The organism is Legionella nigrisilvae (assembly GCF_977063395.2).
The window spans coordinates 115,344-230,686 of the sequence record NZ_CDRUGZ020000041.1; the positions used below are offsets into that span (position 1 = coordinate 115,344).

A 115,343-nucleotide genomic window follows, 5' to 3' on the forward strand; every position below is an offset into this window, starting at 1 on the left:
GACACTCTAATTTGCCGCGATTGATTACATCTCGCAACACATGACGCAATTGAGGTTCTATAAATCGGAATGATTCAGGTAAACGAAATGAAACATCCAGATATCGATGATTAACTGACTTAATTTCCCAACAAAAATGCCCCTCTTCGATTTGCTTTTGCACTCGCGAGAAAGCCGTCATACTTTGAAGCATATAGAATACCAATGAATAAACCTTGCGCGAATATACCCCAATTTAAAGCAATTGCACAGATACAAACCTCTTGATATGCACCTCAGCATAGCAACCACAATGATCAATTTTAAAACAATCTGACGATTAATTAAAGATCTACTTATGAAAACATATTAAGGTATATCCCGGATTGAAAACCCGGGATTAAAGAATTATTTGCTTAGCGAAGAACCAGGCCCGGATTTTGGTGGCGACTGATGATGCGACCATAGTTCACTTAACTTCTCATTCATCCAACTCATCAGTGTAACCGCAGACATCACTCGTAGACCTCGGGGAAGCCCACCATTAAAAAAACCATAAATGCCATGCTCTGCATGAATCTTCCGAGTCGCTTGGAAAAAACCAGAAGAATTTTTAGAAATAGAAGCCTGTTGTACTGTCTTTATTACATCAAACTTTTGTGACGCTAATGTTGCTCCAATTCCTGCCAATATACCAGCAAAGGAAGAAGCAGCAAAATCATTAGGGCAATATTCCATTATTCTGACTTTTAATGCAGGTGTCACCGCCAAAAAAAATGTAGAAAACATACCCTCTCGAAGCATCGTTGACAACATCCCCGTATAAAGATGAGACCATCCTCCCTGCCTCACCAGATAGGAGCCCGCCGCAAAAAAACTGTGCTTTTGGTGGGTCATGATCATCTCAGTTGGACAACTAATTGCAGCAGAACCAACTCCAGCAGCAAATGCACTAATTAGCTTTTGGCTATTAGACAATTCATATTTATTCCCAAAAAACCAATTTTGGAAAAAACGATTTAAACCAACTTGAACCGCAGTTATTGGGACCATACTCGCAGCATTTGGCAATATGCCTCGATACAATACTTGTGGATTTAGAGTAAAGGGTTCTTTTTTTTGCATTCGTGTTTTTATAGACCACAAAGGATGATCCACGAACACTTCAAAAGCCCCAGTGATACTTCCCGAGATGATGCTTTGAACTACACTAAGATTGTTTTTCTTTTCTTTAGGGCGCGTCTTGTCTTTATGCGCCTCATTTTTAGTTTGAGTCATAATATTCTCCAAAAGTGATGTCAAATTTAATTCATTACCCGCTCGCTTCCTCCCTAGAGAGGTGCGGATAATGGAAAAAAACCGCCCTAGGGAAAATCGGGTAAGACAAGAATCACTAATAAAGAAGAATGACTTTGGGAAACAACTAAATCGCAGACAAACAGAGAGCTTGCAGATAAATCTGCAGATAATGCAACACTGTATTCATGACTGCGATGACACATAATGGACACTTTTTTTATAGATAGAATTGAAAATAACATGATGAATCAATATTAATCAATATGAATATAAAAAAATTTTCATAATTTTGGGTGAATTATTCTTTAGCATTTCTGTTCCCTAATATTCAAGTTATTCCTGGCTGAATGAATCACTGTTAATCCAAATGGTATTTGTTTTATTGCGTCGTATATACTTTAGGATGCAACTCAGGGAGTTAAGCGTTATAATTCCTAATTTTTAACGAGGATTATTCCATGCGCCCAAGTAATCGAGAAGCAAATCAACTACGTTCTGTTAAAATCACCAGAAACTACACCAAACACGCTGAAGGTTCCGTCCTGGTTGAATTCGGACAAACTAAAGTATTATGTAATGCTTCGGTTACTGATGGAGTTCCTCGTTTTATTAAAGGTAAAAACCAGGGCTGGGTTACTGCTGAATATGGAATGCTTCCCCGCGCAACTCATAGCCGTACTGAACGCGAAGCAAGCAAGGGAAAGCAAGGCGGCAGAACCATGGAAATTCAACGTCTAATCGGCCGTTCTCTTAGAGCCTGTGTTGATTTAAAAGTTTTAGGGGAGAATACAATAACATTAGATTGTGATGTAATTCAGGCTGATGGGGGTACAAGAACTGCCGCTATTACCGGTGCCTGCGTCGCAATGAGGGATGCGGTAACTTGGATGGTCGAACGCGAAAAAATACGTAAAATGCCTGCATTTCATTACATTGCCGCAGTTTCTGTGGGCCTCTATCGGGGTCAACCGGTACTTGATTTAGATTATGCCGAAGACGTACTTGCTGAAACAGACATGAATGTAGTAATGAACGAAGCAGGACATTTCATAGAGATTCAAGGCACTGCCGAAGACAGACATTTTAATCGCGATGAATTGAACAACATGCTGGCACTTGCCGAAATTGGTATTCCTCAATTGATTGAATTGCAGAAAAATGCTTAAGCTTTAAATAGCTCCGGCTTTCATGTCATTAAAGTTATTCATTTGTCATTCCCGCGAAAGCGGGAATTGAGTTTTATGGGATCTTCAGCACTGCAAACAGGAGCTTCGCCCTCTAAGAGGTACCAGAATAGAATCCAAATCGAAAGATGACAAATCAAAGAGTCCAACTGAATTGAATGGCTGCATTACATAGACCTTCGGGAAACCCTTTAAAATAAATTTTTATCAATAGCCACTTCACGTGCTGTATAAATAGAGATAATATTTTTCTTCACCAGCTCAGTTAAATGCTGATCCAAAGTTTGCATTCCTTTGCCTTGACCTGTTTGGATTGAAGAGTACATTTGTGCCACTTTATCTTCACGAATTAAGTTTCGTATCGCACCGGTACAAATCATAATTTCCAAAGCAGCAACCCGTCCCCCACCATTTTTTTTCAATAAAGTTTGTGCTACTACGGCTTGCAAAGATTCGGATAACATAGAACGCACCATCGATTTTTCTTCAGCAGGAAACACATCAATAATTCTATTGATGGTTTTGGTTGCTGAATTGGTATGTAAGGTCCCAAATACAAGATGTCCGGTTTCCGCAGCAGTCATTGCCAAGCGGATTGTCTCCAAATCCCGCAATTCCCCGACTAGAATCACATCCGGATCCTCGCGAAGTGCCGAACGTAAAGCCGCATTAAAACTCAGCGTATCACGATGAACTTCCCGTTGGTTTAACAAACATTTCTTACTTTGATGTACAAACTCTATAGGATCTTCAACTGTTAAAATATGATCGTAACGATTTGCATTAATGTAATCGATGATCGCAGCCAATGTAGTACTTTTACCTGAGCCTGTAGGACCAGTTATCAATACTAATCCCTTAGGATAACTAGCCATTTCTTCAAAAATAGGAGGTAGTCCTAGATCATCCATGCCTAAAATTTCGGAAGGGATGGTACGAAAAACTGCCGCGGCGCCACGTAATTGATTAAACACATTCACCCTAAAACGGGCTAGATTTGAGATTTCAAAAGAAAAATCAACCTCTAAATATTCTTCAAATTCTTTTCTCTGCCTGTCATTCATTACATCATAGACAATTTTCATTACCTCTTTATGCTCCAGGGCGGGTAAATTGATTTTACGTAAATCCCCATCAACTCGAATCATTGGAGGCAAACCTGCAGAAAGATGTAAGTCTGAGGATTTATTTTTTACTGAAAACGCCAATAGTTCCGCTATGTCCATTGCTTAATCATCCCGATTGAATCAATAATAGATTGGACCTTAAAATCAATCTCAATCTAATGCTATTAGATTAGCTCACGAAGTGGTACTCGGCAAATATTGTTTCTTTTGTTATTGTTGAGATTTTCAAGGGTGTATCTAAAAATCATGAATTTTTATAACAATTTAAAGCAAATAAAAGAATTAATCAGACAAACTGAACTTGAATGCGACAGAAAACCTGGAAGTGTCCTTTTGCTCGCTGTCAGCAAACAACAAAGCATCGAGGCCATTAATCAATTATTTCAGCTTGGAATTACTAACTTCGGTGAAAGTTACTTCCAAGAAGCACAAAAAAAAATAGATGCATTTAAAAATAGTCCTATATGCTGGCATTTTATCGGCCCCATTCAAAGTAATAAAACCAAAGGGATTGCCACTTCCTTTAACTGGGTGCATAGTATTAGTCGATTTAAAATCGCCCAGCATCTCAATGAATACCGTCCACGCCATTTAGACCCACTCAATATTTGTTTACAAATTAATTTGGTTGAGGAAAAAACCAAATCAGGAATACCCCCAGAACATGCAGCCGAATTAGCCTTAGCTGTGAATCAACTACCTTACCTCAAACTAAGAGGCTTAATGACTATTCCGCCCCCCCAACAGGATATGCAAAGTCAATATGAAATCTTTAAGCAACTTAATCAATTGATGCATTCACTCAATCGTGAACTTGGTCTAAACATGGATACCTTATCTATGGGAATGAGTGATGATTTAGTCCCAGCTATTAAAGCAGGTGCCACTATTGTGCGTGTTGGACGCGCCTTATTTGGTGAGCGACAAAAATAAAGCGACGCGCTATAATCCTGGAAAAATTAGTTGCCTAAATACGTGTACAGGGGAATATATGTCTGGAATTATCGTTGTATTGATCTTCGTGGTTTCGTTATTTTTTTCACTCGCCATTTTCAGTTTATGGCTTCGAATCGCCCTACGCTATTTACGTGTCAGTGCCCTTCACCCAGTAAGCCAACTTATTTATAAAGTAACTAACCCTATAGTCAATCCTATCCAACTGATAACAAAACAACCCTATAAACCCGGACAAAAATATGATGTGCCCGCTTTCATTACTTTGGTTCTGGTTGAGCTATTGAAAATTCTCTGTATCAGCCTTCTTGCCTTAGGTGGATTAATTCCTATTGGATTCATAGTGATGTACATCATTGCGGACTTAATTATCCAACCTTGTGATATTTTATTTTATGCCATACTCGTGCGCGTTATCATGAGTTTTATTAATCCCAACTGGCAAGGACCAATTGCCGACTTTTTACGTATGTTAACAGAACCCTTGTTAAAGCTTGGTAGAAAGATTGTTCCCGATATTTCAGGTTTTGATTTTTCCCCCTTTATCATTCTGGTTTTATTGAAAATTATTACTTTATTTATCAATGCAAGCCTACCCTGGAGATTATTATAAAAGCGACTATACTTAATTTTAAGCAGAGGATTATCAGGATTAACTTATGAAATTGACGCTCCTCAGTAGCACTGGCTTAGGATTGCTTCTTGTACCTTTTAGTCTATTTGCTGATACCCAATCTTATTATTGTCCACAAAACCATGGATATATTAAGGTAGGGATGACTCCTGATGAAGTGATTGCAGCTTGTGGACAACCCGTAAGCCAGCAGGAATCCAATCAACCTTTGATGCAAAAAATTCCAGTACAACAACTCATTTACAATAATATGGGAACGAGTACCGCTTTTTATGGAGTATGGAATTTGCCTACAGGTAGTGGCGGAGTACAGCTTGAAATAGACATTGTGAATCAAAAAGTACGCTCCATCAAAATGAATGGTTCTGATAGCAATGCAGTTTCTGTTTGCCAGGGGGCTAATATTCAAGCCGGGGATCCGGTACAAAAAGTCTATTACGCTTGCGGAAGCCCTTCTATTGTAAATAATTCCTTTATCAATGAAATTGTACCCACAGCAACCAAACCTGTAGTTTGGATCTATCAGCCTGGTGAGTATCAACCTACTGTATCCATGACTTTTGTTAACGGTAAACTACAATCCATCCAATAAAGCGTTTATTTTTTTCATTGATTTCTATTTTTTGAGCGAATCACCATTCAACTCTATGGTAAGTTAAAGAAATAAGCTAAACTCTCAAAATTTTAGCGCAGAGAAGCACTTATTAGTGATACGTTCTTTGTTTTTTAAATATTCATTGAGGTAAACCAAGAAATGACGGCAAGTATAGATGAAATTACTATTGCTTATGGCGAAAATGGGACAGAAACAGTTAAAGAATTGGATAAGAAAATACTAACTCGTGGGGCTTGGACTACGATTATGTTTAAGTATCAAGATTGGGATAATGCTCAAAATGACTTCGGCCCTGTAAAATTTTCAATTCGCCGTTATCAAAAACGTAATAATCAATACTGGCAAAAATCTAAATTTAATATTTCCAGCGCCGAACAAGCACAAAAAATCATTGATATTCTTGGTGATTGGCTAAAATAACTCCATGTTTCTAATTGTTCGTTTGAATTTTTAAAAATTTAGAAATTTAAATAGTAATTTTTTTTCTATCATCACATTGTGCTTTTCTTCGGCACTAACCGATATCTATCTTAGTAACCTCTTAGTAACCTCCTGTAAATATACAATTTTTTCTTATAAAAAAAACGATTTACGGGAGGTTTTGTTTCATTCAAATACCCGTGTGCCCACAAAATGAACCCTGAGAATTGATTTTATTCTAATTAATCAATTTTGTTAAGGTTCAGTTAATTTTTGATCCGTATAATACGAATTCAAATTCAACAATTAATATAAGATATAGCTATGCAGACTAAAAGAGAAACTTCAAATACAAAATCTAGGCAAACCATAGTTCCATCTATATGGAGTACGTTGACCCCAATGGATTTGATAAAGCAAAGAATGCAAGACGTAAAAAATGGGAAAGCACCTGCGTTTACACCAGTATGGAATCTCCCAAATATGGGGAATTATTCCTGGTTTCCAACACCAATGAATTTTATAAGAGAACAAATAAAAGCTTCAAAATCCGGACAAATGATTACCGCAAAATGGTTCTCAACCCTATATCCCACTACATGGTTTACTACCCCAATGGATGTAGTAAAGTATAATTTACAAACCAAAACCGCGAAAACATCTACGCACACAACCACACCAGTTGTTTCAACACCAGTTGTTGCATCTCCCATGGTTCCACCTCCAGGGAAAAAAGGGCCTGATTTTCCAAAATGGATGCCCTCCATGGATCAGATCCACACACAAGTTTGGAATGGACTGAATTTCTCTACTGTTGCATTGTTCACCAGTTTTAGTATTGTATTTGTTCAAAGTCCGATAAAAACAATGTTAGTTAGCTTAACCAAGAACGGTACGATGATTCCTCCTTACCAAGGCGGAGTTCTGGGATTCTTCAATGCAATGTATGCAGGCACTTCAGCTTCTCTTTCGGGCTCAGTAATTCGAAGTGGCTATGTTTCCGGTGCTAAAGGGGGCAGCAAGCCTATAGAAGAAAATCTTCTAAAAGATGAGGGAGCTCTCCAAGAAGAGGGGAAAAAATATTCAGGAGCGACTTGGCGTTATATTGGGCCTATGGCACTTGGCGAGCTTCTGGTTACCCAAATATCCGAGTCTTTATCTACGTTGAGAAAAGGTAACATTCTTCCTGAAAACTTTAAATGGAAAACCCCTCATAACGCGTGGAGTTTAATGACGGGAGGCTTTATACCAAGATATGGATCGGGGTTGATTAACTTTACGGCTTTATGTGTTCTTGAAGACAAAATTGCCAAAAAACTACAATTTGAAGGTGGTAAGGGACATCTTATAAGCGGAGCAGCCGCTGGGGCCGTTGCAGGCGGTTGTGCATATGTCCCAACAGTATATAAAGATTACTTACTCCTGCAATCTAAGGTTACTCCTGATGGACGCCTCCACAATGCGAGCACCTTTAAAATAACTAAAGAACTATTTTATTGCTTCTTAAACGATCCAAAAACTTCATTGAAATCCTTTGGATCCATGGCTTTGAAACAAGTACCGATGCGCATGTGCTTAACTGCCGCCATATTTGGTATTGTTTCTGGTGTAGGTGAAATTATGGGACCTGAACCCTTGACAAAAGTGGTTCCTGAGGATTACCAACCATCACCTGGAAAATCAAGACATACTATGTTTGCGACCAAGGGATCAACTCCTCGAATTGAAGAAGTCGTTGAAGAGCAAACCAATGAAAAAGAGGAAAACAAAGGTTCTAAATTAAATTAATGAGCGCATCTATTACATAACAATCATTTAATTTTCAAAAAATGGTTTGTTATGTGCAAAAATAGTGTATGATAAATGCTGTAGTGTGCAATTTTAGGGCATTCTACAGCATTTAACGTTATTAAAAGGATTGAAAATGATGTCACGATTTTTTGTTGCGCCAGTTAAAGCCGCTTTTGAAACTACAGGCTATTCTATTGCAGCCGCAGCGGTTGGTTCTTCAGTTTATAAACTCACCACGATGAATGATAAAAACAAAGAAAGTCAAGAAAATAAATCTGTCTCCCTAGAGCAAGAACATTCCTCAAGTACTACAAAAATGCATTTTTGATTCCATATCCTCATACTTATTTTAATGAATAACTCAAAGATGGTGTTGTCAATTTCAATTACAACACCAATTTCAAACATAAACAGTAAGTTCTATATTAATTCCAAACCAGGATGAGAGCGTTCAAAATAGTTCTGAACCATTTGCTCTGAAACCAAATCCAAACGGGTCGGATGCCATTGAGGACTCTTATCTTTATCTATTAGTAAAGCTCTAACTCCTTCATAAAAATCATGGCCATGCATAAAATGACTGACGATATCATAATCCATTTTTAAACATTGTGCTAAAGACATTCCCCTCGCTTTGTGTAATTGCGCTAGCGTCACTTTAAGACTCAAAGGAGATTTCTGTGCCAAAGTATTATCAACTGACTCTGCCCATACTGTATTAGCACTTTGTAATGACTCGCGGATCATTTCAACTGTTGGATGCGCAAAACAGACATCAATCGAAGGTTTAATTTGGCTTACCTCCTCCGTAGAAGATGTACTCGTGAAAGCTTCCATACACCGATTGACTTGCTCCATAGGATCTTTTGATAAATCTTCATTCATTAATGCATCATACAAAGCAGGCATTTGTTCCGAAGATATTATTTTTTTAACTAATCCTGCTTTCATGGCATCATGCGAGCTCAAGCGATTACCCGTTAACCCCAAATAAATACCCAAAGATCCGGGGCATCGAGTTAATAAATAACTTGCACCAATATCGGGAAAGAAACCAATGCCAGTCTCCGGCATAGCGAATACGAATCGCTCACTGGCTATAGGGTGGCTCCCATGCATGGAAATACCTACTCCCCCACCCATCACCATCCCATCAATTAACGAAATATACGGTTTACCTAAATGATGAATAAAATGATTTAAACGGTATTCGTGCCAAAAAAATTGCATTTGTTCCGCATCATTAACTTGCCCGGAAAAATAAAGTGAGCGGATATCACCTCCCGCACAAAAAGCATTCCCAGGAACTGCTCGCACTACGACTGCATGGATAGCGTCATCTTCCTTCCACAAACTCAATTGTCTTTGGATATTAAGAATCATATTTAAAGTCAATGCATTCAAAGCGTTGGGTCTATTTAATGTAATGACTCCTAATGAACCCTCTTGATTAAAAAGTACTTCATCAGTCATGATTATTTTCCTTTGAACTGAGCAACTCGTTTATCTAGAAATGCCGCAACTCCCTCTCGCTTGTCTTCAGAAGCACATACTTTTGCGAAATGTATTGCTTCTAGATGTAAAGCATCAGTTAAAGACAAATCATAACCGTGATCAATAACTTCAATTATGCTCGCTACAGCAAGCGGCGCCATACTCAATATTCCCTGCAATAATATTTTACCGCGTTCTAACAAAGCTTCTGGTTCAACAACCTCACTAACCAATCCCCAATGGAGCGCCGTTTCTGCATTAATAAATCGCCCAGTTAAACATAAGTCGAGCGCACGTCCCTTACCAATTAAACGCGCTAATCGTTGCGTGCCCCCATAACCAGGAATCACCCCCAGCTTTACTTCAGGCTGACCAAATTGGGCTTTTGTGGAAGCAATTCTTAATGTTGCAGAAATAGCTAATTCGCAGCCCCCACCGAATGAAAAGCCATTTACCGCTGCCAATGAAGGTTTACCCAAAGTTTCCAAAAGTCGAAACACTTCTTGTCCTCGACATGCAAATTCATATCCTGTTTGAGCGGTACATTCAGCCAAGCGGTTAATATCTGCACCCGCACAAAATGCTTTACCATTACCCGTGATCATCAATGCCTTAACTTTGGGATTTGTTTTTGCATAATGAAATAATTCTTCTAAAGCATCTAATACTTCGGAACTTAAAGCATTTAACTTCTCAGGTCGGTTTAAAGTTAACGTTAAAATTCCCTGACTATCCAAATCTTGTTCAATTAAATTCATTTATTTACTCCTTGCTATTGAACATAACGCAGCCAAATTACTACCACACAATCAGCACAAAATGTGCTCCTCATCCAAAGTTGCCTTGGCTACAATTTCCCGCATAATTTCGTTCGTCCCTTCAAGAATCTGGTGCACTCTTAAATCCCTGAATATTCGCTCTATCTTATAATCACGTAAATAGCCATAGCCACCATGAATTTGCATTGCCTTGTCACAAATGCGAAATGCCACATCCGTAGCCAATCGTTTGGCCATAGCACAATATATAGGAACTTGAGGATCATTTTTATCCATGGCACTGGCTGCTCGATAAACCATCAAGCGTGCCGCTTCATAATCTGTCAACATATCAGCAAAATAAAATCGCAATGCTTGCATCTCGGTAAGTGGCTTACCAAATTGTTTACGCTCCTGCATATAGCTTTGCGTTAACCGTAAACAGGCAAGTGCCCCTCCTAAAGAACATGAAGCAATATTAATCCGCCCTCCATTTAAAGCATTCAAAGCAATTTTAAATCCCATTCCTTCGTCACCAACACGATTGGCGACAGGTACCCGACAATTTTCAAAATATACCATGCAAGTAGGTTGACTATTCCAACCCATTTTTTGTTCTAATTTACCAAAGCTCAATCCAGAAGTGTTTTTTTCAATCAACAAGCAACTTATTCCATGATGCGATTCATCACCTGTTCGGACCATACATAAATAAACATCACTGACTGAACCTCCTGAAATAAAAGCCTTAGAACCATTAAGAATGTAATGATCCCCATCCTTTACAGCTTTAGTCTTTAAAGAAGCCGCATCAGAACCTGATTCAGGTTCAGTCAAACAATAACTGCCAATAACTTCCATAGAGGTTAATTTAGGTCCCCATTTTTTTCTTAACTCAGAATCGGCATATCGATCAACTAAAGAGGTAACCATGTTATGAATAGAAAGGTAAGCACTGGTACTAATACATCCTGTTGCTAATTGTTCGAACAATAATGCCGAGTCCAAACGCGTCAATTGAGATCCACCAATATCCTCACGTGCCATCATCCCTGCCATTCCTAATTTGGCGGCTTCACGTAAGACCTCAACGGGAAAATAATGATGCTCATCCCAATTGTCGGCCATAGGAGCTAATTTGTCGCGTGCAAAGTCAGCTGCCATTTCCCGAAAAGCTAAATGCTCTGCTGTGAATTCAAAATCCATAAACTGTCCTTAGAGAATTTATTCAAATATATTGTTATTATTGCGAATTTTTATCTTCCGTGAAAGATATATGTTTCGAAAATTACCCAAAACATTTTATGAACGAGATACTATTATTGTTGCCAAAGAACTTTTAGGCAAATACATTATTCACAATCATGCAGGAGTGGAATACGTCGGAAGGATCGTTGAGGTTGAAGCATACCTTGGGGAACACGATCTGGCCTCTCACTCTTCTAAGGGTATTACGCAAAGAACAAAAGTCATGTATGGGCCTGCTGGTTACGCTTACATCTACTTAATTTATGGCATGTATTACTGCACTAATATCGTTACTGAAGCTGAAGGAATTGGGTCGGCAATATTGTTGCGCGCAATCGAACCCATCAAAAACATCCAAGGTCGAACTCAAGGCCCTGGGTTACTTTCAAGGGCAATGCATATAGATAAACACCTCAACCAGCAGGATCTAACCAGTGATACCTTCTACATCGCCAAAGCAGAGAATCAAGAGCCATTTATTATTGTAGAAAAACCAAGAATTGGAGTCCACTATGCAAAAGATTGGGCAGAAAAATTACTACGCTTTTATATCAAAGATAATGCTTTTATATCCAAGCCTTAATCCATAGAAAAGCTTTAAACTTCAGGTTAAAAATGAAGCCTACAGCTTTTTGAAGGATAATGATATGATGGCAAATTTTCTGCATCCTTGAAAAAAATAAGAATAAACAATGGAAACTCTTGCAGCACCTGTAACTCGCAATAAAAATCCACTTGCTGTACTCAAAGAATACTTTGGTTTTGACACGTTCAGAACACCACAAGAAGACATTATTAATGATGTTATTGCTGGCCAAGACGTGCTTGTTTTAATGCCTACCGGCGGGGGGAAATCTCTGTGTTATCAGATACCTGCCCTAGTAAGACCGGGCGTAGGCATTGTTGTTTCTCCATTAATTGCGTTAATGGAAGATCAGGTCACTGCGCTCAGATTACAGGGAATTCGTGCCGCTTATTATAATTCCTCTTTAACCAGTGTAGAAGCAAAAAACGTATTAACTCAATTACACCAAGATGAATTGGATTTACTGTACATTGCTCCTGAGCGCTTGATTAGCTCCTCATTTCTCGAGCGATTAAGTGATTGCCGTATCGCACTTTTTGCCATTGATGAAGCCCATTGCATCTCTCAATGGGGGCATGATTTTCGGCCCGAATATTCTGCTTTAGGTATTTTAAAAAACCATTTTCCTAATATTCCAATTATTGCCTTAACTGCGACAGCAGATAAACAAACACGCAAAGATATTGTAGATAGGTTAAATTATTCCCCCAAAAAATACATTGCTTCATTTAACCGACCTAATATCCATTACAAGGTTATTCCTAAGACTAATGCGGCGAAACAATTAAATGAATTTTTACAGACTGTAGAACAACAATCTGGAATTATTTATTGTGGCACACGTACCGGGGTAGAACAGCTGGCTCAAAAACTACAAAAAATGGGATTCAAAGCCCGAGCATACCATGCAGGACTTACTCATAATGAACGTCGGGAAGTACAAACTTTATTCCGATATGATCGCATCGATATCGTTGTTGCTACCCTCGCTTTTGGGATGGGTATCGATAAGCCTAATGTTCGTTTCGTAGTGCATCACGATCTACCTAAAAATATTGAAGGGTATTATCAAGAAACGGGACGGGCTGGGCGTGATGGTTTACCCGCTCAAGCACTTTTACTCTATGACGCAGCGGATAGCGCTAGACTGCGTTCCTGGATCATGAATAACCCACTTGACGAACAAAAACGAGTTGAAACCAATAAGCTTAACCATATGCTTGCTTTTGCTGAAGCATCTCATTGCCGTCGCCAAATTTTATTACACTATTTTGATGAGCTCTGTGACACTGAATGTCGGTATTGTGATGTTTGTGATAATCCACCAATAACTGCTGATGCTACAGAAGATGCGCAAAAATTTTTATCCTGTATTTATCGATTACGACAAAATTATGGTTTAACCTATACGATAGATGTATTGCGTGGTAGTTCTTCAGATAAAATTAAACAAAATGGTCATGAGCAGCTTAGTACTTTTGGCATTGGTAAAGATAAATCAGCCCACTACTGGAAACAATTAGCCTGGCAACTCATCCATAAAGAATATTGCCTACAAGATATAAATCAGTTTCAAGTTCTTAAATTAACACCCAAGGCTATTCCTTTACTTAAAGGCGAAGAAAAAATATCACTAACCATCCCTAATAATGATTTTCAGGGCAGTAAAAAGAAAGCCAAAGAACGACGTTCTATTCAAGTCACAAAGAGTCCTCTATTTGAATTGCTGCGTTCATTACGACGTGAATTAGCCGATGAAGAAAACAAGCCACCATTTATGATCTTCAGTGATGCAACCTTGCACGCAATGACAGAAATAAGACCTAAAAACCTAGAACAGCTACTCGCAGTACCCGGTGTGGGTCAACATAAGTTGGCTCATTATGGAAGTCAGTTCCTTAAAGCATTAAATGGATATAAGGAATAAGATATTTTTATTTTATTGATTATTATTTTTACAATTCGTTAGTCCATCTATGGATTTATAACAAAACTCTTTCACAATCAGTTCGACTTCTTTTCCATTTGTGGGAGGTTCCCCATTATTTAGCCATAAATTAATATGTACTGGTAAAGGTTTTTGAGGAATATACTTTGTTGGATCCGGTGGTGAGAAGACCCAATTTTGTATTGGGTAACGGTAATCTTCATAGTGACCGTTACCACTTTGATAATAAATCCTATTCTTGCTCCATATAAAGCCATGAGTTGAATAATTTCCATTTAATTTCAATGTATAGCTTAATGTGGTTTTATTGAGTTCAGCTATGGAAGGCCAAACCGTATAAGAACTATTGGACGCAGCAGTACTTTTTATTCCCCATTTGGAAAATTCAATATCAATTTCATTAGTTCCAGTAGGTTCAGTATCTTTTGGTGGATAATTGAATAATCCAAAAATTACATTAGGATCTAATTGGTCAACTTGTCCTACAATATAAAACCAATATTCTCCGAAACCCAAAGAAGTTGTGGTGTATAATTCAGCACAACTCCATTTACCCTTATTATGTATAATCTTTAAATGCAACCAGCCCTTTGAATCAACCCATACATTATTACTCGACCATAAATTTGGACCTGGGGTCCCAAAACCATCTCGAGCGCACCATGGTAAATTCGAAAAAAATAAAGGTTGTTTGCAATTTACAACTCTCTGAGCCATAGCAGGCTCACAATCTCCTTTTCGATCTTGATTTGGACACAATATTTTTTTATCCAATAACACCGGCGACTTTTGATTCTCAATAATATCCACTGCTTTTGAATAAGTACTACCCCATCCTAAAAAGAACATACCCAAAATAATTTTTATTTCTTTATTCATCCGGAGTAGTCCAAAAAAATAATTTAAGACCACAGAAGCTATTCTCGCTTCTTCTTTCTAAAAAACGGAAGCGCATCCCATAACTGCAAGGTAACTGTTAGCACGGCTAATATGGTAAGAATTGCTAAAAAAACCAAATGATTTTTAAAAAATAGTTTCATACTTAACCACCAGGATAACTTGCCCACAGTATAAATTGCTCCAACCTGTGTACTGTTCACCCCTGAATCGCGAATTACCGCTACGGAACCAAATATTTGGGACTGTTTTTTCTTGTTGGTTAAAGCATAATTTAGTAAATCAAAACCATGCGAATTATCGGCTAATAAAGCAATAATACTGCGTTGCTTGAAGTATGGTGATTGAGCTCCAACTATGCCAGCTATAGAGTTATTTGCACTGATGGCTGTCATACTATTCACTGCAGTATTCGAATCTTCTAAGGGAATATCGGGCGAATCACTTGGTCGAAAAGGTTCCTTAATAAAGCTTTTTGTCTTATCTATAAGCAAATTCAGTTCGCTTTCCTGAAGAACTTCTTTAGGAATTTTTCCAATAATCAGAATATCCACGTCTCTATTTTGTACAAGAGACCCATCATCAACTAGATTGAAATATAAAGCTGGATAACCAGTTCTTGAGCCAATAAGTCCTAATGCATTGAGTAAAGTAGCTATTTCTGAAGCTTGTGGATTTTTATCGATAAGTATCCAGGATTCCGACAAATCAGCTAAACGGCTAAATGGAAAACCCCCATTAATAAAAACATTTAAATTAGGCATCTCAATATAATGATAAAAATGTGACAAATCTATATTTGAGGTTTCTCTAATTATTGCATTATTAGTAACTATGTTATGCGACTCACAATGCCCGCTCATTGTTCCTCCCCCTATAGAGGCCGCATAGTCAAAAAAGAAACTCATTTGATTATTCACTTTTAACGCATATAAGGGGATGTCAAATTTTGTATCGGTATGTATTAGCCCAAATAGATTGGATAGTTGCGCATTTTGTGACTCTTGCTTACCTGTTTTGGATAAGGGATAACTTTTAACAAACATATCATTCACGCTAATGGTGAGATGGGAGTTCCCCACAGCAGGTGCCGGTGTATATTGATATTTTAATTCTAATGGAATCCCTGAATTAGGGGGTATATATAAATCTGGAGGGATATTAAAATTGATCAGAATTGGAGACAAAGAAAATCCAGATGCTTGAAGTTGTCCTTTATATTGTTGAAGTTCGGTGAAGGTAACTGGTTTGTCTGTGCGCACCCAATTTGGTGCATCGTAAGGTTTCCGAGCATTTACTGTTTCTACTTTATCAATAGTCACACTCGTACCATGAAATAATACATTACCTTGGGCTATCCCTTTAACTGCCTTTATTAAATCGTTATCATCACGACCTAGTATAAGTAATAGCTTTATGGCTGGATTATCTGGATGGCTCATCATTTCTATAGTTGGGGCATTCACTGGAGCATGACTCTTTAGAAAATCTGGATGTTCATTATTTGTTGCAAGTACAATGGCATTTTGCTGAGGTAATTGATTTAAAAGTACAGAAAAAGACTGCCCACGCCAAAGCGATAAACTACCAAACCATGAGGTCAAAATAGCCGCAGCACGTTGTTGCACTAAACTGGGTTGGTTGGCAAATACAATGGGTAATCTTAAAGGATCTTCATCAAGCGGATCAAAAAATGGTATAGGGAAATGAGACAAGTCATTATCTAATTGTAGTGTCTTTAGTGTGAGTTCAAGAAAGCTGGAATGACTGAGATCTAACCATAACGTAGTGCTTCCGAGATACTCACATACCGCCTGATAATGGCCGATAAATTCAAATTTTAATTGGTTATGATCAGCAAAATAACGGGGATCTAATGGAATTTCTACATAATTAGATTTTCCTAAATGATTGGCAGTAATGGTAATCAAACCCGCTAATTCGTCATTAAGATAAATTTTTAATTGAGACTGTATCGGAATTAATGAAGGTGAAGGAGTAAAGTGTAGTTTTAATACTGCCCCAGTAACGATTTTATCCTTTCGTAACGTAAAAAAAACGGATTGGATTGGTTGCATTCCTTTGAGCGCAATAGTATTTTTTGGGGTTGCTGCATTTTTTAAAAAAATCTTTCGTATTTCGGAGGAAGGCGTAGCAAAAGAAGGTTTTATTGGATTAGATTGTGCAGGCAAAAGAGGACTAGCTTCTACTAGGAAGGCGCTACCTAATAACACTAATAACATCATTCTCCGAAACATATTAACTTCCTTTTTAACCGCTCTTAAGAATGGATTGATCTGTTTAACGTCTAAGTCTCTAAAACAACCGAAATTAAAAATCCATTGTGATTATTCAACAACTTAGGTTCTTTACTGATAATTTTGCCAGTATATAATATTATGCCGTGATTAGTAAAAAATTGAAATATCGCTTTGGAATGTTCATAGGGCTGATAAATAAATAATTGCATTTTATTATTGTCTTCGATTTTAACAATATAAAAAGGCCTCATATCGTTTTCATGAAAACTGTAAAAACCAAATAGATTAAATGAAATTAAGTTTAAAGGCTTACTAAATAAGTAATTGAGATTATCGTATTTTTTAGATAAGCGTGGGTTTTCAAACATCGCCTGTATATTGTAGAGAAAATTATAAGCGATGATCTTGTTCTTGTCTGCATTCGTTTCAGATATAAATTTCACTCCATAACTATATATTTTTGTCTCAGTTAAATCGTAGTGTTCTTTATTCATAATCTGTATTTTTATATCAACATATTCCTTACCTAAGAAAACTCTTAACTTTAGGATTTGGTCTTTATCCAGTTCTGCAAAATAAAACATAGATGCTCCCATTTCATGTAGGTCAGTTAAAATGGCTATGTCTCTTCTAGAAGGTTTATTAGATACTAACGCAGGAGTTATGGTAGGAAATCTGAAATTTTCTCTTTTCTCACTTTTTGATAGGGCAAATTTAGTAGCTGTTAAGGAAAGAAAACTATTGTAACAGGTCCAAAATATAGCAGTATATAGAATTAATGGGCTTCTAGCAAAAACACCCTCTAAATTTAAAACGGCATAGATAATACTTATTACACTAAAAATTGGAATAATTAATTGTGCTAGAAGCATACTACTTTTAGCTGCCTGATTGCTTGATTTTTGGGTAGTTACAAAGGGAATATTTCTTCGTACAATACCCCGCAATGACTTGAGAAAAACCAAATACTTAAGTACATCATATTGTTCTTGTAATAATAGGCTATAGCGAGGACATGAAACTTTAAACGCAAGAAGTGAAAAAACGAGATAGGGAATAAATCTCATGAGGAATTCAACATTTATGGCTTTTATGGGTGCTATGCCCGTAAATAAAACGACGATAGGCGCGAAATAAAAAATTAATTTTTGCAAGCCAGTCATGTAGGTGAGCATGCTGGGCAAATAGGCGATTCTTTGGCTTATGGTCAATTGGTTATTAAACAGAGGGTTTTCTAAACGATAGATTTGCATAGCCCCCTGTCCCCATCGCGTCCATTGTTTTAAGTACGGTCCTAACGTAGATGGGGCTATGCCGTAGGCTAGGCTTTCATTATGGTATACAGATTTCCATTTTCTTGAATGCAATTTCATGGAAGTATGTAAATCTTCGGTAACTGTTTCAGTCGCGAACCCCCCTATCTCCATTAGGGCAGCTCTTCTCATAATACCGCAAGTTCCACAAAAAAAAGCGGCATTCCAATGGTCTTTTCCAGGCTGAATTACATGATGAAATAAGGCTTGTTCTGACCACAATTTATCATTCTTCATAATCCTATGAGAAAATGAATCGATATTGTAAAAATCTTGGGGAGATTGAACAAAAGCAACCTGATCATCATTAAAATATCCAAGTAATTTATCTAAAAAATTCATTTGTGGTACATGATCAGCATCAAATATGGCAATAAAATCTCCTTCAGTCTGAGTAAGTGCATAGTTAAGATTACCCGCTTTAGCATGAGTATGATGAGGCCTGGCGATATAGTTACACCCCATTTCATCGGCCAATGCTTTAACTTCTGCTCGATTCCCATCATCCAATAAATATGTTTTATGAGGATAGGCTATGTTGATACATCCCAGGATAGTTTTTCTTAATATTTCTGTAGACTCATTTAATGTGGGGATAAAGACATCTACTTTGAGGCCGGGTTTAGGTGGAATGGATTGTCTATTAGTTGGATTCCAAATACTAAAATAAAAGAGAAGCGCAGCAAGCCAACCGTATACCTCGGCGGCATAAAGCAATACCGAAAATACCAAAGCATCAGGATTAAAGGTGGTCGCCCGCCAAACTATGTAATAAGTTGTTATCAAAAGCGAAAGGCAAATGATGATATGATTTCGCTTTTTCTTGAAACCTGAATTAGTTATGTTCATAAAATCTGCTCTGAATATGACCCTTTTTCCATTAGTACACTTCCCTTGAAAAGAATATCTAATTAAGCTTCTTATTATCTAAATTCTGCATAACGTAACATTGGATTAATTGGCATATTCATATCCCCTTGCCAACCCTCAAATGAATATCGTAGATAAATTGATGCATGGCTTGGCGCATAATCTGTAGATTGTTGATAATCCAAATTTGCACCCAAAATAAAATGATTACTTAGCCGATATTCAATTAAAGTATTTATGGAGTATCCAAAACTGGAAATACTGTTGCCGACATAATCAGTTTGAGTGCCTAAATTTGGGACAAGTTCAGGGATAGGATAGTATGGACTTGAGGCTACTGTAGCAGCCGACCAAGAACCGGAGCCGCCTATTTCAAACGACCAATTTTGTGTTCGTTGACGATATGCAAGGGGAATAAATAATCCTATAAAGCTCTTGGGGCTGTAATATCCTCCTTGACCCAATGAAAAGAAATTAAGATTTTTCTGAGAAAACCAGTTCATATTCATAAGACCAATAGTAGCAACTCGATTCACTCTATTAATAAACCTGTAATAATATCCCTCCAATACGAGTAATCGTTGATTGGATGGTACATTTTTACCAGTTAAGATGCCTGCATTGACATAAGACCAAAGTCCATACGACTTTCCTCGATCATAACCTAAGGATAAATTGACATTATTGGAAACAACACCGCCCCAAATTATCCCAGTATTAGGATCTTTGGCTCCTGCAAAAGATAAGAGTGAACTAGTGACCGGACGCCGAGCCATAGTCAATTGCCAACCTATATTATGAAAGATATCTCGATAACTTAGGCTGCCAACAGGATTTACTACATAAAAGCCAATCGGTGTTTCCCCAACATCCATTGTCCAATGCTCATTTTTCCAGCCCGCGGCAACACTGTCTCCCTGAGCTTTTTGGGATATACCACTTACACAGCCTGTGTTACAGGTCCCAAAACTATCAAAAAATACCCCATTAGTAGTGCGGAATGATCCTGCGTCAAAAGTAACAAAATCATTTCTTACAAAAAGCTGTCCGCCGAAAAAAGATGTAGCCGCATGAACTACTTCATCTTGAGCATTTATTTGTACAGTACCTGGAGCTCCAACTAAACTCCAATAATCGTAATCGACTGTAAGAGTGTCCTCTAATACATGATACAGTGCAGCAGCTTCACTTCGAATACTGCTTTTAATCCAATTATCTTGAGGGTTGGTACGAGTTAAATAAGTATAGGTAATATTATCTTCAGGGAATGTTGAGGTAATCTGACTTTGAACCATAGCTTCCCGATAATCGTTTTGTGCTTCTTTTAAAGCATTGACTTTAACTTCCAACCTCCCAGCATCTTGAAATATTAAAGCATTTTCTTGATTTGGCTTGTTCTTGACTACCCGTTTTTTTAATTGTTGAAATTGTGAGTAGGCCTTTTTAAGTTCACCAATATTGGCCCAACTATTTGCAATTCTTCTACTGGTGTTTAAGTCTGTTTGACGCTTTAAATATTGATTTTCTAAAAGAGAACGTGCTGTATTTACTTGCCCCACTGCAATTAATACCTCGATTTCACCTAAAAGAGCATTTATATCATTAGGGTGTCTACTTTTTATTTTTCTATAATAGACGAGGGCTTCATTATATTGCCCATCCTCTTTAGCCCAATCAGCCAATTTAGACAACACTATATCATTGTTTGCCACTTTTTTTAGATAAGCTGTTGCGCCAGCCTTATCTCCTCTATCGCGCAACTTTTGTGCATAAGACAAGATTATATCGATTTGTAAACGTAGTACAAATTGACGCATGTCTGCATTCCATTTCTTTTTGGGCAGGGTGTTCATCTTTTTTAAAGCGAGCGCATCTTGATTTTTCATACTTAAGTAAAGTGCGTAGGCATAGATTTGCTCTGGATTAGAAGGCTGTCTGGCTTCTAATTCTTTAAATAAAGTATTTGCTTCTTTTTCTTTTGATAATTTATATAAAATTTGTCCTAAATGAAAATTTAGCCATACATTGTCTGGATCTAACTTTTGCGCCTGACGATATTTTTCTACCGCTTTTAATAATTGATTATGTTCTGCATAGTATTCCCCTTCTTTCTGCGTCACTGAACTTTGCAATCCATGTACAAATTTCAGCATTCCTGAAGTCCATTTTTCTTTTGGAAGTGTATTCATTTTTTTCAAAGCGAGAATGTCTTCTTTTCTTATATTACTTAGATAAAGCGCATAAGCAAAAATTTGATCTGGATTTGTAGGCTGTTTTGCCTGAAGTTGGCTAAAAAGGGCATCGGCTTCTTTTATTCTACCTGACTTATATAAAGCGATACCCAGATGAAAGTTTAACCATACATCATCAGGAGAAAGTTTTTTAGCTTGTTGATATTTTTTTACAGCCTCTGACCATTGGTTACGTTCAGCATATTGCTCTGCTTCTTTCTGAACTATTGAGCCTTCTAAATCATTTTCGATATATTGAAGTTTTCCTTGCACTTCCGGGGGCTTACTTTTCAAGTAAGTGATCGCTTTTTGGGGTGATTGGCGTTTATACATACTTGCCATACCCGAAATAGCATCTAGAAACGTGGGATCGATTGATAAAGCGCGTTTATAATTCGCTTCTGCTTCTTTAAAATTATTTTTTTCAGTAGCTACATCTCCCAACCCAGACCATGCTTTTTTGTTTTGATTATCAAGGTGCTGAGCTTGAAGAAATTTATTTTCAGCCTCATCAAATTTACCCGATTTTAACAATTTATCTCCCTGGGAAACGAATAATTGGGATAATCGATTTTTCATCAGAGTGATCCAATGAGCTGTTTGAACACCAGGTGAAATAATATGATGGGTCTGTAAATATAAGTATAAAGTGTTTAATTGCCTCCATGCAGTATCTTCATATTCTGGAATTTGTGATACTGCCATCCAATATTCAGCAGTTAATTGGGGTGTGGGAATATTATTGTGAAATAGTTCATCATATTTTTGTTTCGCTTGAACGTATTGCTTCGATACAACTAATAGACGGGCTTTTTGTAATTTTTGATTTTCGGCAGGTTGAGTCAGAGTAATAATTGTTAGAGCATTTCTGTAAAGAAGTGTATCAGGAACAAGCCCCTTTAATTTTTTTAAAAGTATTTGTGCCTGGGTTGGATTCCCCTGTTGTACTGCTAGCCTAATCTGGGCTGAGATAACATCAGGATCGTTGGGTGCTATTAGTTCTAAACGCTCAAGGGTTTGTTTCATTAAACCATATTTATTATTTATTTCTTCAAAAAGAGCTTTTTCTAACAGCAGGTTTTTAATATTTAAAGAATTATTCTCAGATGTTAAGTTATCATTAGTAGAAGAAGGCGTGTTGAATGCAATAGCATTATGTGTGAGTAATAAAGTAGCACAAGTTAATAAGCCTAAAAATGGTGTTTTTAAATAACCAATGAGTTTCATCTATATTTCATTTCTTAAAGTTGAAGTCGGTTTGTTAAAAATTTATTAAAAACTATCAACTCATAGAAAATATCCTTATTTTAGTTAATCCAACTATTCTCTAATAGAAATTGATTTGGTTATTCATTTTAAAGCACGATATATATATACAGAGCCATTAAATAATCCATTCTAACTGATAAGATTCAATGATGAAAGACGATAATATTCGTTGCTCAGCATGAAGAGGTTCCAGCAATTTTTTCACCAATCTCAAATAAAATACAAAAAATAGCTCACCAAATCCTCTAACTTAGTCTTGAAAACAAGGAATTAATAATGCCTCAGAATATGAACTGTATTAGTCTGGCTTGGGTGAAGAACTTAATACTTCATGCCTTTTTTCGATGAGGTCTTCCGCTTTAACAACGATTGGATTATCGTGTAGGAGTTCCCCTGGGTGTATTCGTTTACAAAGTTCTTTATAGTGTTCTAACTCCTGTTCTCGCATATAGAGCTCAAACTCCTTGTAAAAGCCCCTTCCCTTCTCATCGCCAAGAATTTCAATAAATTGGTCAAATAAACCTGTTTTGGGATTACTGTAAAAACAAATATCCGTAAATTTTTTCTGATATATCGAAGAAAATTTATAGTCTTCCCCCACCACCTTCGGTATTTGACTAAACAAAATATCCACGCCCTCTTCCTGGGAGGCATTTCTTGCTTGATGCAATAGTTCAATCACGTGTTGGCGTTTTTCTTTAGGAACAACAAGCGATCGAATTGCTGCAAATTTTTTATTTTCATCATTTAAAAATGGAGCGCCACCTACCCGGGCACCTCGTTCAGCAAGTGAGAGTTTCGTATGTTCTTCGGATAATTTTTTTAAAGTAGCAAGAACGGCGTGGCCGGTAAAACCTGTGGCCTGAAAGGCGATGCCTTCCCTGTCTAAACGTCTTAATATATCTTCAACTGTTGTATCCGATTGAAGTGTATTCAAGGCCATTAATAAGGGTTCGAATTGGGAAGCATATTCTGGGTGTTTTTCGCGAATAAAATCACTTAAATAGCCATTTAGAATCTTAACCCCTTCATCGAATAATCCCGAACCATATTTAACATCTGCATTAGGAAATTTAAGAACCTCATTCAACTTTTCTCCGCCAAAAATAAAGTAAAGTCTCCGTCTGGCATAGTATTCACTATAATCAATCTTATACTTATCAAAAAACTTTTTAATCATTTCCAGAGGAAAAGTATTTAACGGGGTAATCGTAATAACCGATTGATCTTTATCATTTTTAGCTAAGACATCCGCTTCCGCTTCTAGCAACAATGATATAGCATCGATATTATGAGATTCGACGGCTGACAATAATGCAGTATTGCCTTGAGCATCTCTTAGCTCAATCAACTGAGCTCTTTTCTCAGGTTCTCCATAGACTAAACTGAGTACGTTCCTTAATGCATCACTGTGCTTATTCATAATTGCTTTATGTATCGCTGGTTCACCTTTATTATTTTTTTTCAGGAGTAAATCAGGATTATGAGTATGAATATAACCTGCAGCATCCCCATAATTTCCTTTGGCGAGCAGCAAATGAAACGCTGTATTGCCTTCTCCATCTCGCTCCTCCAATGAACTACCTTTATCGTGCAAAAGCTTTACAAGCTCCGCTGAATTAATCTCTGCAGCTACTAGTAATGGAGTTTTTCCTTTAGAGTTTCTATCGTGGATTGAAAAATGACCACTAGAAATTAAATGATCAACAAGCTGAGTTTGGCCACTTTTTATGGCAACAAACAATACATTGTCATTTTCAACATCCTTATCCTGGATAGGGGATGGATCTAAACTGAGAAAATAATCGACTATTTTTGTTTTACCAAAATGTGCCGCAATGAGCAGAGGGGTCATTTGAAATTCATCCATAGCCGATAAAGAAGCCCCTTGTTCTACTAACCATTGTACAGCGACTAGATCACCTCTTTTTACAGCATCAATTAAAGCTTGATTTCTTTCATTTGCCGTACTTAGAGTCACTAGAGAATTAGCAATCTCAAGTTGAGATGCCTCTAACGCAAGTTGAAAAGCTGTTTTTCCTTGGTTGTTTTTCAACTCAGCTGATAGACCACTCCCTAATAAATAGGTGACACACGCTAAATGCCCATTTCTTGCAGCTACCAGCAAAGCATTTTCACCATTTTTATTCACCATGGTCAGATCAGCACCTTTTTCATGTAAAAATTGCAGGGTATCTAAATGCCCATTTTCAGCAGCCAAAATGACTGCATTTTCCCCATGACTATTTTTTTTATTTAGGTCTGCGCCTTTTTCAAGCAAGTATCCAATAATTTTTAAACTTCCTCTTCCCGCAGCAACCATTAATGGAGTATTTCCCTGTTTATCTTCTACTTTTGCGGCGAATTCTTCAGGAAATAATTTAATTACATCCAATCGATCATTTAATGCAGCGAAATGCGCTCCAGACCATCCATTTTTAGTTTGATGACGAAGTAACAATTCTTTATTCCGTGCCCTATTTAAAAGGATCTCTAATGCCGTTACATCACCTAAGGCACTCGCAACCAGGGCAATTTTCTCGAGCCCCTTTCTTTGCAAGCCAGTGGGAGGTAAGCCTTTCATTTTATCGTATTGTTGCGAGAGAACTATCTGTGCAGAAGGACTTAACTGGGGGGCAGATTTTAAAAATGGCATCGTCTTTGATGATGAATACAAGTGACAACATTCCAGAGGGGTAAATCCATCGTCATTGGGAATTTCAAGTATTGAACTATGGAAATCCTCAGCTTTTCTCATTAATACTTTCAAAATTTCAGGCTGATCGTATATTGCTGCTAGATGCATAAGGGTATTACCGTTTTCATCAGTCATTTGAAAGTTATCTTCATAAACACCTGACATATGCCATTGAAACTGAGCAAAATTTCCCTGTTTTAGCGCCGCTTTGAGAAGCTCTACTTTTCCCATTAAATAATATCCTAATCTCTCATTCTATTAATGAAAGTATAGTTCGTCCTGCATCAAATAATGTGAAAAGCGTCACATATGCAAAAAAGCTATTTTTAACCTAGGAATTATCCATTTTGATAAAAGGTCAATTCACGTAATATTGCTGTGGCATAACCTCCAGCCGGCAAACTAAAAGATAACTCAGCATCATTACCTTTAATTACGCAGCTCAACTCCTCGACATGCAAAATATTAGCGCGCCAATCTTCTTCTAAACCATAAAGTTCCAAACTTGTTAACCAAGGTTGCCAATCAAGATAGATTTTATTAATCAATGATAACGCTTTATCTTGGAGTTTGAATTTACTTTTACCTGGTAACGGGCTCGCTGGAGAGATATCTTTGTCTCGAATCCTTTGAAGTAATTCGTTATCGACGTGATTAATAATAAAAATACTGTTTGATCCTTGCAGTTTCATCACATCACCAGGTAGTGGAATATTCCAGCTTTGCTCCCTAACACGATGTGATAAAATCAAATTGAAGATCCATGAGCGTGCGGCGGAAAGATACATGCCCCGTAGGAATCGATCTTTTACTTTCCTCCCTCGAACGAACATTTCCTCTGCTTTCAGCAAATTACCGGCATTGCGACCAAAGCGCTGCTCTCCAAAATAGTTAGGGACACCATCCTTTTTAATGCGCTCAATGCGATTGAGCAAATCCTCTTGATGAGAGATTTCACGCAAATGGACAATAAAGTGATTGCCAGTTAAAAATCCTGGTTTCAATTTTTTATGATGGCGCGTATGTTCTAAAATGCGCCATCCAGGTGCTGCAAGTTTTGCTATCTCTGGTATCTGCTCCCCTGGAGCATGAATGCTCAACCATTGAGTAGTAAGGGCTTGTCTATCTTTTAAACCTGCATAACCAATGGATTTTTCGGGTTTATGCACTAATTTTGCTAAAGACTTAACTAATTCATTAGTGGTTAAGCCCTTTTTTTCTATTTTCAGAACAATATGTTCTCCTTCTCCAGAAAAAGGACTATCAAAAAACTCATTCACCTGAAAATCTTCTGGAGTGCATTTAAAACATGAAGTGGACTTTGGTAGCCCATTAACATATGCCCAGTCTAAAGAATACATTCACCACCCTTACGAAAAATTTACTTTACCTTTTACCAAAATTTGATAAAAAACTATATAAATCAAAAAAATTTAAGTGCATACTTAAAAAAAACTGCACATTTATATTAATTGTTACTAAATGGATAGACTAGCAAATGAATGCAACATTTCCACGAATACGAAAAGCGGTATTTCCAGTGGCGGGTTTAGGGACACGATTTTTACCCGCAACTAAAGCAGCACCCAAAGAAATGTTAACTGTTGTAAATAAACCTTTGATTCAGTACGCAGTTGAAGAAGCTTATGCGGCCGGAATACGTCAAATGATCTTTGTAACGTGTCACAATAAACGCGCCATTGAAGATCATTTTGACCATGCTTATCAACTTGAAAAAGAACTGGAACTTCATAACAAAAATGAACTTTTATCTATAGTTAAATCGGTAACTCCTGAGGATATGGAGTGTTTTTATGTACGTCAGGCAAAACCCCTGGGTTTAGGCCATGCCGTTTCATGCGTGGAACAAATCGTTTGTAATGAAGCCTTTGCTGTAATTCTTGCGGATGACTTAATGACTAATACAACGCCTGTTATTCAACAATTGGCCGAAATGTATGCGCAATATGGTCATAGTATTATTGCAGTAGAAAATGTTCCTCAGGAATTAACAGAGTGTTATGGTATTATTCAAGGGGCGCCCTGGGATAAAGACCTCTTAAGCATACATCATCTTGAGGAAAAACCTAAACCACACCTTGCTGCATCAAATATTGCAATTGTAGGTCGTTATGTGCTTACCCCAAGTATTTTTGAACACATTAAAATGTTGCCGCGTGTAGAACATAAAGAGATTCAATTAACTGATGCAATTAATGAGTTAGTAAAAAAGGAAACAGTTTTAGCATTACCTTATGAAGGTAAAAGATATGATTGTGGGAGTGTGCTCGGTTTTCTTAAAGCGAATGTAGACTTAGGAAAACAGCATCCTACTGAGGGGAAAAATTTTTCCAAGTGGCTTGTAGCTTAAATTATGACTGAGAATGTATATGGAACAACTTACAAAAATGAATTCCTGGAAAAAACTCGAAAAATTAGCAAAAACATATATTAATCAAAATCCAGACACAAAAATTTACTCTATATCCAGTGATAACATCACCCTAGACTATAGTGGACAACACGTTAATCCCCAAATTATGGATGCACTTATTGAATTAGCCCATGAGTGTAATCTGCATGAACAGATTAATGACATGATTAATGGAAAGCCCATTAATAATACAGAAAATAGACCAGTCTTACATACAGCACTTCGTGCCCCAGATAATAAGGTCTTATTGGTTAATGAGCGAAATATTATTCCAGATGTAGTCAATGTTCGAAACACAATGAAACTCATCTCCACAAAAGTCAGAAATGGTGAATGGCTGGGTTACTCGGGGAAGCCTATTACTGATGTGGTTAACATAGGAATTGGCGGTTCAATGCTTGGCCCTTTTTTTTGTATCAATGCATTAAGCGATTTAGTAACTGACCAATTAGGGTTCCATTTCATTTCTGATGTAGATCCCAATGCATTTGCACGAGTTACTACAAAATTAAACCCGGAAACCACTCTATTTATTATTTCCTCGAAGTCATTTACTACACCTGAAACCTTATCTCATTTTCAAAAAGCTTTCTCCTGGATCAATCAGAAACAGTATTTTAATCGGCATTTTATTGCAATCACCGCAAATGTTAAAAAAGCTGAGGAGATGGGTTTTGAAACTATTCTTCCAATATGGGATTGGGTGGGGGGACGTTATTCTTTCTGCTCCGCAATTAATTTAATTTCCTGTATTGCCATTGGTTTCGAACATTTCTCAGAAATCCTTGTTGGAGCCAACAACATGGACAACCATTTCTGTACCGCACATTTTACGCAAAACCTACCGATTCTTTTGGGATTAATAGGATTGTGGAACATTAATTTTTTAAATATTAATAACTTGCTCGTCATGACTTATTCACAAGATTTACAATATTTTGTTCCCTATCTTCAACAACTTGATATGGAAAGTAATGGTAAATCAGTAAACAGACAAGGTCGTAGAATTGATTACGCGACAGGCCCGATTATCTGGGGTGGTTTGGGCAATCATGCGCAACATAGTTATTATCAATTATTGTGTCAAGGGACTAACAAAATAGCAGCTGATTTAATTTATCTCCGTACGTTTGATGGTAGTGTAATTAATAAAATATGCCATGCCCACAAAGAAGTATTAACGAAGGGTGGTAATCATAGCGAGAATCCGCACAGTTATATTGCTGGGGAAATCCCGTTAAATCTTCTTTGCTTGAATGATTGTTCTCCCCGAACCCTTGGCTCACTCATTTCTTTATATGAACATAAAATTTTTGTCCAAGGTGTAATTTGGAATATAAATTCCTTTGATCAACCCGGGGTCGAAAGCTCAAAAGAAATAGTGCGACAGAATAATTGGATTAGTTAGCGCCAATCACTGGTGTTGGTACTGGAAAATTAATTGGTATCACTGACCTGATTAATAAAGTTTGAGAAGAGGTATTTCAATTACGGAGATACCTTTTTAACTTTGTTAGATAAGATAGCCAATGTCTAAGATGTAATATAGTTATTTTGATCTGCTCTCAACCATTCTTGACATACCCCATTCATCTTGCTATTTTGTAAAAAATTCAAAATATAAGACAATATGTTTAAAAACAAAACTATTTCTATCATAGGCGCAGGTCATTTAGGAAGTGCTTTAGCACGTGGTCTGATCAAAAGTGGACACCCTGCAAGCTTAATAACATTGAGTAATCGTGATCCCAGTAAATTAGCGCGTTTAGTTAAGGAACTAGGGGTACTGTCAGCAGAAAACAACATTCAAGCAGTTCAAAATGCAGAGATTCTAATTCTCGCTGTAAAACCCCAGTTTATGCAGGATGTATGTCAGGAGATTGCCCCTATCATGCAATCAAGAGACCCTGTTATTATTTCCTTGGCAGGTGTAATAGAGATTGATCATATCACTTGTTGGCTCAACAAGAAAAACCTTGGAGTTATTCGGGTAATGACCAATACTCCAACCGAGTTTTGCAAAGGAACATCTGCCCTATTTGCTAACTCGTTCGCTACATTGGAACAAAAGCAATTAATTGAAGCTCTTTTTAATGAAGTAGGATACAGTTTTTGGGTTGAGCAAGAATCCCTGCTCGACACACTTACAGCCCCGATTGGTTGTGCACCAGCCTATGTTTTTCTATTTCTCGAAGCGCTACAAAAAGCGGCAATAAGTCGCGGGATTCCAGAAGAAATCTCAGAAAAAATTGCTTTGGAATCAGTGGTTGGTGCTGCAGAGTTAGCAAAAAAATCAGGGCGTTCTTTTTCTCAATTGCGTGCCGGGGTAAGTACACCTCAGGGTGTAACCGCCCACTCTTTGGAGAAACTGTCCTTTGCTGATTTTTTTGATCTCTTTAAACAGATCTATGAAGCTGCAGAAGAACGAATTGAGCAAATAACCCAATCTTTAAACAGTCGAGAATAAGGTTTTTTAGTAAGGTGTAGCTCAGAAATTTTCTTAAAGTGCCCGGGTTAGGCTACGCTTCACCCAGGCTACAATTCTATATTATTAGTTGTTCTAAGCCTGAGCAGCTTAACCCAAACTTGATACGGGTCTAACCCAAGGGTTTAGTTTAGTTATAGTTGATGGTAACTTACTTATGCTGCGTTGTGCTTCGGCCCTAGTTTCATACTCTCCCACCGTCAGCACAAACCAAACACCTTTAGCATTAGTAAAATGTCTTATTTTAGCATTTCCTGCAAGTAGCTTATTATTTTTCTGAAAACGTTCTATATCTGTTTTATTATGACTTGCAGCCACTTGAATGGTATACAAATTCATAGTTGTATTATTACTGGAAGATTGATCTTTTTTATCTTTCTTCTCTGGTGGGGTTGGAACTTCAACTAGTTTTGACTCACGTTTGAGATCTGACTCTGGATTTTCACGTTGAAACTCAGATTCAGGAATTCTGGGTGCTTGTTCTGCAAGATTTTGCATTTGTAGTTTAGGAATCACCACGACCTTATCAATAATAGCTACTGGGGGCTCACTAAGTATCTCCTCGTTAAGTTCATCCAAAATCTGTTTTTTGGGTAAGGAAGAGTATACTAATTGTCGCATTGAAGAATCCTGCCAAGAAGCAATTTGGCTCTCAAGCACTTCAGGTTGTTTCTGTTGCTTTAATGCTATATCCTCTATATTTTTATCACGGTGAGACTCAGTAATTGAATGATAAAATGTTGAAAGATCATAATTCTGAGCAAAATAAAAACCGACGAGACCGGCAACAAAAGCCACACTAGCAGCAATACTTGTTGTTTTCACCAATTTTAAAGGTTCCTTTTTCTTTTGGGTAGTACATTTAAATACAAATGTTTCTAGATTGCCGTTAATCTTGGCTACATTTCCTTTGGTTAATTGATAGAACTGCTTAAACTGCGCATCAGTTAAAGGTTTACTGATCAAATGGGCAGCCATAGCACGTTGTAATACATAGGTTCTAGTTTCACTTTCATTCAATGAGCCCAATTCAATAGTGTGTACCAAATTCTCAAAAAATGAAGCGACTAAATTATTAAGCGTTGCAACAATTGAATAGTCCGATATAAGACAAAGATGGAAAAAACTAAAATTCTCTTGGCTCTTTATAGCTAACATTGCTTCTTTAATAAATGATTCTGGCAAATGTTGCGCATCATCAATCAGTAACAACACATGTGCTTTACGCTCATTTATTTGAGCTACCAACGAACTAATATCGGTATGTTCATCGCAATTAAGATGCAGCTGGGTGGCAATTTGTTGAATAATGCTTTCGCGATGACAAGGAGGCTTCACTGTCATAGAAATTGATTTGATCTGTTGATCTAAATTGCCTTGCAACAAAGTACCAAAGGAAGTTTTACCCCCTTCCTTTTCGGATAAAACCGTAATAAGCACATTATTAAAAAGAACTAGATGGTTAATGAAATCAATCTTAGCAAGCCAAGATCCTGGCTTAAATAACACTCTTGGTTGAATTACAGCCGTTACATCAGACTGAATCATTCCCTCTTTCATTTTTATTCTCCTCTTACAGCCGCAACAAGTGCATTATACAAACAATCCTCTGTTACTCCAGATTCAAGATAACAATCGCCTGGTTTTTTTATCAGTACAAAGCGTAATCGATTATTTTTAATTTTTTTATCCGATTGCATTAAATCTTTGAGTTTTTCTAAATTAATATGCGTTGGAATTTTATGTGGTAGACCTGCAAGTTGTAGAATTTGCTCAACTTGTTCGACCAATTGTTCATTAATTAAATTCATTTTATGCGACAAGACAGCTGCACAATATAAGCCAATTGCTACTGCCTCGCCATGTAACCATTGTTGGTAATGGGTATATGTTTCCAGTGCATGGGCAAAAGTATGGCCAAGGTTCAGTAAAGCTCGCTGTCCAGCTTCCTTTTCATCAGTTTCTACAAATTGAGCTTTAATACGGCAACATTCTGCTATTAATTGAGGCAACTGGGGACTCTTAGCAGTTAATCCTTGTCGGAGTGCGTCACTAAGCAGTTTAAAAAAGTCATTCCCGGCAAGCAAAGCATATTTTATCATTTCCGCCAATCCAGCACGGAATTCTCTTTCAGGGAGAGTATTTAATGTATTTAAATCAATAACTACTGCTTGGGGTTGGTAAAAACTACCAATCATATTTTTGCCCAAAGCATGATTAATTCCTGTTTTTCCACCTACTGAAGCGTCAATTTGCGCTAATAAAGTTGTAGGAATTTGAATAAGTTTTACCCCACGCTGATATGTTGAAGCTGCAAATCCAGTCATATCGCCAATTACTCCACCCCCTAAGGCTATAAGAGTGGTATCTCTGTGATGTTTTTTTTGGATTAATACATCATAAATCGCAAACAAGCTTTGTTGATTTTTATATTGTTCACCATCTTCCAAAATCAACACGTCACACTGAGCTTTGGAAAAAGCGGCTTTCACGTAGTTTAAATAAAAAGGAGCTATTGTTTGGTTGGTAACAATTAAAATTTGCGATGAAGTTACTAGAGTTTGCAGGAAATCTGGTTTTTGCAAACCATTACGGCAAATAATAATAGGATATTGATGTTCCGTTAAAGAAACATCAACCTGATCATATATCTCAAAGTTCGCCATAAATATATTTTATTATATTGTTTGCAACAGCTTTGACCGTTAATTTATCTGTTTCAAAACTAACATCAGCTAGCTCAGTATAGAATGGTTCCCTCTCATCTCTCAACAATTCCAATCTGCCTTCTAGATCAGTGGTTTGCAACAAAGGACGCTTGGTATCTCGCTTAGTTCTTTCAAATTGTTGTTGTAAGGAGGTTTTAAGATAGATTACGGTGCCACGTCCTGCTAATGCATTTCTGTTCTCAGGGGTAATCACCACCCCACCACCTGTAGCCAAAACAATGTTGGTTTTTTGAGTTAGTTCTTCAATAACTTTTTGTTCGCGGCGCCTGAAACCCTCTTCTCCTTCAATATCAAAAATCCAAGAGATATCCGCGCCAGCACGCTCTTCAATTACTTCATCCGAATCAAAAAATTCTAATTTGAGCTCCTTTGCCAAAGCACGACCTATAGTGCTTTTACCTGCACCCATGGGTCCGATGAGAAAAATATTTCGTACTTTAACTATGCTCATTTTTTATCACATACCTCTTTAACTGAAATGTCATTAATTAAAGATCGAGTCCGAAATAACTTCCCATTTTAGCATTAGACTAAAATATGATTCAAAGCCAAAAGTGGGGGATATTTGGGGCTCAACCCTAACTGTATTTTTCGCAGTTAGAAATTCCCGCCCATTATTCTACAACAAATGAGCATATTTTATAACTGTTTATCTTATTCATTTATATTATATCACTTCATTAATAAAATAATGCCCTGTTAAAAACAAGTTATGCGTAAAGCAAGCCTTAATTTGGCTGAGCTCATAGCAATTTCTCTCATCTGAAAAATTTTATTTTTCATCAAAACGAACTGCTTTTCTCCCCTCAATTGCCGTAATTGATAGTGAGTTTGTTATTATTTTGGGGGTTATGAAAATAAGCAACTCATCATTTCGAATCCCCACTTGTGTGTTTTTGAATAAATTTCCAACCACCGGTAACTGACCAAAAAATGGTACCCTCGTAATGGTCTTACTCTTATCTTGCTGATAAATCCCACCCAACACTATAGTTTGTCCATTACTGACAAGAACATTCGTCTGAATTTCTTTAGTTGCAATTGCTGGCACCCCATTAAATGTCAAGTTTGGCAATGCCCTATCCTGATTAATCTTCAATTCCATCAGTATCTTGTTGTCTGGAGTAATTTGCGGTTTTACATTTAAACTTAATACCGCCTTTTTGAAAGCTACTGCTGTTGCCCCACTCGAAGTGGCTTCCTGATAGGGAATTTCCTGACCCGATTGAATTTCTGCAGCCTGTTGATTGGCTGTGATGAGCCTAGGACTAGAAATTAATTCAGCAAGTCCCTCACTTTCCAAAGCAGAGAGTTCAAGATCAAGCAGGATATTATCGCCAAGCTGTGCCAATGCAATACCTACAGAAGCTGGTGTAGCTCCTGTCAATGGGGCAGCAACTAAATCCAGGTTTAATCGGTCCGTAAAGGGCTTGACGTTTGCCGGAGCGACTCCCTGCGCTAATTGATTCGCCCCTTCTAAAGTACCACTGAGATGGGTCGGTTTGGAAACCCCCCAACGAATTCCAAGGTCTTGAGCAAAATCCTTTGTTACTTCGACGATCCGTGCCTCAATAAGCACTTGTTTGACAGGTACATCCAACTGTTTAATCAACTCTCTAACTTCATCAATTCTGCCCCCAATATCTTGAATCCAGATGGTATTGGTACGTGTATCAACACTCACGCTACCTTTTTCTGATAAAAGGGAGTTTTGTTTGTCTTTAATCAAAACTGCGAGTTCGGTTGCTTTGGCATAATTAATTTGTATTAACTCAGAACGTACAGGCTCATTTTTTTGGATGGTTTGTTGATTTTTGAGTTGTTCTGCCTCCATTTTTTCAAAGACACCTTTTTTATCAACTAAAATCACATTACCTGATTGCCGCTTGTCAAGTCCTTGAGTGGTTAAAATAATATCTAATGCTTGATCCCAAGGAACATTATTTAATCTTAGTGTAATATCACCTTGAACCTGATCATTCACTACGATATTAATCCCCGTAAAATCAGCAAGTAACTGTAATACGGCTCGAATACTGATGCTTTGGAAATTTAAGGAAAGTCTTTTCCCCGAAAATACTTTCTTTTTCAATTTGGCCTGTTGTTCCTCTTCTGGTGTTAAAGGAATTACGTCAATCATAAATTGTTGATTAACCTGATAGACATTTTGGCCAAATCCTCCTTTGTTGAATAGAGTCATATGGGTATTTTTTCCCACTTGCTGAAAAGTAACCATTTGCACTGGGCTGTGGAAATCCGAAACATCGAATCGCTTCCGTAAGTTCGATGGAACTTTAGTATTTAAAAATTTAATTAGAATTTCTTTCCCATGCTCCTCAACTTCGGTGGGAACACTCGTACTAGAAACATTCACTATTGCTCGACCACCCTGTCGTTCAATTCCTCGAAAATCAAAATGATTGATTACATAATTTGTCTTGGCAGGGCGATTGGTAATTATCAGTGCTTGAGGGGGTTGGAATAATTCATTACTTTTGCCATTCAAAATAACAGTATAAACCCTTCCAGATATTGTTCCTGAATAAGGCACTGAATAATTTAACTCCAAAACAGCCCGAACACGTGAACCCACCGCAACAACCGAGTACCGATTCAGCGAGCCCAATTTAATTACATTGGCTTTTTGTTTTCGAGGCAACTGCAAATTGGAGTCAATAAAATCAAGGACTATGCGTGCTGGGCTTTGAGTAACAAAACTTGCAGGTTCTTGTTTTATGGGGTTTGCAAATTCGAAATCCATACGTAACTTTTCCTCTGGCAAAGGAATTACTTTGACGGATATCAAAGGATTATTCTGGGCAAAAGTCATACCCACGCTCATGCAAAATAAAATGAATAAAGTAGCTATTTTCCGCACTTTTACTCCTACTTCCCAGTATTTAATTCAAGCGTGGTAGAGTGCTTTTCCCACTTTCCTGAAGTTTGTGTTGTTTCTAGTAATTCAATTGCGCCATTCTTAATTGAAACAATACGGCCATAATTTTGTCCCATATAATTACCTACCCGGACATGAGTAATATCTTTATTAGGTAGTTTAATCAATGCCCATATTTCATTTCCTTGCGTTAAAGTACCTACAAATTTTAATGCGTCTAAAGGATAAGCTTCCAAGGGTTCCTTGGGCCTATTTTTATCGGGAGCATTTACATCAACTTCTGTCTTTTTTTGAGTCGTTGGCATAAATGGGTTTCGTCTATTACTATTATCAGGAAATTTAAAAGTTGGTAAAGGTGCAAATGAAGGAATTGGTTCAATATCCCGTGTTTTTCTTAATTTTACATCATGAATGTATCGCACCAAATCATCGTTACTATTGGAACAAGCAACCAATAGTAACGATAAAAAAAAGATAGAACTAATCTCTAGTTTTCGTCTCATCATTGTGTGCGATATCGATATATTTTGGCAGTTATGCTCATTATCAATTCATCTCCCGAAACTACTTTATCTTTATCTTTATCTTTGGAAGACACCCTTTCAATACTAAAGTCATGTAATGTTACAATACGATCCATTTCTGCAACACGACTTATAAACATGGCGAGCTGAAAATAAGTACCTACTACTGAAATTTTTATAGGTAACTCAATGTAGAAATCGTGCATTACTTCAGCTTGGGGCGCAAATAACTCAAATCTTAAGCCTGATGCAACACCTGTTTTGGAAATGGATTCCAATAAACCGGGCATCTGATTTTTTTCTGGAAGCTGTTTCAGCATTTGGGTAAAACGCTCCGTCATAATCTGCAGTTGTTGGCGATAAGCTGGCAAATTAATTAACTGACGTTGCTTACCTTCAAAATCTGTTTTTAATGTAACCTCCTGAGCTTGAAGTTGATCATATTGGGTAAAATTATCTTGTATGATTAACCAATACCCCAGAGCAATAATCAAAATACTAACCCCAGCAAGAACACAAATCTTAACCACTAACGGCCATTGTCCCAAATTTTCCATTTTCAATTCATTCAGGTTAATACCGTTCATAGTCTTATCCCGATCTGGAACTGAGGCGCAAGCACAAAAGTTAACTTAAACTCATTCTCTGCAGATTCTTGTTTGTTATTGTCTTTATTTTTATCATTATCTTGATCCTCTCTTTTAATTTGACTTAGGACAGGATCATGGAGCCACTCATTATTTTCTATATTCCTCATTAATATTGAAACAAAAGTATTCGATTCCGCATAGCCAATAACGGTTATAACATCATTTTTTCCATTTATCTGAGTAAAATAGACACCAGCCGGGATTACATTAATCAATTCATCAAATAAATGAACCATTAGTGTTCGCGTAGATTGTAAATGCTGTACTATAGACATTCTGGAAATCAGCAATTCTTTTGTTTTTTTTAAATTTTTTATTTCCTTTATTTGCGCATCCATATCATTAATTTCTTTCTGGAGCATTTCGTTGCGTGTGGTTTGATTACTTACCAACCCTGATGCATAAGAATTAATTAAAAAAACAATAAACGCCGCGAGCACAATGCATGAAAGCAGCATAGTCATGAACAACTTTTTCTCCTGCTCCCGCTTGAGCTCTCGCCATGGAAGAAGATTAATTTGCGTCATATACTCTCACTTAACTTCCCTTAGAGCCAATCCACAAGCTACCATTAGTCCTGGAGCATCATTATTTATAGAATCTAAATTCACCATCTTACCTGGAGTCATATGTGACAATGGATTGGCAATTGTCGTACTCATCCCCAATCGCTCTTGAACCAACGCCACCAAACCTGGCAACTTGGCTAATCCTCCTGCCAATAAAATATGATCTACATCGCCATCCTGACTTGTGGAATAAAAAAACTGCAAGGTACGCTTGATTTGCAACAAAATATCCTCTTTAAACGGTTCTAATACTTCCTTTTCATAATCCTCAGGTAATGTCCCATTATCCTTAGCCAACATGACTTGTTCTAAAGTCATTTTATAGTGTTCCGCAGTCGAGTCTATTAATTGCTTTCCGCCAAATTTTTCTTCTCTTGAGTAAACTAATTTCATTCCTTGTAATACAAACAAATGCGTGTAACTTGCACCAATATCGATGATGGCAATGGTTTTATCTTGTCCAGAGGCAGGTAAATCTTTAGCAAGTTGCTGCGCTGCGCGTTCTACGGCATAAGATTCGACGTCAACCACTGTTACCTCCAAACCCGAGTGGACGGCAATATCTACACGTTGATTCACAATTTCTGCTCGTGAAGCAACAATTAGCACGTCAAGCATATTCTGATTTTTTTCAGAGTGACCTAAAATTTCAAAGTCAAGATTGATTTCATCTATCGGATAAGGAATATATTTATCTGCTTCTGTAACAATCAACTCCTCCATCTCTGCGTCACTTAAACCCTCATTAATTTGGATTACTTTGTTAATGATTGAGGAATCAGGAACCGCTAGAGCAGCTTGCTTACATGAGGTATTTAGACGGTCAATTATTTTTTTTATGCACTGAGAGACTGCATCAATATCTTTAATAGTGTTCCCATCCATTGCATTTGCAGGCAGCACTTCACGGCCATAGTGTTCGACAACCAACTCATCGCCCTGGCCTGAAATTTCTAAGATTTTAACAGCTGTTGATGTTATATCGATTCCGAGAATGGAACGATGCTTGGGTTGAAACAGTCTGAGCATACTTCCTATTCCCTTGAGTCTTCCATGCATTCAAAAAATACTCCTTTGGGTTTATATGATGATGTTAACGTAACCTATTAAAAAATTACACTGTTTTCTATCTCATGAAATTCAGTCAAGGTGGACCTGTTGGCATTTTTGCCATTAAGTTAAAACAACTTGCACTCCCCAAAAACATTTAATATAGTGAAAGACCAACTTGTAATGGGATTTCGCAATTATGCTTTGAAAAAGGAGATTTTCATGACTAGGTTAGAAGAGTTAATTTATGCATTGGCAACCGTTATAGTTCGTTATCATGACAGCCAAGACAATATCGAGGCTAAAGATAAACTAGTTACTGCAGTTGATCCTACAATACACAGAAAAAAATCTCATGACCGTGCAGTAGAAATAATTCAAAACGTTAGTTTTGCTTCGTACTTGGAAGGAAAGATTATCGCATGTACAAAAGGTTACCATGGAAGGGAAGAATTCCTTTTGTTCCTTTTAAATAAAATTTGTTTTTTAAAAGAGCAGCTCGATATTAAAACTCCATTTAAGGAGCATGAGTTAAGGGCATTTCAAGAACAATTAACTCAACTATTCATTGATTTTCGAAAATTATTAAATATAAAAAAAGGAGTAAAGCATCCGGTAACACTCCAAGACTCTCGAGTCAAAGAATTAGCTGGCCTATTGAATGATCGATACATAGGAAGTAAATACTGTAATTCAGGACAACTACTTATCGAAGAAGTTCTTTTCGTACTTCATATGACGCCTGATGATTCTAATGAAGAACTTAAAGATATTGCTGCAAACATATGTTTAGAACAGCAAACTTTATTACAATGGCAAAGTGAAGCATCAAAAAAATCAACAAAAGAATCAGATAGAGAAGCGGAAAAATTAGAGCTAGAACAACTAAAATTATTAATGGCAACCCAACAATCCGAGTTTGAGAACAAGATAGTTGAGTTAAGCGAAAAAGAGAAACAACAACTTACTACTATCGATGAATTAACATTAAAATTAGAAAAAATTCAGGCAGAGTACGAGAGCTTAAAGAAACAAACCGAAGAAGCACCAACCAGACGTTTTCAGGTATACCCTCCTTTATATGGGTATGGTCTCGCTGGACTTCCTATGCTGCAAAGACAAGGAGGAAATTCTTCTCGATTTTTTTCTCCAACAATGCAAACCCCGCCCACATCATCGCAAACTTTACCAACACTAGATGATTTTGAAGAAAGTCTTCCCAGGGTAACGATTGAGTAAAGCTCGACATTTATTAACTACCCTCATTATGTTTCATTGAGTTTTCTTGCAAAATTCAATGAAACATTAAAAATTAGTATAAAATTACCCTCTTTTTTGCACAAAACTCGCAATCTTATTGAGAATCACTGTATAATACCCGCCAAATTTCATTAAAATCACATGACTCTATGAAAATGGCATACTTCTGGCGTAAAGGTCTATGGGCGCTGATGAGCCTGTCTTTTGTTTTAATAGTAGCAGGCTGTCTGTTGTACCTCTATCTTGAAAGTCAACTTCCCAACGTAGACTCGTTGAAAACTGTACAATTACAAGTACCTTTACAAATTTTCAGCAAGGAAGGTCTGCTTATTCAGGAGTATGGCGAGAAAAAACGAATTCCCGTTACTTATGATGAAATACCCCCTATGCTGATCCATGCTTTAATTGCCACTGAGGATCAACGCTTTTTTGAACACCCTGGTGTAGATGTACTAGGCCTGGGCCGTGCGGCAGTTCGTATGGTAAAAACCGGGACAAAATCTCAAGGTGGTAGTACCATTACCATGCAGGTTGCGCGTAATTTTTTCTTAAGTCGTAAAAAAACCTTTTTGCGTAAATTTAATGAAATTATGCTCGCCATAAAGATAGACAGAGAGTTGAGCAAGGAAAAAATTCTCGAACTATATCTTAATCGAATCTATTTAGGTAACCGCGCTTATGGAGTTGGTGCAGCAGCAATGGTTTATTTTGGAAAGCCGCTCAAAGAACTAAATCTATCCGAATTGGCAATGATTGCAGGACTTCCACAAGCCCCTTCAACACAAAACCCCATTGCAAATCCCCTTGCAGCTAAAAAACGTCGGGATCATGTATTGGAACGCTTACTCGAAGAACATTATATCAATGAAGAACAGTATCAAAATGCTATCAATCAGCCCATTACAGCTAAGTATCATGGTACTCCTATTGAAGTCAAGGCGCCCTACGTTGCGGAAATGATTCGTCAATCGTTATATGACAATTTCGGCCCTGATGCTTACACGAAGGGCTACAAAGTGTATACAACTATTGATGGGAAATTACAAAATACCGCCAATGATGTCGTCGAAAAAAATTTAATAGCCTATGACCACCGACATGGTTATCGAGGACCTGTTGCTACTATTGGTGAACAGGACAGCAAATCCTTACATTCCATTCAAAAAAATCTGGAAAAATATCCTCAACTGAATCATCTTACTCCAGCAGTCGTTACCGAAGTCCGAGAAAAGGAGGCTACAGCCACGTTACAGAGTGGTCGCACTGTTATTATTCCTTGGGCGGGTTTATCCTGGGCTAGACCAGCACTTAAAAATGGCTGGGTAGGAAAGTCTCCATCAAAAGCCATGCAAGTGGTTGCCGTTGGAGATATTATTTATGTTCATTCAACCAAGGATCATTGGGAGTTAGCACAAATTCCGGAAGCTGAGTCCGCAATGGTAGCACTCAATCCTAAAAACGGTGCTATAGAAGTCCTGGTTGGTGGATTCAATTTCCAAAAAAGCAAATTTAATCGTGCAACTCAATCCAGTAGACAACCGGGGTCCAGTTTTAAACCTTTTGTCTATGCCGCAGCCTTAAACAATGGTTATACCTTGGCAACATTAATTAATGATGCGCCTATAGTCGTTGATGATCCAAGTCAACCAAACTTATGGCGTCCTCATAATGTGAATCTTAAATTCAATGGGCCCACACGTTTAAAACAAGCTCTGGTCCAATCTAAAAACCTAGTCTCTATACGTATCCTTGATGATATTGGTATTAATTATACTATCGATTTCCTAACTCGTTTTGGATTTAATAAGAAAACGCTTCCTAGAGGTTTATCTTTGGCTTTAGGCAGTTTGTCAGTTAGTCCTATGGATCTGGCTGCAGCTTATGCTGTCTTCGCTAATGGTGGTTATAAAATCGAACCTTATCTCATCGACCATATTACTGACAAAGATGGAAAGATTTTATTACAAGCCAAACCCACTGTTGTGTGTAACAATTGTGACAATAATGTCGATCATTCAACTTTAGCACCCCGAGTTATTCCTGAAGATATTAACTTTTTAATGTATACCGCTTTAAAAGATGTGATTCAACATGGTACTGCTCGTGCAGCTAGAGTGCTTAATCGTCAGGATATAGCAGGTAAAACCGGAACAACTAATGATCAAGTAGATTCCTGGTTTGCTGGTTTTAACTCTGACCTGGTAGTAACAACCTGGGTTGGTTTTGATAATCCTAAATCCTTACATGAATATGCTGCAGGACTCGCCTTGCCCTTATGGATCGACTTTATGAAAGTTGCGTTAAAAGGAAAACCTGAGGGGGAAATAAAACAACCTGACGATATAGTTGCTGTCCGCATTGATCCTCACAGCGGTTTATTGGCGCATCCGAATCAGGCCAATGGCATTATCGAGTATTTTCGCAATAAAGAAGTTCCATCGGAAGAAGATCCCACGCCCATTTATAATGCGAGTAATGATCAACAACAACTTTCAACAAGCGTAGATAGTTTATTTTAGAATCAAATATAGCGTACTAAAATGCAGCGGAAAAAATCTGATATCAAAACTAGTAGATTCCGCTGCACGACTAGGGATTGCCCTACTCAAGATAAAATAACTTATCTGCTGCCGCGATGCGGTGAACTGTTCTAATTCCTTGTGTCCCGTCTCCTAATACCCAAGCGATAATTATAAACCTTTTGTCTCGCGCTTTTGGTGCGATATCCAAAGAATATTAATAATCCTTTAGTTTAATCGAATGCGCTGCTTTATTAATACGTCTCGTGGAGCGATTAATAAAAAATTTGATTAGATAACTTGGTGCCATTTCCATGAGCTTTTGAAGCACCCAGGAAAGTACATTATTCTTCTCCTGAGAGCGCATCACTTGCGCTGCTTTAATTCCTAACTCCTGATTGAGTCGAACAAAAGGGCGCATTTGTTGTTCATATTCCTTGAAAGCAATCTTATGGTTTGCATTGGCTGAAGCTAGCTCTCCAGCAAGTACATAAGCACCTATGATAGCAAGACTAGTACCTTGGCCTGACATGGGCGAAGCACAATAGGCAGCATCCCCTAATAAAATCACTCTCCCCTGCGACCAATGATCCATATGAATCTGAGCAGCAGTATCAAAATAAAAGTCAGGAGAATTAGGCATCATTTGCAAAAATTTGGGGATCTCCCAACCAATCCCTTCATAGACTCTCTTCACTATTTGCTGTTGTTGTTCTACATCTCGTAAATCAATGGGTAGTGGCGTTGTAAATCCAAAACATGCTTTAGCCTGAGGTTCTCCTGAAGCGCTCCACACCGATGCAACTCTACCTAATTCCGAGTATTGCATCTCCATTCGATCTAAATTCAAATAGTTTGGAACTGTAAACACACAGAGATATAAGCCCAAGTGCTGAGAAAAAAGTGACTCATCACCAAACACAATTTGTCTTACATTTGAATGAAGCCCATCCGCACCTATTACCAGATCGAATTCTCGAACTTTAGTACTTTGAAACTTGACCTCTACTCGATCAGAATTTTGGGATATCCCTTCAATGCTATCTCCAAAAATGAACTCTGCACCATGGACTTGATCCATTAGAATTTGACACAAAACACCGCGAATAATTTCTACATCATCACCAACACGATGGCCGAATTCATCACCGCTCATTTGTTGAATCACTTTTCCATTTTTATCGACAAGCAAGGCACCTTGCATATCAGTACTTGCGTTGGCAATGGTTTCATAAATACCCATCCTCCGCAGAACGTGTAAGGCCGAACCTCGTACATCGATTTTATAACCCCCCGTCAGCAAGGAGTTTGCACGCTCTACGATTGTCGTGGTAAAACCATAGCGCCTCAACCAATACGCAACAGTCAATCCTGCCACCCCTGCTCCGGAAATAAGTACTCTCACATCGCCCTCATGGATAGAAAAGAATCTGAATTTGAATTGAATATTAGTGTAATAAAGAAAATAATTGTAGTGCAAAAGGCAGAAATGCTGTGAAAACGAATTTACTGCATAAATAAGTATCTTAAATCCCGGGCTACGGATCCACCATAAACCCGGGGTACAACTTAAATCAGAAACAACAAAATGCTATCGACCAGCCAATGCTATAGCTGCAGGTGTGAACTCATATCCTAAATCACGTGCAACTGCCTCAAAGGTAATCTTGCCTTCATGAACGTTTAAGCCATTAAGTAAATGTTTATCATTTAATAAAGCCAGCTTAACACCTTTAGTTACAATACTTAAAACAAAAGGTAGGGTTGCATTATTTAAAGCAAAAGTTGATGTTCTTGGGACAGCACCAGGCATATTCGCAACACAATAATGAACGACATTGTCAACAACATATGTGGGTTCTTGGTGTGTTGTGGGACGACTAGTTTCAAAACATCCCCCTTGATCGATAGCTACATCGACGAGTACTGAGCCAGGACGCATTGATTTAAGCATGGCCCGAGTTACTAATTTTGGAGCTGCTGCACCGGGTACTAAAACGGCACCAATTACCAAATCAGCACTAGCAGCATATCGTTCTATCGCATCAGCGGTGGAATAAACCGTATTGATCTTAGAACCAAATTGGAAATCCAATTCATTCAAACGTTGCAAAGAACGATCCAGTACGGTCACTCGCGCTTCCATCCCCATCGCCATACGCACTGCATTAGTACCAACTACTCCTCCACCAATAACTACGACATTTGCCGCAGCGACCCCAGGCACTCCACCTAGTAAAATACCACTGCCACCTTGAGCCATTTCCAGACAATGAGCCCCGGCCTGAATAGACATACGTCCTGCCACTTGGGACATAGGAGCCAATAAGGGTAAACCACCGCCTTCTTCCGTTACTGTTTCATAAGCAATAGCGGTAACTCCAGATTCTTTAAGCATACGAGCTTGGTGAGGATCTGGGGCCAAATGCAAATAGGTAAATAAAGTCTGGCCTTCGCGAAGACGCTTGCACTCAATCGGTTGTGGCTCTTTAACCTTTACAATGAGATCTGCTCTTGAAAATACTTCATCAGCACTGTCAACAACCTCAGCACCTGCATGTTGATAATCTTCATCAGAAATACCGATTCCTAATCCAGCACCCCTCTCTACTATAACAGAACTTCCTACTCTAATAATTTCCCTGATACTAGAAGGAACAAGACCCACACGATTTTCTTGAGGTTTAATTTCTTTTGGAACGCCTACTAACATACTTTCTCCCCTAACGGTTTTTTAATTGTGCGATTAACTGTGGCACAAGCTCAAATAAATCACCAACCAAACCATAGTCGGCGATTTGAAAAATAGGGGCATCTTCATCCTTATTAATTGCAACAATAATCTTGGAATCTTTCATCCCTGCCAAATGCTGTACTGCTCCAGAAATTCCCACAGCAATATAAAGCATTGGTGCAACTATCCTTCCGGTTTGCCCCACTTGATAATCATTAGGAACAAACCCTGCATCCACAGCAGCACGGGACGCCCCTACAGCAGCACCAAGTTCATCAGCTAACTCTTCGATCAACTGAAACTTCTCAGCACTTTGCAATCCTCTTCCACCAGAAACAACTATTTTAGCACTTCCTAAATCAGGTCGTTCAGACTTACTTAATTCATGCTTAATAAATTGACTCTCTTTTGCGATAAACTCTTTGTCAATTTGCTCGATTAAACAACTAGTCTGACTTGCAGTTATTGGATTAAAAGCTGTTGCTCTAATGGTTAACACTTTTATAGAATCAAGAACTCGTACCGTTTCAATTGCATTACCCGCGTATATTGGATGTTCGAATGTATCTTTATCAATAATTTTACTGACATCGGACACTTGAGCTACATCTAACCGCGCCGCAATACGTGGAGCAATGTTTTTACCAAAAGTGCTCGCAGGTGCGATGAATGCTTGAAAAGAATGCGCAAAAGAAAGGATCAAATCGGTTATTTGCTCTGCTAAAGGATGTTCATAACAAGGTTTATCAATGTACCAAACAGCATGTGCTCCTGCAAGAGTCGCAGCCTGTTCTGCAACCGCCTTGCATTGATGACCTACAACCAGTAAAGTCGGTTGATTATCTAACTCCAATGCTGCAGCTAAAGCATTACGAGTAGATGGGTGTAAGGTTTGATTATTATGTTCAACGAGTACTAAAGTGCTCATCACTCCCCCTTATCAAAGCACTTTGGCTTCATGCTGTAATTTATCCAATAATTCAGTTACTGAGTCAACCTTCACTCCCCCACTACGGGTGGGAGGAGCAGTAACCTGCAATACCTCAATATGTTTTTTTAGTTCCAATCCCAGGCTATCAAGTGGCCTGATATCCAAAGGTTTCTTTTTGGCTTTCATGATATTGGGCAGACTTGCGTATCGTGGCTCATTTAATCGTAAATCAGTACTTATTACCGCTGGCAAATTCACACTTATTGTTTCAAGGCCTCCATCAATTTCACGAGTAACTTGAAAATGTTCTGGGGTTGCATCTATTTTGGAAGCATAAGTAGCTTGCGGCCAATTCAATATAGAAGCCAACATTTGTGGCGTTTGATTATTATCTCCATCAATAGCTTGTTTGCCCATTAATACTAAATCTGGCTTTTCATCATCAATAATCTTTTTTAATATTTTAGCGATATTTAGACTTTCTAATGCTTCTTCAGTTTGTACCAAAATTGCTCTATCAGCACCTAATGCCAAAGCATGCCGTAATGTTTCTTGCGAACTTTCTCCGCCAATGCTGACAGCAATTACTTCAGTAGCCCAATTATTTTCGCGTAAACGTAATGCTTCTTCTACAGCAATTTCATCAAACGGATTCATTGCCATCTTAATATTTTGTGTTTCAACTCCGGAATGGTCCGATTTGACCCGAATTTTGACATAGGGATCGATTACACGCTTCACTGCCACGAGAATTTTCATAATTCCTCACTGGATAATCAAAACAAACGCATCTTGCCAGAGATACCGTGCCGAATTCAAGGGTTTCTTTTTATTTAGCCTGAATTTACCGCCGGTATCTTCACTAGATATAATGCCTTAAATTGAGTATGAAACAAGTTATCTTGCTTCAATATCCCCCTTTTTTTTTCCAAAAACTAAGATTTACCTAATAAAGAAAGTTGCATATCGGACTCATCTTTTAGGAGATTTATTACTCGTTCAGCGCGATCAACGGCTAAGGCGGTTTTTCCTCCCTCAGTATACACATTGGAATTCTTTTTCACTAATTTTAACGCCTCAAAAGCTTGATCAATTTTCTCTTCAACTTTAAGTTCATCATCTTTATCTATTACACGCATTCTTAATAAAAATGCGTCTAACGCACGATACTTTCCCCCTCCAGCACGCCAGTTTCTGAAAAACTGCTGTTCTAATAATCCAAGATATGATTCGATTGGTGCCGCAATCATCTTTAATTGTGGAGTTTTAAAATTTTCACTAATACTTGGATTTTGACTTGCAAGAATTAATTCGCGGCATAAATTTTCCTCGGATGTTCCGTCATCAAACTTTTCAGGAGAGGAAGAAATTAATGGCGTTAAAATAGTTGAACCAATTTGAAGACTCATATCATAACAATGTCTTGATGCCCAAAACGTCATTTCAAGTAAACGAACCAATAAAGTAGTGGTTGCGATCGCAGAAACCATTGTAATTTTTTGCAAGGTGCTGCCAAGTTTCTGTAGTTCTTTCGAATTACTCGATTCAATGTATTGCCCACTTTTTAATAAAGCGAAATAAAGCGCATAAACGGCAAATAATTCTTCTGCAAAAACAAAAGTACCGAAACTAATAAAAACCATTGGAAGAAATGAAATTAAAGCGCGAATTCCCTTCGGTTTTATTTTTCCAACTTCGTCTAAGTAACCCGTTGATTCATCGAGTAATCTTAATAGGCTTGTATAAAAATGGCGTTCAGTAAAGGTTCGAGAGCTATTTCTTAGGTTTTCCATCCATTTTTTCAAATCTTCCCGACTATTAATCTCATCAAATTTAATGGGTTTAAAATCCTGAGGTGAAGTTAGTTTTTCATAACACAGGCTTAACGTTTTAAAACAAGCTCCATCATTGCGGGCTTCAGATAAATTTTTCTCAATCCATTTAGCTTCTGGAGAAAATTTCTCGAAGAGGTCTGGATGAAAATTTAAAGATAACCTCTTATAATTTTTTTTAATTCTATCTTTATCTGGACCGTCTTTAAGCAACAATTGATTAATTAATTTAATGAAATCTGCATCCAGCCTTAAAAGCGCTTCTTGATTCAACTCGCTGGTATAACATTTTTTTTCTTCGTCGTAACTCGCATAGATAGTAACCAGAGTTTTTAATTCAATCATAAATCCCTCCCTAGATTGGCAATAAATCGATACTGCTACTCTGGTACACTCCCTGACCTAGTTATTGCACAGTACCAGCGATTTTCTTGAACCAATTCTTCCGTTTAACATATTCAGTAAAAAAGCCAACAACTAATAAGCTAATATAAAATGCACTCATCACATCACTCAAATAATGAAAGCATAATAAGATTCTTGATGCAGCAACTAATAGGGCAATAACAAGTAAACTATAAAAATATCGAGGAAAAAGTGCTCCAAACCCTGCAGCCAAACTGATGACTGTTGTGGTATGCCCTGAAGGAAAAGACCAGTACTTGGAACTCAGTTGAAACCAATAAAAGCCAAATTCATTACTTGCAAACAATAATTCAGGACGAGCACGGCTCAAAACAACTTTCAAAATCAAACAAACTAAATTAGCTAAAAGTACACAACCGAGCAAATACCACGATCGTTGTTCATAAACAGGATTAACTTGTATGTATCGAAAATATAATCCTGCAACAAAAAACAAAACAATATAAGCAACCCATTTGCCTAAGGCAGTAAGTATCCCCAAAATGGGTAACTTGGTTTCTAAATCCAATTGGTGGAAATAAGTTGCCACAGACCGATCTACAAAATAATAGGCTAAAAAAACCAAAATTGCATAAAAAATAATAACCCAAGGTTTTTTCATAAAATTAAACAACTTTTCAAATTGTGTCATCAATTAAGTCCTTCTCTTTAGTTCTCACGTAAATACCATGGAATGGTAATAACAATCGTACGGGGGTCTCTTTCTAAAAAAAGCAAAGCGCGTAGACCTGGAGCATGAATGTTGTGTAACAAATACTCATACCATTTTGGTTCTACTAACTCAGGTATAATAAGAGCAACGAGGCGATTTTTCTTCTCTTTTCTCACTTTACTTACAAAATTTAATAAAGGTCTATAAATACGACGATAGGGGGATTTAATAATTTCCAGTCTAGGAATTTCTTTACCTGCTTTTTTGGCGGGTATTTCAATTTTTTCATGCCAAAGTTCCTGCAAGCCCTCAACACCTCCATATCCTGCATCAATAAAAACGGCCGTTATATCATCAGAAAGAAGCATTCCAAATTGAACTGCTTTTTCGGCAATCAAATCCAAACCATGTATTGGAATAATGACTATCGGGGGTGTCAGTTTCAAAGGGTCAATTTGTATGGGATTTTCAATTTCCTGAGCAATTCGTTCGTAGTGATGTTTAATACGATGCATTAAAAATGCTAATGTGGGTGCAAGAATAACGATTATCCAGGCTCCTTCAATAAATTTTGTAATAATAACAAGAACAAGTGCAATTCCAGTTACCACTGCGCCCACTGCATTGATTATTAATTTATATCGAACATGTCGGTTTTCCTTACGAAACCAATATACGACCATGCCGACTTGAGAAAAGAGAAAGGCACTAAACGAACCCACAGCGAATAAAGGAATCAAATTATTCGTGATTCCTTTAAAAACAATCAGGATGACGGCAGAAAAAAGGGCCAAGATAATTATTCCAGCTGAGAAGACTAAGCGTCGTCCACGTTCAGCAAAAAAATGAGGTAAATAATTATCTTCAGCTAGTAAACGACAGATTCTAGGGAAACCCGAGAAACTAGTTTGTGCCGAATAGGCAAGGACAAAAAAAATACTAGTAATGGAAATATAATAAAAAACACCTTTCCCAGTGGTTGCTTCAACTATTTGGGACAGTATAGTTTGATAGCCTGACTCATTCTGATTCATCGCTAAAATATGATATGCGGGACAAAGATAACCAATGAGTATTAAAAATAGAGCAAGGGCACCTACAATAATAGTCAATGTCCATTGTGCATTTCGAACTGTGGGTTTGCGAAATAAAGATACTGCATTACTCACGGCTTCTACGCCCGTCATTGCAGTCAATCCATAAGCAAAAGCAGTTAATAACATCCAAAACGATATTGTTTCATTAGAGCTCGTTTGTAATTTTTCTAGGTGATGTAGAGGCTGAGGTTGTGCTCCACTAATCCAGACATCTCCTAAACCAATGGCCAAAGCAGTGAAAAGGCTTAAGATAAAAATAACGACAGGGATCAAAAAAAGCGTTCCTGTTTCCCGAATACCTCGCAAATTAAATAGGGTAATCATCAGTAAAATAACAAGACATAAAGTAAGTGTGTAAGGATGTAATGAAGGAATAGCTGATAATATAGCCGCTACTCCAGCTGAGATTCCTACGGTTACGTTCAATAGATAATCCAATATTAACGAAATTGCTGCACCTAAACCATATTTCTTTCCTAAATTATCGCTTGCAACTACATATGCCCCCCCTTTTTCTGGATACGCTGCGGCGGTTTGTAAATAGGAAAAATACAAAAACATAAGAACAAAAACTACTAATAAACTCAGTGTAAAAAAATAATGTAATCCTATGAGTCCTGCGGGTAGTAATGCAGTTAGCATAGCCTCTGGGCCATAAGCCGTTGAAGATAAGGAGTCTAATCCAAGCGCAGGAACTCCAGTTGCTATAGACAATGCTTGTTTTTTCTTGGATCTTAAAGAAAGAGGTTTTCCCAAAATTCTATCTAATAATGGCATGTCCCTATACCTAAAAATTTTTAACCATTGTAACCATTCAATAAATCTTAATAAAGACGAAATTTAATATAGGGTAAAAGCAGGTGAGAAATGCTACAAATAGAACCTGGGTGAAGGGGCAACGGTAGCCCAGGAACATTTTAATATTTAAGCTGTAAACGATAAAAATTAACTGCATTCGTCAATAGAATTTTGTTTGCCATCCACGGATCAAAACTATCCCTAATAAGAGTAATGTCTTCTTTTTTGAAAGGGTATGGCGCGCGTGTTGAAGGAAGATCTGTTCCGAACATTAAAGCATCGGGATTAATTGAGGCGATTGTTTTGAGTGCCTTTGCTACATCAAAATCAACCCTGCCAAATCCTGATGCCTTGACCTTTACTCCGTGTTCAACGAGATTGAACAATATTGAAAGCCCATTTTTAGATAACCCCAGATGGTCTATGCTCACAGCAGGTAAGCTCAGCAATAAATCGGCTAACTCAATATATTCCGAAGGATCAACATACAACTCTACATGCCATTTGGCGATCTCATATACTCGGTGTGCCATTGCACTTAAATGGATTAATTGTTCTGAACCACCTCTTTTCAGATTAAACCGAATACCTCGTATACCTTGAGAATTCAATTCAATGATTTTTTTATCACTTACTGTGGCAGGTAATTGAGTTACTCCAACAAAGTTTGGGCCCAATGCGTTTAAAGCATTTATCAAATACGTTTGATCAAATGCTTGAAAAGATCCTGAAACCACTGCTCCACCTATAATGCGCAATGGTTTTACCATATTGAGATAATCATCAACTGTAAACTCATTAGGTAAATACGATTGATTTGCAACTAAAGGAAAACGAAAATCAATAATATGTAAATGCGCATCGAATAGGTTACTCATTATACCCCACTTTATTAGATATCCTTCTCTTGGTTGTTGACACTTTTACTTCATTGAAAATATTAACCTAGGCTGTTCTTACTAAGCAAAATTGTTAATAAACATCTCATCATCCACAATTTGTGGTTGCCGCTTCGTTTTTTGGGTAAAGAAATATTGTGGTTTAGGATTAAAGTGTAGCGAGGCAAAAGTATCCTCCATAGCTGAGTCCACTAAACTTGGAGTGTCTCTATACCCTCCCAGGCAATATCTCTCCCATTGACCATCAATCTCCATCTCAATAAAACAATGATCAGGATTAGCGTCAATACATACAGGAATCTCGGGATATAAACGTTGCATTTCTTCCTTAAAAGCAATAGCTCTCAACCGGCAACTTGCCACACCTAATTTTCTTGCTTCCTCAAGATATTCATTACCGTTATGTACCGTGACGCCAATGGCATTACGTAGTTTTCCATGATCTCTACCAAACTTAAGATATTTCATAAGTAAGCGATGAATCTGTTGATGCTCAGAAGATAAGTTAGATAGCGTATTAAAAATAGGATTTACTCGATACTGCTTGGGCATGCGAAGCAATAAATTTGTAAGAACTTCTTGCGGCTCAGCCGTGGGTTTAAGTAAGCGAATATAATGCAACCGATTTTCCTTAGAGTACTTTATTTCAAAATCGTCTTTTTTTAATCCTTTAATTGCGATATCCAATAAGATCTCGCCTGGATGTAAAGAGGGCAAGGCCTGCCAATTTTCTGTCAAACTTAATTTTTTCTGGCCTTCAAATAAAATTAGTTTTGATTCTTTTTTTCTTTTATTAATTAGCTTTTCTGTTATTCCTTCAGGATGAAACTCATATTTAATATTTACCAAATTTTCGGTGGCATTCATTCCCACTAACTCAAAATATTGGAATGGAGATGAGGGATCTTTATGAATTACTAGCTCAGAATATACTTCATTTCGGTAGTATTTGGGGGATGGGGTTTTAGTCAGTAAATCAACAGGTTTAAATATAGGTGCTCTATAGGAGGATTGGGACACGAAAGCCCGGGTATCAATACCACTTTGGTATGTTTTTTGTTTTATTGCGTTTCGAGTAGCGATTTCTTTTTTTAAGATCAGCATTTCTAATCGTACTTTTTGATCATATGCAGAATTTGCAAGCTCTACATCGATAATTGTTTCTTTGGTCTGATTTAAATTATTCACATCCAGTTTTGGTGAAAATATTGCAGCAACCTGATCTAGATGTGTCTCAAAAGATTCCCGATCATCTGCTAACTCTCGACAGACTTTATAATCAAGAAAATGGATTTTTGTTGTATCGAAGTGTTGATATTGAGCTTGCGCAAGTATTGTACCCTGATTTGCGGGTTTTAATTTGGGAGCCAGCAAATCATTAAAATCATTTCCATTGATGGCATTTTTTAGAGACTGTTTATTCTTTTGGATTAGTTGTCCATTTTCCCAGGTATATAATTGATGTCCTTCAGCAAGCAATCCAAGCATATGCTCTAAAATCAGCTTACGTTTATTCGTTGACCAACTCGAAAATGACCAATCAGAAAGAATATAAATTTGACCCGTAGGGGTTTGTTCAAGATCATTGTCAATCTCTTCGTCTTGCACGTCCCCTTGTAGATCAAGCGTAGAGGTTTGTTCAAGATCATCAACCCCTTCTTGCATATCCCCTTCAATTGAAGCATCGCTCTTTAACTTTTCTAAAGCTTGACGAATGTCTCCGTCAAAAATACCTTGGGTGCGGGCAAATGCCCTCACATTGGCGTAGGAAGTTGCGGGAAACCACTCGCCCAACCAACCTGTTTTCCTCTTTAGGATGGGTAATAAGGTTGCTATAAGCTTTAAAGCAGTATCAACCTGCAAATTTATGGGATACTTTTGATATTTTGAGGCTCGAAAGGGCAAAAGATATTGTTTCAACTCAGTTGCTTTTTTTCTATCCTCTTCATTACCCCAGCGTTTATTTTCAATACGCTCAATTTCATTATCAACCACTGCTAATAATGTACTCATTAGCTCTGTCCCAGTTGCAGGTAAAATTTGCAGTCTAAAGGGAGGAAGAAGTTGCTCTTGCGCTGTAATCATCGCTTCAAAATCGTCAAACTGTTCCTGATTTACTGCTGATTGTTTTTTACTTTGTGTTGCTTCACGAAGACCTGCCTCCAGGGTTTTAGGAAGCACATATCTTCCTCTGTTTACGAGATTAGGGTCCACTTGATTTAAAACTTGCATCACGTTCTTTGAACAAAATGTTGCATCAGAGGGAGCAATTCTGTCTCTGTCTTTTTTATCCTGCTGATTCGACCATTGAAAAAGAGATTTAATCACAGCCCAAAAACTGGTTCGACTTTTTCCTTGTTTACGTAATTGTGCAGTCACTTCAACTTGCTGTAGATAGGCTTTAAGAAATTTCTCTCTTTGTTTACTATCCGTATGTTTAAACACCAATAGGCTTGAATGAACCGCGGGAAGAACTTCAGCTTCTCCTGAAGCCCGCCAGAAGGTAACGAGTAACTGAATTAGTTTTGCTTTTCGCTCTTTTGTTGCAGTAAGAAATCGCTCAATTAATTCCTCTGAATCCTCATTTCCAGTCATTGAAGCAGCTAATCGCTTCATCCACTGAGCACCATGTTCTAAGGCTCTCTTTATTTGAGGTTCATTGAATTCTTTTTGGCAGTAATGTAGAAGTAATGAGGTCAGTTCTTCTATAGTGCTTTCTTTAAGATTTTTAATGAATTCTGCTGTTGATACGGTAAGCTGTCGTTCATAATTATGACAGATGACTCCATATTTATTTTTACCGGTACAAACAAAAACCGTAACTACTTCTTTATGTCCATGTTTATTGCCCGCCGTAGTTAGTGATTGGGCCGCCTGTTTTAAGCGCACCCAAGGTTTACCGCTATTTGAGACTACAAATAAAATATCCCCTGGTTCAATAGCACAATCCTTCATCACTAACATAACGGATTCCTAAAGCCTAAATTAGAAATGAATTACGCTAGGATGTCCATGTTCATTTCTTCCGCAGCTTTCGAGTGTAATTTCACTTGTGATTATTGATACCAAAATTGCTATGCATGTATCCTCATTAGTTCCCGCTTGTTCCATACCTTTAATCATTGAGTCAATTGTTTCGGGAGCAAAATCTAGTTCTTTGAGTCGAGAAGCCACCTCTTCTGGCTTAGAGAAGGAGAGCACGGTGACTTCAGCGGCATGTTCTTTCAATAACTTAAGATAAGATTCTCTTTGTACTTGTAAATCTAAAGAGCTAGGAGATGTGCCTTTGATTAATTTATATCTTTTAATTACGTCATCAACGTATTTAATAGCGTCTTGATTATCTCTAAGCGACTCATCTTTGCCCTTAACACGCAATGTTTCGTATTGCTCTTCAAGATTTTTTGTTTTGCCCAATGCCTTAACAAGTTCCGGCTCTAATTTTTTTAATATTGGCATTTTGTCTCCTAGACTAGTTAATTTTCGGCCAGAATAGTATCACGCATAGATCAACCAATCAACTTAGTGCCTTCAATTTAATCAATAGCTTGAAGTTCATTTTGCATATATAAAAAAAAAATAGTTTTAAAATTGAAAGACCTCATGAGGAAAGGATACTTTAGCTCCTTTTTACTTGTTATTAGAAGCCACTATTCGATAGAATCAGAATACATTGATTAGGGGTCAGTTTTTTAATGATAGAATTTACTTTAATTCAAAAAATATGTATTTGGGCCATCCCCATATTATTTGCCATCACCTTACATGAAGCAGCGCATGCCTACGTTGCATATCGTTGCGGCGATACCACCGCCAAAATGTTTGGCCGATTAAGTTTAAATCCTCTACGTCATATTGATCCGATTGGTACTGTCCTCATTCCTTTATTAGTTGGTGTTTTAACTCAATTTAATTTTGTCATTGGCTATGCAAAACCTGTCCCTATTAACTGGAACCAATTTCGACACCCCCGACGTGATATGATTTTGGTAACCCTTGCTGGACCCTTTGCAAATATTATTATGGCGTTTATATGGGCTGCCTGTGATAAAATTGCACTCATCTTAAATCCTAATACTTCCATGGCGGTGCTTTTTCTTTACGCGACAGCTCAAGCAGGTATATTTATTAATTTAATTTTGGCCGCATTAAATTTACTCCCAATTCCCCCTCTAGATGGAAGTCGAGTAGTCAGTAGCCTTTTACCCCCTAAACAAGCTATGGCCTACGAAAAAATAGAACCCTATGGCTTTTTTATTTTACTTATTTTAGTATTCACAGGTGTTCTAGGCATGATACTGACCCCGTTAATCAATCTAGGGCTTATTGCACTAAGCTCCATTTTTAAAATATGAATGGTGACGTTTTGATCGTTCAACACAAAATTTTAGTGCCTATTTTGATGTGGAAAAAATATCACTATGAATATTCTTGCTGATGCCTCACTTCCTGGATTGGACCAGGCTTTCCCTAATCCGTTCAACTTAACGAAATATCATCACCACGATGAAATAACTAAGTTACTTCCCGGACAAGATGTTCTCCTGTGTCGTTCTACTCTCAAAGTCAATCAATCTTTATTAAAAAATCATTGTTTACAATATGTTGCTACTGCCAGTAGTGGTACTGATCACCTGGATCATATTTGGTTAGATTCTCAAAATATCAAAATAATTGATGCAAAAGGCTCCAATGCCCAAGCGGTTGCTGATTATGTGGTAGCCTGTCTTGCTTTGTTGGAACAACAGCATCTTATGCATGGGGATAAAGCAGGCATTATTGGACTTGGGAAAGTGGGAACCAAAGTCGCCGCACGTTTACAAGCAGCCGATTTTAAAACCATCACTTATGATCCTCTCAAAGCAGAGCGTGAACCTGCTGCTTTTCAAAGTTGCAGTTTGGAGGAATTGTACCAAGTGGATCTGCTATGTATCCACGCTGAATTACATAATACTCATCCCTATCCTAGTACTAATTTAATAAATCAGAATTTTCTCAATCAATTAAAATCAGGTTGCGTTATTATTAATGCGGCACGAGGCGGAATTGTTAATGAGGAAGAACTTCTCCATTCTACAAAACCATTTATTTATTGCACTGATGTATACCTTAATGAACCGAAGATTAACAAACGAATTATCGATAAATCGACTATCTGTACACCCCATATTGCAGGTCATAGCCTGGAGGCGAAATATGCTGCAGTTGCAATGGTTAGTTCGGCTTTGCACCACATCGCGGGGTTAAGTCTACCACAATTTGCAGTCCCTTCTTTGCCTCAAATTTTAAGCTTTAAAAAAGACAAACCATGGTATGACACGATTTTAGAAATTTATAACCCTCTTAACGAAACATTAGCCTTAAAACAGGCTGCGGACAAGAATAGTACATTCTTAAACGTACGTACCAATCACCAAACAAGACATGATTTTTCTCAATACTTTGCTGACTCAATTTTGGATTATAAAACCAAATTATTACTTGATATATAAAAATCAAATCAATTTATGTTCAAATTGACCCCTTGATGTCCATTATTAAATCCAAACGTGTCCATTGTAAATTAGGAGATCAAATGGTACTCTTTTTCGGATTTTAAAAAAAAACAAAGGAGTATGTGTTATGTCTTTAGGAGTAAAATTATCAACCTTAGCAGCAGCGTTCGTTCTTGCTGGTTCTGCTTTCGCAAATAACGCCTGTCCCAATCTGAATGATCTTCAAGCTGAAGGACTCTCAGAAGTTCAACAGATCGGTACTAACTATTTCATTGGTTTCTCTATCGGTCAATTCAACTCTGCTACTTGGGGCTTTGCTATTGGACCCGTACAAGCAGATACAGAAGATGATGCTTTAGATGTTTCAAATGAAATTTTAAATAACATGGCTACTCCTGGATTTCCTTTAGAACTGGATAATGACACATTAGTTTGTTTATATGACACAGGCAATCCTTATGTTTATTCTGTTGCGGTAAGAGATTACGCAATCAGCCCAATGAAATTAAAACAGTACTTACTAAACGCGCATAAATAAATAAATAGAAATTTGATATTCAGAGTTCACAGAAATTTGAATTGATTTGGAATAATTAGATTTAACAAGGAGTAAATACTATGTCTTTAAGAGTTACTTTAACCTCAGCTGCAGTTGCCTTAGTGCTCACCGGATCTGCTTTTGCCGAAGAACCGGTCTGCCCTAAATTGAGTGATATTCAATCGGTAGGAATTACAATGGCTTCGCAACTGGCTTATAATTATTATATTGGTTATTCAGTCAACCATTACAATACTTCTTCGAGCTGGGGATTTGCTATTGGGCCTGTAGAAGCAAAATCTGAAGAAGAAACTATAGAAATCACTAATGACATTTTAGCAGATTTGACTGCTCCAGGGATTCCAGAGTCAGGTCAAGGTGATGAATTAGTTTGCCTCTACGAAACAAATGATCCAGATCTTTTTGCAGTAGCAATAAAAGACTATGAAGAAATGTCACCTATGAAGTTCAAACAATACATACATAAAGCTCATTAGTAAAATGTGTAGCCTGGCGAAGCGCAGCGGAATCTGGAAATTCTAAACCAGTAGCAAGTAGGATTAGTCTCCGGATTTGCGTTTCACCCCAGGCTATAAAATACTAAAAATTCCCTTTCGCAAACTCATCTTTATAAATTTATAAAAAATTATTTCTGAATCAATTTTTTTACCACATCTTGATCGGAAAAAGCATGTTTTACCGAACCAATCTGTTGATAGGCCTCATGCCCCTTGCCTGCAATTAAAATTACATCATTTTCATCGGCCTCGTTTAATGCATAAGCAATTGCTTCTTCACGATCAACCAGTTTAATGACATTGGAGGATTTTGTAATACCTTGTGCTATCTCATTAACAATGATTTGTGGATCTTCAGTACGTGGATTATCACTAGTAATTATGATTTGATCAGCAAGCTTACTTGCAACCCCGCCCATCACCGGTCTCTTACTTTTATCTCGGTCACCACCACAACCAAATACCACCCATAAACGCCCTTTTTTCAATTGATTTAACGTGAGTAGCGCATTTTCCAAAGCGTCGGGGGTATGGGCATAATCAACCAGCACATAGGGTGCATGGGAAATAATTTCCATTCGTCCAGGAGCTGCCTTTAATTGTGTCATCACATCTACAACCTTACTAGGGTGATAATCAGAAGCCAATAAACTACTAAATATAGCCAAGCTATTATAAATATTAAATTGTCCAAGAGCTTTTATTCTTAATAGATGTTGTCCCCATGGTGAGTGCACTTCTATTTCGGTGCCCTTTATATCCATAGACCAATCTACGACTTTTACATCACAATTCTGGTGTATTCCATAGGTTAATTTCTTTGCATGAGGCTTAACTGCTGCTGCCATGATTCTTTGATAAGTATCATCTTGGTTTATGATCGCACAATCCAATGATTCTCGGGCAAACAACATTGCTTTTGCGGCCGCATAATTTTCCATAGTTAAATGATAATCTAGGTGATCCAGTGTTAGATTGGTGAATATAGCTTGCTTAAATTCAATAGCATCAACTCGATGTTGCGCAAGGGCATGTGAAGATACCTCCATACACACTTGTCTGATACCTTGATTCTTATACTGATGTAATAACTTCTGTAAACACAGGGAATCAGGGGTGGTATTATCCAATAATTGAAGTTTATCAACATTTCCTTGTCCAATCGTACCAATATAAGCTGCTTCTTGTCCTAATAAACGATGGGCTTGAGCTAATTGATATGCAATTGTAGTTTTGCCGTTGGTACCAGTTACACCGGTTATATTTAAAGAACTACCAGGACTAGCATAAAACTGTTTGGCAATTGCGGCCAGCTGGGTCGCTAACTCTGGAACAGGAATACAAGGAACTGATTGGGGTAATATAGCATCCTTGGGAAAATGAGCGGGATCATAAGCAATTGCAACAGCCCCAGCAGAAACGGCTTTGTTTATAAAGAACCGGCCATCCGCTGCTGCACCCGCATAAGCTATAAACAGGTCTCCTGGTTTAATCCGACGGCTGTCATTTTCCAGACCGGTAACAATACAATCTGATTTTATGTGATGCATCCAAGGTTTTAATAAATGTGAAAGTTTCATCACCAGGTTCCTAGTAGTTCTAAAAAATAGCCAGGGTGCAAACGTAGCAAAACCTAGGCTAAGCATACAACATCCCGGTTTCCGCTACGCTTCAGCTAAACTGTTATTTACAAAGACCGGTTAAAGTCGAATTTAACCTACCAACTCATCAGTAGGTATATTAAACAAACGCAAGGCTCCCGACATCACTTTAGCAAACAAGGGAGCGGCAACTGCTGCAGCATAATAACCTTTACGGGAAGGTTCATGAATGATTACCACTACAACAAACTTAGGTTTTGATACCGGTGCAATACCTATAAAACTCGCAGTATATTTTCGGTCTTTATAACCATCCTTTCCTGCTACTCTTGCGGTACCGGTTTTACCTGCTACCCGATAACCGGGTACCCTTGCTGCTTTTCCCGTACCATCTTTTCCTAAAACTGCTTCCATCATAGACAATACTTGTTGCGCTGTTTCAGGTTTCATTACCTGCACGCCTGGAGTTGGTGGATCATTATGGAGTAACGTTACTGGAATCAACTTACCTTGATTTGCAAAAACCATGTTTGCTTTAGCTAATTGTAATGCTGTAACTGACAATCCATAACCAAAGCTTAATGTAGCTAATACAAAAGGTTTTGCATCTTTAACACTAACAATTCCTCCCTCACTCTCTCCAGGATAAGTACTTTCAGTTCGTTGTCCAAAACCACAGCGTTGCAGTAATCCAATCAATTGCTCTGGAGGACTTGCTAAAACCATCTTCGTAACCCCTACGTTACTTGAGTGTTGCAATACACCCGTTACATCGAGGACCCCATAATTATGAATATCGCGAACTGTACGCCCTTGAACACTCATCCAACTCGGATTTGTATCTATAATCGTAGACGGTGTAAATAAACCCGTTTCTAAGGCACTGGCGATACTAAACGTTTTAATAACAGAACCGGGTTCAAAGGTATCCGTAACTGCCCTATTTCTATAGGTATCTTTATCGTAATGCCCTCGCGAATTCGGATTATAGGAGGGGACGTTAGCCATAGCCAGAATTTCACCATTTTCTGTATCAACTACGACCACAGAACCCGATTTTGCAGCAAATTCTTCGACGGTTTTATTTAATTCACTGTATGCTAAATATTGCAAACGCCTATCAATACTCAAAGCCATATCCCGTCCGGGACGTGGCTGTTTTATGACACCCAATTCTTCAATAATTCGGCCTAAACGGTCTTTAATTACTCTTTTTTTACCAACAACACCCTTTAACCAATCTTGATAAGCAAGCTCAATTCCTTCCAAACCTTGATCATCGACATTGGTAAATCCAATTAACTGGGAAATACTATCCGAATCAGGATAATAACGTTTGAATTCTTTTTGAAAATTAACACCTGGGATTTTTAGCGTTTTTATTTTTTTAGCCAAGGGAGGAGGTAATTGTCTTTGTAAGTAAAGAAATTCCAATTCTTTTTTTTCTGCATCTACTATTTTTCTACTTAATTGCTGAGGCGTCAAACTCAAATATTCAGCTAGAGACATAAATTGTTCTTTGTCAGGTGAAAACTCCTTTGGATTAACCCATACTGATTCTACAGGGGTACTGATTGCTAAAGGGGTACCATTCCTATCCATGATCATCCCTCGATGAGCAGGAATATCTACAACACGCAAACTTCGGGCATTACCTTGCCCTTGGAGAAATTGGCGATGCAACACAGTGAGATCCACCATGCGCCAAATCAAAATGAATAGAACCAAAGAAAAAAAGGTAGATACTACAATCAGTCTGTTTAAATGAGTTGAGTTTTTCATGGATACTATCCATCTGTAGCCAGGATGAAGGCTATGCCATAACCTGGGTTTGATTCACAAAAACTCCCAGGTTACCACCTTGCTACACCCAGGCTACGTTACACTAAAACTAAATGGCAATGGTACTCGTTTAAAACCAAAACTTCTACTGCTGTGCTTGTAACCAATACGTATTTGTGGATGTTGGTAAAACCATTTGTAATTTTTCAGTAGCTAATTCTTCAACTCGCGCTGGTGTAGCTAGACTTGCTTGTTCTAAGAGTAATTGCCCCCATTGCAGCTGTAAATAGTGTGTTAACTGTTCTTGTTGTTCTACTTTACTTAAAGTCACTCGGTAAGAATTGGTACTGTATACAACAGCCAAAGCACTCACTAACACAGCAACTAATAATATAATCAGCATGTATAATGATTTTGACATATGCATATCAGCTAGTTGACCATTAAATAAGGTACCTTGATTGATTACTTTCGCTGCAGCGTTCATGCTAATTTCTCCCCTATTCTAAGTACAGCACTTCGAGATCTAACATTCTCTTTAACTTCAACTTCTTTTGGCATAATCGCCTTACCTATTCTTTTAAAATTAGTTTTTAATGCTTCATAACGAATGGGCACCTCAGGGGGGGGCTTGTCTCCTTCTTCTTTATCACGCATAAATTGTTTTACTATGCGATCCTCCAGGGAGTGAAAACTAATCACTGCCAACCTGCCTTTAGGAGCTAGAACATTTAGACATTGTTCTAGACAGCTCTTTAAATCATTTAACTCTTGATTTATATAAATTCTTATCGCTTGGAACACTCGTGTTGCTGGATGTTTGTGTTTTTCCCATTTGGGATTTGCTTCTTTTACAATTTCGGCCAATTGCAAAGTTGTGTTAATAGGAGCAACATTTCTGGCAGCAACAATTGCCTTGGCAATACGACCTGCAAAACGTTCTTCACCATATAATCTGAAAACTGAAGCCATTTCCTCTGCTTCGGCTTCATTAACAAATCGTGCTGCACTCATTGGTTGAGATAAATCCATACGCATATCCAATGGTCCTTGCTGCATAAAACTAAAACCTCTTTCTGGATTATCCAATTGTGGTGAAGACACCCCTAAATCCAGCAAAATACCATCTACTTTTCCCAACACCCCAGCCTCGCTAGCAAACGCTTCAATTTTTGCAAAGGAACCTTGAAATATATGAAAACGCTTATCTTGGCCAAAATGTTCGGAGGCATATGCAATTGCTTCTAAATCTTTATCTATGGCATATAAACGACCTTGTTCGTTTAAATGACGCAAAATTTCTCGACTATGACCTCCACGGCCAAAAGTACCGTCAAAATAGATGCCTCCGCTTTTAATTGCCAAGCCATCTATGGATTCATGAAGTAATACAGATTGATGCATTGCCATTTTTGTTTCCATTACAAAGAAAACGTTTTCATTTCATCGGGTAATCCACTAGTACCGGAACTTTCCTCAGCCAACCATTGTTCACGTCGGGCTTCCCAGATATCCTTATTCCATACTTCAAATTTATTTCCTTGACCTATCATCACTACATCTTTTTCCAACTGTGCATAATTTCTTAAAACTGTGGGCAAAAGTACCCGTCCATTCGCATCTAATTCGACATCTGTCGCATGTCCAATCAATAACCGTTGTATTCTTCGGGCTGCAGCATTAAAACTGGGCAGTTTCTGCAAATTATCTTCAATTATCTGCCATTGAGCCGCGGTATAGAGCAATAAACATGTTTCTTCCGTATCGATAGTCACCACTAAAGGGATTTTTTCTTCAGCACCCAGCGCAGATCGATAACGCGTTGGGATTGCTAAGCGCCCTTTAGTATCAATAGTGATGGCATTTATTCCACGAAACATTGTTTTTTTTATGTGAAAGTTTTTCTCCTTCCACAATTCTCCACTTTTTTATTATTTTACCCCACTTTTCTACACTATAGAAACACATTTCTCCATGCGTCAAGATAAAAAGTCACTTTTTAACTAATTTATTTATGGATTAGGCAACGAATGATTAAAATTTGATTTGTATAGATAAATTATAAACATCTATTGAATTTAAAACGTCATGACTGTCTTCCTGGTATTATTTAATTACGCAGAAAATTAGGAAGGATTTCTTAAAAAAGAAACCACAAACATGCGATTTAACTTAGAAGCGGTTCTAAATGAGTTTAGGTTAAAGCCGTATTGTTATAAGTTCGTAGGATAAGTTTTTTGATCTCGAATCTCAGAACTTTACAAAAGCGAAACCAAGAAAGTTTGATAATAGAATCATAATAAATTTATTAATTCATCAAGGCTGCTAATCTTATCCCTTGCAGGACCAAGTCAGGAACTAAATGATCATACAAACCTTGTTTTTCAAATAAAGAAGCAAAACCACCTGTTGCTAATACCAATGCTTTTTCTGCTCCAAAAGCCTCCTGATTTAGGCGTTGGATCAATTCGCGGCAAGCGCCAATTGCACCATAATAAACACCAGATTGAATACTTTCTATAGTCGAACGTCCCACTGAATTTTCAGTTTTAATGATTTCTACAGCGGGTAATTTAGCTGTATTTTTTGATAAAGCATCAACTGAAAGTCTCACCCCAGGCAGAATCGCACCGCCCATATAAGCTTTTTGAGCACTAATAACACAAAAAGTAGTGGCAGTGCCAAAATCAATAACAATCACATTTTGGTTTGGATGGCTATGCGTTGCGGCAATTGCATTGGCAATTCGGTCGGCTCCCACTTCTATAGGATTACGATATTTGATATTAAGGCCCGTTTTAACCCCCGCCTGCAATAAAAAAGGATCTATAGAAAAATATTTAACACACGCTGAACGCAATGAATAATCAATTTGAGGAACTACAGAACAAATGCCAATTTGTTTAATTGCCTCCGGAGAACAATTATTTTCTCTTAAAACACTTTTCAAAAAGATGCCTAATTCATCAGAGGTACTTACTGTAGAAGTATGACGAAAACGAAGCTTTATCTCTTCTCCAGCAAAAACACCACCGTAGATATGAGAATTTCCAACATCAATACAAAGAATCATAAGGGCATGCATCCAGGTTCAAAAAACACGATAGTAAATTGCGATTCTCTTATTATCAAGTTATTAGTCAGCAAAAATGAATGAATTTATAACAAAAGAATTGAAAAATATAAATGAAAAAGCCCTGCTTAACGCAGGGCAGTAGTGGAGATTATCCCGTTGATTAGTAGGGCTTAACAATCACTGTTGTACCAATATCAGCAAAATCTTGGTTTAACCATTTTGCAGCACTGGGTAAAACACGGATGCAACCATGGCTTGCGTTGTAGTTAGGTACTTCGTACGCTGCATGAATTGAATATCCTCCATGGAAATGCATACAGTATGGCATTCTTGCCCCGCCATTTGTTTCTAATGGGTAAATACTGGAAGTACAGTCTTCACCTTTTTTAGAATAAACACTGAATGTCCCAGTCACAGTACGACAGGGTTTACCTGCATCCTCGCAGAAATCCTTACCCCCAGAAGCACTTCCGGTATTTACCCTGTTACCTTCTTTGTCATAAGCTGCCCATGCTGTGGCTTTAGGGTCAAATACAATGACTTTTTTTCCTGTAGCTGGTCTTTTCATAGGAAAGTAATTTGAGCCCTTATGGTCTGATTTCATACTCATCGTATAATGAGTGTAACCAGCATCGTCAACTACAGGGACTGACCTATCCATGGAAACACAGGATGTTGCTAAAGCACACACTGGTACCAACACTAGATATTTTTTCACTTTATTTCTCCCTCTTTTTTTCTTATTTATCGGGAGATTTAAAAATAGGTTTAGTGTTTTTTATAAATATTTTTTACACAGTGTTTTTTTTATGAGCTTAAAGATTGTTAAATGACTATTTTTTTGATTGCTTTGGTAATATAAATCGAATAGCTTTCATTAACTGTTTGTCAGTACATTCAAAGCATCCACCTCGTGCAGGCATTGCGTTGAACCCCTCATCCGTATGCTTAAAGAGGACGCTCATCCCTTGTTTTAAACGCAGTTTCCAATCTGCTTCTTCGCCAATTCTTGGTGCACCTAGAGGAATTAATGGTTTACTAGCATGACAATTTGCACAAAAATGATGATAGATTTGTTCCCCTTCATTTTTGGTACCATTAATCGATTGCAAAAACTCTTGTGGATGATGAGTATTTGCATAAGCAGGGAGTTGGAATATTAGTAAAATCATTACGTAAATATTGAAACGAATCATTATGTAGTATTCTCCAAAAATTTGGCACAATATTTGCAACGTACCGCAAGTTACTCAGAGAGGGATTATTTGTGAACAAGTGCATACTAAGTGTTTTACTATTTTTTGCAAGCACTGGATTAAATGCTGATGCAATACAGTCACCTGATATACTGACGAATAAAATAGAACAACATATACGGAATGAACTTTCATCATATAAAGAAGGAAGAATTCGAGTCACAGCAGATAAAATTGATTCCCGTTTAAATCTCAAAGCATGTGCCGAAGATCAATTGGTTGTCTTTAACCCCTATCAAACTCCCATCTTAAGCACAAATACTATGGGTATTAAATGTCAAGAAAATGATAATCACTGGTCCTTATATGTTCCCGTTAAAATAACTGTATTAAAAAAAATCTATGTCGCAAAACGTGCCCTAATAAAAGGGAATCGACTTACAATAGATGACATTTATCAAACAGAAATGGATGTGCAACGATTGAACAAAGGCTATTTCACTGAAAAGGATTTATTAGTAGGACAAATCTGCAAGCAAAATATTTCACCGAATAGCCCACTGAATCCTCATAATGTTGAGGCAGCAAAATTGATTAATAAAGGAGAACGTGTTTCTATTGTAGTCAATGATAATAATTTAATGATAAGTATGGATGGTGTTGCTATGGAAGATGGTTCATTAGGTGAAACCATTAAAGTGCGTAATCTTTCTTCCAAAAAAATTATTGAAGCTCAAATTACAGATGCAAAAAAAGTGAATGTTATTATCTAAAAAAATCAACAACTAAGTAAAATTTACTAAAGATTTTAAAAAAACGGCCGATACATTTAGAAGTCAAACTTGCTTGAGGATAAATTATGTTTAATCAAATCAGTGATGCAGCTCCTGTGAAAACTCTAGAGGCAGACAATCGATTAAAAACAAAACATCAAGAACAAATTAAAAGTTTGATTGAAGACCCTTCTTCATTTGTTAGTATAAGTGACACCTCCAAACAATTAGATGCAATAAAAAACTCTCTTAAGGAAGTATCTGAAATCAATGCTGCTCGAGTTTTATATTTTAAAACCGAAATCGCTCTTGGAAATTATCAGATCGATAGTGACAAAATTGCCATGAACATGTTAAATGTAGAACCTGCTTAAATTCTAAGGGCTATTATGGATAATAAGAAAAAAGTATTGAGTAGCTGTTTGGCACAAGAAATAAACTGGATAGAAATGCTCAATTCTTTGTTAGTTGATGAAAAAGAAATATTAGTATCTCGAGAGTTTAACCGCCTTGAGGAGTTTGCAAATAAAAAACAAGAATTATCCAACAAGCTAGAAGAAAGTGCCAAACAACGGATGCAGCTTCTTAATCACACCAATCCCAATCAAACGATGAATCAGGCTTTGACTGAGTTTCTTCATGATTGCAGTACTGAAGAGGTAAATGAGATCAATCAGTTAAATACCACCCTAGCCGAACTTCTTACACGTTGTCGCGAATTAAATGCAGTAAATGGACAAGTCATAGCGAACAATCTTTATGTCCGTCAAGAAATTGTCAATACACTGTCAGGAAATCAAACAAACGCGATTAGTGTCTATACTTCCCAAGGTAACATCGAGTCAACAAAAGAAAATTCGCATCATCAAGAAGCTTAGAATAATACAATTCATTTTCCTTCTGGGTGAGAGCAAAAGCTGAACCCAGAAAAACCTCCAACAAACCTCGTTCCCAGAAACAACCTACATAAATAGAATTATTTTTACACAATAAAATCAAAAATATGTATAATAGGATAAAGTTTTTAATTTGTATTAATATGAAATTGTTTTCAAAAAAATATGATTCTTCCGTAGTAATGGAATTTTTCTCGGATCACGAAACCCAAGATAAAGCAATAAAGGAGAACTATAAAAACTTATTAGGAGAGCTTTTTAAAGAAGAAAATCAATTATTCTACTCTTCTCGACTTGAAAGTTATCCTGATCTGAGTCAACTCACCTCTCAATCCCGTTTATGCTTAATTGGTCATAGTGCCCAAGGAGAACAAGAATTTTCAGGTTGTGATGTAGAGATGCTGGTAGAACGTTTAGTGGAAGATTGTTCTTTAAGCGCCGTCAAACGAATTACGTTCCTCGCATGCCATCTTGGAGGAGCGAGAAAATTTATTGAAGAACTCCAATTAAAATTAGCTGAGGAAGGAATTTATACCGAGATAGCTGCTTATAAAGCCGATTTGATTGTGGATAGTTCGGGACATCGTTGGGTTGATTTAGGTGAACATGATGGACTGGTTAAAGCGAACAAACAAAAACTTGTGATGGGTTGGGAACAAGGACTTCAAGGCACGCCACCGAAACAGGTCGTTTTGGTCGATACTCAAGAAATTAACCCTTATTACGTCGATAAATTGTCTGAAGCGAATGATGAGGATGATGAAATGATTCTTACTTCCATAGATGATTTAGAATCTAAGCCGAGTAAGAAAAGAAATTTAAAAATGTTTGAGGGGGCAACTACGGTAACGCCCGCCTTAGAAAAAACTTTAGACTTCTCATATAAAAAGGGCTTTTAAAATTTTAAGTTAAATAAGAAAAAAAATAGCTTCTTGGATTTCCTCCATCCAGGGGACAATAGCTAAAGATTCGCCATCCCGCACGTGGTGCGGGATCTCCACAGTAAATAAAGAACTTATCGCATACGAAGTGCTCCATCCAAACGAATCACTTCACCATTTATCATCCCATTTTCAATGATATGCGCAACCAATGAAGCAAATTCATCCGGTTTCCCAAACCGTTTGGGAAAAGTCATAGTCGCAATCAAATTGTCTTGTACTTCTTGCGGCATATTCAACAGCATAGGAGTAGCAATTAATCCAGGGGCAATAGTATTTACCCGTATAGCAAACTGAGCTAATTCACGTGCAGCTGGAAGTGTCATTGCAACAACTCCACCCTTTGAGGCACTGTATGCGGCTTGGCCAATTTGTCCTTCAAATGCGGCAATGGAAGCCGTGTTAATAATGACTCCTCGCTCCTGTGAACTACTCTCCAGTTCCAAACTGCTCATGGCATGAGCTGCAATCCTCATCACATTGAACGTACCAATTAAATTTACATCGATAACTTGTTTAAAAGCTGCTAAAGGCATAGCTCCATCTTTTCCCACAATACGCTTTGCTGGAGCAATGCCTGCACAATTAACGCAAACTCTTGGGACTCCCAATTGTTCCACCGTTTGTTGCATTGACTTCTCGACAGATTCATCACTGGTCACGTCACAACTGATGAATAAATCAGCTTCGCTGTGGTCGTCTACTTGTTTATCCCATGCCACAACTCGCATTCCTCGCTTTCGCAGGTATTGAACGCTTGCTTTCCCCATGCCCGAAGCACCACCGGTTATCAATGCGATTTGATTCGTAAAATTCACTATTATTCTCCATAATTTATAGTCTGGGTGCAGCGAAGCGGAACCCGGGATTTGTTAACCCTCACTTTGCTGCACCCAGACAAAAATGAACAAGGTTTTGGCACATTAGATGCAAACTCTCCTAAAAAAACTCCTTACTCAATTGTTTGAATTCAGGAGTCCCTGCCTTTCTTAACCACTCAAAAAATACCATTTCGGAAGTAACCAAATGAACGCCTTCATTTTTCATTCGTTTCAGTCCATATTTCATATTTTGTTCACCACGACAACTTACTGCATCAACCACAACAAAAACCTCAAATCCAGCCGCTTTCATTTCTAAGGCAGTCTGTAAAACACAAACATGAGTTTCAATGCCAATGAGGATTAATTGCTTTTTATGATGCTTTTTTAATTGCTCTTGGTATTTAGGTTCACCCATACAAGAAAAACTTACTTTATCAATACATTGTTGGGGATCAAAATAAGATTGAAATTGCTGCAGAGTTGAACCAAGACCTTGCGGATATTGCTCACTTACCAAAATAGGTACGCCGATTTTTCTAGCTAATTTTAATAGCCATTCACAGCGCGAAATAAATGCTTCACTATTTAGAACCGCTGGTGTTAATTTTTCCTGTACATCAACCAGTAATAAAAGTGAGTCCTCTTTATTAAGTAACATCCTTATTCTCCATCAATTTTTAAGACCTATAAAAGCATACAGCCTGGATTTAAAACTGCAATCCAGGCTGTGCATACTAACAGATTAAATCGAGAAAAAATCTAGATTCCTGCGATATCGATTGTTTTCATTTTTACATCCATTTGCTTACTTCCTCGCTGAATGGATACGGTTATTTGCTCGCCTACTTTTATTTCGGTCAACATGTTGTAGAGAGCATCGTAGTTTGGAACAGCATGTCCATTGAGTGCAACAATTATATCACCTAACTCGATACGTCCCCAAGGATCTCTATGAGTACCGCGCAAATGAACTTTAGCGGCAGGTGTATCGCGTAAAACATCAGCAATAAGTATCCCTTTACGTATACCTAATTGACGAGCAATATTGGGCGGTACACTTTGAATACCTATACCAGACAATACAACTCGACCATTTTTAATAATTTGCGTCACAATGCGGTCAATATCATCAGCAGGGACAGCAAAACCGATTCCGGCAGATGAGCCTGAATGAGAATAAATCATCGTATTCATACCAATTAACTGCCCGGCGCTATTCAATAAGGGACCACCTGAGTTACCTGGATTGATTGGAGTGTCTGTTTGAATCATATTGCGGATTGTAACTCCCCCAATACCAGGCACCTTTCTACCTAAAGCAGAAATTACTCCCTTAGACAAACTATGATCCAAACCAAAAGGATTACCAATCGCAATAGCCTTTTGTCCTACCATGAGTTCATGCAGATGTACTACTTCAAACGGTTTAAATGATTTAAGTAAAGCCAAGGCTTGTGGCGATTCAATTTTCAATACCGCGATGTCCTTACGTGGCTCTGAGCCAACAACCTTAGCCGGAACGGTTAAATTCCCTAAAGTAATCGCCAACTTATCGGCACCTTTGATGACATGATAATTAGTGACTATATACCCACTATTATTCCACACAATTCCAGAGCCCGCGCCATCTGGCACTTGTTTTTTCTGCAACGACCGGTTGGTAATTGTGGTCAACCTGTGAACATAAACTACCTTTGGTGCTGCTTCATGAAATACGGTGACCGTATTTTGTTCATCAGGAAGAAGTGAGTTTACACCTGCGCTATGTCCTGGCAAAGCCAGAATAGAACATAACATAAATGTCATAAACCATAAGAAACGATGTTTTGCCATCAATATATCTCCCAATTAGCTAAAAATTTTGCATTCCAGCAAAAAATGAAAGTTGAATTGTAATATAAACAATCAAAAATGTCACTAAATGAGTTAGCAGAATAATTTTCAAGCAAATGTTATTGAATGATTCTTCTCCTCTTTGTTCTCATCCTTGGGGGGACTTTCGTGCTTTTTATCTTGGCTGGTCTTGCTATCTTTAGGCACCTTATTTTCTTTTTGTTTTGCTGGCGGATTATTTATTTCCTTTTGTATTTTATCTACTTCAATACGTGCAACATGCTCTACTCGCGTTTGGATCAACGAAATTCCAGCACTAACCCCAAAATATTGCATCAGAAATTGAATTGGAATCATTATCATGTCTTTAAAAGTCATGGATGAAGCTTCGATGCTTTTCACCGCTACAATTTCAGTATTATCGATATGGCGCAAATATACTTTTTCCAATAGAGCTGAATGCTGTTGGTAGACATTATCCAGACTGTCATTCCGAGCTTTTTCTTGGTTCAAAAGATATTTTTGAAAATCAGTATGTGCATCCCATAAAAGACCTCTTCTGTCCTGTAGTTGCTTTAGTTCAGTATCATAAAATGCGATCTCACGGTCAATTTCCTCTCTTAAGCGATCACATGCAATTTTACGTTCAGACGAAATTTCCCCACTGACTATAGAACCAGATTCTTTGATAATAGCCTGGGCGTAACGCTCCACTAATTCGGTTTTTTTGTTTAAAATCTCCTCTACTTTAGTATCTATATACTTAATTGCATCTTTATTGGAACCAAGCACTTGATAATGAGAATCAAATCGCTTCTCACTTTGCATTTGAGTACGCATTTTTTCAAGCTCTTTGACTTCCTGAGATAAGGCCCTACTTTGAGCCGTATCATTTAATTGCTTGTCTCTGCTTAATAAAATTTGTCTAACGAATGCAGCCAAAACAACAACTGTTCCCAATACTGCAGCACAAATAAGCGCTATACTGACTGGCTCCATAATCAACTCCTAGTATGAGACAAATGAATCAATTGAGTATGAATTTCAATGGCAAAATACTGGCTAAACATCTGATAAGAATCAATGGTTGGCCACTGTTCAGGGACACTTGACATACGGCTCATTGCCGCCGAAAAAATGGGCGGATAATGTTCTTTAATAAACGGTTTTATGTCGGTTAAATTTGAAAAATTCTTTACTAACGCAGTAGCATTTTCTTCCAAATGCGATAATTCTACTTTTTCAATAACATCTGAGAGATCCTCTTGGCCTTCTAATGATTCTTTTATCCATTCAAGTAAAGCAGAACGAGGCTTAATGAGCAATAATTGATGACTTGTTTCTATTGAAGGCTCCATCAATACAATATGGTTGTGTAGCTCAAATTTAAAACAACAAAGAAAATCCAGAAAATTGGTTTCAATGTCGTTACGCGCTTTATCACCTAACCAACGACAAATTTCATGGCGAAACATTTTTGAGAAATGTTTTTCTATTTCATCCAAAGTCGCATCATCTGAGTTTTGTTTGGGTAACACGTAAGCCGTATTATCAATTTGTAACAATCTAAGATCGGGTAATTTTGTGTCAGATATTTGTGAAGCAAGAAATGATAAAAAAACAGCCGTGGGCTTTAATACCACTATTTCATGTTGGCTATGGTGCATAATCTCTCCTTGATTTGAACCTAAATCTCTCACCAACAGATTTACAGCACACGTTTCATTCATTGAACTGCGCGTTCACTTAAGATCTTTTTTTCTGTCTTTAAACATTTTAACTTTTGTTTTATGAAAAAGTCTTAAAAACTCACTGCTCCAATATAAAAACGCATCGCTACAATCTTTAGCAAAATGATTCAGCTTGATTGATTCATCCTGAGTACAACCGGCCCCCTATTTAAAACGATAGACTATATATCGACACTTAGCGAATCAACTTTAATTCTTTCATAATATTAATAAGGTTATGAGGGTTCAGCAAGTGTGCATGACTAGAGACAGAGTTGTTATTAGCCTGTAACCAGTTGTATTTTTGTAAGCGGACAGCTAAAAGTTACTTTAAGTATTTGGCTATATTATCCCTTTTTGTACCCGACGAAATTCCTTGCGAGGGGCTCATGAAGCATTATTGAAATGGGTATTGATAAGCGGATCTCATTGACCTAGAGCATTACTTTTTTTACAGTACGCCAATAATAAACTATCGAGAATTGGCACGTGGATAAGCAAAATTTATATGAACAATTTAGTAAACCCTTGCTGAATTGGTTTGATCTGTATGGACGAAAAAACTTGCCGTGGCAATTACCGCGTACGCCCTACAGAGTCTGGATTTCCGAGATTATGCTTCAGCAGACCCAAGTTAAAACGGTTATCCCGTATTTTGAACGTTTTATGCAACGATTTCCTAACATTGGGGATTTAGCTCAAGCAAATGAAGATGAAGTACTTTCTTTATGGTCAGGCCTGGGTTACTACAGCCGCGCTAGAAATCTTCATCAGACAGCCAAAAAAGTGATGCAAAACCATGACGGTGTTGTCCCTGATAATTATCTTCTACTTAAGGAACTACCAGGAATTGGCCCCTCTACTGCAGCAGCCATTGCGTCGCAAGCCTTTAACCAACCAGTTGCTATTCTTGATGGAAATGTAAAACGAGTTTTGACGCGTTTTTTCATGATTAATGGCTATCCAGAACAAACTCAAATAAAAAAGACTTTATGGGAATTGGCTAATACGTGTATGCCTCAAGACCGCTGTGCTGATTATACTCAAGCGATTATGGATTTAGGTGCAATATGCTGTACTCCTAAAAATCCGAATTGCCTTAATTGTCCCTTACAGAATAATTGTCTAGCATATAAACATAAAGAACAGCACTTATATCCCACTAAAAAAATAAAGAAACCAGTCCCCATCGAATACCAACAATTACTTGTCTTACACAATGAACAAGGCCACGTTTATTTAGAAAAAAGACCACCGGTAGGATTATGGGGAGGTTTATGGTGTTTACCCTACTTAGATGAAGAAGATTGCCCACTTGATTTCATTCGTTTGAACTATGATTTATCAGGAGAAACACCCCAGAAACTGATTGTTTTTAAACACCGTTTCAGCCATTTTCATTTAGAAATCAACGCACTTAGTATCAAAACTAAAGTTTTAGGTAAGAGATTGTTTGAACCAAAAGGACAGTGGTTTACTAAAGAACAAATAAGCGCTTTAGGGCTAGCGCAGCCTACCAGCAAAATATTATCTTTTCATTACAATTTGTACATTTGAAATACCTTATGGTATGACTATGACTTTTTTAATTTTTTTATAATAAGTATCCAAAATTTCGGAGTCGCTGTTCTACACCCAGGCTACAAATATTATGTTTTTTAACGGAGTGAACCGCCACTGGTTAATATTTGAATCGCTACTTTTGCATCTGGTTGCCCTAAATTGGCAGCCGCATTGATCCAAAACCAGGCTTTTTTTCGGTCTTCAACCACTCCTTTGCCATAATAATACATATACCCTACAGCATATTGTGCATCAGGTAGACCTTTTTGAGCCAAGGGTTTTAAGCGGATAAATGCCTTGCGATACTCTTCCAGTCTGAAATTATCTATTCCCTCACGCAAATTCCGCGCACTAGTCATAGCACATCCTGCAAGAATAGAAATAAAAATTACAACGATGAATAGATTATATAAACGTCTCATTTATTTTTATTCCTCATCTAAAGGCTTTGCTATGGGTTCAAAGATTAATTCAATTTTGGGTAAACTTAAACTCTCTAAGGCACCATTGCGTTCAACTAAAATTCCAGAGGCCATGATGCGTTTTATTACTGCACCGCCCGGAATGCTATCCCCCAATTTATAAGTGTTCTCCTCTCCATCAGCAGAACGAATAATTACTTGAGAATCATTTATTTCATTAGCAAACAAAATTCCGACTAAAGTAACATTCAGCATCGATTTTTTAATTGTCGATAAATTATCAGAAACATACACACCAAATAAAGAAGAATGTAAAATTGCATCAAAAGAATTTTGTTTTGCAACTACCGGCATTTCAGTTATGGTTTCAGGTTCTGCCTGAATATGTGCCGGAGAAAATATCAATGTAGCATATTCGGCAATAATCAGTACGGAAAAAAGTGAAATTAAGGCGATAATAATCCATTGTGCGTATTTTGCTGAAAATAAAGCTTGAAGATCAAATTTCATTATCAAAACGCCCCTGCAGTATTAACTTGCCTAGACCTAGACTCCTCTTCGTGCTTTAGAGAAGTAGAACTTGCCTATATATAGAACCCCCACTAGAATATCCTACATAAACCGCTCTGAAAAGATCGCCCTCTATAAATACACCTCTTTTCAAAACTCGCTGATGAAGTGAATTACCAAGAGACGTAGAGAGAGGAACCTGAATGTACACGACAGTACCGAGGATGCGAGCTCTGCCTTCGATTTAATTCATCTTCTCAGTTGCGTTTGGAACTCGTTTAATGAAGAAGGTATTGATAAAAAATATTTACAGACCTAAGGACAGTCCAATGAAAAAGAATCACTTTGAAACTCGAGCCATTCATGCAGGGCAACAACCCTGCCCAAGTACTGGTGCCGTCATGACTCCTATATATGCAACCTCCACTTACAAACAAATTGCCCCGGGCGAACATCTTGGTTATGAATATTCTCGTACCCATAACCCTACTCGGGGGGCCTTTGAAGGATGTATTGCCAGTTTAGAGTCGGGGGAACGTGGTTTTGCATTTGCTTCTGGGATGGCTGCAATTAATACAATTGTTGATTTATTAGATGCAGGAGATCATGTTGTCGCTATGGATGATCTGTATGGAGGAACTTTTCGTTTATTTGACAAAGTTAAAACCCGCACATCTGGATTATCTTTTTCTTTTGTCGACATGTCGGATACACGCAATATAGAAGCAGCGATTACCCCAAAAACCCGCATGCTTTGGGTAGAGACCCCTTCAAACCCCATGTTAAAACTGGCGAATTTAAGGGAAATAGCGACTATAGCCAAACGCCATAATCTCATCACTGTAGCAGACAATACGTTTGCAACCCCCTGGATTCAAAGGCCTATTGAATTAGGATTTGACATTGTATTGCATTCAGCAACTAAATATCTCAATGGCCATTCAGACGTGGTCAGTGGTGTCGTAGTCGTGGGTGATAATCAAAATTTATCTGAAAAAATCGCTTTTCTCCAAAACTCCTGTGGGGGAATTGCAGGTCCATTTGATAGTTTTTTAGTTTTAAGAAGTTTAAAAACGTTGTCATTGCGTATGGAGCGGCATTGCGAAAATGCACATCATTTAGCACATTGGCTGAGTAGCCAGTCCAGAGTAAAAAAAGTAATTTATCCCGGTCTTGCAAGCCATCCCCAACATAAATTAGCTAAAGAACAAATGCATGGGTTTGGAGGCATGATTTCCATGGTAATTGATGGGGGTATAGATGCAGCAAAACGCTTTCTGGCTCGCTGTGAATTATTTACTCTAGCCGAAAGTCTAGGTGGAGTAGAAAGTTTAATTGAGCATCCAGCAATTATGACGCATGCCTCGATCCCTCCAGAACAACGTAAATCCTTAGGGATAGAAGATGGATTTATTAGACTTTCAGTGGGCATAGAACATATAGAAGATTTACAAGCTGATTTGGAATATGCGCTGGCATATTAAATTTAATGAGTACGATGGGTGCTGCCAGCGAAATCTGGGTTTTAACTCGACCTATAATTTCTCCGGTTACACTGCACCCAGGCTACAATACACTCGGAATACAAAGTAACATAGGAAAAATAAATGCAGACTTTACAAAATATAATTGAGCAAGGTTTTGAACAACGTCAAACATTATCCATTGATACAGCTCCTTCTGAACTCATTACTGCAGTAAATGAAGTGCTTTCGTGTTTGGACAGCGGCCAATTCCGAGTGGCTGAAAAAATAAATAATGAATGGATCGTTCATCAGTGGATAAAAAAAGCGGTTCTTTTATCCTTTAGACTTTATCCTAACCAAGTAATTGATTCCGGTTTTTGTCAGTTTTATGACAAAGTACCGCTTAAATACAATAACTATACTGAAGAGCAATTTAAACAAACAGGGGTACGCGTGGTACCTCATGCTTTAGTCCGCAAAGGGGCATACATTGCCAAAAACTCTGTTTTAATGCCTTCTTACGTCAATGTGGGTGCATACATTGATGAAGGAGTTATGGTAGATACTTGGGCCACAGTGGGTTCTTGTGCACAAATCGGTAAAAATGTGCATCTTTCTGGGGGAGTAGGCATTGGTGGTGTACTTGAACCTTTACAGGCTAATCCTACCATTATCGAAGATAATTGCTTTATCGGCGCCCGCTCGGAAGTGGTTGAAGGGGTTATTGTGGAACGAAACTCTGTTTTATCTATGGGCGTTTATTTAGGGCAAAGTACAAAAATATACAATCGTCTTACCGGTGAAATTACCTATGGTCGTATCCCAGAAGGATCTGTAGTTGTTGCAGGTAGTTTGCCCAGTGAAGATAAAAGCTACAGTTTATATTGTGCGGTCATTGTGAAACAGGTGGATGAAAAGACCCGAGCGAAAGTAAGCATTAATGAACTATTGAGAGCTAATTAGCCTATGATTGAGTCGAAAAAATTGTTAGAAGAAATCTTAGTGGAGCTTGTGAAATTCCCCTCGATTACTCCCGAAGATGCCGGTTGCCAAGAGTTTATGATTGAATTCTTGGAGCAATCAGGATTCACTTGTCAACGGATGAATAAGGGCTCTGTCTCAAACTTCTTTGCCTTTTACGGAGAATCTGGGCCTCTTTTAGTATTTGCGGGGCATACGGATGTGGTTCCTGTTGGCGATATCACAAAATGGTTGTCTGATCCGTTTGCAGCGCTGAATAAAAACGGAATGCTTTACGGACGTGGTGTCGCTGACATGAAAGGAAGCCTGGCTTGCATGTTAGTGATGGCACAGCGATTTATTAAAACCTATCCTAAATTTCAGGGAAGATTAGGTTTTCTTATTACAAGTGGTGAGGAAGGCGATGATTACGATCTAGGCACCCCTTATGTTATGCAGCTTTTGCAAAATCAAGGTATTCATATTGATTATTGTGTGGTAGGCGAACCATCAAGTAGTGAAAAAATTGGGGATGTAATTAAAATTGGTCGTCGCGGTTCACTAAGCGCCAAAATTAGGTTACATGGAAAACAAGGTCATGTTGCCTACCCACATCTAGCAGATAATCCAATCCATAAAATTAGCCCCGCCTTAGCGAAACTGACTTCTACGCTCTGGGATCAGGGCAATCATCATTTCCCACCAACCTCAATGCAAGTTACTCACCTTCAATCAGGGGGGCATGCTCCAAATATAATTCCTGGAGAACTGATTTTACACCTTAATTTTAGGTACTCCACAGAGCAAACACATAGCTCATTAAAAGAAAAAGTTTTTGCTACTTTTCAGGAGCACGATTTGAATCCCATCATTGAATGGCGTATCAGTGGCGAGCCTTTCTTGACAGCTCAAGGTGCCTTGTTAGACAGTTGTAAGCAAGCAATTAACGAACTTACTGGAATTACCCCAGAGCTTTCTACCAGTGGCGGCACCTCTGATGGCCGATTTATCGCGCCCTATGGCGTTGAAGTAGTAGAATTGGGCCCCGTAAATGCCACTATTCATCAAGTGAATGAATGCGTTTCTTTAAAGGATCTGCATCAATTAGAAGCTCTATATTTTTTAATTTGTGAGAAATTATTAATTAATGGTTAGTCTATTTTAAGAAAAGCAGTAGCGTAAGGGAGGCTGCGATCATAATTCAGAGAGGCTGATTCAACCTGGGTTCCGCAGCGCTTCCCCCAGGCTATAATAGATGATTTATTTAATTTACCACATGCCATGTGCCATCTGGCTGACGACATGCGCTACCACGTAATGTTTGTGGTCTTCCATCAATGATTGCCTTAGTTAGATATTCACGGCAAGGCAAATGTTCACGATAATACGTGCGAGTGGGTTGTACGGTATAACTATTTCCAGTGTCTGGATTTGACCAATGTACTGATCTGCCAGTGGGCGCAGTTTCTAAGGCACGTTGCATTTCCATTCTATCTACTTTATCCATATATTTACCAATTTGGCCACCTAAATAAGCACCAGCAATAGCACCACCTGCTGTTGCCGCCAATTTAGCTGCTGGGCCACCCCCAAATTGACTTCCAATTAATCCCCCAATAACCCCACCTGAAAGAGTACCTACATCTTGGTGATTCATTGATGCACAACCAACTAATAATAAAGACAAAGATGCAACAGCTATTTTTTTCATAACATATCACCCAATTTAAAGGTTATAGAAATCGGTTGTAATTCTATCATCACGGTCAGTTATTATCCATAGTTAAATGCATCCTTGGTATTCGGCCCATAACTTCGAGATTTTGCTTTTAATTTCATCGGCCTAAGTTCCCATTTCACTAGCAGAGAATACATATATTCTTAATCGTGACGTACTCGCTCAGAGATTTGACATAATAATTCATATCCTGAAGTACCGGCCGCTTGAGCAACTCGCTCAACTAAAATATGAGTCCCCCAAAGCTCAACAGGTGCTCCAGGCTTTACTTCTGAATGATCTGTTAAATCCACGGCAAGCATATCCATCGAGACTCGCCCTACAATAGGCACTTCTTTGCCTTGGACCCAAACGGGGGTATTTGCCGCTATATGCCGTGGATAACCATCCCCATAACCTGCAGCAACAATACCAATAATTGAAGGCTTTTCACTTTTCCAAAGTCCACTATATCCGACTTGAGCTAAAGGAGGATTATAATGAACGGCACTAATTGCTGAAACAAAACGCATTACAGGGAGCAGACCCAAATCAATCGCAGTCTGATTGGCAAAAGGAGATACGCCATAAAGCATAATCCCCGGTCTCACCACATCTGCATGAGTTTGGGGAAATGAAATAATAGCGGCTGAATTGGCTATACTGCGTTGACTAAACCCTGCGATTGCAATATTTTCAAACAAAGTAATTTGCTGGGAATTTTCAATTCGCTCTGGCTCATCAGCACAGGCTAAATGAGTCATCAAGCCTATTTCTTTATCCACCCAAGGGCATGATTGCAATGCATTCATTAGTTCTTGCAGGTCTTCGATTTTAAAACCCAAGCGATGCATGCCCGTATTTACCTTAACCCAAAGTTTAATGGGTTTTTCTAATGGAGTGTTTAAAAGCCATTGGACCTGATGGGGTTGATGAATCACACAACCAAACTGGTATTGAGAGACGGCCTTAAACTCATCGGGACTAAATACGCCTTGAAAAAGAATACAATGAGTTCGAATTCCTATCTTATGAAGAACTAAAGCTTCTTCAATACAAGCTACCCCAAAAGCATCCACGTGCCCTTCCAATACAGGTGCAACAACATGTACACCACAGCCATAGGCATTAGCTTTAACCATAGCAATTATTTTTTTGCCTGGAGCAGTGCGTCTTATCCGCGCTAAATTATGGTGTAATGCATTGGGATCTATCACCAATTTGGTGGGTCGTGACATCTTAATCTACCCCTTGATAACCATTAAACGCTAAGTCTTCAAAACGGGTGTATTTACCAATAAATGCTACCCGTACTTTACCAATAGGACCATTTCTTTGTTTTGCTACAATTATTTCTGCGGTTCCCTTATCAGGACTGTCTTCATTGTAGACTTCATCGCGATAAATAAAGCAGATTAAATCGGCATCTTGCTCGATCGCACCCGATTCACGTAAATCAGACATAACAGGCCGTTTATCTGAACGTTGTTCCAGACTTCGGTTCAACTGTGACAAAGCAATAACCGGGACCTGTAATTCTTTAGCAAGCGATTTGAGACTGCGAGAAATTTCAGAGATCTCTGCCGTTCTGTTATCAGCGGAAAAACCAGGTACTTTCATTAATTGTAAATAATCCACCACAATTAGCCCTAAATTTCCATGATCTTTTGCCAATCGTCGTGCTCGTGCACGCATTTCCCCAGGGCTTAAAGCTGGAGTATCATCGATAAATAATGGAGCTTCCGAAAGCATATGCACGGCAGAGGTGACACGAGGCCAATCGTCGTCATCCAGTTTCCCCGTTCTAATTTTATGTTGATCAATACGTCCCAAAGAAGACATCATCCTCATTGCCAAAGAATCGGAGGGCATTTCCATAGAAAAAACAAGCACGGGCTTTCCTGATTTAATCGCCGCATGCTCTGCCATATTCATAACTAAGGTCGTTTTACCCATGGAGGGACGTCCTGCAACAATAATTAAATCAGAAGGTTGTAATCCTGAGGTCATTTCATCCAAGTCAGACAAGCCCGTAGCAAGCCCAGTAATCGCATCGCCATTATGATAAAGTGCATCAATTTTTTCCACTGCACGCACCAAAACGGATTTTATATTTTCAGGCCCACCATCGCCGGCTGTTTGTTCGCCTATAGCAAAAACTCTAGTTTCTGCCATATCAAGTAATTCAGGGACTTGTCTGCCCCCAGGATTATATGCCGAATCAGCAATCTCTGTAGCTACAGCAATAAGCTGTCTTTGTACAGATTTTTCTCGCACAATATCAGCATAAGCAGACACGTTAGCAACGCTGGGGGTATTATTTGCCAGTTCAAACAAATAGGCTTCCCCACCCGCGTCATCCAATTCGTTGTAAGACTTTAATGCATCAAGAAGGGTCACCACATCAAAAGGTTGATCTTTCTTTACCAAAGAAGCAATGGCGCGAAATAAAATTCGATGCTCAGTGCGATAAAAATCTGCTTCACATAATTTAGTGCTGACCTTATCCCAAACTTCATTGTCCAACATTAATCCACCAATGATGGATTGTTCTGCTTCCACTGAATGAGGTGGTCGTTTTAAAGGATCAACTGTCTTTTTGGAATTTTGCAGATCATACATGGTAATGACATAATGGAATTTTGAACGATATCTATTGTAATGATCTTTTAAAAGGATGTCACCTCGAACAACCGGGCAAAAATCATACTTTCAATGAATACGATATTTTTTTGTCATTCCCACCGCTGCAGGAATGACAAAAAATAAATTTGGTTTGTTAATTATTGCTTTTGCCAAACTTGAGTACGGCCTAATAAGGAAATACCTACATATCCTCGAACTAAGAGTCTGTTCCCTTGAACAGTGAGTTTAGCACGATAGACTTTACCTGACTTTGGATCTAGTATTGAACCACCACCCCATTCATTATTACCCTCGTTTTTCAATCCCCACATAAATTGCAATCCTTGGATTTTCTTACCTTTAAATCCTCCAGGACACTTCTCGCAAATACCTGTATCACCAGGTTGTGGGTAGACCTTATTAATAACTGCGCTTAAAGTACCACCAGACTCATTAATGGTTACAACAGCTCTTTTCTTACCCGTTTTATCATCAATTGTTACCCAAGTACCTACCGGTGCTTGAGATGCTGCAAGTACTGCAGGTAAATAGAACGCGGCAACAAAAAAACCACAAGCTAGTTTCCATAAGTTCATAATTTTCTCCATGTTTACAATCATTTATAGCTTATGTCATGATCGAAAACTATGCCAGTTTTAAATAGAATAAATTTAAAAATGGATGGCTTATGTTGGATGAAATAAAGCATTGTGGTGTAATTGTAATCCCTATACATCCCCTCCCCTGTATGCATAACATAACTCAAGCTAGAGGCATAAAAAATTGTTCTACATCCTCTTCACTTAAAGTCATCGCTTTAGCGGGATCAGCAGATAAAATACCTTCTACGAGCAATCTTTTTTTCTCTTGCATCCCTAAAATAGCTTCCTCTACAGTACCTGAGGTAATCAACTTATAAACAAACACAGGGTTTTCTTGACCTATTCGATGCGTTCGATCGGTCGCTTGGTCTTCTACAGCTGGATTCCACCATGGATCATAATGAATCACTGTATCAGCTCGTGTTAAATTAAGTCCGGTCCCTCCTGCTTTTAAACTGATAAGAAAAACAGGTGTTTTTCCTTCCTGAAATTTTTCCACCATGGCCTGTCGATGCATTGTCTGACCCGTTAATTTTAAGTAATCATAATTTCTCGCACGCAATTCATCTTCTATTAACTGCAACATCGAAGTAAATTGTGAAAATACCAAAACGCGCCTTCCCTCACCCACCAAATTATCTAATAAATCCATTAATGCTTCGAGTTTGGCAGAAGTCCCATAGGCAATTTCTGCTGCAGGCAATGACAGCAGTCGGGGGTCACAACACACCTGACGTAACTTTAGTAGGGCATCCAGAAGCAGAATATGGCTTTTCCCTAATCCTTGTTTGGCAATAGCATCACGAACTTTTTTCTCCATGCTCATACGAATCGCTTCATAGAGATCCCGCTGGGGACCCACAATCTCTATAGTGCGAGTCATTTCAGTTTTGGGAGGCAATTCACGAGCCACCTGATTTTTTGTTCTTCTCAATATAAATGGTTGTACTCTTTTAGTAAGCACTTCCCGTCTACTCAAATCTGCATATTTCTCAATAGGGGTTCTGAACCAAAGCCTAAATTGTTTTGCATCGCCAAGTAAACCAGGCATTAAAAAATGAAATAAAGACCATAACTCACCTAAGTGATTTTCCAAAGGGGTACCGGTAAGACATAAGCGATGGGTCGCGTGTAATTGTTGGATAATCTGCGTAGTCTTGGTGCGCGCATTTTTTATAAATTGCGCCTCATCCAATATAAGATAATAGAACGAATAGGCTATAAATTTCTCTTTATCACGATGTATTAGTCCATAAGTAGAGACAACAATGTCATAGTCATCAAAATTATCCTGATGACGATCTGAACCATGATAAATTAAAACTTTTAATTCAGGAGTAAAACGTTTGGCTTCAGCTTGCCAATTTCCAACAAGGCTTGTGGGAGCAACTATTAAGGTCGCTGCTCTTATACGACCTTGTTCTTTTTCATATTGTAAATGCGCCAAGGTTTGTACTGTTTTACCCAATCCCATATCGTCAGCGAGAATTCCACTAAAATGACTGGTCCGCAAAAATTGTAACCAATTCAATCCATCCCGTTGATAATCTCGCAAATGAGCATCTAGCCCGGTGGGAGGCTGTACCTCGGGAATCTGAGTTAATTGGGAAAGTTGTCGGATTTGCTCTCTTAGGGTTTCAGCCCCTTGCCATCGTGTTTTAGTGGCTGCAATAGCTAATTCCGCCTCTCGCATGAGAATAAGTTGGTACTTATTAATTTGGACCTGTTGGTTTTCATCTATATGCCGCAAGCCAAATTGTAACAGCAAACGAACTAAAGGCTTAATTCGTCCCATTTCTAACTGTAAGGCCCTCCCATCATGCAAGGGCAATTTTACTAATTGGTTATCTGGCAGATTATCCAAATCATTACCACTATAACGGTGGATCAAATCGGCCACCAAAGGTACGATACTCACTGGTTTACCCTCAACCAAAATTCCCAATTGATAAGAGAAAAAATCAGTCGTATTTTCATTCAGATCCGAGTACCACTCTACATCGTCAGCATGAATAACTTCTTGATACAACGAACTAATAAACTCAACTTGCCAGTCATGACTTTTTAACTCTGGCACTAATTGACTGTAAAGAAATTCCAAATCCGCCAAAACATGTATATTCTGGACTATAAAATCAGCTTTCTTTATTTTTTCCCACTGTTCATTTTCCCAGGCTCTTGGTACCCTCAGCTTAAGTATATTCTGTACCTCATTCCATTTGGCTTTCTCAAAATCCCTATCCCGCTTATATTCAATTAAAACATTTTCCTGCTGGCAAACTATTGTGTCGCATTCTTCAGATGCAGCGATTTTTAAACCTGCATAATCAAATACAATACGTGCAGTAAATAAGGCATGCAATTCTTCTTCTGTATCATAAAGCCATGGAGATTCTTCACCAAGTTCACTAATGGCATCTAGGATAAGCACCGGTACTGGCATAACATTTCGAACTTCGCGTTCTTTAAAAACTTGGGGTATGGGAAATTCAGGGCATGTTTGTCCCATTTTATTTGCTAATAATTCTGCCTGATCGAGGGGTATTGGCGGAGCTTCCAATAAATAACCCAATTGCTTTATTGGATATGGGGTAGTTAAATGCCCCATGGTGCTTTCTAAATAATTAAAAAACCAACTGTCATCCAACAATAAAGGTTCAAGGACTTTTCCTTCATGCATTAATAACAAATTTTGACTGCCATTATGAGATAACACCCATTGGCAGGTACCTTGAATCGGCTCAATTAAATGAATTGGTTCATCCTGATTTTGTATAAAAAAAGCCCTTCCTGTAGCAAGAACCCTCTCTAATAATTCACTATTGCGAATGGTTAATGTATCAAACCAGCCTGAAACACCACATTTAAACAACAGCAAAGCCACCAGCTCATTATCATCATCAATGAAATGTTGCTTTTTGGAGTCAGAAAGACTATTGAAAGGAATCATTTTTCCATAGCCACCACGTTTTAATAACTTGGCTAAAGCTAATCTAATCGCCACTCGATGCTCATGGCCATCAAGTCTTAGTTCTATGAGATAAACTAAATGATGCGTCACTTCGGGTGCTTTGACTACAGCCGCTTCTTGGGCCCGTAAATTTTTCAACCAGCTGTCGAGTCTTCTATTTAATTTAGTACCCGATACAGATTGGGAATTTCCCTTTTCTCTGTCCCGCAAAGCGAACAAACATGCGGCGGCATGCTTACAATTATATTGGTATGCACAAGTACAATGGGCTAATTTCGTTGGCCAGACTTTTAAATCCATATGTACATCGTAAATCTGACTTGAACTTCCTTTAACTCGTCCCTTTAACAGTCCATCGCTAAAACGTATATTGAGCACATGTCCATTTTCAAAATACTCTTGGCCACGCAATAATATTTTGGGTTCAAAGACTTCTGGCATTTTTGATAGTGCTTCATTTAACATAAAATGTGCTTTTTATTGGACAAAGGATCTATTTTAGTCAATTTTTAAATTAATTAACAATTTTATCTTCAAATCTAAGATTTTTTTGAATAAGGGTCTGTTGACAATTCGCTGGATTAAGACAAAATGAGGAGCTTTTAGAACACCCGAAATGCACAAACTATGTGATATCGTAGCGTGTTAAATCTCATCCGTAATGACCAAGAGTGAGTAGCGTTTTGTCAGCAAATCCTACTTTTCGAATCTTGGGTCTTTTTAGAGTATATATAATGCAGAATCAGCTTAGTGTACTTATGGCACAAATCAATCCCACAGTAGGCGCCTTGACGTCGAACAGGGATAAAATTATAGAGATTATAAAAAGTAAACAAAAAACTCACGATGTCATTCTTTTTCCTGAACTGGCCTTAACGGGTTACCCTCCCGAAGATTTACTATTTCGTAAGGAATTTCAACAAGCAGTTGATGAGCATTTAACACAAATACAAGCTGCAACTAAAGATTGCTATGTGTTAGTAGGTCATCCTTCGCGTAACCAACAACAACTCTACAATAGTGTGAGTATTTTTCATAATGGACAAAAAATAAGCGAGTATCATAAACAAAATTTACCTAATTATGAAATTTTTGATGAAGCACGTTATTTTACCCCAGGAAAAAGAAATCCATGTATTCTAGATATAAATCAATACAAAGTAGGAGTAATGATTTGTGAAGATTTTTGGTATCCAGGCCCTACTGAAGATTTGATAGAAAATGGAATTTCGGTTTTACTCATTTTAAATGCATCCCCATTTGATTGCGGCAAATATCACAAAAGAGAATCGCTTTTAAGATTTTATGCACAGCGGGGGATATCCATAATCTATGTGAACCAAATTGGCGGCCAGGATGAACTATTATTTGATGGCCAATCCTTAGCAATCGACACCAAAGGAACAGTTTGTGCACGAGCCCCCGCATTTAAAGAAGATTTGTGTACCGTTGAGATCCAAGGAAACCACATTACAGGGGCAGTGGCTCCTCTTCTTGAGTTTGAGCCCTTAATCTATGACGCCTTAGTTTGTGGTACACGTGATTATGTCAATAAGAATCATTTCCCCGGAGTTCTAGTCGGACTCTCAGGAGGAATCGATTCGGCACTAACATTGACTATAGCAGTTGATGCGTTAGGAGCCGAGCGAGTTCATGCCGTACTTATGCCTTCGCGTTATACCGCGCAAATGAGTAATGAAGATGCATTAGCTCAAATAAAAAAATTGAATGTATCCCATTCCCTATTATCAATTGAACCCGCTTTTAATGCACTGCTAACCACACTTGAACCAGTATTTACAGGACTAGCCCCTGATACAACCGAAGAAAATATTCAAGCTCGTATTCGGGGTCTGCTAATTATGGCATTGTCTAATAAAATGGGGAAAATGGTACTCACAACCTCGAATAAAAGTGAATCCGCTGTAGGTTACGCTACATTATACGGAGACATGGCCGGTGGGTTTGCGGTACTTAAAGATGTACTTAAAACTCAAGTTTATGCACTTGCCCAATACCGGAATAGTCTTTCTGAAATCATTCCTGAACGCGTGATAACCCGACCCCCGTCCGCTGAATTAAGAGCGGATCAGACCGATCAGGACAGTTTGCCTGACTATGAGATATTAGATGCAATCATCGTTTCTTACATGGAACAGTACTTATCACCTACAGAAATCATTCAACAAGGGTATTCTGCAGAAACAGTAAACAAAGTGATTCATTTGATCAAACGCAATGAATATAAACGCCGTCAATCGGCACCTGGAATTAAAATAAGTCCCACTGCTTTTGGAAAGGACTGGCGTTATCCAATTACGAATGGGTTTTAAACGTGCCTCTCGATGTCAACCGAAACGCACAGTGGGAGATTTCCTGTAAGTGCATATAACGCTAAATTAAGAAGATTCTTTGTCGTAAACTCCGCAGAATGAAGTGGTTTGGGAATAATTTATCCAGTTTTTAATGACAAATTCCTGGGTTGGGCTACGTCTCACGCCTTCACCCAGGTTACAAAACTAATTTCTTTATAATCGACTAGGACACAAAAATTAACCATTTGTTAAAGTTTTTGATTCTTCCATGGTCGCTTGTTCCGCAGCAATTTTTCGTTGTTGCCAAAAATTTGGTAGCTTTGAAAGTGCTTTATACCTACTATCGTCTAACTTTTTTGACGTGTTTTCTGCAGGCGTCTCTTTAGCGACTTCCTCTACAACTTCTTCCTTAGATAAATTAGGTTTTATGGTTGACTCTTTTTCAATTCGAGCCTTCATATGTTTTTCGAGCAGAGCAAATTCCTTTATATTGATCTTGCCTTGACTGGAAGGTTCTTGTTGTTTTAGCTTACTTTTATTTTGCAATACTTGAGAAATCATATTATTCATTTCAACCATTTTTTCAGAAGAAATTGATTTATTAGTATTCAATTGCAACAAATAGGCTTTAAGCTGCAAAACATCTGCCTCTTTAAATTCTCCCTTCTGGTTACTTAACCAGAAATCCAGCTTAGGATGATCAGATAATGAAATTTTACTTGCATTTCCTAGACTATTTATCCACCAAAGGCTTACCTCTTCTTTTTCAGTACGTCGTAAAACGAATGTTGAAGTAATGCCTTGCTCTTTAAGATCTTCATTAGTTAATTCAAGCTTCGTTTTGGTATTTTGGGGATTAATGAGTAAATGAACTTTAGCAAGGTATTCTTTTCTTGCTGCAAGGCACTCTCGTTTAACTTGTTTTAAATGCACAGGGTTTAATTTTTCTATGTCCCGATTTTCAAGGGTGGCCAGCTTCTGAGCCAATTCTTCACCTGGAGTTAGAGGATAAACCTCTCCGGAGGAATCAACCAAAGAAAGATGCCATTGTGAATTTTTATAACTTAGAGTAAAAACAATCTTGTTTTGTTGTACCGATTGCTCTTTTGCAGTAGAAAGATTATTAAAGACCAGTACATCTTTAACTAATTGAATTGATGATAGAGTTATCGCTTCACGTTCTTCATTTAATCTATTTTTCTCTTCCAATGAGAGCTTATATTGGTTCATAAAGATATTAATTTCAGCTAATACTTCGTCTTTAAGTTCCATTATAAATTTAGGAAGTTGGCTGTCTTCAACGGGTTGATAGTCCGGCACGGCATCGATTAATTCAAGAAAGAGAAAATAGTTATAGGAGCTGTTTACATTCCATTCACCTTCACTAATCATGAGCTTTAATTCCAGCAATCGAGTATAAGCATCTGGAAAGTCTTTCATGACATTAATGGATTGTTCTATTTTTTCACCACGAGTTCTGGTGTGCTGATAAAACCAGCCTGTTACCCATGATTGTACCGGGCGTTGATAATTTTTTTCTGCTCTTCGAGCAATAGCGACTATTTTTTGGCGTCCTGCTTCGGACTCATTTGCAATGATCCCTACCACTTGTTCCACAAATTCTTTGGGTATTTTCAATGATTTTTTTTTTGGCATTTTTGAAACTCCTTTTCATGATGCAAAATTCATGATTACATTAATGTTAATTTTATACAAGTAGAAAATTATTATGCTAAATTGCTCGCATACGTATAGTCATGTTAATTTTTCTACATCGCACTAAGTTATAAAAATTGTTCGTTTTTAACCCACTCCATTAGCTGATGGCCTAGACTTGCATTTTCAAAAAGATAAAATTGAATTCTCTAAAACCCGTTGCTCTACTGAATATCATGAGCATTGGTTTAAGCTTTGTTGGCATTGGCATCTACTTACGAAGAACTCTTAAATAAGAAATACCAGTTAGAAGTATAGACTTTGTTCCAATTTTTGCCAAAAAGAGTTTCACTCTTAAATTTACAGTAGGTAATCTCAGGCAACCAGAATATTGCTAATAAATTTTACCGAAATTTAGCACACTTATATAATTAAAAAAGCACATCCATCATTCGTTTTTCAAAAAAAATATGCGTGTCTAATACTTGCAAATTTAAAGTAACACGTTAACATGATTCGACAAAAAAAAATAATAACAAAGGGATGTTATGAAATTTGCATTTTTTTCAGCTACTTTATTATCAAGTAGTATTGCTGTAGCTGCAGTACCAGTGAATGGATGGTATTCCAGCGTATTTGGTGGATATACCCACATCTCTGGAAATGTATCAAAACACCATTTGGGATTTCTATTTGATAACGTAGATTATGAAAGTGGTTTTAATGCTGGACTACGTTTAGGTTATCAAAGTAATCCAATTCGTTATGAATTAGAGTACACCTACTTACAAGCGAATACCCAAGACTTTGATGTTGACTTCATTGCTCAAACTGGAGTATCAGGGAATACCAATGCCAATGTTGGTATGGCAAATATTTATTATGATTTTGCTGATGTTATCTTACCCACAATTTCTCCGTTCCTAGGAGTGGGTATCGGATATGCTTATATTGAGACTTCTTTGGATAGTACAGGCCCCTTTGGTGCATACTCCTTTGGCGTCACGGAAGGAGCTTTTGCATATCAGGGGACTGCGGGGCTAACTTATAATTTTGCAGAGAACTGGGCATTAAATGCTTCCTATCGTTATTTAGCAACAGCCAGTAACGACGATTTTGGTAGAACTCTACAAGTTCAGATGGGTAATGTAGGTATCGTTTATCGCTTTGACCAATGTACTTATAAGTAAAGTATCTTAAAAAAAATAGGGGATAGATTAGTAAATATGAGACATTATATCCTCTTTGAAATCAAGACCCCTCGTCGTATACCATCTAAGGCGACGGGTCGTAAACAACTCACCTTAACCCTTACTTTTTTTAATACTGGAGGGGTGTTTTAGGATTTAGAATTTGTGGTTCCTGCCATAAAGTCATGAACAATACCATAACCAAAGGACCTACGAATAAACCAAGAAGCCCTAAAGTTTCCACCCCGCCTAAAATTCCAAACAATACCGCTAAAAAAGGCAGCTCAATTGCACCACCGATTAAAACAGGTTTAACAAAATGATCTGCAACAAACATCACAAGGGTGCCCCAAACCAAAACTACAATTGCACCAATCATACTGCCAAAGGAAAAAAGAACCATTGCTACCGTAATAAATACTATTGGAACAACAAAGGGGATCATTGCTGCGAGTGCAGTGATAAATCCCACTAAGGTAGGTGCTGGGAAACCAACCAAACCATAGCAAACTCCCATTAAAATACCTACTCCAAGGCCCACTACTATCGTACCATTAACCGTAGCCCTAAGTGCTCTGGGTAGTCTATCTGCGTAACGAAACCATCTTTTCCCCAAGCAATATTCTCCGACTTGGTAAATTTGAGATAATAATTGGTCTCCATCACGATAAAAGAAAAACAAACTTAACAGCGTAAAGCCTACTTGGACGCTCCGATGCGCTAAACTTGCCCCTATTTGTTTTACATAATAGCTAGTTGGTGTAAGCGATAAATGAACATTAGACAATAAACTCTTAATCATCCCTGGTTTACCAATATGTTCATCCCAATATGCAACTAATTCAGTCCCCCAAAATGGAAAGTCTCTTAAAAAGCCAGGGGCCGCACCACCTTGGTGATTTATATCTTGCAGGAAATTAATGAATATTTGTAATTCCTTGATTAACAACCCCAATAACCAGCTTAAAGGAAGTAAAAACAACAAACCGATTAAAGTAGTAAAAAGTAACGCGGATAAATTATTTTTATTTCCAAAAAACTTACACCATTTTTCGTACAAGGGGTAAGTAGCAATAACGATTATAGATGCCCATATTAATGATGGAATAAAACGATGAATAATAAATAAACTAAGGACTACAATCCCAATAGTTAAACCCATACTAATGAGTTCTTTATGGTTCTCATTCATTAAGCAAAACTCCACGCTAAAATTTGCATCAATATCCAGGCAGGCACCGCAGCTAATACATCATCCAGCATAATACCAAAACCACCACGTACTTTCTGATCAATATAATCAATAGGTTGGGGTTTCCAAATATCAAAAATTCGAAACAAAATAAAACCACAGATCATCCATTTGACCCCGTGGGGTGCCATGAACATAGTTAATAAATAACCTACAACCTCATCCCAAACAATCCCTTTATAATCGTGTACCCCCAAATCCTGAGTAATCTTTTCACTTACCCATACTCCCAATAAAAAAGCAAAGAAGGTACATAAAAGATAAACTACCCAATGAGTACCCATAAGCAATAAATACACCGGTATTGCAGCTAATGTGCCCCATGTACCCGGAGCAGTTGGCATTAAACCACTACCAAACCCGAAGGCAATAAAATATATAGGATCCTGAAAAACACTTTTTGCTAAATTTATTTGTTTCATTTCTTCTTCTCTTACTTAGCTAATCTTAAAAAGTTGGATCAAAATACAATAACTTACACTAGCCACTCCACGATGCTCTATTCATATCCTTTGGCTAAAAATGTGAGTATCCTTTTGGTTTTAACTCATGGTATTGATGATTTGCATCTTTCATTTTTAAACCTGGGTTCTCCTCAACTACTCCAATGGGGTAACAATGCAAATTAGCGTTCTTCAAATCATTTATCAATAAAGCTAAGTGATGTTCGGGTACGGTAAAACATAATTCATAATCATCACCGCCAGTCAATGCCATTTCAACTGCATTATCCTTCCAATATTTATTAAGCAAGGGATGTATTGGAATTGCATCTTTATTGAGGCATGCACCAACACCACTCGCGACACAGACATGGCTTAAATCCGCACTAAGCCCATCCGAAATATCTATAACTGCAGTTGCATAAGATCGTAAAAACTCAATTAAATCCACTCGAGGTTTAGGGTGGATTAATTTTTTCATTAATTCACCTTTATCTTGCTTTGATAGATGCTGATTTTCAAGAAATTTTACAGCTAAAGCAGCAGCACCCAATTCACCTGAAACGAAGATAATGTCCCCAGGTTTTGCTCCCTTCCGTGATATTGCTTTTCCTTTGGGCGTGGTTCCAAAAACAGTAAGCGTTATCGATAAAGGACCTTGTGTGGTATCGCCACCTATTAAAGTCATATTAAATCGGTTTAAGGAGTCCTTTAGCCCTTGCGTAAATAAATTGAGCCATTGTTCATTGAATTCAGGTAAGGTTAGAGCAAGAGTAATCCAACAAGGGGTTGCCGCCATAGCGGCCATATCGCTCACATTGACCATGACTGACCTGCATGCAATATCATAGGCATTCCATTGAGGGAGAAAATGTACTCCTGACACAAGCGTATCTGTGCTCACAAGTAAATCCATTTCCTGAGAAAGACGCACACAAGCAGCATCATCACCAATACCTAATAATACATCATCACGCTCATAATCTAGTGGTTTAAAAAAATGCTCAATAAGGGTGAACTCATCCATAGTTATGACTGATTTCGACAGAACGTACCTGTTGTGCCAAACTATTTAATACACCGTTAACATAACGATGTCCATCCTGAGATCCAAATTCTTTCGTCAGCGATATTGATTCATCAAGAACGACTTTGTATGGAATCTCAGGACAATGTAATAGTTCAAAAGAACCAATGCGCAATACAGTCAATTCAATTGGATTTAAGCCGGTAATATCTCTGTCAAGAAAAGGAGTAATACTTGCTTCCAAGGTTTCAACATGAGCTGGAACGCCATGTAAAATACGGCAAAAGTATTCTACGTCCACTTTATCCATATTGTTAACGATTCGAAATTGTGCTTCGATTTCATTTAAATCACTTCCAGACATTAACCATTGATAAAGAGCCTGAAGTGCTAATTTTCTGGCTTTTCTTTTACCGCTAATTGACTGCTTTTCCACCTTAACCTCATGAATTCTTAGTAACATCTATAAAACCTCTCTTTTAATTTTATTGAGAGAGCATAAAAATAGCGAATACTGAGTATTAAAAAATTTACCCTTTTTGGAGCCTGAGTGCCCCAAACAAGTAATACTTTTAACTACCCTAGTCTTTATTCATCTGGTCTATTGTTTGTCTGAAGTCACTTACATCTTTAAAGCGCTTATACACCGACGCAAAACGAACGTAAGCTACATGATCCAAACTATATAATTCCTTCATGACCAATTCACCAATAATCTGGGAGTCAATTTCTCGCTCTCCTCGACGGCGAATTTCCTGTGTAATCGCAATAATTGATGCTTCTAAGGCATCAACACTGACGGGCCTTTTTTCCAAAGCGCGCAACATGCCGGAACGTAAATTATCAATATTAAAGGGCTCACGCCTGCCATCACGTTTAACAATTAACGGCATGATTAATTCAGCTGTTTCAAACGTAGTAAACCGTTCGTGACATACAAGACACTCTCGTCTTCTACGCACTTGGGCGCCTTCAGCGACCAAGCGCGAGTCCACTACTTTAGTTTCTTCTGCGTGGCAAAAAGGGCAAAACATAATTATCCATAAACCGGAAACTCACGACACAAAAGCAATATTTGTTCTTTAACTTTTGCTATGGTCGCTTCATTGTTAATATCATCAAGAATATCCGCTATCCAATTAGACAATAGCGTTATTTCTTTTTCTTTAAATCCTCTTGTTGTAACTGCTGGAGTTCCCAAACGTAAGCCACTCGTTACAAAAGGAGAGCGAGGATCATTAGGCACTGTGTTTTTGTTCACGGTAATATTTGCTTTATCTAAAGCTGAATCAGCATCTTTACCGGTAATATTTTTATCAATTAAATCAACTAACATTAAATGATTATCAGTGCCCCCTGAAACAATTTTATAGCCGCGACTCATAAGTACTGAGGCCATAGTCTTAGCATTCACTAATACTTGTTGTTGATAAGTTTTAAATTCAGGCAGCAAGGCCTCAGCAAAGGAAACCGCTTTGGCAGCAATCACGTGCATTAAGGGTCCACCTTGATTGCCAGGGAAAACGGATGAATTTAATTTTTTCTCGATTTCCTCATTTGCACGACATAAAATCATCCCACCTCTTGGTCCTCTGAGTGTTTTATGAGTTGTGGTGGTTACTACATCAGCATAAGGAACAGGTGAGGGATAAAGACCTACAGCAATCAATCCAGCCACATGAGCAATGTCGGCCATTAAGAAAGCCCCGACCTTATCCGCTATAGTTCTGAACCGTGCCCAATCAAGAACGCGAGAGTAAGCTGAAAATCCCGCAATGATTAATTTAGGTTTATGTTCGAGGGCTAAACTCTCTAATACATCATAATCGATTAAACCAGTATTCGCATCCACCCCATAAGGAATTGCTTCATAAAGCTTACCCGAAAAATTGACTTTGGAACCATGCGTTAAATGACCACCATGCGGTAATGCCATACCTAAAACAACATCGCCAGGAGCTAATAGAGCCATCATTACTGCCGCATTAGCCTGGGATCCAGAATGAGGTTGAACATTAACATAATCCGCTGAAAAAAGTTTTTTAGCGCGGGCTATTGCTAGCTCTTCAGCCACATCGACATACTCACATCCGCCATAATAACGTTTGCCCGGATATCCCTCAGCATATTTATTAGTTAACACAGAACCTTGAGCCTCCAGTACTCGGGGACTCACATAGTTTTCCGACGCAATAAGCTCTACATGCTCTTCTTGTCGGCGTTGCTCATCAACAATAGCCTGGAATAATTCATCATCAAAATGTTTTATAGTATAGCTTCGGTCAAACATGAGTAATCCTTGGGAAAATGGTTAAGGTCTAACGATGATGTCATTACGTACCTTTCTAACACCATCCACGCTCGCAGCAATAATCCCTGCTCTTTGCTTCAATCTTGGAGTAGCAACAAAACCACTGAGCTGCACTTCATCTTTAAAGGTTTTAACTTGCACGGCTAAACCCGTACGTCCTAAATGATTTACTAATGTTGCTTTCACTTTAGTAGTGGTAGTCGAACTATCCAAAAACTCTCCCGTACTCTCACTTCCAGGAGAAGCAACACATGCTATGATAAGTATAGATAAAAGTCCTACAAACAGTATTTTAAGTAAGTTACGCATCCTCAAAACCCCTAAAGGAAAAACCTCCTAAGACTACCACAAAATTTACCGGGATACGAATCGTGAATATAAATTGGAAATCATGCTGTAATTTTGATTTAAAAAAACGCATTTCCTGGGCTGGGACCAAGCATACCCAGGTTGCGCAAACATAGATTCCCTTCCTAAAATTGTTCCATTATTCAGTAACTACAACCTTGGATCCCGATTCTGATGGGTGATGTTTCACCACCTGATTTTTCTTCTCATGTCCATGAACAGTGCTCTTATTTGAATTGTTCACAACAACTTGTTTTGGATTCGGAATTTGTTTGTGAGCTTGTTGGTGATGGCCGTGCACTTTATTCTGACTCGGTGTGGCATTTATTTTTTGACCGCGATGGTAAGGAAGACGAGGCCGGTAGTCCTGTGGATGCTCATCGAAACCATAGATTTCAGCCCGGGGAGGAACGGTGTGATAATAACCCGCATCATAATATTCAGGCTGGGTCATTTCACACGAAGTCAAAAAAGGTACTAACAAAAGGCAAGGGATTAAACGCTTCATGAACAACTCCTGAAACACAAATAAAAAAGGGAAGGTGCATTGCATGCAACTTCCCTATCGTCAAATAAGCTAGCTTATTTTAGAAATACTTATTTTTTTGCTGTAATCTCAACTTTATCGCCTTTAATACCTTTGTTCAGGTAATTAACGATACGTACAGTGCTATTTACATTAGTCCAACCGGAGTAAATAGTACCATAAGGAGATTGGATCAACAGGTTCATACCAGAATGGCAGTAACCGTAGTAGTACAAGCTAATGTAATGAGGTGCATCATAGTAAAATATGGTGAATGGATCTAAAGGAGCACCATCATCAAAAGAACCGTAGACGCGAACATTATCAACACTGTTATTGATGATTTCAATTTCACAATAACCTGGATACATCATTGATTTACCAGCAGGTTTATTTTTGTCAGCTTCAGTAGCTTTAGGGTGCAAATGTGCGTTTGCAGCCAAAGCTTGACCGATCAAGCTAAAACAAAGAGCAAATAACAAGGACTTCAACTTCATGGTTTCTCCTTCGTTTAATGAAAGCAGCATAGTAGCAAAGTGTTGTATTTAGTCAATAGGATATTTTTATAACCATGAAATAAATAAAATTGAAACTTATAAGCACAATATAGGGTAATAATATTCATCTTTCATGGTATAGTTGGCGGGTTTCAAAATTATCGTTTTTTTTAAGCATTTAGGGGAGTATTAATGAAAAAGCGAATGATCATAATGGGAGTCGCCTTAGTGATTGTTTTCGGTGGGATCATTGCTTTTAACCTGATCAAATCAATTTTGATTAAGCGTTTTTTTGCAAGCTACCAACCACCTGCTGTTTCTGTCGCCTCAGCTGTTGCCAAGTCAGTAAACTGGCAGCCAACCATTAATGCCGTAGGCAATTTTGTTGCATTTAACGGAGTCGATGTAAGCGCCCAAGCTTCAGGAAATGTGGTAAAAATTGATTTTGAATCAGGACAATATGTTGATAAAGATGCCCCCTTAATTACTATTGATGATAGTGTGGATCAAGCGTTATTAAAATTTAATCAAGCAGAATTAACCCTGAAAACGCTCAGTTATAAACGTCAATATGACTTGTTCAAACGTGGTGCAGCTCCTATTTCCAGTGTTGATGAAGCTAAAGCAAATCTCGATCAAGCCCAAGCAAAACTTGATCAAACGCAAGCACAGATTAAGCAAAAGCACATTACCGCACCCTTTGCGGGTAAATTAGGTATACGACAAGTAAACCTAGGCCAATTTATCAGCCCGGGACAAACTACAATTGTTTCCTTACAATCACTTGACCCCTTGTATTTGGAGTTTTATCTCCCCGAACAAATGTATAAACGTATTCAACCTAACCAAACTATTACGTTTTCCGTAGAAGGATTTCCTAATGCTCTTTTTGAGGCCAAAGTTACTGCAATAAACTCTAAAGTGGATCTCAACACACACAATATGTTAGTACAAGGTACCCTTGCTAATTGCCCTACCGCAGCAGTTAAAGATCCTGAACACTCTCCTTTAGTCGAAACCCGAAAAGAATCCATGGGCAATAAACGAATTGTTACGTGCAATTCTGATCTAAATAGCAAAAATAAAATTCATAGTTTTACCTTTGTGCCGGGTATGTTTGCTTCAATTGAAATAAGCCAACCGCCTGAGCCTAATACCGTGATTGTTCCTTCAACCGCTATATCATACAGTCTCTACGGTAACGCAGTGTACATCATTGAAAAAAATGCAGAAGGAAAGAAAAATGCAGATGGTTCTGACCTACTCACGGTCAAACGTGTTTTTGTTTCAACCGGAGAACAACGAGGAAATTATACGGTAATCAAAAAAGGAGTTAAGCCAGGACAATTGGTCGTAAGCGCCGGAGAAATAAAATTACAAAATGGCACGCCTGTTGTAATCAATAATGATGTCAAACTAAATGAAATCAGTAATCCGGATATATTGGGACAATAAATTAATTGAATCATAGTAACCTGGGTCAAATAAACCCAGGTTAATTTTAATATAGGCATATCATACCTATTACAAAAATTTTAATCAGGAACACGTTATGAAGTTTACCGATCTTTTTATCAAACGGCCCGTACTTGCCATGGTAATTAGTTTGCTCATTCTGCTTTTTGGTATCAACTCAATCTATAAGATGCAAATTCGTCAGTACCCCCGCATGGACAATACAGTTATTACCATTATGACAGGATATCCTGGTGCAGATGCAGATCTTATTGCCGGATTCATTACTTCACCTTTAGAAAAAGCTGTAGCCAGTGCAGAGGGAATTGACTATATGACCTCTTCCAGTACTCAAGGGTTAAGTACCATCACTCTCAATATTAAATTAAACTTTGATCCGCAAGTGGCTTTTACTGATGTGATGAGTAAAGTCCAACAAACATTAAACCAATTGCCCAAAGAATCTCAACAACCTGTTATATTGAAAACTTCCGATAGTTCAACAGCACTGATGTATATCAGCTTAGACAGTACGGAAATGACACCCCAGCAAATTACTGATTACGCCACTCGTGTTGTCCAACCCCAATTGCAAACAGTAGATGGTGTAGCTAAAGCAGAGATTTTGGGCGGTGCCACCTACTCCATGCGAATATTTCTTGATCCCGTTAAAATGGCTGCATTAGGGGTTTCTCCCTCAGATGTCTCTATGGTACTTGCCAAAAATAATTTTCTAACTGCAGCAGGAAATACAAAAGGTGAATACGTTGCGATCAGCATTACTGCAAAAACTGATCTTAATGACACAGCTCAATTTAGTAATTTGATTGTTAAAAGTGATAAAGGATCCATAGTTCGCTTACGTGATGTTGGCACCATTGAATTAGGTTCACAGGATTATGACACCTCAGTAACATTCAATGGCAAAAAAGCAGTATTCATATCTATAACTCCCACTCCAACTGCGAACCCCCTGACCGTAATCAGTGATGTGAGAAAAATACTTCCTTCGGTTATCAGAGAATTTCCGCCCTCCTTAACAGGAACAATAGTTTATGATGCAACTGCATTTATTCGAGCCTCCTTGGATGAAGTAACCCATACCATTATTGAAGCAGGTTTGATTGTTATCGTAGTGATTTTTTTATTCTTAGGTTCCATCCGTTCGGTACTGATTCCTGTGGTAACCATTCCACTTTCATTAATAGGTGTATGTACCTTGATGCTTATTTTAGGATACAGTATCAATTTGCTGACCTTACTCGCTTTTGTACTCGCCATTGGTTTGGTAGTGGATGATGCCATTGTGGTCGTAGAAAACGTCCATCGACATATCGAAGAAGGAAAAACTCCTTTTGACGCTGCCTTGATTGGGGCTCGAGAAATTGCCACTCCAGTTATTGCAATGACTATCACCTTGGCAGCGGTTTATGCACCTATCGGTTTCATGGGGGGGTTAACAGGTGCTTTATTCAAAGAATTCGCCTTTACTTTAGCGAGTGCAGTAATCATTTCCGGAGTTATCGCCTTAACTCTTTCTCCCATGATGTGTTCAAGGGTTTTGTCTAAAGACATTAGTAGTGGCAAATTTGTTAATTTTCTTGATACTTTTTTCAATAAACTAAAAGTAAGATATCAAAATGCATTACACAGTTTGCTGTACACTCGGGTAATTATGTTGTTTTTTGCGGCAATTGTTATACTTATGCTGCCTTATCTCTATACCCATACTTCCGCTGAAACAGCCCCAGATGAAGACCAGGGCTTCTTCTTTGTCATGGCCATGATCCCTCAATACGCGACACTTAATTATATAGAAGCCTTCACCAAACCATTTGATGATATTTATAAAAGTTTCCCTGAAACAGAAAATTATTTTACCGTGAACAACAGCAGTCAAACCATCTCAGGAATGGTATTGAAACCATGGAATCAACGTAGTAAAAGCCAGTTTGCTTTAAAACAACCATTGCAAGATAAATTATCACAGATTGCAGGCTTAAATGCTTTTGCAATTGTCCCTCCCCCCCTTCCAGGCGGCGGAGGAGGTACGCCAGTGCAATTCGTTATTAAAACAACAAATGACTTTCAGAGCTTGTTAGATGTCTCCGATAAGCTTACCGAAAAAGCCAAAAAAAGTGGCTTATTTATTTACATCGATAATTCACTGAAATTCAATAAGCCGCAAATTCTATTGGATATTAATCGCTCTAAGGCTTCAGAAATGGGATTAGATATGCAGGCTGTAGGAAGCAGCTTAACCAGTGCTTTTTCAGGCAGTTATGTGAATTATTTTAATTTAGAAGGCCGCAGTTATCAGGTAATACCCCAATTAAACCGCTCGTTTCGTATGACTCCTGAGCAATTGGGGCAAATATATGTGAAAACCATAAACGGTACCATGGTACCCCTTTCAACGGTAGTCACTGCCAAAGAACAAACTGCACCTAATGCAGCAACACATTTCCAACAAATGAATTCCGCGACCATTCAAGCAGTAATGATGCCTGGAAAAACCTTAGGCGAAGGCCTCGCATTTTTACAAGATGCGGCCAATGATACTTTACCTAAAGGCTTTTCTTTTGATTATGGTGGTGAATCAAGACAATTTATTCAAGAAGGAAGCGCTTTACTTTTTGCATTCGTTTTTGCAATCATCATTATCTTTTTGGTACTTTCAGCTCAATATGAAAGTTTTCGTGATCCGCTCATTGTTTTAATCAGCGTACCCATGTCGATCTGCGGAGCTTTAATTCCCTTGAATTTGGGTCAGGCAAGTCTCAATATTTACACTCAGGTTGGTTTGATTACTCTAATCGGATTGATCTCCAAACATGGAATTTTGATCGTTGATTTTGCGAACCATTTACAGCGCGAAAAAAATCTGGATAAACGAGCAGCAGTGGAAGAGGCTGCGGGAATTAGGTTAAGACCTATTCTCATGACTACTGCTGCTATGGTATTTGGGGTATTACCTCTCTTGTTTGCTAGTGGTGCCGGAGCAGTAAGCCGTTTTGATATAGGGCTGGTTATCGCTACAGGTCTGTTAATCGGAACGGGGTTCACCCTGTTTGTAGTCCCTACCCTATATACTTACATCGCGGAAGATCATCGCTCCAAGAAATCTGAACCCCAGTTTGATGAAGCAAAAATTCCAGATGTTCAATTGCCCTCTCATAATCATCAACATCCCTAACAAAGTCTAGCCTGGGTGATGCGCAGTGAACCAAGGAGTTCGATCTAATTGATCCCGGGTTTCGCTGCGCTTCAACTAAGCTCCAAACTTACACTTATAAATTTCCAATCGAAAATTATTGCTCACCGTATTAACTCAACTTATGGTTGATTTTGTGATAACATTTCGTCTTTTTATCAGTACAGGTTTAATCATGGATAAAATCTATTCCCCTGAAGCAATTGAAAAAGCATGCTATACAAATTGGGAAACTCATCACTATTTCCAACCTCATGGTGATGGTAAAAAATATTGTATCATGCTTCCTCCTCCCAATGTCACAGGCAGTCTGCATATGGGGCATGGTTTTCAGCATACGATTATGGATGCATTAACCCGCTATCATCGGATGTTAGGCCATAAGACTTTATGGCAACCTGGTACTGACCATGCGGGTATTTCTACCCAACTCGTTGTTGAGCGTCAACTTGAGGCCGCTGGAACCTCTAGAAAAGATCTTACCCGCGAACAGTTTTTAGAACGCGTTTGGCAATGGAAGAATGAATCTGGAAATACTATCACCCAGCAAATGCGACGTTTGGGTGCTTCAGTAGACTGGAGTCGTGAACGATTTACTATGGATGAAGGATTATCCGCCGCAGTACAAAAAGTATTCGTACAACTTTATGATGAAGGTTTAATTTATCGTGGAACCCGTTTAGTGAATTGGGATCCTAAATTAGGTACAGCAGTATCTGATCTCGAAGTGCTTTCCGAAGAAGAAGATGGTTTTCTCTGGCACATCCGCTACCCAGTCGTAAACTCAACTGAATCTCTTATTGTTGCTACCACCCGACCTGAAACGATGTTAGGGGATACTGCAGTTGCGATACACCCCGAAGACTCGCGTTTTAAACATCTTATTGGACAAGAGGTACATCTTCCACTTTGTGATCGAACCATTCCAATTATCGCGGATGAATATGTCGATAAGGAATTTGGCAGTGGCTGCGTTAAAATTACCCCAGCTCATGACTTTAATGATCATGAAGTTGGTAAACGTCATCAACTCCCCGTTATTAGCATCTTAACTAAAAAAGCATCTATTAATAAAAATGCCCCTTTGAAATATCAAGGCATGGATCGGTTTGTGGCTCGAGAACAAATCATTAAAGATCTGGATGCCGAGGGTTTATTAGTTAAAACAGAACCCCATAAATTAAAAGTACCTCGTGGTGAAAAATCAAATGTCATTATAGAACCCCTACTAACTGATCAATGGTACGTCAAAACTCAACCTCTCGCTGAGCCCGCAATTGCTGCAGTGAAAAATGGCGAAATTCGCTTTGTTCCAGAAAACTGGAACAAAACCTATTTTCAATGGATGGATAATATTGAGGATTGGTGTATTAGCCGCCAATTATGGTGGGGACACCGAATACCCGCCTGGTATGACAGTAATGGCAATGTCTACGTAGGATACAGCGAAAATGATGTTCGCTTTAAATATAAAATTAAAGACTCAACTGTGTTGAAGCAAGATGAAGACGTTTTAGATACTTGGTTTTCATCGGCACTTTGGCCCTTTTCGACTTTGGGTTGGCCTGAACGTACTCCCGAATTAGAACAGTTCTACCCTACCTCAGTTCTGGTTACTGGTTTTGATATTATTTTTTTCTGGGTAGCTCGGATGATTATGATGGGGCTAAAATTTACCGGCAAGATTCCTTTCAAAGAGGTTTTTATTACCGGCTTAATTCGAGACAGTGAAGGACATAAAATGTCTAAATCAAAAGGGAATGTGCTTGATCCCCTAGACATTGTTGATGGAATTGATCTGGATTCGCTTATTGCAAAACGAACCTCTAATTTAATGCTGCAATCTGTTCGGGACAACATCATAAAAAACACCCGTAAAGAATTCCCTGAAGGAATTAGCTCCTATGGAACAGATGCTCTTCGTTTTACTTATTGCTCTCTGGCATCCACCGGCCGAAACGTACGCTTTGATATAGGCCGAGTTGAGGGTTATCGTAATTTTTGTAACAAATTATGGAATGCCGCACGGTATGTATTGCTCAATACTGCTGAAGAACAAATAGATTTCGATGACGGAGCATTTCAATATACCCCAGCAGACCAGTGGATTTTATCACGATTGCAACACACCATCAGTAAAGTACATCATTATTTCGAAACCTATCGATTTGACTTGTTATCCAACACAATGTACGAATTTGTCTGGCATGAATACTGTGACTGGTATCTTGAATTATCTAAACCTATCCTACAAGATGAGCACGCATTGAGTGCTTTGAAACGTGGTACTCGTAAGACTTTAATTCATGTACTCGATCAGATTCTCAAAATGTTGCATCCTCTAATGCCATTCATTACAGAAGAAATCTGGCAACGTACTACAAAGTTAACCATTGATAACGGCTCAAGCATTATGATCAGTGCTTATCCTCAAGTAAACCCTGAATTCATTAATGATACCATTGAAGAGGAATTAGAATGGTTAAAAGCAGCCATTCAAGCGATACGCACCATCCGGAGTGAAATGTCCATTTCGCCGGCTAAGCTTATTCCGCTTTATATTCGGAATATTACACCCATACTTAAAGACAGAGTGGAAAAATATCAACATACCTTAAAGGCATTGAGTAAATTAAGCCAGATCCATTATTTGGAGGCAGATGAAAAAATTCCCGTTTCAGCTACTGCTGTGCTTGGAGAAATTGAATTACTCATCCCCATGGCTGATTTAATTGATAAAGAAGCGGAACTAACTCGTTTATCCAGAGAGTTGGCCAAATTAGAGAAGGATATCAATCTTGCTGAAGGTAAATTAAATAATCCTAAATTTACGGATAAAGCACCTGCGGAAATTATTGCTAAAGAACGTGAAAAATTAACGCAAGCACAACAAACCAAAGAAAAGCTCCTGCAACATAAAATCAGAGTTGAGTCATTGTAATAAACTGCAGCGTTTTTAATGGGGTGCAGATCCAAGGATCGAAACCCCAGGTTTCGTTCCACTGCCCCCCACGCCCAAAAATTAGGAAATTGAATTGTCTCCTTTTCCAACCACTCTATGGTTAATCCACCAAGCAAGAAATAAGGTAGATAAAACTCCCAAATAAACGCCTATATTGTTCCAACTGGGCCCTACCAATTGCAAAGCATCAGGGCTTTGAAAAATGGAAAAGGGAATTGCAAGCAGGACGTCCATAATAGCAGAGCCCGCGACTAAACCACAGGCAATGAGCGTTCCTTTTTGTTTACGAATCATCGCTTCTTCTTTTACAGGCATTGAACGCTGTAAACGCTTTTTAACAAACAATGCAATCATTCCCCCAATAAACAATGGAAAGGATGAAGAAAGTGGCAAATACATCCCTATAGCAACGCCTAAAATGGATAAATTTAAATAGCGGCGCAACTGAAAAAAATGATTAAGAAATATAATAATCAAAATAATTGCCGAGCCAATAAACATCATGGTCCATGGTAGTGAATTTCTGAAAACAGCTTCTGTAATGGCTGCCATCAAAGCCGCCGTAGGCGCAGGCAACGATTGATTAATATCCATCCCTGCGTGAGGCATGACCCCTGCAATCCCATATACATTAAATAATAATTGCATCACTGGTGGGATAACCAAAGAAGAAATCACCACGCCCAACAACAGCATCAATTGTTGTTTCCATGGAGTTGCACCAACCAACTGCCCCACTTTAAGATCTTGGGTATTATCGTTGGCAATTGCCGCGATACCAGTTACTACTGCGCCTATCATAATTGTAATTGCCTCGGCAGCCTTAATTTGTTCGGGCTTTAGAGGTAAGGGTAATAAATGATCCACCGCGACCAATAATAACCAAGCAGCAAAAAGCATTCCCGAAATAACGACAGAGCTTCCCGGGCTTGCTGTGACACCAACCATACCAGAAAAATAGGCGGTAATAACTGAAAAAATAAATCCGATAATCAAAACGTAAAGAACGGCAATGAAAATTAGGGTTGGAGAGTATTCGTTATCCAATCCTACTGAATGTAAAGGGAGAACCAGCTGGAAAAAGAGAAAAAGAATTGCAGCTAATGCACCTATAGCTATTAAAATATAATGTAATGGAATGTCTTTATCCGTACGTGGCACCTGCGCCGCAATACCTTTATACGTATATGTTTTCAGGGAAGTCTGAATACTTCTAGAAAGGGGTTTAACTAATTTTAAAAAAGTCCACATCCCAGCAAACAACATTGCACCTATTCCCAGATAACGCATTTCGCTATTCCATAACAGGGATGCGGCTTGTTCCGCAGGATGCTGATTTAGAAATTCTGGATAAAATTGACTGACAATAGGTAATGCAATGAGCCAGGAAATCACTGCGCCTAAAAAGATACTGATTGCCATATCATGACCAACCAGATAACCAGCACCTATCATTGTTGCAGAAAAACCTGCGCCTAAACCAAATAGTGAACGTTTTACTACAAACCAATAATTCCAACTGTTAGCAATGACTTTAAATCCAGTTTGGAGTAACTCAATAATCGCGCCTATCCCCCCACCGATTAATATATCTATTAGGCCAGTTTTTTCTGCGGATGATTTTAAAACTTCGGCAATTGCCCGGCCTTCCGGAAATTTCAATGAAGGATCATGGACTAAAATACGTCGTAAGGGAATAGAGAATAATACACCTAGAATTCCACCGCATACTGCAATGAAAAAATTGGTCATGTAATCAAAATGATTCCAAAAACCAATAATTATTAACGCGGGAATGGTGTAAACAATCCCACCTGCAACAGCCTCACCTGCCGAAGCCGCAGTTTGCACTGCGTTATTTTCTAGAATGGTAGAGTTTTTAAAAAAACGTAAGACCCCCATAGAAATAATTGCAGCGGGTATTGATGCTGAAGTTAAAATTCCAAGTTTTAAGGCAAGATACGCATTGGACATCGCCAACAATACAGTGAGTATGATCGCGAGAAACACCACTCGGATAGTAAGTTCAGCAACCTTTTTATCGGCAGCTATAAAAGGAGTATCAGCCATTAATGACCCCAAACACTATGCTTTACTTCAGGCATTAGCAAAGAAGAAATCTGGGATAAAGGTATGTTTACTGTTTGCGGACCATAAACATAGGCTGCTACCTGATATGTATCAAAGATAATATCTATGCCATTTTTTGAAAAAGACCAAATCTTATAATTTTTGTCTATAGGCTTAGTGCCTTCTTCGAGCCATTTTTTGTCTGAAATATTTTTCTCAGCAATTTTTTTACTGCAGAAACTTGCTATAGGTTTTAAATAATCTGTCTCAGGTCGAAATAAGTCCGCTAACTGAACTTGGCTACCATGGATAAAATTCAACACTGCTACAGTGTTTGAAGGATGTGCAGCTCCTCGATGATTAATTGAAATATTAAAAGCAACGCTCAAGGCTTCCTTTGTTTTGTAAGGCAAAGAGTAGGTGACATTTAAACCGGATTTTCCGGGTGCGTCTAAAGGCACATCGGCATCAGCTGAAAGTTCTTTAAAAAAACTCGTTTTGGTTTTATCGATGAAGTCTTGTACCACTGCATTAATCCGTGGATCGGTAAATCCCTGAGGATATTTAACATCAATAATATATGCGGGAGTTTCTTTTTTAATTGATATCGGATTTACTGCCCAAACAGTAAACGAGCTTACAATAATACCTAAAGAAATAATGGTTTTTAGTGGTTTTAACATAAAGTATTCCTAGTAATTATCTGGTGTAGAAACCCATTCCCCTGCAATCATCATATGATGGGATAAAGGATAGGCAAAGTAATAACATAAAGCCGCACTGTCATTAACAGACCACAATAACAAGTCAGCTTTCATGCCCGCAGCAATTGTTCCAAGTTCCTTTTGCAATCCTAATGCTCTTGCCGCTTGACTGGTAACCGCTGCTAAAGCCTCAGGAACCGTTAATGAAAAGAATTGACAGGCCATACTCATCATTAAACGTAATGAAGTAGTTGGTGAAGAGCCTGGATTACAATCGGTGGCAACAGCCATACCAACCCCTGCTCGTCTCAGAAGTTCTACTGGAGGTTTTTGTTTTTCGCGCAAAAAGTAATAAGCGCCAGGAAGTAAAACAGCAACCGTGTTGGCTTCTGCCATAGCAGATGCCCCTTGCTCATTGAGAAATTCCAAATGATCACAAGACAAAGCACCAAATTCTGCTGCAAGCTCGCTTGCCCCGAGGTTGGATAATTGCTCAGCATGACATTTTAAAGGGAGATTTAAATCACGTGCAGCTGTAAAAACTTGTTCTGTTTGCTTCAGAGAAAATGCAATGGACTCACAAAATACATCCACTGCATCTACCAAATTCTCTTCACACAATGCAGGCAGCATTTCATGGCAAAGAACATCAATATACGCTTGGCTGTTTCCTTGAAACTCAGGACCTATTGCATGCGCTCCAAGAAAGGTTTTTCTAACTCTTAAGCCCGTTAGATCTCCTAAACGTTTAGCTACTCGCAGCATTTTCAACTCATTTGCCAGATCAAGGCCATAACCTGACTTTATCTCAACTGTAGTCACTCCATCAGCGCGTAAAGCAAGAATTCTGGGCAGAGATTGTTGGAGCAATTCCTCTTCAGAGGCTTCTCGAGTGTGGCGTACTGTAGATAAAATCCCTCCTCCCGCCTTAGCAATTTCAGCATAACTCACTCCTGCCAGTTTCATTTGAAACTCAGCATACCTATTTCCTGCATAAACCAAATGAGTATGACAATCAATAAGCCCTGGGGTAAGCAATTTCCCCTGACATTCTTCTTTGTGTTGCGCTTCGTAAAATTGTTTTGGCAATTGGGCTTGCAACCCACACCAGACAATAAGACCGTCTTTAATCGCAATAGCTTGCTGGGTTAATTGATTTCCCTGAGCATCAATGGTCGTTGCATTTAATAATAATTTGTCGCAGGCAGCCATTAATGATCCCAATGTTGAACTTGATGAGGAGGTTTAAGCCATGCTTTATGATGCTTAGTATCATAAATATCCCATTCTTTAGAGACATAAGTTTTTTTGTCTACATCCAACAAAAGCCAAGTCAAAAATTCGGCAACGGTATCTGGGGAAATCAGTCGATTTTCATCTTTTAAGCGTTGATAAAAATTAATTCGCTCATAATCAGGATTTTCTTCGCTTCGCGCAATAACTTGCATTTTTGTATCAATTATTCCTGGCATCACACTGGCGAATGCGATTGAATCACATTCCAGTTGCCAACACTTTGTTAGCATCGATAAAGCGGCTTTAGACACGCAATATGCAGCCCAGCCTCTTATCGCGAAATAAGCAGCTCCGGAACCAATATTCAAAACTCGGCCATGAGTCAATTTATCGTAAATCATTTGTGGAAGAAAAAGAGCGGCATTCAAGTTGGTATTTAAAGCTTGATTCCAGTCTTCAGAATGAATTTCCTTGATAGGTACCAAGGGATTTAAGGTTCCTGCATTGTTAACAAGCGCATTAATTTGCTCAATATCCTGTAAACGTTTTTTTATTGACTCAAGACCTTCACGTGTGGATACATCAGCGCATATATATTGGATGTTTTGAGAAAAGGCTGCTGTTTCTTGCAATGCCTTCTCTCTTCTACCTACAACTAAGATTGATTGTTCTCGTTTTGCCAAAGAAAAGGCTAATGATCTTCCTATCCCACTTCCTCCACCGGTAATAACAATCACAATATCCTCTTACACTTTTTTATTTTACATGCGAGAAATAATACCAGACATTGAATAAAGTTGGCATAATTTTATGCGCATGATTGAGTTATCAATAAAAATGAAAGAAGAATCTAAATTTTTAGAAGGAATTTAATGGAACTTCGTTTAACGATATTTCAAGATGTTCATTTATCTTTATAAATAATTTGGATTCTAGACCTTTAAGCCCTAGCTCCGTATCCACTAGAACATTATAATGACTACAATATATCAATTTCCCTATTTCAAGGCCATGCATAAAGATACCCAGCAAGCCCTACATATTATCAAAACAAATTTGGATTTCTTTTGTGCTCCTTTTTTAAATCAAAAAGAATTTCAACATTGGACTTTGAGTTCCGGACAAGAACAGAATATTAGAAATCTGACTGATTCCTTGATAATTCCTTTAACTAATCCTACTTCATATATCGCCGAGTTTATTGACGCATTAATCGGGAAATCGCTTGAACCCAAAGATACTTCGTGTTTACGTTGCGGCGAAGAACAACGCCTTATTGATTTATTGGAAAAAAATTGGTCTTTAAGACGCTCCATCCTGATGGTTGGTAATAATCCTGCAATTCAAAAATGGAACCATGACCATCCGCAATTAATAAACAAAACAAAAAAATTTTTTACTATATATGAAGCTGTAAACGCAATTGAAGAAAAAATCAAAAAACTTGACCCCCAATTTAAGGAAGATGTTGAATATTCATTAACTTCTTTATCTTCAATAAAACAAGAGCTTTATCATTTTATTAATGCACAAAACAAATATGAAGAAGCTGATTTTCAACGACAATGCTTTAAATTGATTCAACAAGCGAAACAAGATTTAAGGAAACGATGGGGGGGTAATCGAGAATTCAACCCTATTCTCTTTTTAATTTATGAAGTTTCGCATTCTGTTTTTTCCACAGGTAATCCCTATTCCTTTTTCAACGATCATTCCAGTATTATGAACTCATTGAGACAATTAGAGACAACCGTGGCTCTTCTATAGTACAGAAAAGGTCTTATATTTTTCAGTCATTTTATTTTGCACTGGTAATTCTATATCCAATCCTTTATGCAATTGCTCGATGGACTGAATAAACTTCCAGTCGTCATTACTCAATGGATTCTTCGAATTAAAAAAATGAGTTCCAGTTGATGATTTAGAGAAATCGAGCTTATAAAATAAGTAAAGCGTTCCTTGGTTCCCCTTTTTTTGCTCTTGCTCCAGGTAACCTTGAACCAGCCTTGTATAACTTGGCTTCCAATAAGATGTGGTCATCCAAGAATGAATAATTTCAGCAGCCATAACTAAAAATGGCTCCGTTTTAGAAAGTACATAATTTTGTTGAATTAAACAGCGAATTAAATGAGGTATGAGTTCCAAATTCTCATTCTTTGCCGCCTCTAAAAACAATTGAATAAAGAATTGATACCAACGATCTTTATCTTTAGAAATATCCCCCTCTCCTAATCTCAAACTCGACATAAGGTCGTTTAGGGCTTCATAGGAATCTAATCTAAAGGAAGTAAGATAATAATGGATCGCTCGTTCCTCATCATTCAGAGACAAAGTTCCTCTATATTGATGACACCCAGAATAAATTCTAGCTAAATAATGAACCGCCTGTTTATTTCTGTGGGTGAGAGCCTGTTGTAGATACTCTAGTCCGTTTTGAAAAGTTATCTCATCTGCTTGCAATCCTGTATGAAATACACCTAAACAAAAAAAAGTTATTGAGGTTATATCCGCTGAGTTGGTATAAGAAAGCGTAGATAGCAAACGTTTAACAATCTCTGCCTTGGTTTCATTATCTACACATAATGAACAGTCTAAGATGGTGTGATTTTGCTGATGGGTATTCACGTATGCCATGTGCATGGCTATTCTCCACAGGTTTTTCATTTCCTGAATAGATTGATACGGTTGAAGCGTGAAGAACTCCATATTTGAACACCAATTGCAGCTAAAACAGAGCATTCTAACTTAATCATCTATTTTATTCCATTTCGACCGGGTCACATTTATTTTTTAATCCAATATATCAAAAACAAACCCATCTGTACTAATTTTGGCCATTATTTGATATAATTATATTTAAATCAGGTCATTTTTAAAGCTGGTGGATATGTTCTCGAAAGATAAATTAATCAAATCGCTAGAAAACTTTGAGTCAGAAGGCATTCAAGACAAATCGGGTGGACATACCGCTGGGGTTTACAAAAAAAAGCCAAAAAACACTGAAAAAATTAGTGCACGTAATAAAAAAATTTGGTTCGTTAAACAAGCCTATTCTCCAGATGAGCCCTTAGAACTGGAAGTAATTTCAGGTGAAGTTTATCGATTCTGGATTGGAAACACACAACCTAAAACTCGATTAGTAACTGACAAATTAGGGAACCGTTATGTAGCCTCCGAAGGCGTTCCTGGTTTCACAACCTTTAAATCTATAATGGAAAAAGGATTAGAGCCTACAGACTATAAGACTTTTGCACGGATTCTCGTTAGTGCTTTGGTTCTTGCTGAAACGGACCTAAAATCAGATAACATTGGTACAAATTCTAATGCCAGAAGCGTTAAAATTGATCATGACTCTTCTTTGTGGCCATTTGTTAAAAAAATAATGTCCATAGAAAATGATGTGAATCAAATCAATTTTAGTTTCGAAGATCTGGATGATATTTTGTCACCCAAAGTATTCCATCCCGTTATATGGGCAGGAGGTCTTAAAAAAGAAATAAAGGAGAAGCTTAAAAAAAATGAACTATTTAAACAAGAAATATATCTTCAAATCTTAAGAATACTTGTTTATCCACCAGAAACGTTGGATATGATCCAAGAAGTGAATGCCCCAGCAGACCTTGAATTAAAAGAAGAGATTCACAGCTTCTTTCAGGAGCGTATCAACATACTAAAAACTGAGGCTTTAAAAAGCAAAGAATTTAGAAAATTCGTACTAAATTTAAACATGGACACCTGCGAGGCGGATTTCAAAGAAGAATTGAAAGAATATTTTTCTGATAATAAAGCCTATGCGGGGACAGATACATCTCATTCTTTTAATGATTCCCTTTTTAAAATAAAGGCCGAAGTACAAACAGCCCAAGCAATAGAATTTAAAGATATTTTCATTTTAAAAGAAAAATTAAAGTTAGACGCACAAAATCCTGAACATCTAAAATATTGGCAAGAAAAAGTATTAGCAGATGGAGGAACAAAAATCCAATATGGGGATTTAACTTATAAGGTTCCTATGAGGATAGCCAAAATGATGCAGCTTAATACTGGTTCATTTTCTTCCTATAAGGATTTCAAAGATGAAATCGATAGAATTAGAACAGTTCATGGCTTTGCTTTATTTTCGATATTTACGGGAATTAAAAATAAATTAGTGCGGGATAAAACAACCCAAATCTTATACGAAGCCGAAAATATAGAAGAAGTTAATCTAGACGACGATCCGGGCATGCCTTCCAGTGATGTAGTAATAATCGAAAAGTAGTAGGAAACTAAAAAACTTTATAACTCACCTCTGGAGCAATTTAAAAATCCATATGCAATAATTACTGCTGACGTAAGTAGTTTACTCTGTAAAATAACCCCGGAGGTCTTATGTCTCAATTAAGCACATTACTTGGTAAATCAGCGGAACAATTCCCTGAAAATATTGCCTTGATTGTTGATCAACGGTGCTACAGTTACCAACAACTCAACGAATTAACCATACCTCTGGCTGCTTCATTATTGAAGAGAGGTATTTCACAAGGAGAGCGTGTCGCTTTTCTATTACCAAACTGCATCGAGATTATCCTATGCTACTACGCCTGTTTTTCAATAGGAGCTATTGCTGTCCCGGTTAACATTCGATTTAATAATGAATTGATTCATTATGTGCTAGAACACAGTAATGCGCGTATTTTTATAACGTCACCAGAATATTATAATCAGTTAGATGAAAAAATATTAAAAGTAATAAAAGAATGCTATCTAACATTCAAATCAGACAATTATCCTGGAGTGCAAGACTTTCAACAATTACTCTCATCTGCGACAGCTTCTCCAGTAAATATGGAAATTGGATTAAAAAAAAACGCTTTGCTGTTCTTTACGTCTGGGACTACGGGACTACCTAAAGCAGTTGTACACAGCCATCAAAGCTTATATCAAGGGACGCGCAATCAAATCACCCAAATTAAGATTAATCATGAGGATAAAACCTTAGTAATGTTTCCAGTGTGTTATTTAATTGGACTTGGTTCACAAATTCTTCCTTTTCACGCTGTAGGTGCGACAGTAGTGCTATTACCTGAATTTCATCCAGAGAATGCATTAGCAAAGCTCCAGGCTCATCAGATTACAAAAATCTACGGCTTTCCTAAGCTATATTTGGAGCTCATTAACCACGTAGAGTCTTCAGATTTTAAAATTAACACACTTAATTTTTGTTTTTCAGGAGGCGATGCAACACCGGTTTCACTTCAGGAGCGATTTAAAGAACTATTTAATATCGAAATTACCGAAGGTTGTGGTATGTCTGAATTACAGATCTACGCCATGAATCCACCCTATGGAGCAAAGAAAACCGGATCCATAGGCTTCCCGATAACCAATATGGAAATATGCTTAATAGATGATAAAAATAAAACCATTGTGACGCCCCACAAAATTGGCGAGCTAATTGTTCGTGGCAAAAGTATGTGCTCGGGATATTGGCAAGATACGACTCTGACAGCAAAAACTATAAAAGATGGCTGGTTTCATACCGGTGATTTAGCTTATCAAGACAAAGAGGGATACTATTGGTTCGTCAGTCGTAAAGTAGATATTATTCGCTATAATGAGGAACTTATCTCTCCTATAGAAATTGAAAATATCTTTTATCAACTTGATGGGGTTAAAGAAGCTGCGGCCATTGCTTTACCCAATACTAATAAGCAAAATAAGGATCATATTGTTGTGTATGTCACATTTAAAACCAAAGCGTCGCAACTCACGCCACAAACCTTAATGAATTTTGCTCATGCGTCACTCCCAATAAACAAACGTCCCTATCAAGTGATCATTTTGAACCAACTTCCTTATGGTTTTACTGGGAAAATCGATCGCAATAGATTGAGAGTCCTGGCAAAAAATCAAATGAACTAGTGCCGAAGTCAAATCTTTTTGACATGTTATAATGAATTCAATAAGTAAAAAACACGAGAGGCAAGTTAAATGAAAACTACTGTGGGCTACAGCTTCTTTCTGGGATTTATCGGGTTATGCCCCATTGCGTCT

General features: G+C 38.0%; 101 protein-coding genes (2 of these 101 cut by a window edge). 35 read left to right on the forward strand and 66 right to left on the reverse strand.

What is annotated here, in order from left to right:
- The 3 genes from ACWTE2_RS26555 to ACWTE2_RS26565 form a co-directional block, all read right to left on the reverse strand.
- Positions 1-193 carry the 5' end (the start) of a YicC/YloC family endoribonuclease gene (locus ACWTE2_RS26555; RefSeq protein ID WP_182393010.1) on the reverse strand. 674 nt of this gene lie to the left of the window's left edge, so only the first 193 of its 867 coding nucleotides appear in the window; it begins with the start codon at positions 191-193; its stop codon lies beyond the left edge, outside the window.
- A gap of 194 nt (positions 194-387) precedes the next feature.
- Positions 388-1,257, reverse strand: a complete 870-nt coding sequence (locus tag ACWTE2_RS26560; protein ID WP_454785122.1) for an MC/SLC25 family protein — start codon at positions 1,255-1,257, stop codon at positions 388-390.
- 86 nt (positions 1,258-1,343) lie between these two features.
- On the reverse strand, positions 1,344-1,520 hold the full coding sequence (locus tag ACWTE2_RS26565) for a hypothetical protein (RefSeq protein ID WP_454785123.1): 177 nt from the start codon (positions 1,518-1,520) through the stop codon (positions 1,344-1,346).
- Positions 1,521-1,736: 216 nt separating this feature from the next.
- On the opposite strand from ACWTE2_RS26565, the gene rph reads away from it, so the two are divergent.
- Entirely contained in the window at positions 1,737-2,444 is a 708-nt protein-coding gene (rph, locus tag ACWTE2_RS26570) for a ribonuclease PH (protein ID WP_182393007.1), read from the forward strand.
- A 209-nt stretch (positions 2,445-2,653) separates the two neighbouring features.
- Here rph and ACWTE2_RS26575 read toward each other — a convergent pair whose 3' ends face one another.
- On the reverse strand, positions 2,654-3,688 hold the full coding sequence (locus ACWTE2_RS26575) for a type IV pilus twitching motility protein PilT (RefSeq protein WP_454785124.1): 1,035 nt from the start codon (positions 3,686-3,688) through the stop codon (positions 2,654-2,656).
- A gap of 147 nt (positions 3,689-3,835) precedes the next feature.
- Here ACWTE2_RS26575 and ACWTE2_RS26580 point away from each other — a divergent pair, with 147 nt between their 5' ends.
- From ACWTE2_RS26580 to ACWTE2_RS26605, 6 genes are all read left to right on the forward strand, one after another.
- Entirely contained in the window at positions 3,836-4,522 is a 687-nt protein-coding gene (locus tag ACWTE2_RS26580) for a YggS family pyridoxal phosphate-dependent enzyme (protein WP_454785125.1), read from the forward strand.
- A gap of 58 nt (positions 4,523-4,580) precedes the next feature.
- Positions 4,581-5,156: a YggT family protein gene (locus ACWTE2_RS26585; protein WP_182393004.1), complete on the forward strand. Its 576-nt coding sequence runs from the start codon at positions 4,581-4,583 to the stop codon at positions 5,154-5,156.
- A gap of 46 nt (positions 5,157-5,202) precedes the next feature.
- Positions 5,203-5,769 (forward strand): DUF2845 domain-containing protein, encoded by a 567-nt coding sequence (locus tag ACWTE2_RS26590; protein WP_454785126.1) that lies wholly within the window; start codon positions 5,203-5,205, stop codon positions 5,767-5,769.
- Between the two features lie 162 nt (positions 5,770-5,931).
- Positions 5,932-6,213 carry a hypothetical protein gene (locus ACWTE2_RS26595; RefSeq protein ID WP_182393002.1) on the forward strand — a complete coding sequence of 94 codons (282 nt, stop codon included), beginning with the start codon at positions 5,932-5,934 and terminating at the stop codon, positions 6,211-6,213.
- Positions 6,214-6,615: 402 nt separating this feature from the next.
- The gene (locus tag ACWTE2_RS26600) at positions 6,616-8,001 is read left to right on the forward strand and encodes a hypothetical protein (protein ID WP_454785127.1); all 1,386 of its coding nucleotides are present in this window, start codon (positions 6,616-6,618) and stop codon (positions 7,999-8,001) included.
- A gap of 136 nt (positions 8,002-8,137) precedes the next feature.
- A complete protein-coding gene (locus tag ACWTE2_RS26605) occupies positions 8,138-8,332 on the forward strand; it encodes a hypothetical protein (RefSeq protein ID WP_454785128.1) in 195 nt (64 codons plus the stop codon).
- 92 nt (positions 8,333-8,424) lie between these two features.
- Here ACWTE2_RS26605 and ACWTE2_RS26610 read toward each other — a convergent pair whose 3' ends face one another.
- The 3 genes from ACWTE2_RS26610 to ACWTE2_RS26620 are packed head-to-tail and all read right to left on the reverse strand — an operon-like array spanning position 8,425 to position 11,462.
- The gene (locus tag ACWTE2_RS26610; protein WP_454785129.1) at positions 8,425-9,477 is read right to left on the reverse strand and encodes an enoyl-CoA hydratase/isomerase family protein; all 1,053 of its coding nucleotides are present in this window, start codon (positions 9,475-9,477) and stop codon (positions 8,425-8,427) included.
- Between the two features lie 2 nt (positions 9,478-9,479).
- A complete protein-coding gene (locus ACWTE2_RS26615) occupies positions 9,480-10,256 on the reverse strand; it encodes an enoyl-CoA hydratase/isomerase family protein (RefSeq protein WP_454785130.1) in 777 nt (258 codons plus the stop codon).
- A 51-nt stretch (positions 10,257-10,307) separates the two neighbouring features.
- On the reverse strand, positions 10,308-11,462 hold the full coding sequence (locus ACWTE2_RS26620) for an acyl-CoA dehydrogenase family protein (protein ID WP_182392997.1): 1,155 nt from the start codon (positions 11,460-11,462) through the stop codon (positions 10,308-10,310).
- A gap of 70 nt (positions 11,463-11,532) precedes the next feature.
- Here ACWTE2_RS26620 and ACWTE2_RS26625 point away from each other — a divergent pair, with 70 nt between their 5' ends.
- Entirely contained in the window at positions 11,533-12,087 is a 555-nt protein-coding gene (locus ACWTE2_RS26625) for a DNA-3-methyladenine glycosylase (RefSeq protein ID WP_454785131.1), read from the forward strand.
- Positions 12,088-12,196: 109 nt separating this feature from the next.
- The gene (gene recQ, locus ACWTE2_RS26630) at positions 12,197-14,017 is read left to right on the forward strand and encodes a DNA helicase RecQ (RefSeq protein ID WP_454785132.1); all 1,821 of its coding nucleotides are present in this window, start codon (positions 12,197-12,199) and stop codon (positions 14,015-14,017) included.
- Positions 14,018-14,029: 12 nt separating this feature from the next.
- On the opposite strand, the gene ACWTE2_RS26635 is transcribed toward recQ, so the two are convergent.
- The 6 genes from ACWTE2_RS26635 to truD all read right to left on the reverse strand — a co-directional run bounded on the left by ACWTE2_RS26635 (position 14,030) and on the right by truD (position 26,938).
- The gene (locus ACWTE2_RS26635) at positions 14,030-14,917 is read right to left on the reverse strand and encodes a glycoside hydrolase family 16 protein (RefSeq protein WP_454785133.1); all 888 of its coding nucleotides are present in this window, start codon (positions 14,915-14,917) and stop codon (positions 14,030-14,032) included.
- Positions 14,918-14,955: 38 nt separating this feature from the next.
- Positions 14,956-17,193 (reverse strand): cellulose biosynthesis cyclic di-GMP-binding regulatory protein BcsB, encoded by a 2,238-nt coding sequence (gene bcsB / locus ACWTE2_RS26640; RefSeq protein WP_454785134.1) that lies wholly within the window; start codon positions 17,191-17,193, stop codon positions 14,956-14,958.
- A gap of 50 nt (positions 17,194-17,243) precedes the next feature.
- Positions 17,244-19,358: a glycosyltransferase gene (locus tag ACWTE2_RS26645; protein ID WP_454785135.1), complete on the reverse strand. Its 2,115-nt coding sequence runs from the start codon at positions 19,356-19,358 to the stop codon at positions 17,244-17,246.
- A gap of 74 nt (positions 19,359-19,432) precedes the next feature.
- Positions 19,433-22,837, reverse strand: a complete 3,405-nt coding sequence (locus ACWTE2_RS26650; RefSeq protein WP_454785136.1) for a cellulose synthase subunit BcsC-related outer membrane protein — start codon at positions 22,835-22,837, stop codon at positions 19,433-19,435.
- A 340-nt stretch (positions 22,838-23,177) separates the two neighbouring features.
- Complete coding sequence (locus ACWTE2_RS26655; RefSeq protein ID WP_454785137.1) at positions 23,178-25,808, reverse strand: ankyrin repeat domain-containing protein; 2,631 nt, start codon at positions 25,806-25,808, stop codon at positions 23,178-23,180.
- A 107-nt stretch (positions 25,809-25,915) separates the two neighbouring features.
- Positions 25,916-26,938 carry a tRNA pseudouridine(13) synthase TruD gene (gene truD, locus ACWTE2_RS26660; protein ID WP_454785138.1) on the reverse strand — a complete coding sequence of 341 codons (1,023 nt, stop codon included), beginning with the start codon at positions 26,936-26,938 and terminating at the stop codon, positions 25,916-25,918.
- 137 nt (positions 26,939-27,075) lie between these two features.
- On the opposite strand from truD, the gene galU reads away from it, so the two are divergent.
- The 3 genes from galU (at position 27,076) to proC (ending at position 30,478) form a co-directional block, all read left to right on the forward strand.
- On the forward strand, positions 27,076-27,948 hold the full coding sequence (gene galU, locus ACWTE2_RS26665) for a UTP--glucose-1-phosphate uridylyltransferase GalU (protein WP_182392987.1): 873 nt from the start codon (positions 27,076-27,078) through the stop codon (positions 27,946-27,948).
- A gap of 19 nt (positions 27,949-27,967) precedes the next feature.
- Complete coding sequence (gene pgi / locus ACWTE2_RS26670; RefSeq protein WP_454785139.1) at positions 27,968-29,419, forward strand: glucose-6-phosphate isomerase; 1,452 nt, start codon at positions 27,968-27,970, stop codon at positions 29,417-29,419.
- A gap of 222 nt (positions 29,420-29,641) precedes the next feature.
- A complete protein-coding gene (gene proC / locus ACWTE2_RS26675; RefSeq protein ID WP_454785140.1) occupies positions 29,642-30,478 on the forward strand; it encodes a pyrroline-5-carboxylate reductase in 837 nt (278 codons plus the stop codon).
- A gap of 108 nt (positions 30,479-30,586) precedes the next feature.
- Here the strand turns inward: proC and ACWTE2_RS26680 are convergent, their stop codons facing one another.
- The 8 genes from ACWTE2_RS26680 to pilM form a co-directional block, all read right to left on the reverse strand.
- On the reverse strand, positions 30,587-32,056 hold the full coding sequence (locus ACWTE2_RS26680) for an SPOR domain-containing protein (RefSeq protein WP_454785141.1): 1,470 nt from the start codon (positions 32,054-32,056) through the stop codon (positions 30,587-30,589).
- A 2-nt stretch (positions 32,057-32,058) separates the two neighbouring features.
- Positions 32,059-33,162, reverse strand: coding sequence for a 3-dehydroquinate synthase (gene aroB, locus ACWTE2_RS26685; RefSeq protein ID WP_454785142.1), 1,104 nt, complete (start codon positions 33,160-33,162; stop codon positions 32,059-32,061).
- Positions 33,149-33,676 (reverse strand): shikimate kinase AroK, encoded by a 528-nt coding sequence (gene aroK, locus ACWTE2_RS26690; RefSeq protein WP_220471005.1) that lies wholly within the window; start codon positions 33,674-33,676, stop codon positions 33,149-33,151. The genes aroB and aroK overlap by 14 nt, the downstream gene beginning before the upstream one ends.
- Positions 33,677-33,997: 321 nt before the next feature.
- A complete protein-coding gene (locus ACWTE2_RS26695; protein ID WP_454785143.1) occupies positions 33,998-36,103 on the reverse strand; it encodes a type IV pilus secretin PilQ in 2,106 nt (701 codons plus the stop codon).
- Between the two features lie 8 nt (positions 36,104-36,111).
- Positions 36,112-36,627 (reverse strand): pilus assembly protein PilP, encoded by a 516-nt coding sequence (locus ACWTE2_RS26700; RefSeq protein ID WP_454785144.1) that lies wholly within the window; start codon positions 36,625-36,627, stop codon positions 36,112-36,114.
- The gene (locus tag ACWTE2_RS26705) at positions 36,624-37,232 is read right to left on the reverse strand and encodes a type IV pilus inner membrane component PilO (protein WP_454785145.1); all 609 of its coding nucleotides are present in this window, start codon (positions 37,230-37,232) and stop codon (positions 36,624-36,626) included. The genes ACWTE2_RS26700 and ACWTE2_RS26705 overlap by 4 nt, the downstream gene beginning before the upstream one ends.
- Positions 37,229-37,822 (reverse strand): PilN domain-containing protein, encoded by a 594-nt coding sequence (locus ACWTE2_RS26710; protein ID WP_454785146.1) that lies wholly within the window; start codon positions 37,820-37,822, stop codon positions 37,229-37,231. Before ACWTE2_RS26710 ends, ACWTE2_RS26705 begins: the two co-directional genes overlap by 4 nt.
- Positions 37,823-37,828: 6 nt before the next feature.
- Positions 37,829-38,893, reverse strand: coding sequence for a type IV pilus assembly protein PilM (gene pilM / locus ACWTE2_RS26715; protein WP_454785147.1), 1,065 nt, complete (start codon positions 38,891-38,893; stop codon positions 37,829-37,831).
- 243 nt (positions 38,894-39,136) lie between these two features.
- Here pilM and ACWTE2_RS26720 point away from each other — a divergent pair, with 243 nt between their 5' ends.
- On the forward strand, positions 39,137-40,153 hold the full coding sequence (locus ACWTE2_RS26720) for a hypothetical protein (RefSeq protein WP_454785148.1): 1,017 nt from the start codon (positions 39,137-39,139) through the stop codon (positions 40,151-40,153).
- Positions 40,154-40,323: 170 nt separating this feature from the next.
- Entirely contained in the window at positions 40,324-42,693 is a 2,370-nt protein-coding gene (locus tag ACWTE2_RS26725) for a penicillin-binding protein 1A (RefSeq protein WP_454785149.1), read from the forward strand.
- 217 nt (positions 42,694-42,910) lie between these two features.
- Here the strand turns inward: ACWTE2_RS26725 and ACWTE2_RS26730 are convergent, their stop codons facing one another.
- From ACWTE2_RS26730 to ACWTE2_RS26775, 10 genes are all read right to left on the reverse strand, one after another.
- The gene (locus ACWTE2_RS26730) at positions 42,911-44,098 is read right to left on the reverse strand and encodes an FAD-dependent monooxygenase (RefSeq protein ID WP_182392975.1); all 1,188 of its coding nucleotides are present in this window, start codon (positions 44,096-44,098) and stop codon (positions 42,911-42,913) included.
- A gap of 186 nt (positions 44,099-44,284) precedes the next feature.
- On the reverse strand, positions 44,285-45,406 hold the full coding sequence (gene ald, locus ACWTE2_RS26735) for an alanine dehydrogenase (RefSeq protein WP_454785150.1): 1,122 nt from the start codon (positions 45,404-45,406) through the stop codon (positions 44,285-44,287).
- Between the two features lie 10 nt (positions 45,407-45,416).
- Positions 45,417-46,355 carry an electron transfer flavoprotein subunit alpha/FixB family protein gene (locus ACWTE2_RS26740; RefSeq protein ID WP_454785151.1) on the reverse strand — a complete coding sequence of 313 codons (939 nt, stop codon included), beginning with the start codon at positions 46,353-46,355 and terminating at the stop codon, positions 45,417-45,419.
- A gap of 12 nt (positions 46,356-46,367) precedes the next feature.
- Positions 46,368-47,117, reverse strand: coding sequence for an electron transfer flavoprotein subunit beta/FixA family protein (locus tag ACWTE2_RS26745; protein ID WP_454785152.1), 750 nt, complete (start codon positions 47,115-47,117; stop codon positions 46,368-46,370).
- Positions 47,118-47,293: 176 nt separating this feature from the next.
- The gene (locus ACWTE2_RS26750; protein WP_182392971.1) at positions 47,294-48,535 is read right to left on the reverse strand and encodes a J domain-containing protein; all 1,242 of its coding nucleotides are present in this window, start codon (positions 48,533-48,535) and stop codon (positions 47,294-47,296) included.
- Positions 48,536-48,596: 61 nt separating this feature from the next.
- Positions 48,597-49,247 carry a phosphatase PAP2 family protein gene (locus ACWTE2_RS26755; protein ID WP_454785153.1) on the reverse strand — a complete coding sequence of 217 codons (651 nt, stop codon included), beginning with the start codon at positions 49,245-49,247 and terminating at the stop codon, positions 48,597-48,599.
- A 17-nt stretch (positions 49,248-49,264) separates the two neighbouring features.
- Positions 49,265-51,142 carry an APC family permease gene (locus ACWTE2_RS26760; RefSeq protein WP_454785154.1) on the reverse strand — a complete coding sequence of 626 codons (1,878 nt, stop codon included), beginning with the start codon at positions 51,140-51,142 and terminating at the stop codon, positions 49,265-49,267.
- Positions 51,143-51,282: 140 nt separating this feature from the next.
- Complete coding sequence (locus ACWTE2_RS26765; protein WP_454785155.1) at positions 51,283-52,041, reverse strand: amidohydrolase family protein; 759 nt, start codon at positions 52,039-52,041, stop codon at positions 51,283-51,285.
- 81 nt (positions 52,042-52,122) lie between these two features.
- A complete protein-coding gene (locus ACWTE2_RS26770; RefSeq protein WP_454785156.1) occupies positions 52,123-55,026 on the reverse strand; it encodes a hypothetical protein in 2,904 nt (967 codons plus the stop codon).
- A gap of 21 nt (positions 55,027-55,047) precedes the next feature.
- Positions 55,048-55,521: a coiled coil protein gene (locus tag ACWTE2_RS26775; protein WP_454785157.1), complete on the reverse strand. Its 474-nt coding sequence runs from the start codon at positions 55,519-55,521 to the stop codon at positions 55,048-55,050.
- Positions 55,522-55,757: 236 nt separating this feature from the next.
- Here ACWTE2_RS26775 and ACWTE2_RS26780 point away from each other — a divergent pair, with 236 nt between their 5' ends.
- The 4 genes from ACWTE2_RS26780 to ACWTE2_RS26795 all read left to right on the forward strand — a co-directional run bounded on the left by ACWTE2_RS26780 (position 55,758) and on the right by ACWTE2_RS26795 (position 58,592).
- Complete coding sequence (locus ACWTE2_RS26780; protein WP_454785158.1) at positions 55,758-56,417, forward strand: site-2 protease family protein; 660 nt, start codon at positions 55,758-55,760, stop codon at positions 56,415-56,417.
- Between the two features lie 66 nt (positions 56,418-56,483).
- Positions 56,484-57,554, forward strand: coding sequence for an NAD(P)-dependent oxidoreductase (locus ACWTE2_RS26785; RefSeq protein WP_454785159.1), 1,071 nt, complete (start codon positions 56,484-56,486; stop codon positions 57,552-57,554).
- 130 nt (positions 57,555-57,684) lie between these two features.
- A complete protein-coding gene (locus tag ACWTE2_RS26790; protein WP_454785160.1) occupies positions 57,685-58,095 on the forward strand; it encodes a DUF4949 domain-containing protein in 411 nt (136 codons plus the stop codon).
- Between the two features lie 80 nt (positions 58,096-58,175).
- The gene (locus ACWTE2_RS26795; RefSeq protein WP_454785161.1) at positions 58,176-58,592 is read left to right on the forward strand and encodes a DUF4949 domain-containing protein; all 417 of its coding nucleotides are present in this window, start codon (positions 58,176-58,178) and stop codon (positions 58,590-58,592) included.
- Positions 58,593-58,741: 149 nt separating this feature from the next.
- On the opposite strand, the gene ACWTE2_RS26800 is transcribed toward ACWTE2_RS26795, so the two are convergent.
- From ACWTE2_RS26800 to ACWTE2_RS26835, 8 genes are all read right to left on the reverse strand, one after another.
- Positions 58,742-60,193, reverse strand: coding sequence for a UDP-N-acetylmuramoyl-L-alanyl-D-glutamate--2,6-diaminopimelate ligase (locus tag ACWTE2_RS26800; RefSeq protein ID WP_454785162.1), 1,452 nt, complete (start codon positions 60,191-60,193; stop codon positions 58,742-58,744).
- 132 nt (positions 60,194-60,325) lie between these two features.
- On the reverse strand, positions 60,326-61,996 hold the full coding sequence (locus tag ACWTE2_RS26805; RefSeq protein ID WP_454785163.1) for a peptidoglycan D,D-transpeptidase FtsI family protein: 1,671 nt from the start codon (positions 61,994-61,996) through the stop codon (positions 60,326-60,328).
- Positions 61,997-62,141: 145 nt separating this feature from the next.
- Positions 62,142-62,483: a cell division protein FtsL gene (ftsL, locus tag ACWTE2_RS26810; protein ID WP_454785164.1), complete on the reverse strand. Its 342-nt coding sequence runs from the start codon at positions 62,481-62,483 to the stop codon at positions 62,142-62,144.
- Entirely contained in the window at positions 62,480-63,406 is a 927-nt protein-coding gene (gene rsmH / locus ACWTE2_RS26815; RefSeq protein WP_182392958.1) for a 16S rRNA (cytosine(1402)-N(4))-methyltransferase RsmH, read from the reverse strand. The genes ftsL and rsmH overlap by 4 nt, the downstream gene beginning before the upstream one ends.
- A gap of 11 nt (positions 63,407-63,417) precedes the next feature.
- Positions 63,418-63,876: a division/cell wall cluster transcriptional repressor MraZ gene (gene mraZ / locus ACWTE2_RS26820; protein WP_182392957.1), complete on the reverse strand. Its 459-nt coding sequence runs from the start codon at positions 63,874-63,876 to the stop codon at positions 63,418-63,420.
- A gap of 428 nt (positions 63,877-64,304) precedes the next feature.
- Positions 64,305-65,069, reverse strand: coding sequence for a type III pantothenate kinase (locus ACWTE2_RS26825; protein WP_182393613.1), 765 nt, complete (start codon positions 65,067-65,069; stop codon positions 64,305-64,307).
- A 163-nt stretch (positions 65,070-65,232) separates the two neighbouring features.
- Positions 65,233-65,790: a L,D-transpeptidase gene (locus ACWTE2_RS26830; RefSeq protein ID WP_454785165.1), complete on the reverse strand. Its 558-nt coding sequence runs from the start codon at positions 65,788-65,790 to the stop codon at positions 65,233-65,235.
- A 115-nt stretch (positions 65,791-65,905) separates the two neighbouring features.
- Positions 65,906-66,268: a c-type cytochrome gene (locus ACWTE2_RS26835; protein ID WP_370530108.1), complete on the reverse strand. Its 363-nt coding sequence runs from the start codon at positions 66,266-66,268 to the stop codon at positions 65,906-65,908.
- Between the two features lie 71 nt (positions 66,269-66,339).
- Between ACWTE2_RS26835 and flgA the strand changes: the two genes are divergently transcribed.
- The 4 genes from flgA to ACWTE2_RS26855 all read left to right on the forward strand — a co-directional run bounded on the left by flgA (position 66,340) and on the right by ACWTE2_RS26855 (position 68,836).
- Complete coding sequence (flgA, locus tag ACWTE2_RS26840) at positions 66,340-67,041, forward strand: flagellar basal body P-ring formation chaperone FlgA (RefSeq protein ID WP_454785166.1); 702 nt, start codon at positions 66,340-66,342, stop codon at positions 67,039-67,041.
- A gap of 86 nt (positions 67,042-67,127) precedes the next feature.
- Complete coding sequence (gene flgM / locus ACWTE2_RS26845) at positions 67,128-67,415, forward strand: flagellar biosynthesis anti-sigma factor FlgM (RefSeq protein WP_454785167.1); 288 nt, start codon at positions 67,128-67,130, stop codon at positions 67,413-67,415.
- A 15-nt stretch (positions 67,416-67,430) separates the two neighbouring features.
- Entirely contained in the window at positions 67,431-67,919 is a 489-nt protein-coding gene (locus tag ACWTE2_RS26850; RefSeq protein WP_454785168.1) for a flagella synthesis protein FlgN, read from the forward strand.
- A 161-nt stretch (positions 67,920-68,080) separates the two neighbouring features.
- Positions 68,081-68,836: a C80 family cysteine peptidase gene (locus ACWTE2_RS26855; protein WP_454785169.1), complete on the forward strand. Its 756-nt coding sequence runs from the start codon at positions 68,081-68,083 to the stop codon at positions 68,834-68,836.
- Positions 68,837-68,952: 116 nt separating this feature from the next.
- Here the strand turns inward: ACWTE2_RS26855 and ACWTE2_RS26860 are convergent, their stop codons facing one another.
- The 5 genes from ACWTE2_RS26860 to ACWTE2_RS26880 form a co-directional block, all read right to left on the reverse strand.
- Entirely contained in the window at positions 68,953-69,696 is a 744-nt protein-coding gene (locus ACWTE2_RS26860; protein ID WP_182392951.1) for an SDR family NAD(P)-dependent oxidoreductase, read from the reverse strand.
- A gap of 121 nt (positions 69,697-69,817) precedes the next feature.
- Positions 69,818-70,360 (reverse strand): hydrolase, encoded by a 543-nt coding sequence (locus ACWTE2_RS26865; RefSeq protein WP_182392950.1) that lies wholly within the window; start codon positions 70,358-70,360, stop codon positions 69,818-69,820.
- Positions 70,361-70,461: 101 nt separating this feature from the next.
- Positions 70,462-71,535 (reverse strand): S1C family serine protease, encoded by a 1,074-nt coding sequence (locus ACWTE2_RS26870; protein ID WP_454785170.1) that lies wholly within the window; start codon positions 71,533-71,535, stop codon positions 70,462-70,464.
- 108 nt (positions 71,536-71,643) lie between these two features.
- A complete protein-coding gene (locus ACWTE2_RS26875) occupies positions 71,644-72,534 on the reverse strand; it encodes a hypothetical protein (protein WP_454785171.1) in 891 nt (296 codons plus the stop codon).
- 2 nt (positions 72,535-72,536) lie between these two features.
- Positions 72,537-73,202: a hypothetical protein gene (locus ACWTE2_RS26880; RefSeq protein WP_454785172.1), complete on the reverse strand. Its 666-nt coding sequence runs from the start codon at positions 73,200-73,202 to the stop codon at positions 72,537-72,539.
- A gap of 552 nt (positions 73,203-73,754) precedes the next feature.
- Between ACWTE2_RS26880 and mutY the strand changes: the two genes are divergently transcribed.
- The gene (mutY, locus tag ACWTE2_RS26885) at positions 73,755-74,822 is read left to right on the forward strand and encodes an A/G-specific adenine glycosylase (RefSeq protein ID WP_454785173.1); all 1,068 of its coding nucleotides are present in this window, start codon (positions 73,755-73,757) and stop codon (positions 74,820-74,822) included.
- 101 nt (positions 74,823-74,923) lie between these two features.
- On the opposite strand, the gene ACWTE2_RS26890 is transcribed toward mutY, so the two are convergent.
- Together ACWTE2_RS26890 and ACWTE2_RS26895 are read right to left on the reverse strand one after the other, a co-directional pair.
- On the reverse strand, positions 74,924-75,250 hold the full coding sequence (locus ACWTE2_RS26890; protein WP_182392945.1) for a tetratricopeptide repeat protein: 327 nt from the start codon (positions 75,248-75,250) through the stop codon (positions 74,924-74,926).
- Positions 75,251-75,256: 6 nt separating this feature from the next.
- Positions 75,257-75,760, reverse strand: coding sequence for a type II secretion system protein N (locus tag ACWTE2_RS26895; protein ID WP_454785174.1), 504 nt, complete (start codon positions 75,758-75,760; stop codon positions 75,257-75,259).
- Positions 75,761-76,089: 329 nt separating this feature from the next.
- On the opposite strand from ACWTE2_RS26895, the gene ACWTE2_RS26900 reads away from it, so the two are divergent.
- The 3 genes from ACWTE2_RS26900 to dapE all read left to right on the forward strand — a co-directional run bounded on the left by ACWTE2_RS26900 (position 76,090) and on the right by dapE (position 79,341).
- A complete protein-coding gene (locus ACWTE2_RS26900; RefSeq protein WP_454785175.1) occupies positions 76,090-77,244 on the forward strand; it encodes a trans-sulfuration enzyme family protein in 1,155 nt (384 codons plus the stop codon).
- 123 nt (positions 77,245-77,367) lie between these two features.
- The gene (gene dapD, locus ACWTE2_RS26905) at positions 77,368-78,189 is read left to right on the forward strand and encodes a 2,3,4,5-tetrahydropyridine-2,6-dicarboxylate N-succinyltransferase (protein ID WP_454785176.1); all 822 of its coding nucleotides are present in this window, start codon (positions 77,368-77,370) and stop codon (positions 78,187-78,189) included.
- 3 nt (positions 78,190-78,192) lie between these two features.
- Positions 78,193-79,341, forward strand: a complete 1,149-nt coding sequence (gene dapE / locus ACWTE2_RS26910; protein WP_454785177.1) for a succinyl-diaminopimelate desuccinylase — start codon at positions 78,193-78,195, stop codon at positions 79,339-79,341.
- Between the two features lie 109 nt (positions 79,342-79,450).
- Here dapE and ACWTE2_RS26915 read toward each other — a convergent pair whose 3' ends face one another.
- The 5 genes from ACWTE2_RS26915 to ACWTE2_RS26935 form a co-directional block, all read right to left on the reverse strand.
- Positions 79,451-79,897: an RT0821/Lpp0805 family surface protein gene (locus ACWTE2_RS26915; protein ID WP_182392940.1), complete on the reverse strand. Its 447-nt coding sequence runs from the start codon at positions 79,895-79,897 to the stop codon at positions 79,451-79,453.
- A gap of 170 nt (positions 79,898-80,067) precedes the next feature.
- Positions 80,068-81,141 (reverse strand): alanine racemase, encoded by a 1,074-nt coding sequence (gene alr, locus ACWTE2_RS26920; protein ID WP_454785178.1) that lies wholly within the window; start codon positions 81,139-81,141, stop codon positions 80,068-80,070.
- Between the two features lies 1 nt (position 81,142).
- Positions 81,143-82,525, reverse strand: coding sequence for a replicative DNA helicase (gene dnaB, locus ACWTE2_RS26925; RefSeq protein ID WP_182392938.1), 1,383 nt, complete (start codon positions 82,523-82,525; stop codon positions 81,143-81,145).
- Positions 82,526-82,686: 161 nt separating this feature from the next.
- Positions 82,687-83,124 (reverse strand): DUF2147 domain-containing protein, encoded by a 438-nt coding sequence (locus ACWTE2_RS26930; RefSeq protein WP_454785179.1) that lies wholly within the window; start codon positions 83,122-83,124, stop codon positions 82,687-82,689.
- Between the two features lie 166 nt (positions 83,125-83,290).
- Positions 83,291-86,566: a DEAD/DEAH box helicase gene (locus ACWTE2_RS26935; RefSeq protein ID WP_454785180.1), complete on the reverse strand. Its 3,276-nt coding sequence runs from the start codon at positions 86,564-86,566 to the stop codon at positions 83,291-83,293.
- Between the two features lie 269 nt (positions 86,567-86,835).
- On the opposite strand from ACWTE2_RS26935, the gene ACWTE2_RS26940 reads away from it, so the two are divergent.
- Positions 86,836-88,434: an NAD+ synthase gene (locus ACWTE2_RS26940; protein ID WP_454785181.1), complete on the forward strand. Its 1,599-nt coding sequence runs from the start codon at positions 86,836-86,838 to the stop codon at positions 88,432-88,434.
- Between the two features lie 219 nt (positions 88,435-88,653).
- On the opposite strand, the gene ACWTE2_RS26945 is transcribed toward ACWTE2_RS26940, so the two are convergent.
- Positions 88,654-90,072 carry a hypothetical protein gene (locus ACWTE2_RS26945; protein ID WP_454785182.1) on the reverse strand — a complete coding sequence of 473 codons (1,419 nt, stop codon included), beginning with the start codon at positions 90,070-90,072 and terminating at the stop codon, positions 88,654-88,656.
- Positions 90,073-90,620: 548 nt separating this feature from the next.
- Here ACWTE2_RS26945 and ACWTE2_RS26950 point away from each other — a divergent pair.
- Positions 90,621-91,262 carry an outer membrane protein gene (locus ACWTE2_RS26950; RefSeq protein ID WP_454785183.1) on the forward strand — a complete coding sequence of 214 codons (642 nt, stop codon included), beginning with the start codon at positions 90,621-90,623 and terminating at the stop codon, positions 91,260-91,262.
- 130 nt (positions 91,263-91,392) lie between these two features.
- Here ACWTE2_RS26950 and ACWTE2_RS26955 read toward each other — a convergent pair whose 3' ends face one another.
- From ACWTE2_RS26955 to ACWTE2_RS26995, 9 genes are all read right to left on the reverse strand, one after another.
- Positions 91,393-92,454, reverse strand: a complete 1,062-nt coding sequence (locus ACWTE2_RS26955; protein ID WP_182392932.1) for an AI-2E family transporter — start codon at positions 92,452-92,454, stop codon at positions 91,393-91,395.
- Positions 92,454-92,936, reverse strand: a complete 483-nt coding sequence (locus ACWTE2_RS26960) for a phosphatidylglycerophosphatase A family protein (protein WP_454785184.1) — start codon at positions 92,934-92,936, stop codon at positions 92,454-92,456. Before ACWTE2_RS26960 ends, ACWTE2_RS26955 begins: the two co-directional genes overlap by 1 nt.
- Before the next feature lie 94 nt (positions 92,937-93,030).
- Positions 93,031-93,984 (reverse strand): thiamine-phosphate kinase, encoded by a 954-nt coding sequence (gene thiL, locus ACWTE2_RS26965; RefSeq protein WP_454785185.1) that lies wholly within the window; start codon positions 93,982-93,984, stop codon positions 93,031-93,033.
- A complete protein-coding gene (nusB, locus tag ACWTE2_RS26970) occupies positions 93,977-94,420 on the reverse strand; it encodes a transcription antitermination factor NusB (RefSeq protein ID WP_182393611.1) in 444 nt (147 codons plus the stop codon). Before nusB ends, thiL begins: the two co-directional genes overlap by 8 nt.
- A gap of 145 nt (positions 94,421-94,565) precedes the next feature.
- The gene (gene nrdR / locus ACWTE2_RS26975; protein ID WP_058468406.1) at positions 94,566-95,018 is read right to left on the reverse strand and encodes a transcriptional regulator NrdR; all 453 of its coding nucleotides are present in this window, start codon (positions 95,016-95,018) and stop codon (positions 94,566-94,568) included.
- A gap of 2 nt (positions 95,019-95,020) precedes the next feature.
- Complete coding sequence (gene glyA, locus ACWTE2_RS26980) at positions 95,021-96,274, reverse strand: serine hydroxymethyltransferase (RefSeq protein WP_454785186.1); 1,254 nt, start codon at positions 96,272-96,274, stop codon at positions 95,021-95,023.
- A gap of 21 nt (positions 96,275-96,295) precedes the next feature.
- Positions 96,296-96,604, reverse strand: a complete 309-nt coding sequence (locus ACWTE2_RS26985) for a BON domain-containing protein (RefSeq protein ID WP_182392928.1) — start codon at positions 96,602-96,604, stop codon at positions 96,296-96,298.
- Positions 96,605-96,782: 178 nt separating this feature from the next.
- Positions 96,783-97,151: a hypothetical protein gene (locus tag ACWTE2_RS26990; protein ID WP_454785187.1), complete on the reverse strand. Its 369-nt coding sequence runs from the start codon at positions 97,149-97,151 to the stop codon at positions 96,783-96,785.
- Positions 97,152-97,240: 89 nt separating this feature from the next.
- Positions 97,241-97,666 (reverse strand): hypothetical protein, encoded by a 426-nt coding sequence (locus ACWTE2_RS26995; RefSeq protein WP_182392927.1) that lies wholly within the window; start codon positions 97,664-97,666, stop codon positions 97,241-97,243.
- Between the two features lie 192 nt (positions 97,667-97,858).
- Between ACWTE2_RS26995 and ACWTE2_RS27000 the strand changes: the two genes are divergently transcribed.
- The 3 genes from ACWTE2_RS27000 to ACWTE2_RS27010 all read left to right on the forward strand — a co-directional run bounded on the left by ACWTE2_RS27000 (position 97,859) and on the right by ACWTE2_RS27010 (position 105,276).
- Positions 97,859-99,121: an efflux RND transporter periplasmic adaptor subunit gene (locus ACWTE2_RS27000; protein ID WP_454785188.1), complete on the forward strand. Its 1,263-nt coding sequence runs from the start codon at positions 97,859-97,861 to the stop codon at positions 99,119-99,121.
- A 97-nt stretch (positions 99,122-99,218) separates the two neighbouring features.
- Positions 99,219-102,317: an efflux RND transporter permease subunit gene (locus ACWTE2_RS27005; protein ID WP_454785189.1), complete on the forward strand. Its 3,099-nt coding sequence runs from the start codon at positions 99,219-99,221 to the stop codon at positions 102,315-102,317.
- 193 nt (positions 102,318-102,510) lie between these two features.
- Entirely contained in the window at positions 102,511-105,276 is a 2,766-nt protein-coding gene (locus ACWTE2_RS27010) for a valine--tRNA ligase (RefSeq protein WP_454785190.1), read from the forward strand.
- Positions 105,277-105,357: 81 nt separating this feature from the next.
- Here the strand turns inward: ACWTE2_RS27010 and ACWTE2_RS27015 are convergent, their stop codons facing one another.
- From ACWTE2_RS27015 to ACWTE2_RS27030, 4 genes are read right to left on the reverse strand one after another with little or no spacing between them, the layout of a single operon-like run.
- Complete coding sequence (locus ACWTE2_RS27015; RefSeq protein WP_454785191.1) at positions 105,358-107,367, reverse strand: OPT family oligopeptide transporter; 2,010 nt, start codon at positions 107,365-107,367, stop codon at positions 105,358-105,360.
- On the reverse strand, positions 107,367-108,050 hold the full coding sequence (locus ACWTE2_RS27020; RefSeq protein ID WP_454785192.1) for a DUF3298 and DUF4163 domain-containing protein: 684 nt from the start codon (positions 108,048-108,050) through the stop codon (positions 107,367-107,369). The genes ACWTE2_RS27015 and ACWTE2_RS27020 overlap by 1 nt, the downstream gene beginning before the upstream one ends.
- Positions 108,051-108,059: 9 nt before the next feature.
- The gene (gene hutI, locus ACWTE2_RS27025; RefSeq protein WP_454785193.1) at positions 108,060-109,283 is read right to left on the reverse strand and encodes an imidazolonepropionase; all 1,224 of its coding nucleotides are present in this window, start codon (positions 109,281-109,283) and stop codon (positions 108,060-108,062) included.
- A complete protein-coding gene (locus ACWTE2_RS27030) occupies positions 109,283-110,044 on the reverse strand; it encodes an SDR family NAD(P)-dependent oxidoreductase (RefSeq protein WP_454785194.1) in 762 nt (253 codons plus the stop codon). Before ACWTE2_RS27030 ends, hutI begins: the two co-directional genes overlap by 1 nt.
- Positions 110,045-110,282: 238 nt before the next feature.
- On the opposite strand from ACWTE2_RS27030, the gene ACWTE2_RS27035 reads away from it, so the two are divergent.
- The gene (locus ACWTE2_RS27035) at positions 110,283-111,074 is read left to right on the forward strand and encodes a hypothetical protein (RefSeq protein ID WP_454785195.1); all 792 of its coding nucleotides are present in this window, start codon (positions 110,283-110,285) and stop codon (positions 111,072-111,074) included.
- Here the strand turns inward: ACWTE2_RS27035 and ACWTE2_RS27040 are convergent.
- Entirely contained in the window at positions 111,069-111,947 is an 879-nt protein-coding gene (locus ACWTE2_RS27040; RefSeq protein WP_454785196.1) for a hypothetical protein, read from the reverse strand. The genes ACWTE2_RS27035 and ACWTE2_RS27040 overlap by 6 nt on opposite strands.
- A 247-nt stretch (positions 111,948-112,194) precedes the next feature.
- Here ACWTE2_RS27040 and ACWTE2_RS27045 point away from each other — a divergent pair, with 247 nt between their 5' ends.
- From ACWTE2_RS27045 to ACWTE2_RS27055, 3 genes are all read left to right on the forward strand, one after another.
- A complete protein-coding gene (locus ACWTE2_RS27045) occupies positions 112,195-113,568 on the forward strand; it encodes a hypothetical protein (RefSeq protein ID WP_454785197.1) in 1,374 nt (457 codons plus the stop codon).
- A 110-nt stretch (positions 113,569-113,678) separates the two neighbouring features.
- Positions 113,679-115,211: a class I adenylate-forming enzyme family protein gene (locus ACWTE2_RS27050; RefSeq protein WP_454785198.1), complete on the forward strand. Its 1,533-nt coding sequence runs from the start codon at positions 113,679-113,681 to the stop codon at positions 115,209-115,211.
- A 69-nt stretch (positions 115,212-115,280) separates the two neighbouring features.
- On the forward strand, positions 115,281-115,343 hold the beginning of the coding sequence (locus tag ACWTE2_RS27055; RefSeq protein WP_454785199.1) for an STY0301 family protein. It continues 345 nt past the right edge of the window; 63 of the gene's 408 nt are visible here — the first part of the coding sequence; the start codon lies at positions 115,281-115,283; its stop codon lies beyond the right edge, outside the window.

Excerpts from the sequence above, each read along its gene's own strand:
- ACWTE2_RS26875 (WP_454785171.1), bottom strand. The coding sequence starts at position 72,534 with ATGGAGCCAGTCAGTATAGCGCTTATTTGTGCTGCAGTATTGGGAACA.
- ACWTE2_RS26580 (WP_454785125.1), top strand. The coding sequence starts at position 3,836 with ATGAATTTTTATAACAATTTAAAGCAAATAAAAGAATTAATCAGACAA.
- ACWTE2_RS26865 (WP_182392950.1), bottom strand. The coding sequence starts at position 70,360 with ATGTTACTTAATAAAGAGGACTCACTTTTATTACTGGTTGATGTACAG.
- ACWTE2_RS26620 (WP_182392997.1), bottom strand. The coding sequence starts at position 11,462 with ATGGATTTTGAATTCACAGCAGAGCATTTAGCTTTTCGGGAAATGGCA.
- aroK (WP_220471005.1), bottom strand. The coding sequence starts at position 33,676 with ATGAGCATAGTTAAAGTACGAAATATTTTTCTCATCGGACCCATGGGT.
- ACWTE2_RS26705 (WP_454785145.1), bottom strand. The coding sequence starts at position 37,232 with ATGAACGGTATTAACCTGAATGAATTGAAAATGGAAAATTTGGGACAA.
- ACWTE2_RS26700 (WP_454785144.1), bottom strand. The coding sequence starts at position 36,627 with ATGATGAGACGAAAACTAGAGATTAGTTCTATCTTTTTTTTATCGTTA.
- ACWTE2_RS26575 (WP_454785124.1), bottom strand. The coding sequence starts at position 3,688 with ATGGACATAGCGGAACTATTGGCGTTTTCAGTAAAAAATAAATCCTCA.
- dapE (WP_454785177.1), top strand. The coding sequence starts at position 78,193 with ATGATTGAGTCGAAAAAATTGTTAGAAGAAATCTTAGTGGAGCTTGTG.
- ACWTE2_RS26940 (WP_454785181.1), top strand. The coding sequence starts at position 86,836 with ATGCAGAATCAGCTTAGTGTACTTATGGCACAAATCAATCCCACAGTA.
- ACWTE2_RS26850 (WP_454785168.1), top strand. The coding sequence starts at position 67,431 with ATGGATAATAAGAAAAAAGTATTGAGTAGCTGTTTGGCACAAGAAATA.
- hutI (WP_454785193.1), bottom strand. The coding sequence starts at position 109,283 with ATGGCTGCCTGCGACAAATTATTATTAAATGCAACGACCATTGATGCT.
- ACWTE2_RS26935 (WP_454785180.1), bottom strand. The coding sequence starts at position 86,566 with ATGTTAAATGAAGCACTATCAAAAATGCCAGAAGTCTTTGAACCCAAA.
- ACWTE2_RS26645 (WP_454785135.1), bottom strand. The coding sequence starts at position 19,358 with ATGAACATAACTAATTCAGGTTTCAAGAAAAAGCGAAATCATATCATC.
- truD (WP_454785138.1), bottom strand. The coding sequence starts at position 26,938 with ATGTATTCTTTAGACTGGGCATATGTTAATGGGCTACCAAAGTCCACT.
- ACWTE2_RS26780 (WP_454785158.1), top strand. The coding sequence starts at position 55,758 with ATGATAGAATTTACTTTAATTCAAAAAATATGTATTTGGGCCATCCCC.
- dapD (WP_454785176.1), top strand. The coding sequence starts at position 77,368 with ATGCAGACTTTACAAAATATAATTGAGCAAGGTTTTGAACAACGTCAA.
- ACWTE2_RS26945 (WP_454785182.1), bottom strand. The coding sequence starts at position 90,072 with ATGCCAAAAAAAAAATCATTGAAAATACCCAAAGAATTTGTGGAACAA.
- ACWTE2_RS26650 (WP_454785136.1), bottom strand. The coding sequence starts at position 22,837 with ATGAAACTCATTGGTTATTTAAAAACACCATTTTTAGGCTTATTAACT.
- ACWTE2_RS26655 (WP_454785137.1), bottom strand. The coding sequence starts at position 25,808 with ATGGGAAAAGTAGAGCTTCTCAAAGCGGCGCTAAAACAGGGAAATTTT.
- ACWTE2_RS26835 (WP_370530108.1), bottom strand. The coding sequence starts at position 66,268 with ATGATTCGTTTCAATATTTACGTAATGATTTTACTAATATTCCAACTC.
- glyA (WP_454785186.1), bottom strand. The coding sequence starts at position 96,274 with ATGTTTGACCGAAGCTATACTATAAAACATTTTGATGATGAATTATTC.
- ACWTE2_RS26615 (WP_454785130.1), bottom strand. The coding sequence starts at position 10,256 with ATGAATTTAATTGAACAAGATTTGGATAGTCAGGGAATTTTAACGTTA.
- ACWTE2_RS26765 (WP_454785155.1), bottom strand. The coding sequence starts at position 52,041 with ATGAGTAACCTATTCGATGCGCATTTACATATTATTGATTTTCGTTTT.
- ACWTE2_RS26750 (WP_182392971.1), bottom strand. The coding sequence starts at position 48,535 with ATGATTGAATTAAAAACTCTGGTTACTATCTATGCGAGTTACGACGAA.
- ACWTE2_RS27020 (WP_454785192.1), bottom strand. The coding sequence starts at position 108,050 with ATGTTAAAACCACTAAAAACCATTATTTCTTTAGGTATTATTGTAAGC.
- aroB (WP_454785142.1), bottom strand. The coding sequence starts at position 33,162 with ATGGCGAACTTTGAGATATATGATCAGGTTGATGTTTCTTTAACGGAA.
- ACWTE2_RS26870 (WP_454785170.1), bottom strand. The coding sequence starts at position 71,535 with ATGGCAAAACATCGTTTCTTATGGTTTATGACATTTATGTTATGTTCT.
- ACWTE2_RS27015 (WP_454785191.1), bottom strand. The coding sequence starts at position 107,367 with ATGGCTGATACTCCTTTTATAGCTGCCGATAAAAAGGTTGCTGAACTT.
- ACWTE2_RS26795 (WP_454785161.1), top strand. The coding sequence starts at position 58,176 with ATGTCTTTAAGAGTTACTTTAACCTCAGCTGCAGTTGCCTTAGTGCTC.
- proC (WP_454785140.1), top strand. The coding sequence starts at position 29,642 with ATGTTTAAAAACAAAACTATTTCTATCATAGGCGCAGGTCATTTAGGA.
- ACWTE2_RS26610 (WP_454785129.1), bottom strand. The coding sequence starts at position 9,477 with ATGACTGATGAAGTACTTTTTAATCAAGAGGGTTCATTAGGAGTCATT.
- recQ (WP_454785132.1), top strand. The coding sequence starts at position 12,197 with ATGGAAACTCTTGCAGCACCTGTAACTCGCAATAAAAATCCACTTGCT.
- ACWTE2_RS26635 (WP_454785133.1), bottom strand. The coding sequence starts at position 14,917 with ATGAATAAAGAAATAAAAATTATTTTGGGTATGTTCTTTTTAGGATGG.
- ACWTE2_RS26775 (WP_454785157.1), bottom strand. The coding sequence starts at position 55,521 with ATGCCAATATTAAAAAAATTAGAGCCGGAACTTGTTAAGGCATTGGGC.
- ACWTE2_RS26900 (WP_454785175.1), top strand. The coding sequence starts at position 76,090 with ATGAAAAAGAATCACTTTGAAACTCGAGCCATTCATGCAGGGCAACAA.
- pilM (WP_454785147.1), bottom strand. The coding sequence starts at position 38,893 with ATGCTCAGACTGTTTCAACCCAAGCATCGTTCCATTCTCGGAATCGAT.
- ACWTE2_RS26710 (WP_454785146.1), bottom strand. The coding sequence starts at position 37,822 with ATGACGCAAATTAATCTTCTTCCATGGCGAGAGCTCAAGCGGGAGCAG.
- pgi (WP_454785139.1), top strand. The coding sequence starts at position 27,968 with ATGGAACAACTTACAAAAATGAATTCCTGGAAAAAACTCGAAAAATTA.
- ACWTE2_RS26755 (WP_454785153.1), bottom strand. The coding sequence starts at position 49,247 with ATGACACAATTTGAAAAGTTGTTTAATTTTATGAAAAAACCTTGGGTT.
- galU (WP_182392987.1), top strand. The coding sequence starts at position 27,076 with ATGAATGCAACATTTCCACGAATACGAAAAGCGGTATTTCCAGTGGCG.
- ACWTE2_RS26605 (WP_454785128.1), top strand. The coding sequence starts at position 8,138 with ATGATGTCACGATTTTTTGTTGCGCCAGTTAAAGCCGCTTTTGAAACT.
- ACWTE2_RS26890 (WP_182392945.1), bottom strand. The coding sequence starts at position 75,250 with ATGAGACGTTTATATAATCTATTCATCGTTGTAATTTTTATTTCTATT.
- ACWTE2_RS26600 (WP_454785127.1), top strand. The coding sequence starts at position 6,616 with ATGGATTTGATAAAGCAAAGAATGCAAGACGTAAAAAATGGGAAAGCA.
- nrdR (WP_058468406.1), bottom strand. The coding sequence starts at position 95,018 with ATGTTTTGCCCTTTTTGCCACGCAGAAGAAACTAAAGTAGTGGACTCG.
- ACWTE2_RS26915 (WP_182392940.1), bottom strand. The coding sequence starts at position 79,897 with ATGAAAAAAATAGCTGTTGCATCTTTGTCTTTATTATTAGTTGGTTGT.
- ACWTE2_RS26790 (WP_454785160.1), top strand. The coding sequence starts at position 57,685 with ATGTCTTTAGGAGTAAAATTATCAACCTTAGCAGCAGCGTTCGTTCTT.
- ACWTE2_RS26955 (WP_182392932.1), bottom strand. The coding sequence starts at position 92,454 with ATGAATGAGAACCATAAAGAACTCATTAGTATGGGTTTAACTATTGGG.
- ACWTE2_RS26950 (WP_454785183.1), top strand. The coding sequence starts at position 90,621 with ATGAAATTTGCATTTTTTTCAGCTACTTTATTATCAAGTAGTATTGCT.
- ACWTE2_RS27005 (WP_454785189.1), top strand. The coding sequence starts at position 99,219 with ATGAAGTTTACCGATCTTTTTATCAAACGGCCCGTACTTGCCATGGTA.
- ACWTE2_RS26895 (WP_454785174.1), bottom strand. The coding sequence starts at position 75,760 with ATGAAATTTGATCTTCAAGCTTTATTTTCAGCAAAATACGCACAATGG.
- ACWTE2_RS26785 (WP_454785159.1), top strand. The coding sequence starts at position 56,484 with ATGAATATTCTTGCTGATGCCTCACTTCCTGGATTGGACCAGGCTTTC.
- ACWTE2_RS27050 (WP_454785198.1), top strand. The coding sequence starts at position 113,679 with ATGTCTCAATTAAGCACATTACTTGGTAAATCAGCGGAACAATTCCCT.
- ACWTE2_RS26770 (WP_454785156.1), bottom strand. The coding sequence starts at position 55,026 with ATGTTAGTGATGAAGGATTGTGCTATTGAACCAGGGGATATTTTATTT.
- ACWTE2_RS26800 (WP_454785162.1), bottom strand. The coding sequence starts at position 60,193 with ATGAAACTTTCACATTTATTAAAACCTTGGATGCATCACATAAAATCA.
- ACWTE2_RS26560 (WP_454785122.1), bottom strand. The coding sequence starts at position 1,257 with ATGACTCAAACTAAAAATGAGGCGCATAAAGACAAGACGCGCCCTAAA.
- ACWTE2_RS26990 (WP_454785187.1), bottom strand. The coding sequence starts at position 97,151 with ATGAAGCGTTTAATCCCTTGCCTTTTGTTAGTACCTTTTTTGACTTCG.
- alr (WP_454785178.1), bottom strand. The coding sequence starts at position 81,141 with ATGTCACGACCCACCAAATTGGTGATAGATCCCAATGCATTACACCAT.
- flgM (WP_454785167.1), top strand. The coding sequence starts at position 67,128 with ATGTTTAATCAAATCAGTGATGCAGCTCCTGTGAAAACTCTAGAGGCA.
- thiL (WP_454785185.1), bottom strand. The coding sequence starts at position 93,984 with ATGGATGAGTTCACCCTTATTGAGCATTTTTTTAAACCACTAGATTAT.
- ACWTE2_RS26960 (WP_454785184.1), bottom strand. The coding sequence starts at position 92,936 with ATGAAACAAATAAATTTAGCAAAAAGTGTTTTTCAGGATCCTATATAT.
- ftsL (WP_454785164.1), bottom strand. The coding sequence starts at position 62,483 with ATGAACGCTGCAGCGAAAGTAATCAATCAAGGTACCTTATTTAATGGT.
- bcsB (WP_454785134.1), bottom strand. The coding sequence starts at position 17,193 with ATGTTTCGGAGAATGATGTTATTAGTGTTATTAGGTAGCGCCTTCCTA.
- ACWTE2_RS26760 (WP_454785154.1), bottom strand. The coding sequence starts at position 51,142 with ATGCCATTATTAGATAGAATTTTGGGAAAACCTCTTTCTTTAAGATCC.
- ACWTE2_RS26720 (WP_454785148.1), top strand. The coding sequence starts at position 39,137 with ATGACTAGGTTAGAAGAGTTAATTTATGCATTGGCAACCGTTATAGTT.
- ACWTE2_RS27045 (WP_454785197.1), top strand. The coding sequence starts at position 112,195 with ATGTTCTCGAAAGATAAATTAATCAAATCGCTAGAAAACTTTGAGTCA.
- ACWTE2_RS26565 (WP_454785123.1), bottom strand. The coding sequence starts at position 1,520 with ATGTTATTTTCAATTCTATCTATAAAAAAAGTGTCCATTATGTGTCAT.
- ACWTE2_RS26725 (WP_454785149.1), top strand. The coding sequence starts at position 40,324 with ATGAAAATGGCATACTTCTGGCGTAAAGGTCTATGGGCGCTGATGAGC.
- ACWTE2_RS27035 (WP_454785195.1), top strand. The coding sequence starts at position 110,283 with ATGACTACAATATATCAATTTCCCTATTTCAAGGCCATGCATAAAGAT.
- ACWTE2_RS26880 (WP_454785172.1), bottom strand. The coding sequence starts at position 73,202 with ATGCACCATAGCCAACATGAAATAGTGGTATTAAAGCCCACGGCTGTT.
- ACWTE2_RS26740 (WP_454785151.1), bottom strand. The coding sequence starts at position 46,355 with ATGAGCACTTTAGTACTCGTTGAACATAATAATCAAACCTTACACCCA.
- ACWTE2_RS27010 (WP_454785190.1), top strand. The coding sequence starts at position 102,511 with ATGGATAAAATCTATTCCCCTGAAGCAATTGAAAAAGCATGCTATACA.
- ACWTE2_RS26825 (WP_182393613.1), bottom strand. The coding sequence starts at position 65,069 with ATGATTCTTTGTATTGATGTTGGAAATTCTCATATCTACGGTGGTGTT.
- ACWTE2_RS26625 (WP_454785131.1), top strand. The coding sequence starts at position 11,533 with ATGTTTCGAAAATTACCCAAAACATTTTATGAACGAGATACTATTATT.
- ACWTE2_RS26995 (WP_182392927.1), bottom strand. The coding sequence starts at position 97,666 with ATGAAGTTGAAGTCCTTGTTATTTGCTCTTTGTTTTAGCTTGATCGGT.
- ACWTE2_RS26805 (WP_454785163.1), bottom strand. The coding sequence starts at position 61,996 with ATGAAAAACTCAACTCATTTAAACAGACTGATTGTAGTATCTACCTTT.
- ACWTE2_RS26590 (WP_454785126.1), top strand. The coding sequence starts at position 5,203 with ATGAAATTGACGCTCCTCAGTAGCACTGGCTTAGGATTGCTTCTTGTA.
- ACWTE2_RS26855 (WP_454785169.1), top strand. The coding sequence starts at position 68,081 with ATGAAATTGTTTTCAAAAAAATATGATTCTTCCGTAGTAATGGAATTT.
- ACWTE2_RS26595 (WP_182393002.1), top strand. The coding sequence starts at position 5,932 with ATGACGGCAAGTATAGATGAAATTACTATTGCTTATGGCGAAAATGGG.
- ald (WP_454785150.1), bottom strand. The coding sequence starts at position 45,406 with ATGTTAGTAGGCGTTCCAAAAGAAATTAAACCTCAAGAAAATCGTGTG.
- ACWTE2_RS27000 (WP_454785188.1), top strand. The coding sequence starts at position 97,859 with ATGAAAAAGCGAATGATCATAATGGGAGTCGCCTTAGTGATTGTTTTC.
- rph (WP_182393007.1), top strand. The coding sequence starts at position 1,737 with ATGCGCCCAAGTAATCGAGAAGCAAATCAACTACGTTCTGTTAAAATC.
- ACWTE2_RS26745 (WP_454785152.1), bottom strand. The coding sequence starts at position 47,117 with ATGAAAATTCTCGTGGCAGTGAAGCGTGTAATCGATCCCTATGTCAAA.
- mraZ (WP_182392957.1), bottom strand. The coding sequence starts at position 63,876 with ATGTTTCGTGGAATAAATGCCATCACTATTGATACTAAAGGGCGCTTA.
- dnaB (WP_182392938.1), bottom strand. The coding sequence starts at position 82,525 with ATGTATGATCTGCAAAATTCCAAAAAGACAGTTGATCCTTTAAAACGA.
- ACWTE2_RS26930 (WP_454785179.1), bottom strand. The coding sequence starts at position 83,124 with ATGAACTTATGGAAACTAGCTTGTGGTTTTTTTGTTGCCGCGTTCTAT.
- rsmH (WP_182392958.1), bottom strand. The coding sequence starts at position 63,406 with ATGGCAATGCATCAATCTGTATTACTTCATGAATCCATAGATGGCTTG.
- ACWTE2_RS27040 (WP_454785196.1), bottom strand. The coding sequence starts at position 111,947 with ATGCACATGGCATACGTGAATACCCATCAGCAAAATCACACCATCTTA.
- ACWTE2_RS26680 (WP_454785141.1), bottom strand. The coding sequence starts at position 32,056 with ATGAAAGAGGGAATGATTCAGTCTGATGTAACGGCTGTAATTCAACCA.
- ACWTE2_RS26585 (WP_182393004.1), top strand. The coding sequence starts at position 4,581 with ATGTCTGGAATTATCGTTGTATTGATCTTCGTGGTTTCGTTATTTTTT.
- ACWTE2_RS26985 (WP_182392928.1), bottom strand. The coding sequence starts at position 96,604 with ATGCGTAACTTACTTAAAATACTGTTTGTAGGACTTTTATCTATACTT.